This is a genomic window from Geomonas ferrireducens (assembly GCF_004917065.1).
GTDB classification, from domain to species: domain Bacteria; phylum Desulfobacterota; class Desulfuromonadia; order Geobacterales; family Geobacteraceae; genus Geomonas; species Geomonas ferrireducens.
Genome location: NZ_SSYA01000003.1, coordinates 904070 through 1000601 on the forward strand (window position 1 = coordinate 904070; position 96532 = coordinate 1000601).

Consider the following 96532-nt stretch of genomic DNA (forward strand, 5'->3'; position numbering starts at 1 on the left):
TGTCTGGTAGATGGAGTTCACCGGGTCCACAATCAATTTGTCTGCGGCGAAAGGTGCACCAAGCACCGCCGCCCATGCTGGCATTCCCATGTCGGTCCCCTCTTATGCTGCTGGTGTGTTCCCGTTGCCTCGGGGTGGCTTGATTCGTCCCTTCTGCTAGCAAATCAGTTCCTAAGTTACAAAAACCGAACAAAAAGGACTTGTTATCATCTTCTCTGCGGTGTTCACCTGTATTGTGCAGGTGGTAGTCTTCAAGATTCATGCAGCAAGGCATCGGATTTGTCTTATAATGGCAAATCAGCTTTTAGCCCTGCCACCACCATGCTCACACGACAAAACAGGCGGCAAAGTGCCAAATCAGTCTTCGCCCGTTTCATCACGCTTTTGTTTCTGGCCTTCGCTGCCGCCGCCGTCCGAACCCGAACCCATTTCACCGTTGCTAGGGCAGGGGGGCAGGTAACCGCCCTCACATGCTTCCCGCACCAGCCGCGCCATGATCCCGATGTTATCGGTTGATTGGCCGCGAATGAGCCGCGCTTTATCGGTGAAGGTGGCCGCAGAAATTGCCTTCTGCTGTAGGCTCGCTTTGGCTAGATCTTCTTCCGACACCGAATCCAGCACGGCCACGGCCAGTTGCTCAAAACGATTGGCAAGGCGGTCTTCAATCTTTGCCCTGGCATCGAGGACATCAGGCTCTTTCAGCACCCGTGCAATCGTCTTGGGGGCGCGGCCTGTAGCCTTGGCTATGGCCCTCTGGCTTTTCCCTGTGGCTGCAAGGGCTGCAATCTCTTGCTTCTCGATAGTGTCGAGGTGGTCCGATCTGGTTTTCATAATGACCTCATATAAAAAAAGGTAGTTGCCCGGTCGCCTCAGTTGACTACATGAAACGCTCCATCCCGGTAAATCTTGGTTTCATACTCCCTGAGCTTCAGCCTTATTTCCTCATCCGAGACATTAAGCGCTGCCTCTATCTGGTTGCGGATATGAGGAGGTGCGATCCGCATCGCTATCTCAATCAGATATTGGCACTCTTCGCTGCGGAGCCAGCTCATATCCTGCTCGACCTTTTCAGACATCATCTGGATTATCTCTTCATAGGTGATTCCGTTATTTATTTTCATGGCTTGTAGCTCCTTCTTACCATTAGAGGTACAGCGCCACTTCGCGCATTTGCGCGCGCATCTGCACTGCGCATCGTTGTTCTTGCTCTTGCTCTTGTTCTTTAATCCTTCAAAGTGGAAGATCCTCTTTCTAGGAACTGAAGGTACTGTTCCCTCAACTCGGGTTGTAGAAGGTTCAGCCCGTCAGTTGAGACCACCAGCAAGCTCGCCTCCGTCAGGCGGCTTTGTAGAGAGGTCCACGCCTCAAGCGTAAGGCCCATGGCTTTCGCGTTCCCCGGTGGGAAATTATCGACCATGCCCCCACGTCTCCACGCAATCACGCACCAAAGCAAGAACAGGCCTTTATCCTCGGGGGCGAGGGTGCTAAAACGCAGGTCTTTTTCGAGTTGCTCGGGGACAACGCTGAAGTACGGTGCGGTCCTTTCTTCAGGGGGGCGTACCTGTAATTCCTCTTGTGGGATGCTGCGGTATTTTTTGGCGCTCGTTCCGCGTCGATGGCTGTTCTTGATCTCGCCTACCTTGAACATGTCGCCTCCCCCATTCCTGAGAGTTGAAGGCGAACGGCCTCGATCCCTTCCTTCTGTGCAAGATCGTTGAAGTCCGAATCTTTCGGCCCCCTGGCACCAGGGAACAGGGGGAGCGCCAGCATACCGCCTACGATCCTTGCCGCTTCAGTTGCCATTGCAGCGCCGGGGTTGTCTTCGGTAGCGTGATCATCGTCTCCCGCAATGATGATTGGCAAGTCTGGAAACTGCGCCCTAATACCTTGCGCCACGGTAAGCAGGTTCCCTGCATCAAATGCGATGGCTACAGCATTGCCGGTTGCCCGATGAACGGTCGCGCCGGTCGCGTAGCCTTCACAGATAATGACGGGTTCCCTTGAAGCAATTTCCCCAAGCAGAAAAAAGTTCCCCTGTTTCACCGTCCCAGGCGTGAACCGCTTTGCCCCGTCTGGCCAGATTCGTTGCAAACCATGAAGGGAACCACCGATGTCTCTCACCGGAACCAACAGTGCTCCTTTGTGGTAGCGCAACCCCAAAGCAGAAACACCTTTGCGAACGAGGTAGGGATGTTTGTCTTGTGCCGGGGGTGCCGCTGTCCAGATCCGCTCGTGGTCAACCGTCAGTTGTTCAAGGGGATGGACTTGGGGAGAATAGCGAAACTCAGAACCATCAGTCCCGGCCTGCCAACGGTGAATCACCCCCGGTTTTTTGTAGGTGCCGAAAGTAGCGTTCACGGGGTGGTCTGCGTGGAGGCAGTACCAGCCGTTTCGGGAACCGCGCTTATCGCCGTTCACGTAAAACCTGTGTGTCACTCCATCCGGTACAGGGGACGTTCCAGGGTCGAGTCCTGCGGCGCACATGGCTTGCCTGACATCGCTAGCGGCGTTCATAGTTCCCCCTCCGTTTTAACTGGCGGTAGAGGTCACCACGCACACGCAATAGCTTTTTGGCGTTGAGGAACAACTCCCCAGTGTAATAGAGAGCAACTGTGTGAGCGACCTCTGGTAAGTTTGGGAACGAAAAGCAGGTTGTTCCGTCTTGACTGGGGGAGTTCAGATCGGCATTGATCCCGGTTGCTGCGGTGACTGCTGAAGCTAAATCTAAGCACTTGATATCCATCCTATGTGCCTCCTTGCCGCGTCTGCGGCTCTGGCCTCTTGATATAGCCGGTGCTTGTATCCTGCACCTCATCAGAGGCCCTTCTGAAATGGGCTATGCTGCATGTTGGTTGGCATCGGCGTTGGCTTTATCAATCCACTCACGCAGGGTGTCAACAGACCACGCGGCTGTACGTGGGCCAAGCTTAACGGGGGCCGGGAAACGCCCCTCACGGATGGCTTGGTAAATTGCGGATTTTGACCAGGGGATTACTGCCAGGACTTGCGGGAGACGAACAAAGCCGGTGGAAGGAAGGGGCATTACGGGGGAAGTGTTTTTGCTTTTCATTCGGTGAACCTCCTTGTGTTAGTGTCCTACTAGGTCCACACTAAGGCGATAAAGTCAGCTTGTCAATGGTCACCGATTTGGAATTTACTCTATGTAGTGTTGAATATTACATAAATGAAACTTACATTTATAAATAATAACAGTAAGTCTAGGTTGCAATAATGTAATAGAAGCAAACGAACCGTGATATGTTCTTGTCCTATGGTTGCCTGTAACAAAAAAGGGCCTCCGTTTCTGGAAGCCCTTCACATTTCGAGTGCATGCCGATCTATTGTTATTTCATGCCGCCCCAGTCTTGAACGGTAAAACCTTCGCGCCGACCTTCAACCCTTCCAGGTAATCCGCCCACAACTGCATCATCTTTTTGCGCTCCGCAAGGTGGGCCGTCCTGTTGTATGCTCGACCGTTGGGGTCCTTCACTGCGTGGGCAAGCTGGTGTTCAATGAAGTCGGGGCGTACCTGGAGCACTTCATCAAGGATCGTCCGTGCCATTGCTCTGAAACCGTGCCCGGTCATTTCATCTTTGTCAAAGCCCAGCCGTCTCAGGGCCGCATTTACTGCATTGTTGCTCATGGGGCGGTGGAAGGAACGGCCCGACGGGAAAAGGTAACGGCTCCCGCCTGTCAGGGCCTGCAACTCCTTCAGGATCGTGACCGCCTGAGCAGCGAGCGGCACAATGTGCGACTCCTTCATCTTCATACGCTCTGCGGGGATATTCCACTGTTCATTGTCGAAGTCGATCTCTGACCATTCGGCGTTTCGCAATTCACCGGGCCGGACAAAGGCGAGGGGGGCGAGTTGAAGGGCGCACTTTACTGGGAACGTCCCTTGGTAGCCGTCAATTGCCCGTAACAGTTCAGCGACCTGTTTCGGTTCCGTTATGGCGGCGTGGTGTTTTTTGCGACGAGGAGGCAGGGCACCTTTAAGGTCGCCGGTGGGGTCACGCTCTGCCCGTCCTGTTGCTACGGCATAGCGGAAGATTTGCCCACACATGATCTGTATCCGGTGGGCCGTTTCCAAGGCACCGCGCGATTCAACGCGCCTCAGTACCTTGAGAACGTCGGGAGCTTTGATGTCCTCGATAGGGCATGCACCGATGGAAGGGAAGACGTTTTGCACCAGTCGCCGCATGAGCATGTCGGCATAGCCACTGGTCCAGGTGGGGGTGTACTTGGTGTGCCACTCCCGCGCTACCACCTCAAAGCTGTTGGCTGTCTTGTCAGCGAAGGCTGCTTTTTGAGCCTTTTTCACAGCGTTGGGGTCCACCCCGGCTGCGAGTTGCCTTCTTGCTACGTCTTTCCTTGCTCTTGCCTCCGCGAGGGAGACTTCAGGGTAGGTGCCTAGGGCAAGTACCTTTTCCTTCCCTCCATAGCGGTACTTGAGACGCCAGCACTTGCCTCCCGCTGGGGTCACCAGAAGATACATCCCGTCACTGTCAGAAAGCTTTACCTGCTTTTCTCCCGGTTTAACATTCCTTGCCTTTACGTCTGTCAGGGCCACGGCTGCACCTCCAACTGGGGGTATTGTTTCCGGCTTGGGGGGATTTATACCTTAAAACTACCCCCAATACCCCCGGCTGTCAATGCCCTTTGGTGCACGTTTGTGCACAAATGAAAACAAAAAAGCCCCGATTTCTCAGGGCTTCTTGTTCCAATATGGAAGATGCTGCATTTAAAGTTGGTGGGCGAGATGGGATTCGAACCCATGACCCCTGGCTTCGGAGGCCAGTACTCTATCCAACTGAGCTACCCGCCCTGAAAATCTATCAGCTAGACAAAGAAGTCAATTGACGTGACATAACGGTCCATTCACAAGACCAAAGACCTATTCAATACACTATTTCTGGGACCAACTCAAGGTGAAAGTTTAAAATCATTTGGTCATCGTTCCATACACCGGGACGGTGATCTCTTTTTTCTGCGTGCTGTTGGTCACTATGTGCAGGTAGCCGCTCAGCACTTTCGCTTCCGGTTTTGCCTGTGCCGAAACTTCTATCGTCCCGGTCTCTCCAGGATCCAGTTCTCTCTTCCTGATCACCGGCTTTATCTGCAGCGATGACGACGTGACGTTCACGGCGAGAAGCTTTACCGTGCCTGCCCCGTTGTTGGTGACCTTCAGTACGCCTTTGGTGGCGAAGCTGCTGCTCACCGGTCCGAGGCTCAACTGGCGCGGGATCACCTGCAGTTCTTCTGTTACCGTCCCTTCCATGCTGAAGGTGTAGCTCGGACTCTTCCCGGCGTTGCTGGTGAGGGTAACCGTCTTGACCACTTTTCCCGAAAACGAGGTTGAATCGAAGGTTACTTCGATGGTGGCACTCTTGCCGGGGGGGACGACGGTGGTGGACGGCTTCACGGCGGTGCAGCCGCAGGACGCCTCCAGCTTCTTTATCTGCAGCGGTGCATCGCCGCCGTTTCTGACTTTAAAGGTATGCTGTACCTTTCTTCCCTGGGCAACGCTGCCGAAATTGAAGCTGCCTTGGTCGACGATCACTTCCGGTGCAGCCCAGGCCATCGTGACGGTGAGGGAATTAATAAGAAGGGCGTAAAGGATGCGGCGCAATTTCATGTGGTACCTCTTCTTCATATGAGGGATTTAGCACATCGGAGATATATACCACAAAGGCGCTGGAGCGACCAGAATGATTGACACTATAATTTGCTTCTGTTATAGAAAAACGTTGGAAAAATTAATGTGACGCTGTGCTAACAAGTTCGGAGGGTCGATGATACTCCAATGCGACCAATGCAATACAAAGTTCAGGCTGGACGACTCTAAGCTTAAGCCGGGGGGCGTGAAGGTACGTTGTTCCAAGTGCCGTCACGTCTTCGTTGCCGGAGCGGAGCAGAAGCCGGAAGAATCGGACTTCGATGCCCTGCTCTCGGGATTGGGCGCTCCGGCGCCGGCCCAGGCCGAGGCTGAGGTCTCCGCTGCCGCGCCGCAGGCCGAGGCCGAGCCCTCAGCAGAGGCTCCTAAACCCGCCGAAGAGGAAGACGGCCTGGATTTCGGCTCCATAAACATCGAGACCGGGGTTCCTACCGGCAAGGAAGAGCCCGCTGCCGGCGCCGCCGGACCATCCTTTGACGAGTTCGAGTTCAGTGCGGAACCGGTGGCTGCAGCCGCGAAGGCTCCTGCTGCAGCTGATCTGGATTTCGGGGAATTATCCTTCGACGAGACGCCCGCCGCACCGAAAACGGAGCCGGCTCCTGCTGCCGCAGCCGGCGGACTTGACTTCGGGGAGCTCTCTTTCGACGAGACGCCTGCGGCGGTGAAAGAGGAGCCTGTTGCTGAGGCGGCTTCCGCATCGGTCGACTTCGGCGAATTCTCCTTCGAGGAGACGTCCACTGCGGTGAAAGAAGAGGCAGCTCCCGCGGAAACGTCCACGTCGGCCGACTTCGGCGAATTCTCCTTTGACGAGACTCCAGCGGCACCTGTGGAAAAGGCCCCGGAGGCTGCGGGCGAAGGGATCGATTTCGGGGAGTTCTCGTTCGAAGAGACGCCCGCTGCAGCGAAGGAAGAGCCCGCCCCCGCCCCCGCTGCCGCGACTGATGATTTCGATTTCGGCGAGTTCTCTTTCGACGAGCCCCATGCCGCCACCAAGGAGGAAACTCCTGCGGTTGGCGCGGCGTCTGATGCCGGCGAATTTTCCTTCGACGAAGCTCCGGCACCTGCCGCGAGTGCTGCTCCAGCGGGAGAATCGTTCGACTTCGGCGATTTCTCCTTCGAAGAGCAGGCCGCAGCCGAGGCTCAAGAGCCCGCCGGACCTTCGTCCGCAGGCTTTGAGTCTTTCGCGGCTGAAGAAGAGGCTTCCGCGCCGCAGCAGCCTGCGGTCGCCGAGCCGGCACCTCCTACTGCCGCTGCCGGTGAGTTTTCCTTGGGCGGGTTCTCTTTCGGAGCGAAATCCGAAGAGCCTCCTGCCGGAGAGGGGACACCCGCCGAACCCGTGGCGCCTGTAGGTGCCGCGGCGGTCGAAGACGAGGCCGCCAAAACGGCCGCCAAATCCTCGTCTCTTGATTTCAGCTTCGGGGACAAATCGTTTGCCGCTTCGGTTCCCGATGAGGCTTTTGACGACGAGCTTCCGCCTCTCTCCATATCTTCGAGACGCAAGGGGCGCTCGGTGCTCACCATCGCCGTCGTGACCATCTGCATGGTCGTCGTGCTCGCCCTCACCGGCGCCGGGCTTTACGTGCTGCAAAGCGGGCCGGACGCGCTTAAAAAGCTCGACAAGCTCGGCATCGGCTTTGTCGCCAAGTGGTTCGGCATGGAGGTCCCGGAAGAGGGGCGCATCACCATCAAAAACCCTCTTGCCTCCTTCCACCAGAACAAGGAAGCCGGTGAGCTCTTCGTCGTGACCGGCGAGGCGGTGAACTCCTTCCGCAAGGCGCGCGCCTCGATCCAGGTGAAGGTGAGCATCTTCGATAAAGCGGGCAGGGTGCTGCTGCAAAAGACAGCCTACTGCGGCAACCGGCTCTCCGACGAACAGCTGAGTACGCTCCCCGTAGCGAAAATCGACTCGATCATGAACAACCAGTTCGGCGACTCCCTTTCGAACCTGGGCGTCAAACCGGACCAGTCCATCGGCTTCGTCGTCGCCCTCGCCAACGTTCCCAAGGAGGCGGCGGATTTCGGCGTCGAGGTGGTCGGCTCGACGGTGGCTGCCGGACAGTAAAACGGGTAGGGGATGAAAAATGGAAAAGGCCGGCTTAAAAGCCGGCCTTTTTGCGTTTGGAAGGTGTCTTGTCTCTCAGGCGGGTGCCTTGTTCAATGCGGTGATGTACCCCTTGATGCCGGCTAAGATGCCGTCGGCGGTCACCTCCTGGTAGTGCGGGTCCTTGAGCTTCTGTTCGTCCCGCTCGTTGCTCAAAAACGCGGTCTCCACCAGGATGCTCGGCATGGTAGCACCCACGAGTACGTAGAAGGGGCCCTGCTTCACTCCGAGGTTCTTCACCGTCGGGTACGCCGAGAGCGCCTTTTTGTGCAGTGCCTTCTGTACCTCCTCCGCGAGATGCGCGGAGTCGTTCAGCTTGTAGTTCGCCATCAGGTCGAAAAGGACGGCCTGCAGGGTGCTTACCTTCTCAAGGCTTGTGCCGTTTTCCTTGGCGGCCAACTGCGCCACCTTCTCGGTCTTGGCGAGGTTCAGATAGTAGGTCTCGATGCCGTTGGCGCCGTGGTTCAGCGAGGCGTTCGCGTGGATTGAGACGAAAAGATCGGCCCCCACCTTGTTGGCGATCGCGGTTCTCTCCTGCAGCTCGATGAAGACGTCGGTGGAGCGGGTCATCACGACATCGATTCCGAGCTCTTCGCGGATCTTACGGGCCAGGTCCAGGCCGATCTGCAGCACGATGTCCTTCTCCCTCGTGCCAGAGGGGCTGACCGCGCCCGGGTCGTGCCCGCCGTGCCCCGGGTCGACCACGATCCTCCTGATCCTACCCGGCTTGAACCTTTTGGGCTCCTTTGCCTTCTGCGGCTTCTCGGGCGCGGTGAGCTTGTCGGCCTGCTTCGGTTCGGCCGGGGTGCTCTCGATCACCTCCCGGGAGGCCGAGATCTCCTGCCTGCGGTCTCCCTTGATGTCGATGATGATGCGGTAGGGATCCGAGAAGGTGAAGACCTTGTATTCCTTGATGCTGTCCAGATCGAGAACGACCCTGACCGTGGAGGGGGCGAACTGGGCGATGCGGACGCTTTTTAAAAGTCCGTCACCGACGGTCAAGTCTTTCACGCCGGGGTTTAGGTGGGTACCCGGCAGGTCGAGATAAAGGCGGCCGGGAAGCTTGTGATGCTCGAATGCCACCTCCTTGTCAGCGGCTATGGATACGCGGGTGTAGTCCGGGGTGGACCAGTGCCTGAGTTCGGTCACCGGGGTAAGACCGGTAAGCGGCGCGGCGCCCGCCGCCTCGACGAGCCAGGGGGAGAGCAGCATCCCGCCCTGGGCCGCCAGCGTCCGGCAAGCAAGCCACCGGTAGTAAGGGGGGATCAGCCCGAGGTATTTAACGAACTCCCTGCGTTTCATCTCACATCATCCTTTTTAGTTCATCCACGAGGTTGAGCGCCTCGAGCGGCGTTAAGAGCGCCACTTCCACCTCTTTCAGCCTCTCCCTGATGAGATCCTCGCCGGCATCGAATAGCGACAGTTGCGGGGACGGGACGGGGGCCTTCTTGCCGCGCGCCAGGCGCGGAACGCCCCCCTCGCCGTACTCCCCCTTTTCCAGGTTGAGGAGTATCTCCTTGGCCCGGTCGATAACCGCCTGCGGCAGCCCGGCCAGGCGTGCGACCTGGATGCCGTAGGAGTGCGAGGCGCCGCCAGGAACGATCTTTCTCAGGAAGATGATGCGTTCGTTCCACTCGCGGACCGCGATGTTGAAGTTCTTGATGCCTTGGCGCGTGACGGCGAGTTCGGTCAACTCGTGGTAGTGGGTGGCGAAAAGCGTCTTCGCGGCATGCGCCTTGTTGTCGTGCAGGAATTCGGCGACGGCCCACGCGATGGAGACGCCGTCGAAGGTGGAGGTGCCCCGGCCGATCTCGTCCAGGATGACGAGACTCTTCGCCGTGGCTCCCCTTAATATGGCGGCGCTCTCCATCATCTCCACCATGAAGGTCGAGTGCCCGCGGGCCAGGTTGTCCGAGGCGCCGACGCGGGTGAAGATCCTGTCCACGAGCGGGATGCGCGCCCGCTCGGCCGGAACGAAGCTGCCCATCTGCGCCATCAGGGTGATGAGGGCTACCTGGCGCATGAAGGTTGACTTACCCGCCATGTTCGGGCCGGTGATGATGATCAGCTGGTTCTCGCCGTTGTCGAGGAGCGTGTCGTTCGGGACGAAGCGCTCGGCGGCGTAGAGGTCCTCGATGACGGGGTGTCTCCCCTCGGTGATGGAGAGCTCGGTCCCCTCGTGCACCTCCGGACGGCAGTACCCCTTGTCGTGGGCGAGTTCGGCGATCGAGGCTATGACGTCCAGACAGGCGAGGCGGTCCGCGCTTCTGGCGATCCGCTCACCCTGGGCCGCAGCGGCCTCGCGCACCTCCTGGAACAGGGCGAACTCGAGGTCCTTGATCCTGTCCTCGGCGCCCAGCACCTTCTCCTCGTACTCCTTGAGCTCCGGCGTGATGTAGCGCTCGGCGTTGGCGAGGGTCTGTCTCCGGATGTAGTCCTCGGGGATGGACGAGACGTTCGCCTTCGTTACCTCGATGTAGTAGCCGAAGACCTTGTTGTAGCGGATCTTCAGCGAGGTGATCCCGGTGCGCGCCTTCTCCTGTGCCTCAAGGCGGGCGATGAAACCCTTCCCCTCGCGGCTTATGGCGCGCAGCTCGTCGAGCTCGCCGTTATAGCCGTCTGCGATGATGCCCCCATCGCGCAGCACGAAAGGAGGATCCTCGACGATGGCGCGGGTGATCAGGTCGCAGATCTCGGTAAGGGGGTCGATGCCGGCGTCAAGCTCCTTCAGATACGGCGCGCCGCATTCGGCGAGTTTCTCCTTGATGCCGGGAAGCCTCGAGAGCGATGAGTTGAGGGCGGCGAGATCCTTGGCCGAGGCGGAGGCGAGGCTAATGCGTCCGTTCAGCCGCTCGAGGTCGTAGACCCCGGAGAGGAGGTTCTTCAGCTCCGCGCGCACCCCGGGAGCCTCGATCAGTTCCTGCACCGCATCCTGACGCAGGCGGATCTTCGCGAGGTCCATGAGGGGGTAGTTGATCCACTGCTTGAGTTTTCTCCCCCCCATCGCGGTCACGGTCCGGTCCATGAGCCCCAGAAGGGAACCTCTGCGTTTCCCCTCGGAGATGGTGGCGGTCAGCTCCAGGTTGCGCCTCGTGGACTCGTCCAGGAGGAGGTGCTGGCTCTCACTGTAGGGGGTTATCCCGGTCACGTGCGGCGCGTTCCCCTTCTGGGTGTCGACCAGGTAGTGCAGGATCGCTCCGGCGGCGAGCAGAGCGGTGGGGAGCCCCTCGCACCCGAGCGTCTCGGCGGTGGCGCCCTTGAACTGGTTGCCGATCAGACGTTTGCAGTAGTCGGCATCGTAGACCCACTCCTCGAAGAAGGTGAGGCTGCGGTCATTTTTCAGATGCGCCACATCCTTCGCCTTCGGCTCTTCACGGAAGGTGGCGGGGAGGATGATCTCGCGCGGCGCGATGCACGCCACCTCGGCGAGTGCTGCCTGCAGCCCGGCGAGTTCGGTGACCCGGAATTCACCGGTGGAGAGGTCCAGGTAGGAAAGGCCGTAGCACTCGCCGTCGCAGCAAAGGGCTAAGAGGTAGTTGTTTTCCTTCGGGGAGAGCGAGGCGTCCTCGACGACGAGGCCGGGGGTGACCACCCGCACCACCTCGCGCTTGACGATCCCCTTGGCGAGTTTCGGGTCTTCGGCCTGCTCGCAGATGGCCACCTTTTCGCCCGCCTCGACCAGCTTCGCGATGTACGGGGCGCAGGAGTGATAGGGGACGCCGCAAAGCGGGACTTCGGATCCGTCGGCGTTTTTGCCGCGCGAGGTGAGGGTGATACCGAGGATGCGGGAGGCTTTCACCGCATCATCGAGGAACATCTCGTAGAAGTCGCCGCATCTGAAAAAGAGGATCGCGTCGGGATGTTCAGCCTTGATCTCGAGGAACTGCCGCATCATAGGTGTTATTTCAGACATTTGGGAACCTTTTCGGGGAAGAGAAACGCGGGGCATCTTAGCAAAATCGCGGCACCATGTAAAGCTTCGCAGCCTCGCCCTTGACGACGGTGCCGCTTGCGTCCGTTTCGGGGAGATTGGCCTCCATAACGCGGTCGGGATGCCCGACTTCATGGCGGGATATAGGGGGTAAGGCCAATTTTTTTGCCTCCCATCTCTGGAGTTTTGGTTTGTATGGCTTAGAATCGCCTAATGTTTTTACGGCCGACCCGTCCAGGGCGGCTCACACGGCGGGATGAGTGCCGCAGGAACGGCAGTCGCAAAGCCGGCAAACCGGTAGCCGGCAAGGGAGGTGCTGTATGGGACATGGACGCAAGGTTTCGGTGGTGGGGTTGGGCTATGTCGGTCTGCCGGTTGCGTTGGCCTTCGGAAAAGTGCAGCGCACCATCGGCTTTGACATCAACGCGAAAAGGATCGAGGAACTGAGCACCGGGAAAGACCGCACCGGCGAGGTGGCCGTGGCGGATCTCACCGAAACCGACATAGTCTTCACCGACCGGATCGAGGATCTCAAACAGGCGGATTTCCACGTTGTTGCGGTCCCGACCCCGGTAGATCCGGCGAACCAGCCGGATCTCTCGCTTTTGTGCAGCGCCTCGGATACGGTGGGGCGCGCGCTCAAGAAGGGGGACGTGGTCGTCTACGAATCGACGGTATATCCGGGGGTGACCGAGGAGGTCTGTCTGCCGATCCTGGAGCGGGTATCGGGGCTCAAGAGCCCGGAGGATTTCACCGTGGGGTACAGCCCGGAACGGATCAACCCGGGGGACCGCGAGCACACCTTCACCAACATACTGAAAGTCGTCTCCGGGCAGGATGCCGCCACCCTCGACATAGTGGCGCAGGTCTACTCGGAGGTGGTGACGCCGGGGGTGCACCGGGCACCTTCCATCAAGGTGGCCGAGGCGGCGAAGGTGATCGAGAACACGCAGCGCGACCTGAACATCGCCCTCATGAACGAGCTGGCTCTCATCTTCGACCGGATGGGGATCGACACCGGTGAGGTGCTTGCCGCGGCAGGGAGCAAGTGGAACTTCCTGGACTTCCGCCCCGGGCTCGTGGGTGGGCACTGCATCGGGGTTGACCCCTACTACCTGACCCACAAGGCCGAGAAGATCGGCTACATCCCGCAGGTGATCCTGGCCGGACGGCGCATCAACGACGGCATGGGGAAGTTCGTGGCGCAGCGCGCGGTTAAGGAGATCATCCGGGCGGGGCACCACGTGCTCGGCTCCTACGTCACCGTGCTCGGACTCACATTCAAGGAGAACTGCCCTGACCTCAGGAACTCGAAGGTGGTCGACATCCTGGGCGAGCTCTGGGACTACGGACTGAACGTGCAGGTCTGCGACCCGATGGCGGACCCGCAGGAGGCGAAGAGCGCCTACGGCGTCAGCTTGAAAGAGCCGGAAAGGCTGCAACCGGCGGTCGCGGTCATCGTGGCGGTGGCGCATGACGTCTACCGCAACTGGACGCCGGCCAAGTTCGCGAGCCTCATGGTGGAAAACCCGGTGTTGATCGACGTGAAGGGGATCTACGACGGGCGGCAGATGGCATCGGCCGGCATCCGGGTCTGGTGCCTGTAACCGGTCGAGGTGGCGACATGAGACGGACCCAAGCCCACAGCCTGAATGCAGGGCACTGCTACCCGAAAGATCTCGTCGCTTTCGTCTTCGAGAGGTGGCAGGACCGGGCCTTCGTGACCCGGGTCTGCCCCGAGGCGGAACCGGGGGGCTTCACGCTTCCCGAGCGCGGCATTTTCGAACAGGTGATCTCGACCTGTTATCAGGCGAGCCTTTTGCGCGAGGAGGAGCGCCCGGTGATGTTCCGCCTGATCATCCGGGACTCCTACCTCTTCGCAGCCCATGAGGGCCCCCCCACGGGGATGCACCGGCTCATCTTCTCGAGGACCCGTCCCTTCAACGAGTACGAGCTGCATCGCTTGGCCCCCGCCGCGGACTTCTACCGGACCCTCATCGGCATCTGCATCGATGCGGTGCACGGGGCTCAGATCTGGGGGCTGCTGCACTCGGGAACCCGCTGGATGCACGCCGTGTACGGCGGCCGGAAGACCTCTCCCCCCTTGCCGCAGAGCCTCGTGGTCTACGTCACCGGCCCGGGGCAGATCTCGGTGTGCGCCGGTGACGAAATCATCGCATCCTTGAACGGCGGGCAGATCAACTGTCCGACCATCGACGTTTTCAACTCCCGCTGGTTCGGAAAGAGCCTCGCCGCCCTGAACGAGGAGACCTTCGCGCTGCACCGCAGCGCGCGCAGGCGCGCCGAGCGCCCTTGGGCCGAACTCGACCCCGACTTTGGCAGCAACATCGGGCAGCAGGCGCTCAGGCGCATCATCAGCGTGATCAGGAACTCGAACCACGGGGGGCTGCTCGTCTACCTCCCCCCCGAGATGGCCGATGAGATCATGCAGGAGAACCAGTACCTCTCGGTCAAGTACCAGTTCCTGGAGTTCGATTCCAGGCAACGCTTCCTCTCCCTCACCCTGCGCATCATGAACACCCTCGCCGAGAGCTACGGTGACCCGGAACATCCCGAACGGAAGGTGGGGTGGCACGAGTACGTGACGAGCAAGAACGAGGCGATCGCCCTTCTGGACGAGGCGATCTTCGACGTGGCGCATTTCATCGCGGCACTCTCGGCGGTGGATGGGGCGGTCGTCATCACCAAGCGCCAGGAGTTGCTCGGTTTCGGCGGGGTTATCTCGGGGGATCTGGACAGCGTCGGCATGGTGTCGCATGCCCTTGACACGGAGGGGGAACAGTGCGAGCCGGTGCTAAGCGAGGGGGTGGGGACGAGGCACCGGGCCGCCTACAGGATCTGCCAGAAGCTGCACCAGGCGATCGCCGTGGTGATCTCGCAGGACGAGACCGTGCAGATCGTGCGCTGGCATAACGGTTCCGTCACCTACTGGGACCAGGTACCTACCGGGGTGCCTGGGTTCTAGGGGGGGAAGGAGCTAAGGTTGCCGGAGCTTATCGGCACCCATTCCTCTCAATCAGCATCCACGTTGCGCACCCCTTCAGGCTTCCACGCGGGGGAGATCACTTTCGCCCCGCACTCCTTACCTAAAAGGGTCCCGAAGGTGACCGAAAAATCCCCGTACCGGTTGTTGACGCGGTCCATGGCGCTCGCGACGAGCGCCTTTTTGCGCTCGGAATCGAAAAGCGGCAGCTGTTCGGTGTGGTAGGTGAGGTTCGTGATTCTGACGCCCAACAGCCGCACCGGCTGGGTGAGGTCGAGCTGGTCGAGGATCTGCACCGCATCGCGGTAGATTTCGTCGCTGTTGCTGGTAGGCTCGGCGCGGCTTGCCTGTCTGGAAAAGGTGGTGAAGTCCGCGTAGCGCACCGTGAGGGTCACCGTCCTCCCCGCAACCCCGTGCTTTCTGGCCCTTCTCCCCACCATCTCGGAGAGCTGCAACAGGTACAGTAGGATCTCGGAGCGCTCGGTGATGTCGGTGTCGAGGGTCGTACTGTGCCCGACGCTTTTCACCTCGTCGGCATCCTCCTCGGCGACGACCGGAGCGTCGTCGACGCCAAGCCCCATGTAGTGCAGCTTCTCCCCGGTCACCCCGAAAGTTTTCCTGAGCACCCCCAGCGGAAAGCGCCCGAGCTCGCCGCAGGTCTTGATGCCGAACTTGGTGAGCTGCTGGTGCGTCTTCGCCCCAATGCCGCAGAGATCCTTGATCGGGACCCGCTCCATGACACGCGCCACCTCTTGCGGTGCGATGACGGTGAGGCCGTCCGGCTTCTGCATGTCCGAGGCGAGCTTCGCAAGGAGCTTGTTGGGGGCGATGCCGACGGAGCAGGTGAGGCCGAAACGCTCCCGGATGCGCTCCTTGATGAGGCTCGCGATGTTTTCCGGCGAGCCGAAGAGGCTTAGGCATCCCGTCACGTCCAGAAACGCCTCGTCGATCGAGAAAACTTCGACGAGCGGGGTGTACTCGCGCATGATGCCGATGATCTGCTTTGAAGTGTAGGAGTACTTCCGGTTGTTGCCGACCACGAAGATCAGATCCCGGCACTTTTGCCGCGCCTCCCAGGTATTCATCCCGGTCTTCACCCCATAGGCGCGCGCCTCGTAGGAACAGGTGGTGATGATGGTGCGCTTGGCCGCGCCGATCACCGCCACCGGCTTGCCGCGCAGGGCGGGGTTGGACTGCTGCTCCACCGAGGCGAAGAACGCGTTCATGTCGATGTGCAGGATGATCCGGTTTTCTGCCACGTCTTACTGCTCCTCGACCCCCACGAGGGTCCAGTTCTGGTCCGAGGTGTCGTACACGATTTCGTAGAGGTTGCTGTCGTCGCAGACCGCGAAGTGCAGCCTCGTCGCGCCTCCGAGGGTGTCCTTCCAGAAGTAGGGCCAGCGCGTCACCGCGTGCCGATGACGCCGCCACTCGAACCAGACCGGCTTTACCCTGGTCCCCGGCGAGAAGACGGCGGCCACCCTGATGCTCTCACAAAAGCGCTGCATGAAATTACTCCATCTGCCGGTAGATGCCAACCACTTTCCCTACGATCGAGACTTCGCCATCCCCCTCGTGCACGATGATCGGGTCGTAGTTCGGGTTTTCCGGCTGGAGCCTGATCCGGTCCGCCTCCCGGTAAAAGCGCTTCAGGGTGGCTTCTCCGCCCACCATGGCGACCACGATGTCCTTGTTGTGGGCGTCGGGCTGCGGGCGCACCAGCGCCAGGTCCCCCTCCACGATGTGGGCGTGGATCATGGAATCCCCCTTGACACGCAGGAAGAAGGTCCCCCCCTTGTCCATCTGTGAGCGATCGATGGTGAAGTGCCCCTCGATGTCCTCTATCGCGGGGTGCAGGGTGCCCGCCCGGACCTGGCCGACGATGGGGAGGGGGACCCCCTGTCCCTGCTGGCTCAGGGTGATGCCGCGCGTGCTTCCCTCCTGCCGGCGCAGGTATCCCTTGCGCTCCAGGGCGTCCAGGTGCTTCAGAACCCCGAGCGTGCCGCTCACCCCTAGCTTCGCACCGATCTCACGCAGGGTGGGGGGGTAGCCGTACTCCTCTATGTGCCGGGACACGATCTCCAGCACTTCCTTTTGCCGCGCGGTCAGCTCTACCATTTAGCCCACCTCCAACTCTTGGTTATCTGATGAGAACTTTACCGTATGGTAACCATGCCCTGTCAAGCCGGAAAAAAGCTCTTAGGTTGATGGTTAAGGAAATACAATTATAGTGTAGCGGGTGTTCGTGCGGGGGATGTCAACCACCAGGATTAGGAGGCGGCCATGACAAGCGTGGACGGAAGGACTACAGGGACATGGAGACGGGTCGTAAGACGTAGTAGTGGGGGAAAAGGGGGCGAGGAAAGAGTGGCGCGCGGCACGGCGCGCTCGTTACGGTCGGGAAGCCGGATAGGGGCTATGTTTCGCGGCGTGCTCCCTTTTTGCATCCTCTGCGTGCTCGCCTCACCGTGCCGCGCCGATGGGGACGGTGAGTACCACACCCCGCTGGCGGGTGAGCCGGGACGGGTCACCTTCATGGGGCGCGAGGTCGAGATCCCGGCGGTCGATCGCGCCCGGATGAACTCCATCACCCTCGGCGCATCCCTTCTTGAGCCCCCCCAGGGACAGACATCTGCGCTGCCGGTCGCCGCCTTCTTTCACCGGCGCGTCACCGAGCGCTCGCACGCCCGCGCCATGATCGCGCTCTTTGTGAACGAAATCGAGTATGACCGCGACGCAGGCGGCCTGGACGTGGTGGCGCAGTTCGAGAACGAGACCCTCCCAGTGGCGGAGCGTGAGATCAACCACGGCGAAGAGGTGCGGGGGACCTCGCTCTACTTCGGCACCCTCATCGGTGCGGCGGGGATAGGCTACCGAACCCCCGTGTCACCTTTCCAGGTTGACAACGATTTCAGGGTGCAGCTTTTAGCCCGCGCCGGATACTTTTACGCCCACCGGGAAGGGGATACCTCCCCCGGGCTCTGGGTCCCACCGGACACGGCGCTTCTCGGCGCCAGGCTGCGCTGTCGCTTCGATGGCCTGCGCAGAAACCTCCTGGAGCTCCCCCACAAGGGGGTTGCGGCCGGGTTCGACCTGGACTTCACGCACCGGGACCGGTGGCGCGGCGAGGAGGGAGGAAGCGGTAACCGCAACTACGCGCAGTTTCGCGGGCACCTGGTCGGTGCCTACGGCGTGCCGGGGATCTCTTCAGATAGGGACCGGTTCCTTTTCGCCCTGTACGGCGGGATCACCGGTGCAGGGAAGGGAGACAGCTTCAACGCTTTCCGCATCAACGGCACGCCCTTTCCCAGCGAGCAGTACGACCTCGCCTGGCCGCACTACAGCGGTGTCGTCTTCGACCAGGTGCTGGCCCGGGGATACGCGACCGCCACTGCCGGCTACCGCCGTGAGCTCACCTTTTTCCTCTACCTGAGCGCCCTGGGATCGTACATCTGGGCGGACCGCTCCCGTGCCGAGGCGGTGGACCGGGTGACCTTCAGGGACCGCCAGGGTGGCGCGGCAACGGTCGCACTGGACAGCGCGTTTTTGTGGAACTCTTCGCTCTACCTCGCGTGGAGTTACGAATCTGGGGTGATGCGGGAGGGACGCTCCGGCAGCGGCTTCACGCTCATGTGGAACAAGCTTCTGTGATGTGCGCTTGCAATCGGCGGGAAATGGACTTAATGTGGCACGCGTTACAGAGCGGTGAAGCTGACCAGGTAGTCGATCACCTCGGGGGAGGCCTCGCCTCCCTTGAATTCGTTGATCTCCGGCATGATGACGAGGCTCGCAAGGGGTGAGCCGTTGCGGGAAAGCTGTTCCGGGATGGCATTTTTCACGGCGTGCCAGATCCCGGTGAACGCCACTACCTTCGTCTTGGGCGCCTTTTTCAAATAAGCGCGGATGTTGGTCGCCATGCCGCTGTTGCGCAGGGTCTGGGCCTCGCAGAAGTACTCGAAGACGCGCCCGTTGGTGACGTGCTTGAACACCTCGCCGAAAGATTTCTTGAGAAACTCGGTGTGCGGGTTGTTCAGGTCGCACATCGTCCCCTGCGGGAGGCTCTTTTTCTCCTCATCGGTGAGCGCGGCATAGCCGCGGCGCGAAACCTTGACCACCAGCTCCTTCGGGAGGTTGAGCGCTATCATGTGGATCCCGTTTTCCTTCGCGAAGACGAAAATGTCCCGGTAAAGCCCCCAGTCGTAGGACCAGTTTCGGGCAAAGACCTCTTTGAACCGCTCTTCGCTCATCTTCCCGGCGATGAAGGCGTCCAGGTCCCCCTGGCTGTCCGCCTGCATTGCCTCGATGCCGATGGCGATGGGGATACCCTCTTTTTTCATGGCGCGGAGCACCTCGAGCTGCAGGGCGTGGTGCGCCTTGTTGTCGTGCACTTCGCCGACGAGGACCAGATCCGACTTTGCGGCCTGGGCGACGACCTGTCGCATGGCGACCTGTTTTCCGTCGCTTAGGCGCGTGATGTTCTCTCCGGCCGGTGCGGCAACCGGAAGCACCAGGGACACGATGATGAAGAGCAGGCAAGCGGCTAACTTGGACATGATGCGGCTCCCGTGGGGCGTTGCCCCGTAAAATGGCACGCTGCAGGTTACACCAACCCATGCGAGATCACAAACATAATTGCTCCTTCCGCAGCGGAGGAGCCGGCGCCTGGCGCCCGGAGGTGAGCGTGAGGGGAATCGGGTTTATTTCCTTTCTTTTGGTCATGCTGTTCCAGCCGCTCTTCGGCCTTTGTGCAGAAGACGCAGCGCCTAAGGTCGCGAGCCAGGAGATAAGGGTCGTCCTAGACCCGGCAATGCACGAGCTGCGTGGTGTGACCGTGCTCACTCTTGCCGGGGTGGCGAAGCAGGCCAGCCTCGCCCTCGCCCCGGCGGCGCGCATCGAGTCGGTCCGGGACGCCGGGGGGGTGAAGGTCCCCTGGCGCTTCGACTCGGGCTCTCTTACCCTCGATCTTGCCGGCCGTGCGGCAACGGTGACCGTCTCATGGCGGGTGAGCTTCCACGACGAAGTCTCACGCAACCAGGCGGCCGAGGACCCGAGCTACGGGGTGAACGCGTCCATCGGCGAAGAGGGTACCTTCCTCGGGGGGGGCGCACTTTGGTACCCGGTGCCGGAGCAGGTGCCGCAAAGCCGGACGGTGCAGGTCGAGGCCCCCGCCGGAATCGAGGCGGTCACCTTCGGAGCGCGTCTCTCCCGGGAGACCTCAGGCGGGGTGACCCGCTCCGTCTGGCGCGAGGCGCGGCCGGTCGGGATCCTTTCCCTCTGCGCCGGCCCCTACCTCGTCGAGGAAAGGGAGGTCGCAGGGATCAAGCTCTACAGTTATCTCTCGCGCGACAACGCCGCGCTCGCCCCGCGCTATCTGGACGCCGTCGCAAGGTACCTTCCCATGTACCAGGAACTCTTCGGCCCATACCCCTTCGAGAAGTACGCCGTGGTGGAAAACTTCTTCCCGACGGGTTACGGCTTCCCCTCCTTCACGCTCCTTGGGGGCTCCGTGATCAGGCTTCCGTTCATCGTCGACACGAGCCTTCCCCACGAGATCGCCCACAGCTGGTGGGGTAACGGCGTCGACGTCGACGCGTCGGAGGGGAACTGGTGCGAGGGGTTGGTGACTTACCTGGCGGACTACCTGCTCAAGGAGCGCCGCTCGGAGGCGGAGGGGAGCGACTACCGCAGGCAGCTCCTCATCGACTACGCCTCATTGGTCACGCCGCAAAACGACTTCCCGCTCACCTCCTTTGCCAGCCGCAGTGATCCCGCCTCGCGCGCCATCGGTTACGGCAAGGGGGCCATGGTGTTCCACATGACCCGGCGCCATATCGGGGACGAAGCGTTCTTCGCAGGGCTTAGGCAGGTGGCCCGGGAGCGGATGTACCGGGACGCCTCATGGAGCGACCTCTTGCGCGCCTTCTCGGAGCGCTCCGGGGCCGATCTCTCCGGTTTCAGAACCTGGCTCACCCGTCCCGGCGGCCCGCGCCTCGCGCTGGCGGATGTGACGCTGCGCCGCGACGGTAAGGGGTGGCGGGTGAACGGGGTGGTGCGGCAGTCGGCGCCGTTTTTCGCCGTGGAGCTTCCGCTGCGCATTGAGTCGGCAGGGGGGGCGACGACCGAGGTCGTTCGGATCGATGCACGTGAGGAGACCCCTTTCATGCTGACCAGTGCGACCGCTCCGGGGCGCCTGCTTCTCGATCCCGCCGCGGACCTGTTCCGGATCTTAGCCCAAGACGAGATCCCCGCCACGGTGAACAGCGTAAAGGGCTCAACGCGGCTTATGGGGGTGGTCGCGCGCGACTGCCGGGCGCGGCCGGAAACCTTCCGCACCTTCCTGGCCTCCCTTTCCCAGGGGACGGCCCCCATCGTCGGCGAGGACGCACTGAAGCCGACGGAAGCGGCGGGCCGCGACCTCGTCATCTGCGGCGTACCCGCGGATCGCTCGCTGATCCCGGCCGGTGCGGAACTCCCGACCACGACAGGGGAGGGGGAGGGGGCGGCAGACTCCCTGCTCTTCCAGGTGCTGATGCGCGCCGCGCCGGAAAAGGGGGCGGTCGCCCTGTTCCTCCCGGGATCGGAGCGCGCCGCGCTCCAGTACGCGCCGAAGGTAACCCACTACGGGAAGTACGGCTCCCTGTACTTCGCGGGGGGCGTCAACCGCCGCAAGGGGACCACGGCTGCGGCGGGCGGCGGGGCGGTGGTGCGTTTCCAATCCCAAAATAATCCGTAGCTTCACTCTTTATGGCGCCGTCACGTGCGGGCGGCGCCTCGTTTTTGACCTTTTCTTCGCTGTGCCTCGCAAGCCGCCCCCTGCGCACCCGGGCTGCTCCTCGCCACTAACCCACCTGCATTTTTATTTGTGTTCACGAATTAAAAAATATTTAAGTTATAATTCCCCGCGGTCGATAAGGAGAGATGTCGTGCGCGGGAGGGGCACGGAACCGGCCACTCCGCGATACTTCCCGTTGCGACGACCATCGGTTGGAAAACCACCGGCAGAACGCCGGGTCGCCTAGAAAAGGAGCTACGCCATGACAGTGAGTGATATCTCTTTGACCGCCGGCATGAGGACCAACCTTTTGTACCTGCAGAACACGAGCCAGCTGCTGAACCGTACCCAGCAGAGACTCTCCTCGGGGAAAAGGGTGAACAGCGCTCTCGACAACCCGACCAACTACTTCGCAGCCCAGAACGCGAACCAGAGGGCGAGCGACCTCTCCGACCGCAAGGACGGGATGTCTGAAGCGGTGCAGACGGTGAGTGCGACCAACGCCGGCATCACCGCCATCACCGGCCTCATCAACGCCGCCAAGGGTGTCGCCCAGTCCGCCCTCTCCACGAGCGACACGACGGTCCAGGCGAAGCTGGCTGACCAGTACAACACCATCCGCAGCCAGATCGACAACATCTCCTCCGACTCCGGGTATCGTGGGTTGAACCTCCTGAGTTCGATCAACACGCTCACGGTGAACTTCAACGAGGATGCCAGCTCGACCCTCGACGTCGTCGGTTTCCTGGCCAGCTCGGACGGCCTGAGCCTTACCACGGCCAGCGGCAACTGGCAGAGCGTTTCGGACATCACCACTGACACCGCGAAGATGGATACCGCAATTTCCACGCTGAGGGTGAACACCCAGGCCCTCGCCGCGAACCTAAACATCATCACCACCCGCCAGAGCTTCACCGATGAGATGATCAACACGCTGCAGACCGGGGCCGACAACCTCACCCTCGCCGACATGAACGAGGAGGGGGCGAACATGCTGATGCTGCAGACGCGCCAGTCGCTCGGTACCACCTCGCTCAGCCTGTCCTCGCAGGCCGCGCAGTCCATCCTGAGGCTGTTCTAGCCATGAAGGCGGGACGGCGCACGCCGTCCCGCCCATCCCACCCTTCAAGGAGCCGCCATGAAAAATCCGGGCAGACAAACCTGTCGGGAACAGCGCCGATCCAAGCCGTGCAGCGGGGCAGGCTTCTCCTCCGAAACCACATCTTCCGCAGCATGGGATGACGCCGGCCTCTCCGGGGAGCTCAGGGCCGTTTCCGGCGATTTGAGGCAGGAAGGTATCAACATGCTGCGCCTTGCCGAAGCTCACAAACAGGCTCAGAACCTGCTCAGTGCCTCTTCGAGGCAGGCCCGCACGGTGCTGGGACAGTTCTAGCTGCGCTACCAGAAGTACCAGTTGCCGCTTTTAAGTACGTATATGGAGAGGGCCAGATTTGCGACGGCGTGGGAGAGGATGCAAAGGGTGAGGCTTCGGGTTCGGTAAAGGACGACGTTGAAGATGGCGCCTGCCAGCATACCGGCAAGGAAGAAGTGGTGTTCGAGTCCGAAGAGGACCGTGGTGATCAGGAAGGAACCCCAACTGAAGGTCCCGAGGGGAACGGATCGGAAATCGGGACGGATCAGGTAACGGATCAGAAAGGAGCGCCAGAAAAGCTCCTCCATCACAGGGACCACGAGCACGGCCCCGGCAACCCGCATCGCGGTTAAAAGGAGCCGTACCGCCCCTTCGGGAAGAAGCATCGGGTTGAAGCCGGGCGAGGATCCTACCAGTGGCAGGGTAGTCTGAACGTTGATCCAGAGCAGGAAGGTAATTACACCCGCACCTGCGGCCGCCAACGAAGCCGCGGGCTTCAGGAGCTCCCTCCATCGCAGTTCTTCCTCAAATTCAGAGCGCACAACGTAAAGCAGCAGTGCCACACTTATGGTCTTTAGCGGATACAGCAGGTAGAAGGCCTGGTCGGTCAGGGTGACCCACTGCCGCTGTGCGGCCTGGCGCAACCCCTCCTCCAGCGCTATGAAAGCCATAAAAAGGGCGAAGGGAAGTACGCGTGCGATGACGGCACGTTCCACACGCAAGTATTTGGCGGCAAGCTCCATCATATTGGCGGTATTTACCACAGCACCGGTGGCCTGTCCATCGGGCTCCTTCAGTCTTAGCGGGGTCTGAATATTGCAAAGGTATTGACAGAAGTCCTGCATTTAACCTGTAGCTACGGAGAACTGTGGCTCGAGGGGGGCGGTCATGCTGGTTCAGGTGCATTGGACAAACAAAAGGTACGACTACGTGAAGGATTACATGCTCGACAGCCTGATAGAGGCCGGTGTCGTTGCCAGATTTCTTCGTTCTTCCGGCTGGGTGACCATTGGCATTGATCCGATTCGCAGGTCGAAGCATCAAAAGTCTTACGCCGGTCCGGAAAGAAGGCACATAGGAAGCGCTGCCGCATGAAACCCTGTCTACCAGGACGCTTCGACGTGGTACTGTCGGATTCTCTAACAGTCCCTTTGGCAGCGGTATTGTTGCTGCGGTAAAAGACGCCGGCGTCGGCCTACACTTCCCTTTTGCGACACGATCGCCGCGATGTGCGATTCCCACTGCAACACCCATGTTCGGCTTCACTGAAGAACATCTCCAACGTTTCTCCCTCCCGTCTAAAACAATTTCCCGGACGTCCAACTCCTTGTAAAAAAAATCGACAGAATCCCCGCGCAAAGCGCCGATCCGTTTTGAATCGGCACGTTACGGGTCATTACCCTCCCCGTCGAGCGGTCCTCGCCCGGATTTTCCCGTGATTTCAGCTCACTTCGCTCCTGAAAGCCTTTCTGTTTTGTCGAGATACCTTACAGAAGGCTGCATGCCGGTTTGATGGGTCCGGTGTAAAAACGGCTACTTGGAGTGATGGCACGGCTGGTGCAACAGGAAAAGCAACTTAATGCCCTTCAAGGAATATGAGGTTAAAAAAGGAGGTAGGTCATGAGAAAGTTGATCTTAGCAGCCGCTGCCGCGCTGATGTTCTCAACATCAGCCTTTGCTGAGCCGGTTCTTCAACTGTACATCCCTGGTGCTACTTACGATTCAACCGAGACCTGGGTCACAACCAGCAGTTCTTTCACCCTCTGGGTTTTAGGTTGGGGAAACAAAGAGCCTATCACAAACGTCTTCCTGTCCGCCGCGTTCAAGACCGGTGAGACCGGCACCATCACTTTAACCCCGACAACGGCGGCTCCCCCTGTTATCGATCCCTCCACGCCGTCAGCCCCGACTGTTGGCCCGAGCGGTGTCGGTACGCAACCGGTGCTCGGCGATGGCAGCCTGCTTCCTAGCCACGGCATCTATGGTGATGGGACGAGTTGGGTCTCCTTCGGCCTCGGCGATTTCACCCTCACGGATTCTATGATAGGCGACTTCAGCGTCGTCGCACCTGACCTCTCCACGCTCTCCACCCCGGGTCAGATCAACGCCTATACCGTGGATATCACCGGGTACGCCAGCGGCGTCCACTTCGATGCGTACGACCACATCCTCTCCGGGAACCACGTAAGCTACCTTTTCGCTCCCTTCTCACATGATGCAGAAGGTGGCGGCAACCCGCCAGTTCCCGAACCGGGAACCATAGTACTGCTCGGCGCAGGGTTCCTCGGCCTGGCAATTTATGGCAAACGTCGTCAACGCAGCTAGTTGCCGTAGCGCGGAGCAGATGAAGAGAGGGACTCGACAAAGTCATCGATGGTTGACGACCCCTGAATAGGGAAGATGAAAGAACGACCCGCCACCGGTTCCAGTAGGCTTGGAACAGTGGCGGGTTTTTCTGTGGCCGTCTCGCGCGTCATGCCGGTGCATCACCTCTTTGCAGTCATCCCGGCCGCTATCAGCCGGGCCTTCCTCAATGCTGTCGCAGGCTTCACTAAACCCGGACCCTCACCTCCCGGCAACTACCAAAAAGATCCTGTCACTTATTATCTTTTTATAATCTGCCAAGAAATGAGTGTTCCCTGCTTGCGTCACAGCCGGGCTATGTAAGAATATCCGACAGAGGCGTCGTCGTACCTTTGGTGTTACGTAGCAAGCAATGGGAGCGTCCCTTGTCGGAGCAAATTGGAGGAACCCCATGAAATTATTTTTGTTGTTGCTGGCGTTGCTGGTCGTCTTACCCGGATGTGGCAGCAAGACGAAAGAAGACCTCTACAACGAAGGTGTAAAGCAGATGGACGCAGCCAATCCCGCCGGGGCCGTTGTCTACTTCAAAAACGCCCTGGACAAGGACGGCAACTTCCTGGAAGCGAGATATCAGTTGGGCAAGGCTTACGCCGCGCTGGGTAAAAACAGCCAGGCGGAAAAGGAATTTGCCAAGGTCCTCACCCAGAATCCCTCCCGCGATGAGGTGATGCTTGAACTGGCACGGCTTAGCAACGCCATGGGAAAAGGGGACCAGGCCTTTACGATGGGGCAGCAGTACCTTTCCAGGCATCCAGGGGATGCCCAGGGGCTCGAGGTCCTCGGCATTTCATTCGTAGTTCGGGACAGATACCAAGAGGCCCGTGATTACCTGGTACGTGCTCTTCAGGCCGATCAGAAGCGCCCTGAAACCAAGCTGTACCTTGCCGACGTCTACCAGGCTCTGGGGGACGTTCAGCAGGCGAGGGGCATGCTGAACACGCTGCTCCAGATGCAACCGGACAACTTCAAGGCCTTGTTCAAGTTGGCTGCTCTGGAAAAGGTAGCCGGCAACACCGACAAGGCGGTCTCCCTTTACGAAAAGATCCTCAAGCTCGACCCAAACCGCAGTGAGGCCATATACAAGCTCGGGCTGATTCAGGTGGAGAGAAAAGAGCTTGATCAGGCTAACGCCGCAGCGGAGCGGATGATCGACAGGTCGCCGAAAAACGGTGACGGCTATCGTCTGAAGGGAATCGTGGCGTTCTACCGCAAAGACTACGCCGAGGCTATCACGCTGCTGCAGCAATCGGTAAAACTCTCCCCCAACCCCGATGGGTATCACTTCTTGGGGCTTAGCTACTACAGCAAGGGGGAATTCGAGAACGCCCTGAGCCAGTTCCGCTTCATCCTTGACAGGATGCCGTCGGCGCGCCAGGCGCGCCTCGTGATGGCACAGACGCTTTTGGCCCAACAAAGGACTGAGGACGGCATCGCCGAGATCAAAAAGGTCCTTGCCGCCGACGAATCCGATGCCGCAGCCCACGCCATGCTGGGGACCGCGTACATGTCCCAGGGACTTTTCGACCAGGGGGTACGCGAACTCGATCGCGCCACCCGGCTCGATCCGAAGCTTGTGGCGGCGCACCTCAAGAAAGGGGCGTTCTACCTTTCCAAGGGGAAAGGGCGTGAAGGGGAGGTCGAACTCGCCGCAGCGGTTCAGTCCGCGCCGAATGCCACGGGGGGCAGGCTCTTGCTCGCTTCTTACTACAGTCGCGAGAAGAACCCGGCAAAAGCCATTTCGGTTTTGCAGGGGGGGCTTAAAGGTGTGAAGTCGGACGCGGCGCTCTACAACGCCATTGCGGCTGTGCAACTAGGCTCGGGAAACAGGGGGGAGGGGCTTAAGAACCTGGAACAGGCCAAACGAGTGAACCCCGCCTTCACCGCCTCGTACCAGAATCTGGCCAGTTACTACGCTGCCACCGGCGACTACACAAGGGCGATCGGCGAGTTCAATGCGCTGCTTGCCAAGGACCCGAGAAATGTCCGCGCCATGCTCGGGCTTGCCGCACTGAACGATTTGACCGGCAGGGAAGCAGAGGCTCTCTCATTCTACCGGAAGGCGGTTCAAACCAAGGCGCCTGAGGCCTTTTTGGCGCTGGCTGCCTACCACCAGAAGAAACGCGCGGATGGCAAGGCGATCGAGGTGCTCGACGAGGCGATCAAAGTTTCGCCGTCTGCCGTCGCTCCACTCGACTTTAAGGCCCGCATCTACCTGGCACAGAAGGATTATCGCAAGGCGCTCAAGGTGGCCGACGATATGGAACTTTTGAACCAGGAACGCGGACTGAGGCTCAAAATTGCCACCTATGCGGCCATGGGGGACCGCACCAAGGCGATCGAGAACGCCCGCAGGCTGGCAGCCAAGCGTCCCGGCGCGGCAGACGGTCACCTGCTCCTCGCTTCGGTGTACCTGAACCTAGGATCCGTGCCCGAAGCGATAGCCGAGGCGGATCAGGCGGTCCAGGCGGACGGTAAAAGCGCCGACGTGCGCATCACGCAAGGGAACATTTACAAGGCCGCAAAGCAGTACGACAAGGCCCAGGCCGCTTACCTCGCGGCAGCGAAGCTGAGACCGGACTACGCGCCCTCCCACACCGCCCTTGCCGAGATCCTCGACGCGGCCGGGAAAAAGAAAGAGGCTGCCGCCAAATACCGGCTGGCGCTTAAATACGACGCCGCGTACCTGCCGGCCCTTAACAACTTGGCCTACCTTTGCGCCGATGGGTACGGCAGCAAGGAAGAGGCGCTTCGTTATTCATTCGAGGCCTATCGCATCGACCCGGGCAACGCCTTGGTGACGGACACCCTGGGCTACGCCCTTTACCGCAACGGGCGCAACGCGGATGCCGCCAAGGTGCTGGAGCGGGCGGCCGTGCTCGCTCCGGGAAACCCCACGGTGCGCTACCACTTGGCGCTTGTCTATCGTCAGACCGGGGATCTGGCCCGTTCGCAGAAGGCGCTTCAGGAATCCCTTGCCATGGGAGAGTACCCGGACCGTAAGGCGGCTCAGGCGCTTTTAGCACAGTTGAGAAAATAGATGCCCGGCGCGCGAGCCCCGCGGCGGGGAGGAAATCCGAACCTGTATGGACCTGCGTGTAGCTTTTTACATATTTACCGACGCGGTACTCGCCATCGCCGCACTGCTTTTGGCTGCCGGGGTGCGCTTCGGCAGCCCGGTCCTGGCCCAGGAATGGCGCCCGGAACAGGGGGTGATGGGTGGCGTCTTGTTCGTCTCCGTCACCCTCTTTTCCTCTTATCTGATGGAGGTGTACTCGCTCCCCCGCGAGAGCCGCAAGCGCGATATCCTCGCCGCCTGCACCCAGGGGGGATGCGCCGCCTTTTTCTTCCTCTCCGTGGTCTACTACCTTTGGCCGGAGCTGATGCTCGGACGGGGGCTCCTATTTTTCGCGTTGGGTTTTTTCGTGGTGCTGCAGGCCTCCTGGTACGCGCTCACCAACGTAAACTCAAGGAAAGTCCCTTTCGCGCAGCGCGTCCTGATTCTCGGCACCGGCGACCTCGCCTGCCAGCTTGGGGGGCTTCTCACCTCGCAAAGCGGCTCCTTCACCCTGGCCGGGTACCTCGAGTGCGACCCCGGTCATCGACCGGAACAGACGGTGCACGACCCGGAACGGTTCCGGTCGCTGATCATCCCGGCCGAAGACGATCTCTTGCAGATTGCGCGGGAGCAAAAGGCGTCGGTGATCGTAGTGGCGCTCGCCGAGCGGCGCGGCGTGCTTCCTCTGCAGGAGATGATGCGCTGCAAGCTAAACGGCATCGAGATCCTCGACGCGCCTACCTTTTACGAACTGGTGCAGGAAAAGCTTTTGCTGGAGGAGATGACCCCCTCCTGGATCATATTCTCCAGCGGCTTTCGCCGCACCGCCCTCATCAACGTGTACAAGCGCTGCATCGATATCCTCTTGTCGTTGACCGGCCTTGTGCTGAGCGCTCCTTTGTTGCCCTTTATCGTTCTGGCCGTGAAGCTCGACTCCCCCGGTCCGCTCTTTTACAGGCAAAGGCGCGTAGGCCTCGGGGAGAAGACCTTCACCCTCTACAAGTTCCGCTCCATGCGCGAAGATGCGGAGCGTGACGGCGCCGTCTGGGCGCAGAAAAACGACGCGCGCATTACCCGGGTGGGCGCCATCCTGCGCAACTCGCGCATCGACGAGATCCCGCAGCTCATAAACGTGCTGCGGGGCGAGATGAGTTTCATAGGACCTAGGCCTGAGCGCCCCGAGTTCGTGGAGAAGCTCAGGCAGGAGATCTACTACTACTCCAAACGCCACACCATCAAACCCGGTGTGACCGGTTGGGCGCAGGTCCGCTACCCATACGGCTCCACGGCACAGGACGCCATCGAGAAGCTGCGCTACGACCTCTACTACATCAAGAACCTTTCCGTGTTCCTCGACACCCGGATCATCTTCGAGACGGTCAAGGTGGTGCTTTTCGGACGCGGGAGATGAGTCAAAAGGAGGAAACAATGAGACTGAGACTGCTGGTACTGATAACGGTCGCGCTTTTTTCCCTCCCCGCCGCCCTCTTCGGAGGCGACTACCAGATCGGGGAGGGGGATCTCCTCGACATCGCGGTCTGGGGGGTGAAGGACCTGAACTTCCAGGTCCGGGTCCGCCCCGACGGCAAGATCACCGTCCCGGGCCTTGGAGAGGTGACTGCGAGCGGCAGCACCCCGAGCCAGCTTCAGGGGTACCTCGGCGGGCGGCTGAAGGAGCTGGTGAAGAACCCTATCGTCACCGTCACGGTGCGCGAGATCACCAACTCCAAGGTGTACATCTTCGGTTCCGGCGTGAAGGCGGGGGTTTACGACCTCTCGAGGCGCACGACGCTCTTGCAGCTTCTGTGCATGCTGCCGGAGGTGAAGACCGCCGACCTGCGCAACGCCTACCTCTTGCGCGAGGGGCAGAAGATGAAGGTCGATCTGCACCGCCTGTTCATCCAGGGGGACACGAGCCAGGACCTGCAGCTCGAGTCGAACGACTCGTTGTTCGTCCCTCTTCTCACCGACCGCAGCGTCTACGTTCTTGGTGCGGTTAACCTTCCGAAAGCCATCGAGTACCGGGAGGGGATGAAGGTGATGGAGGCGATCCTGGAGGCGGGGGGGTTCACCAAGTTTGCCGACCAAAACGACGTGGTGGTGCGCAGGAAAGAGGGGGACAAGCCCCGTTCCCTGGAGGTCAAGGCGAAGAAGCTGTTCAAGGAGGGGGATCTCTCCCAGAACATCGACCTGAAGGCCGGGGATTACATACTGGTCAAGGAAGCCTTTTTTTAGGCATAGGGGGCAGCCGTGCAGGAATCTGAATACAAGAAATACGTGCAGCTTGTCACGAGGCACAAGGAACGCTTCGTTCTTTGGGCGCTGCTGATCATGACCCTCGTCTTTCTGGTGAGCTACCTTCTGCCGAGAAAGTACGAGTCCTCGAGCACCGTGTTCATCGAAAAAAACGTGATCAGCGAACTGGTGAAGGGGATCACGGTGTCCCCTTCCATGGACGACACCATCAACGTCCTCACCTACGCCATCACCAGCCGGTCGCTTCTGAACAAGGTGATGGAGAGCCTGGATATGAACCTGGGCAAGGAGGGGAACGACGAGCTGATCAGGGATCTGCAGAAGAACATCACGGTGAAGGTCAAGGAGAAGAACAACCTCTTCATCATTTCCTTCTCCCACAGCGATCCGAGGATCTCACGTGACTTCGTGAACACGTTGGTGCGGCTGTACATCGAGCAGAACACCTCGTCAAAGCGGGGCGAATCGTACGACGCAACCAAGTTCCTCGCCGAGCAGATCCAGAACTTCAACACGAAACTGGAGAAGGCCGAGGGGGAGGTGAACGCCTACAAGCGCGAGAAGGGTGGGATCATCTCCATCGACGAGGGGAAACTCTTCGAGGAAATCAATATCGCCCAGCAAAAGCTCTACGACCTGCAGTTAAGAAGGCGCCAGCTCGAGGGGATGCGCCAGGTGACCAGGCGAGCCAACGACCCCCTCCAGGCAAGGCTCGTCGCCCTGCAAAAGCGGCTCGAAGAGTTAAGGGTGCAGTACACGGACAGCTACCCCGAGGTGCTCACCGTGAAGGGGGACATCGAGACGGTTAAGGAGCAGCTTAAAACCCGCAAGGGTGGAGAGCCGCAGCCCCTGGACCCTCAGGAGGTGGCGAAGATCGACGCCGAGGTGTCGGCCCTCAAGGTGGCGGAGGATGGGCTTAGCCGCCACATCCAGCAGAACCGGGAGGTCCTGCAGAGAATTCCGGGGGCGAAGGCGGGGCTTGCGAAGCTCGAGGTGGAACGGGAGAACCAGAAGAAACTCTACGACGAGCTCTATGCGCGGCACGGGCAGTCCGAGGTCTCCAAGCAGATGGAAGTGCAGGACAAGGCCACCACGTTCCGCATCGTGGATCCGGCGGTCCTGCCCGTCAAGCCCTCGAGCCCCAACCGGATCGTGATCATGCTCGCGGGGATACTGGGAGGGCTTATCGGCAGTCTCGGCCTTCTGGTGCTTCGGGACCAGTTCGACGGCTCGGTGAAGGAACTCTCCTTCGTGAAGGCCTTGGGGGTACCGGTCCTCGCCGTCGTCCCGAGGATGGTCGATGCGCAGCAGGCGATAACGCTGCGCAGAAGGACGCACCGCATCTTCGCGGTTGCAGCGGTGTATTTCCTGCTCCTGCTGGTGTTCCCGGTCATGGAGCTTCTGCAACTGCCGTACATGGACAGGCTTTTGGACCACCTGACCCCGATAAGCCAGGGGCTGTGGGGGATGCTGCACTAGCGACAACGAACCGGCCGCGTCCCGACACGGGAGCGGGGAGAGCGGCAGCGAGGATATTATGAGCAGAATTGAGATGGCGATGGAAAAGGCGGCACGGCTCAGAGAGGAAGGGGCTCCCCGCGAGGCGGCAGAGGGGAGCGGCACCACGGAGGTCGCGACGGCGGCGCCGCCGGGGAATGCGACGCGCGTCGCCACGGCGCCGCCGACAGTTCCGCCGGAGCGGGTGCTGATGCCCAGGCACCCCTTCCTGGTCAACCTCCTCGACCCGCACTCACCGGCTGCCGAGGAGTACCGAAAGCTTAAGTCGGTCCTCGTGAAGCTCACCGACGGGGACCGGTTCAAAAACGCGGTCATGGTGACGAGCTCGGTCCCCGGGGAAGGCAAAAGCCTCACGGCTCTCAACCTTGCAGCGAGCCTAGCCCAGGGGCTCGACCACACCGTCCTTCTGGTCGACGCGGACCTGCGCCGCCCGTCCCTGCACAAATACCTGGAGATAGAGCAGGGGCCGGGGCTCGCCGACATCCTCTCGGGTAAGGCCGAGATCCCTGACACCATCGTGCAGACCGGTCTCGGGAAACTCTCGCTGATCCGTTCGGGAAGCCATGTGGAGAACCCGGTGGAGCTTTTCTCCTCACAGAAGATGCGCGCCCTCGTGGACGAGCTGAAAAACCGCTACCCGGATCGCTACATCATCTTCGATACCCCTCCCTTGCTCCCCTTTGCCGAAAGCCGCGCCCTCGCCAATATCGTGGACGGTGTGTTGTTCGTCGTCATGGAGCGTCTCGCCAGCGAGAGCGAGGTGCTGGAGGCTTACGAGTCGGTGAAGGGGCCGGGGCTTTTGGGGGTGGTGTATAACGCGGCGTGCGAGGCCGGACACGACGAGCGCTACGCCTACTACAAGCACTACGAGGGGCAGGGCCAGTAGGTCAGGGAGCGGTTATGTACGAGGAATTCTTCAGTTTCACCAGAAAGCCTTTCGAGCTCGTGCCGGACCCGGACTTCATCTTCCTCTCCCGGTCGCACAAAAAGGCGGTCACCTACCTCGATTACGGCATCAGGGAGCGGGCCGGGTTCCTTCTTCTGACCGGCGACGTGGGAAGCGGCAAGACCACCCTGATCAGGGACCTGATCGGCAAGAAGTACGAGCGGGTGGTGCTTGCCAAGGTGTTCAACACGCGCGTCAGCGTCGAGCAGCTCCTCGCCATGATAAACGACGACTTCGGCCTCGACGTCTCGGGCAAGGACAAGGTGGCCCTGATCCGGGACCTGAACGACTTCCTGCTGGAGCAGTACGCGAAGGGGAACGCGCCGATCCTCGTCATCGACGAGGCGCAGAACCTGGATGCTGAGCTCCTGGAGGAGGTGCGTCTGCTCTCAAACCTCGAGAGCTCGCACAACAAACTTCTGCAAATCGTCCTCGTGGGGCAGCCCGAACTGCGCGACACCATGGCGGGGCCCGAACTCATGCAGCTGCGCCAAAGGATCAGCGTGAGCTGCCACCTGACCGCGCTCTCGCGCGACGAGACCACCGCCTACATCATGCATCGGATGGAGGTCGCGGGGAACCGGGAGGCCGTCGTCTTCACCGAGGAGGCGCTCGACCTGGTCCACGGCTTCAGCCGCGGCATTCCGAGGCTCGTGAACATCATCTGCGACTTCCTGCTGCTTGCGGCCTTCGCCGACGAGGTGCGCACCGTGACCGCCGCGATGACGCACGAGGTGGCCGACGATCTCGATTTCGAGCGCACCTATTGGGGAGTGGGGTTCCCCGCTCCGGTTGGTGCGCCAGACCCCGTGAACGAGGCCGGTGGCGAGACGCTCGCGCGGGTCGAGGGGCGCCTGGAGGTTATCGAGGAGGACCTGGGTGAGCGCCTACCCAGGGCCTTGAAGAGCTTCGAGGAAGCGATGCAGCGGATGCATGGGGAGTTTTCGAGGCGCATCGAGAGTAACGAGAAGAAGGTTACCGGCATCGCGGAGCAGTTGGAGACGGTCTCCTACGCCATCGAGAGCCTGGTCCTCTCCTCCGCGGGGCGTCCAGCCGCCGCGAGCTTCGCGCGCCGACTGATGGACGGAGTCAGCAATATCGGGGTGAAAAAATGACAGGGACCTTTCCGACGCGCCGCACCGCGGCGACCTTTTTCGCCGCATCAGTTCTGGCAGCCTCCCCGGCCCTGGCTGCCGATTTCAAGGTAAACCCATCGCTTTCTCTCAGCGAGGAGTACAACGACAACCTGTTCCAGACCGCCCAACGGGAGAAGACGGATTTCGTGACCCGCGTGCAGCCGACCATCGCGCTCTCGGCCGAGGGGGGGGGCTTCACTACCAGTCTCTCCTACGGCGTCGACTACCGCTATTTCGCGAAGAACAGCCGCAGCTACCAGTTGGATCACCGCGCCGCCATGCTGGGTAACCTCCGCTTCTTCGACGACTTCTTCCACGTGGACCTCTCCGACACCTACAGCCGGGTCTCCTCCGAGTTGGCGCGTGACCTGACCGGCGAAAGCCTTGTCGTCAACCAGACGCTGCAGAACAACGCCATCGTCTCGCCTTTTTTAACCTGGCATCTTTCCGGCAGTTCCACATTGAAAACCGGTTACCGTTACCGCGACACCCGCTACTGGGGAGGCGACGGGGTCGACAAGAGGGAGCACGACGGTTATGCCGAATTGAGCCACGAGATAAGTTCCGGGCTTGTTCTTTCCGCCGGTTACACCTTCGCCCGGATCATCTCCGATGCCGATGGTCTCGACCGTCACGAGGCCTTCGCCGGGCTCAAATACGACTTCGGCACCGGGAATTTCCTGTACGCCAAGGGAGGCTACGACTGGCAGTCCTTCGATAGCGGCCTGAAAACGAGCGACCCCTTCTGGGACCTCGGGGCCAGCCGGGATTTCGGCCTTCTGGTTGCCGCTATCGGGACCAAGGTGCAGTACACCGAGGACCCGCAGACGCTTTCCACCAGAAACATAAACCACTACGCCACCTTAAGCCGCAACTTCCCGCGCGGTTTCGCGAGTTTCACCGCCTCCTGGTCGAAATACGAGAAGGAGCAGCAGGTGCCGCGCGACGTCGAGAGGAAGGTCTTTTTCGGCCTTACCGGACGATACGAGCTCAGTTCCGGCCTGACGGCGAACCTGAACCTCTCCGGGGACCGCCTAGACAGCACGCTTCCCAGGGATTATCCCTACCACCTGACCGCCGGAGCCGGGTTTGATTACGCCATGAGCACCAATGTCGTGCTCGCGGCGAACTACACGCACATAAGCTACCGCGACAACCTTGACAGCGCTGCAGGTTCCGTCGAGGTGAACCGCGCCATAGTAGAGATGAGGATTACTAGGTGACCATGCTGAACGCGCTCACCGTAGACGTCGAGGATTATTTCCAGGTTTCGGCCTTCGAGCGCTACGTGGACCGCGAGAAGTGGGACGAATATCCGTTGCGGGTGGAAGCGAACACGCGTCGGGTGCTGGATCTTTTCGACTCCTTCGGCGTCAAGGGAACCTTCTTCGTCCTCGGCTGGGTGGCAAAGCGCTGCCCCGCCCTGGTGCGCGAGATCGGTGCGCGGGGGCACGAGATCGCCTGCCACGGCTACGGACACCAGTTGGTCTACCGCCTGGGTAAGGAAAAGTTTCGCGAGGACGTGCGCGGCGCCAAGGCGCTTTTGGAAGACGTGACCGGCAACCGGGTGGCTGGTTACCGTGCCCCGAGTTATTCGATCACGAGGCAGTCACTTTGGGCCCTCGACGTCCTCGTCGAGGAGGGGTTCGAGTTCGACTCGAGCATCTTCCCGGTCTACCACGACATCTACGGTCTTCCCGGCGCGCCGCGATTCCCGCACCTGATCCGGCGCGCCGGCGGAGTGATCAGGGAGTTCCCGCTGAGCACCTACCCGTTGCGGGTGGCAGGGCACCAGTACCTCCTTCCGGTTGCGGGGGGAGGGTACCTGAGGCTCTTCCCCGTCTCCTTCCTTCGGCGCTGCATAGAGGCGATCAACGACAGGGAAGGAGAGCCCGCGGTGCTTTACTTTCATCCCTGGGAGACGGACCCGGGGCAGCCGCGTATCCGGGCCGGGCTCAAGTCCCGCTTCAGGCACTACCTGAACCTGGACAAGACCGAAGGGAAGCTGAGGACGCTGCTTTCCGGCGTCCGCTTCGGCACCATGAGTGAGGTCTTCGCGGGAAGGGGGGAGGGGCTTCCCGGCGCCCCCGACGGGGTGTATTCGTGAGCGGGCTATCGGTCGAACTCTACGGGGGGGACGGGACGGAGTGGGACGCCTTCGTCGCCTCACATCCCGCATCGACCAGCTACCATCGTTACCTCTGGAGAAAGGTGGTTGAGGAGAGCTTCGGACACCGTGGGTACTACCTGCTGGCACGTTCCGGCGGCAGGACCGTCGGGGTGCTCCCGATCATCCACATGAAAAGCAGGCTCTTTGGCAATTTTCTGGTCTCCGTTCCCTTTTTCAATTACGGAGGGGTTCTTTGCAGCGACCCCGCCGGGAGATCCGCCCTCCTGAAAGAGGGGGGACGCGTCATGGCGGAGTGTGACGCTTCGTACCTTGAACTGCGCCACCTGGCGGATCCTCTCCCAGGACTTGCCACCCGCAGCCACAAGGTGACCATGGTCCTGGACCTTGCCCCCGACTCCGAGAGCCAGTGGGGGCGATTCAGCCCGAAGCTCAGGAACCAGGTGAGAAAGGCGCAAAAAAGTGGGCTGGAGGTGATGGTAGGGGGCGCTGAGCTTCTCGACGGGTTCTATCGTGTGTTCTGCCGCAACATGCGCGACTTGGGGACCCCGGTGTACGGACGGGAGTTCTTCGAGAACGTCCTGCATGCCCGAGAAGTAGACCCCCGCGTCATCTCCGTCCTGCGCGGCGGCGAAACCATCGCCTCGGGCATCATGACCCGTTTCCGAGACAGGGTCGAGGTCCCCTGGGCCTCCTCCAATCGCGATTTCCGGGAGTGTTGCCCGAACAACATGCTCTACTGGGAGGCGATCAGGCTCGCCATCGGCGAAGGGGCACACAGCTTCGACTTCGGGCGTTCCACCCCGGGCGAAGGGACGTACCTCTTCAAGAAACAGTGGGGTGCCGAGCCTGTGCCCCTTTACTGGCAGTACCTTTTGCGACCAGGAGCGGAGCTTCCTGATCTGAACCCGGCCAACCCGAAGTTCCGCCTCGCGGTGCAAGGGTGGCGGAGGCTCCCCGTGGCGCTCACCCGGCTTTTGGGACCGGCCATCGTCAGGAACATCCCATAGCGGAGGGGCGTGATGCGCGTAGGTAGAACCCTTCCCCCAGCGGCGGTACCGATTTCCTTTAGGGAGATTCTTTCCGGTCTTGCGGGCCTCGCCTCCGGCAGGAAGACCGTTGCGCGGTTCGAGACGGAGTTGCAGGAGTATTACGGGGTTAGCCATGTATCCCTGGTCAATTCGGGAAAGACCGCCTTGACCGTCATCCTGACCGTTCTGAAGGAGTTGCATCCGGGACGGGAAGAGGTCGTCATTCCCGCCTACACCTGCTACTCGGTCCCGGCCGCGGTGACCAGGGCGGGGCTTAAGGTGCTCCCCTGTGACGTGGACCCGGCGACCCTCGATTACGACTGGGAGAAACTCGAGGGGGCGCTCGACAGCGGGCGCGTGCTGTGCGCCGTGTCAGCACATCTTTTCGGGTTTCCCGCCGATGTGGACCGGCTGAAGGAACTCGCTTCTCCTCGCGGCATCTTCGTGGTGGAGGATGCAGCCCAGGCGATGGGAGGGGAGGTCGGCGGGAGAAAAATCGGCACCCTGGGGGATATAGCTCTCTTCAGTCTCGGGCGCGGCAAGGCTTTCTCCACGGTGTCAGGCGGCATCATCCTGACCGGAGACGCAAGACTTGGCGACGCGGTGACGCGGGCGGTCCGGGGGCTGCCGCACGAAGGGGGGGGCGATTTTCTGCTGACGTTCTGCTACGCCCTCGCGCTCTCCCTGCTGGTCCGACCCGGCCTCTTCTGGCTGCCAAAGGCGCTCCCCTTTCTGAGGTTGGGGGAGACCCGATTCGACCCGAGGTTCTCCATGAAGCAGCTGGGGGCGTTCCAGGTGGGGCTTGCCAGGGGGTGGCAGGAGAGACTTGCCAGACTGCGCGAGACGCGCCTGAGGAAAGCGGTATTCCTGGAAAAGGCCGGGGTGAAAGCCACGGCACGGCTCAAGAGGGCGTTTCCGAACCTGATCAGGTTTCCGGTGCTCGTGGACGAGGCCAAGCGGAGACGCTTGATCGAGATGAGTGAGGAAGAGGGGCTGGGGGTGGCGCTGGTCTACCCCGACGCGGTAACCGGGATCGCCGAACTGAGAGGGACGCTCTTGGGCGGTCCGGCTCCGCAGGCCGAGCAGGTGGCTAAGCGCCTTGTTTCGCTCCCCTTGCACCCATATGTGACGGAAAAAGACCTGCGGCGGATAGCGGACCTGATTAACTCCGGTGCAGGCGAGGGCGGGAAGTGAGACGTACCGGGAGATCTGGTGATGGGACTGGCACGAAACGACAAAATAAAATTAACCCTGCTACTTGGTCTTTGGTTCCTGGTCTTTTACCCTGTCGTCCCCGAGATGGTGCGGGACTGGGCCGGCCATTCCGACAACAACCACGGTTTTCTGGTGCCGCTCATAGCGCTCTACCTCATCTGGCAGAAAAAAGATGAACTTCTGAGCGCCGAGATGGACTCCTCGAAGTGGGGGGCAGTGGTTCTCGTTGCCGGTCTCGCCGTTTTCCTGCTCAGTTTCGCGGGGGGGGTCGCCTTTCCGGCGCGGGTCGCCATGGTGCTTTCCCTTTTTGGCCTGTTGTGGTTCTGCACCGGGAGCGCCTGGGGGCGGATTCTGGCCTTTCCCGTCCTGTTCCTGCTCTTCATGGTTCCGGTGCCGGTCTCCGTGATTGGGCTGGTCTCCATGCCGCTGCAGCTCATGGCCACCAAGCTGTCCGCTAAGCTCATCGAGCACTGCTCCATCCCGGTGTACCGGGAAGGGAACATGCTTTTTTTCGTCGGAACCCAGCTCGAGGTGGCCGAGGCGTGCAGCGGGGTCCGCTCCATCATGTCCCTCACCATGCTGGGGACCATCTTTGCTTACATGTCGCAGGCCACGTGGAAGCGGCGCGTCGTCATGGTGCTGGCGGCGGTCCCCATCGCCATGACCGCCAACATCATCAGGATCACCGGCACCGGCATTTTGGCCCACTTCTTCGGTGACAAGGTGGCGCGCGGATTTCTGCACGAGTTCTCCGGGATCATCGTCTTCGTGTTCGGTCTCGCCGTACTCGGGGGGCTGTATAAGCTGTTGAACAGGAAAAAGGTGGCGTGATGAGAAACGCTAGCTTCGTAACGGCATTGATTCTGCTGGTTCTGACCGGAGCCGTTAGCAGCCTTCTGGCCTACCGTCCCGTCCCGGTAGTGGTCGCCACGAACCTGGAGAAGCTCCCGATGGAGATCGATGGTTACCGCGCCGTCGAAGACTACTTTCCTGAGTCGGTCTACAGGGAACTTAACGCGGATAAATATGTCTACCGTCATTATCGTTCTGCCGACGGCAGAGTCATAGACCTCTACATTGGCTATTACGGGACAGCTAAGGGGGGGCGGACTGGACATAACCCATACTCGTGCCTTCCCAGTGCTGGTTCGGCGATAGTCGAAACTGGAACGACCGACTGCACGATGTCTACGGGTAAAACCGCAAGAGTTAACGTTATCGTTGCCCGCAAAGATGAACTCAACACGGTGCTGCTCCATTGGTATCAGACTGGCGGGACTACGGTTGCTTCGAACAGCCTTTATCAGAATCTAGGCCGGTTGGTGAGCAGAGTTATGCATAATAAAGACGATGGTGCTTACATCCAGATTTCTCAAGCGGCCGCTGACGGCAACGTAGCTCAGGCTAAGCAGCATGTCAGACAATTCGCCAGCAAGCTTCTTGACATGCTGCCTGCTGCCTGGCCGGTCGAACAGTAGAGGTATGGTGGGTTCGATGGCGCCGTTACGCATCCTGCACATAACCCACGATCTGGCGATTGGTGGCCTCCAGCAGATGTTGGTAACCCTTTGCCGTACCGCCGATAGGCAGGCTTTCGAGTTTGTAGTTCTCTGCCTCAGGAGCCTCGGTCCTTTGGCTGGTGAACTGGGAACCTTGGGCGTTCCAGTCGTGCTGTTACCACAGCCCGTTTCTCCAGGTACTGATTACCTCTCTTTCCTAAAGGTAGCCAAAATACTAAAGCAATACCCGGTCGATGTCATCCATACTCACAACACCCAGCCTCTCTTAGACGGTACATTGGGGTCTTTACTTAGCCTTGAGAAACATAGAATCATCCACACCGACCATGCTAGAGAGTTTCCTGATAAAGCCCGCTACATGTTTATGGAGTGGTTGATGAGTCACTTTGTGCACAGGGTTGTCGGGGTTTCTACTCATACTACGGCGAACCTGCGTGCATATGAAAAGATCCCAGACTCAAAACTGCTTACTATTGAAAACGGAGTCGATCTAGAGCGCTTCTCATGCGGTGTTGACTGTATTCAGAAAAGAAGTGAATTGGGGATTGCACAGGATACACCGCTCATCGGCGTCATAGCTCGCCTGGAACCGGTGAAGGGTGTTGAGCACCTGCTGCGTGCGATGCCAACGGTGCTAGGAAGGCACCCTAGGCTTACCCTCCTGATAGTGGGAGACGGATCCATAAAAGGTTTTCTGGAGCAGGAGTGCAATCGGCTAGGTATTTCAAAACATGTCGTATTTACAGGGGCACGCGGTGACGTGCCGCAACTGCTCAAGCTGCTTGACGTGTATGTCTTGCCGTCGGAGTCAGAGGGGCTCCCCATCGGTATTCTGGAGGCCATGGCCAGCGGTTGTCCCATCGTTGCCTCGCACGTCGGTGGTGTACCAGATGTTCTGGAGCACATGACCAGTGCTTTGCTGGTACCTCCTGCGGACCCTTTAAGGCTGGCCGAGGCCGTGTCCACCCTCTTGTCCAGCGGCAGTCTGAGGGAAAAGTTCGCTCGTAAAGCAAAATGTGTAGTGATTCAAAAGTTTTCATCTGAGGTTATGACCAATAAATACTGTGAGTTGTACCTAGGGGGACGTTAGTTCGTTCCTCTTCATTTCTTGTGAAAGTAAGTGCACTACTGGTTTTCCCAGCTGTGTCTTCTTCGAATCTACCGTATGATTTACTTCGGTAGAAAGTTAGCAAGGCGGGGCAATGTTTATGAGCGGTATAGGTGGGGCGTTGAAAGCTGATAGCGAGTCTTTGCCGAAAAATGTTTTGATGGTTTGTTACTACTACCCGCCTCTCAAAGACGTGGGGTGCAAGCGCAGTGTCGCGTTATCTGTGTATTGGAAAAAATATGGATGGACCCCCGTGGTCCTCAGTGTCAGAAATCCGGACCGCACCTACTGCTCGATGGGGGGAGGGGATGTCCCTGCCGGTATAGATGTTGTCTATACCTACTCGCTGTTCAACATGTACAAGGTTCTCGGCAAGCTGAACGGTGGCATCTGTAGGCTGCTGAGCCTTACAGGCATCACCCTTAAAAGGAATTATCTATACGACTTTTTTGCCTTTCCTGACATTTTCATAGGCTGGATTCCTCTCGCCATCCTTAGTGGCTGGTTCATAATCCGAAGGAAGAAGGTGGACTTGATCTACGTCTCCTGTTCACCTTTCAGTTCAGGCCTTGTCGGAGTCATCCTCAAAAAACTCACAGGTCTTCCTTTGGTCATAGACTACCGTGACCCCTTTGGTCTGGATATCAGTAGGTACCAGAAAACTGCTTTTGTTACGCCCAACTTTAGAAAGCCCTTTAATAAATGGTATACACAGCAGTTGCTTAAGGCGTGCGACGTCTTTGCCGTGACCACTAAGGAGACGGAACAGCTTTTTGTAGAGCAGTTTCCTGTGGTAAAAGAAAAAATTAAGACGTTCTACAACGGATTTGACGACAATATACTTTCTGAATTGGTAATTGAAGATAAATACAAGAAGTTCACCGTTGTTTACACTGGTAACTTTTATTTTGAGCTCGAATGTGATTTTTTATTTGAAGGATTAAGCATCTTAAAAAAGAATAGCGTTATTTGTTATGACAATTTTGAGATGAGCTTTTACGGCACAGGTAGTGGATTGCAAAAATATATTAAAAAATATGACTTAGAAGATATAGTCATTTTACACGATAGCATTCCGTACGCGGAAGCCTTGCATGTGATAAAACGCTCGCACCTGCAATTGCTAAGGATCGTTCAGCCGATGTTGAGTACCAAGCTTTTTGAAGGCATCGCACTCAATGTCCCGTTCTTAGCCGTCATTCCGCCAGGTGAAGCCGAACGCCTCATTCGGACCTACAACAAAAGCTCCTATTTCGTCACCGACGCTTCGGCCCGGACTGTTGCGGAACGTCTTGAAGCTGCCATGGCAGACGCCAGCCTAGGTGCCACAAAGGGGTATGCAGACCCGGAAACGTTGGCTCTTTTCTCTCGCGAGCGGATTTCTCTGGAATTCAAGACGCTGATCTGCAGAATCCTGCGACAAGGTTATCGAGTATGACGTCTGTCAAGGACAGTCTTTATTGGAACACTATGTTGAGGTTGCCGTTGAAGGTGATCTCTTTCGCCCTGTCGATCGTAGTGGCCAGGCTCTTGAACCCGTCGGATTTCGGCATCATGGCTATCGTGATGATGATTATTGCCTACGCCAACCAGATCACAAACGTTGGCATGAATGAAACCATCGTGCAACAAAACATCACCTGCAGGATGACCATCAATTCCATTTTTACCATGGATCTCGCCGTTTCGGTTATTATGGCCTCGGTTTTCTTTGCATCTGCACGGAAACTTTCCGACTTTTTCAGAGAGCCGCGCTGTGAAATGGCGATCAAGGTGATGTGCGCGTACTTCATTTTGTCGACCTTTTACGGGATTTCCCACGCGATATTGAGGTCCCAGATGAGGTTCAAGGCCCTCGCGACCATAGAATCGCTTCATAACCTCGCGACCGGGGTGCTTTCCCTGGTGCTTGCCTATATGGGGTTCGGGTTCTGGTCGCTAGCTCTTGGCCAGATCGTACCGTTATTTTTATTCACGATCTTACTGTGTGCCGTCTCCAGGTGGCTACCGGTTGTTAGGCTCAGTAATTCACTTCTTAGGCCCATTTGGCGTTTCGGGCTCTGGAACTTTGCCAAAAGTCAGATCAACTTTGCCATCAGGCATATCGATACGCTGGTTATCGGCAGGATGCTCGGCACCTACCCGCTCGGGCTTTACGACAAGGCGCTCAACATCGCAGTAACGCCCTCAGAAAGCATACTCATGAACATAAACTCCGTTATGTTCTCCGCTTTCAGCCGTAGCAGGGCAAACGGTGAGGAACTCAGGCGGCAGTTCGCCAAGGCCTTTTTGCTGACCGCCCTGGTCTCGGGGCCTTTGTACCTCGGCCTGATCGCTGTCTCGGGACACCTCGTTCATATCCTGCTCGGACCACAATGGCAGGAAATGCTTATGCCTTTGCGCATCCTCTGTGCGGCGTTCGTGTTCAAATCCTTCGGAGGGGTTCTCGCCAGCTTTAACATTGGGGTCGGACAATACCGGAGCTATACGCTGCGGCTGCTATTTTCCGGCGTGTCTTTCGCCGGGTTATGTTTTGCGGGGGTGCGATTCGGAATAGAAGGGGTTGCGTGGGCCTACTTTTTCTTCAGCCTGATCGAGTTCCTTCTATCCTTCTCCCTTGCCACCTCATTCCTGAAAGTAAGCATTTATGAAGTCTATTCTTATGTCGAGACGGGGGCGGTTGGTTCATTTATCATGTTTGTGCTGGTACTGCTACTGTCCATGCCCCTCAAAGCAAAAACTGAGCTCAATCTGTTGGTGCTCATCAGTACTGGTTGTGTTGTCTATTGCTCTTACCTTCTCGTTGATAGGAATCCGCAATTCCAGCAGCTACGTTCCGCCCTGTTCTCCGACCTTCGTAAGCTGTTTTCCGCCGTGGCAAGGCCGAAAAAAACATACCTTATTGTTTTGCCATGGGACATTTCGGAAGTGGGTGGAGTGAACGAAGTTGCCTATCAGCTATATCGACAATTGGAAAGGGGGGGGGTGTTCCGGCCGGTAATCTTGATTAATTCATGGTCCTCATTCATCCCTCGTTTTTCCCGCGGGGACGTGCGGACCATTCGGCAACGACTGTACCCGGAAGCTTTCGGAGGCATGAAATTCTCTAGTCGGGTGGCGAAACGCGCAAATGCCGCTATCATCTCCCTGATTTTGCGGCTGTATAATGTCGGCGTAGTCAACGTGCACTTCCCGTGTCTTTCGACGTGCTCTTGCTTCGGTGCTTCCGTTCGCACTCCTCAGGCACCCTTCACCCTGATTATTTCCTTCCATGGCAGAGACATTGACGAGATCGTCAACGCCGGAGAGCCCGAGCGTGCAGCTTGGGAGCGGATTTTGGCTGCCGCTGACGGGGTGACTACCTGTTCGTACTCCTTGAAAGAGAAGGTAATCCAGGGACTGGACCTTCCTTCAGATGCTGTGACTGTCATTCACAATGGCGCCTCTTTGTGCATTGAGGGCTCTATCAGCGAGACTCCCCCCCACTACAGCGACTATATCCTCAGCGTGGGAACTTTCGAGGAAAATAAGGGGCAGGATATTCTGATTTCAGCCTTCGCAAAATCCTTACACCTTACAAAGCACCGTTTGCATTTATTGTTTGTTGGTCGAGACACTCCCTATCTTGAAGTACTCAAACGCCTCGTGCAGAAGGAAGGCCTTACTGAAAAAGTACTTTTTTTTACCAATATCCCCAGAAAGCATATGCCTGGTTTTTACAAGCATGCCCGCTTTTTTATCCTGCCGAGCAGAAAAGAGGCTTTCGGTATCGCCATTTTGGAAGCAGGTTTGTGCGGGCTCCCGGTTATTGCCTCACGGACAGGGGGAGTGCCGGAGATCATAACAGATACAGTGGATGGAAGGCTTTTCTCCGTTGCAGATGAATCCCAGCTCTTGGCTCTTATGCTGCAGTTCATATCAGGAGGTGAGGAGATCGTTATGCTGGGGAGTAACTTAAAGAAAAAGGTGCAGCAAAACTTCACTTGGGAGAGGATGACGGCCGACTTCGTCGCTCTCGCAAAGCCAGCCGTAGGGTGAATGTATGAAAATCCTTTATATCTTCCCTGGCCCAGTATATGGCATGACCTCGGATCACTTCCAACGGAGGTACAGGCTTTTGTCCGAAGTTTTCTCAGGCTACGTCTTGACCGCTTCCAGTTCGCCAGTGGATATTTCCGTCGGCGGTTTTCAGTGCTGCGCCTGTAAGCACATCGATGGTTTCGGAGGACGGCTACGCTTTGTGTTGTTCTGCCTCAGGAAAATCCTGGCCTTGAAAAACATCGATATTGTAGTTGCTTACGACCCTCTTCTCACAGGTGTTATTGGGTACGTGGCTAAGATTATCCTGAATGCTAAGCTTGTTGTCGAACTCAACGGTGTTTATACCTCATCGCATGTTTGGGAAGGAGCTACTAACAAATTGTCTCCTAGGTTTCGCGCCCTTTTATTTCCATTGCTCGCCCAGTTTGTTTTATCACGCGCATGTGGAATAAAACTCACCTATCCTGAACAACTCGAACCTTTTAAAATAAACAGAAAAAATAAAATAATAAGATCTTTTTCCAATTATACTAATACCGAACTGTTTAAAAACATAGAGGAACGAAAAGAAATTCTATTCGTAGGGTTTCCGTTCAAGTTAAAGGGCGTAGATGTACTCATAAAAGCTTTCAAGCGAATATCAGGCCGTCATCCGGATTGGTATTTGAAGATTTTGGGATGGTACCCTGATCCCGTTGAACTTAATGACGAGATTGGCGGACATCCGAGGATAGTTTATCACCCCCCGGTACCTTCGTGCGAGATGCCAGATCATATCGGACGGTGCGGGTTTTTAGTGCTGCCATCACGAACGGAGGCTATGGGGCGGGTTCTGCTGGAGGCGATGTCTGCAGGAAAGGCTCGTATCGGGTCCCGCGTGGATGGTATACCCACTGTTATTGCCGACGGTGTAGATGGAATTTTGGTAGAGCCTTCTGATATAGATGCTCTTGCCGAAAAGATGGAAACCCTGATTGTCTGCCCAGAGGTGAGGTACCAACTCGGTCGTGCCGGGCAGCTTCGTGCAGCAAGAGAATTTTGCTGGGAGGCGTACTTCAAGCATGTCGTCGACTTCTATGACGATGTGAAAAACAACGAGAGGAATTGCATTGAAGGATAACAGCGGTTTCAAAAATAAATGGCTCGTTGCTGTTGCTGTGTATCTGTGCGTTGATCTTGGCAGGCTGCAGGATCTTTTCCCTTTTCTTTCCCATGTCTGGCCCGGTGCACTAATGACGGTGGTCCTGATGGCTTTTCTTGTATCCAGTGGGGATCTGACTGACAGTTTTGTCAAGGGGTTGCCTCAGACTAGAAATATCCTTCTTTTTGTAGTCCTACTATTCTGCTACGTACCTTTCGCTACCGCCCCTCGTGCAGCGTTCAACGCTGCTCTTGGTGTTTCCTTGTTCTTGCCGGTCGTTTTGTCTTGCCTCGTTATCATAGACTCGCGCGAAAAATTCGAAAGTGTATGCAAGTTCTTGTGCCTGCTCTTTCTTTTTATTGGTGTGTTCGCCCTGGCTCATTCAGGTCGTGGTCCAGGCGGTTCGGTGGGTGACGAAAACGACGTTGGGTTGTATCTGGTGAGTTTTCTGCCGTTCACATTTTTCCTGCTCTCACAGGCTACATCCAGAAAAGGGCAGGCCTTGTGGACCCTTTCTGCCATTGTTTCCCTTGCAGCCATTGTTATGACAAAGTCAAGGGGATCACTTGTCGGATTAATCGTCATGGCAGCGGCGTACTGGATTTTTGGGAAACGGAAGCTTTTGCTTATATCCATCACCCTTTTAGTCGCATTGGCCTTCACTTATTTGACTGATGACGACTACAAGGCGAAGATGCTGACGATAACAGCCACCTCGGAGGGGACTGCAAATGAAAGGATCCTTTCTTGGAATGCCGCGTGGAAGATGTTCTTGGACCGACCGTTGGGCGTAGGAGGCAACAATTTCCCTAGGCACTTTTCGGAGTACCAGTCGACCGACCTGCGGCGCGACATGTGGGGAAGGGTTGCCCACTCCCTTTGGTTTACTTTGCTTCCGGAAACTGGAATCATAGGGGCATACCTGTACTTTGCCCTCGTCTATAGGAACTTCAAGGATGTTTTTGCCGTAAAGCGGCGTCATCCTCACGAGGAATTGCAGCAAAGGTTCTATGTGTCCATGTCGAATGCTCTTTTGGCCTCGCTGATAGGATTTTTCGCGGCTGCATCATTTCTTTCTGTTCTTTACTATCCGATTTTCTGGTATCTGACCGCGCTAATTGTGTGTTTGAGAAATATCTCCTTACTGGATGCATCTGTCGCAATTAAAAATTTCACCCCTAATGGCTCACGGAGTGTGGATGGTTTCTAAAGACGCCGACATTGCCGAGACACTGGCCGTCCCCCCCCGCAAGGTCCTTCATCTGCGGAGTTCGGGAGGCGTTTTGGGCGCCGAAAACGTGATCATTGAAGTGGCCAAGCACTCCGATGGATTCGGGTACCACTCGATAGTCGGTACTTTGAACGATGTCAGAGATGCGAAGGCGGAGTTCATGTTGACGGCAAAGGAGCTTGGCCTTTCAACGATCGGTTTCAAATGCAAAGGTAAGTTGGATCTCGCCTGTGCCTTAGGGATCAGGCGGTTTGTCGCCAGCTCTAATATCGATCTCGTCCATTGTCACGGATACAAGGAAGATTTTTACGCTATCCTCAGCAGGATCGATGTCCCTATGATCGCGACGAACCACCTGTGGAAGACCACATCCGTGTCGTTGCGAATTTATAAAGCCCTGGACCTCAGATTGCTGCGTATGTTTGATCTGGTAACAGGTGTTTCTGATGAAATTGTCACCGAGATGAGGGAGGTAGGAATCACGGGTGCAGTGAAGGTCTCTAATGGCGTTGATGTCGCCGCCTTCAATATTGACACAAAGCCAAGTGACTTGGCGAGTGAATTAGGCATTAATTCTGGCTGCACCGTTTTGGGCATGATTTCGAGCCTCACCCCTGAAAAGAACCATGAACTAGCTCTTCAGGCGTTATCAAGAATTGGTAGTGAAGATGTCAAGCTTCTCATAGTCGGCGATGGCCCTCTTGATAGTGTTCTGAAGGCACGTGTTTCACAGGCCGGATTAGGATCAAGAGTGCTTTTCCTCGGAAGGCGCAGTGATGTTCGGAAAATACTTTCCCTGATCGATATATTTCTTCTCCCGTCGTTGCAGGAAGGGTTGCCGATGGCCCTTTTGGAGGCGATGGCTTGTGGGAAGGCTGTCATTGCCTCTAAAGTGGGTGATGCCAAAAAACTTGTCACATCTGGTACCAACGGTTTGCTGGTACACTCCTGTGATACGGACGGGCTTGTTGCAGCAATAGAGACTTTGCTGGCAAATCCATCCATGGTTGCCGCGCTTGGGCGACAGGCAAGGAGAACCGTGGTCGAACAGTTCAGCTCGCGCCGAATGACAGCCCAGTACTGTGAACTCTACGACCGGTTGCTTGGCCCTAAACAGAGGGGTAATCAGTGAGAATTCTTTGGCTTTCACACCTGATCCCTTATCCGCCCAAAGCAGGGGTTCTCTTGCGCAGCTACAATCTGTTGTTGCAGCTAGCAAGAGTCCATGATGTGGATTTGCTATCCTTTGTTCAAATGGGATATCTTGAGACTTTTTATCCCTCCTACGAGTCCGGAATAGCGGACACGCGCCAAGCCCTCTCAGCATTTTGCAAACATGTGGAGTTTATCCCCATCCCGTCGGAGCAGCGTCCACTGGGTAAATATTTCCTTGCCGCAAAAAGCCTTTTTACTAAGAAACCGTATTCCATCAACTGGCTCAGCTCTCCGTTGTACTCAAAGTCCCTCTCACGCCTTGTTGCGGAAAACCGTTATGATATCATACATTTTGATACCATAAGTTTGGCGCCATACCGCTTGTTTTGCCCAAGCGTTAAGACTGTGTTGGATCACCACAATATAGAATCACATATGATGTTAAGAAGGGCGGAGAACGCACATCTGCTGGCACGGCCCTATTACTGGCAGGAGGGGCTTCGCCTTCGATCATACGAAAGAAAAGTTTGTTCCCACTTCGATCTTCATATCACCTGTTCCGAACTTGATGCCCAGAGGCTTCTCAAGGTTGACCCGGGCCTTTCTGTAAAAGTGATGCCAAACGGCGTCGATCCTTTGTACTTTTGTCCAGCAGGGCGCAATACCGCTGACAAGACAGTGATATTCGTGGGGTCTATGAACTGGTACCCGAATGTAGAGGCAATGCGCTATTTCATAAGCGCTGTATGGCCGGCGCTCAAGCGTGAGGTTCCTGATGCCAAGCTTCACGTTGTTGGGGCGCATCCGCCCCGATCGCTATTAGACCTTGCCCAATTAGATCCATCCATCACATTTTTTGGATTTGTGAGTGATGTCCGGCCGTACCTTGAAGAAGCCACCGTCTACGTCTGCCCCATTACTGATGGCGGAGGGACTAAACTGAAGTTGCTTGATGCTTTTGCCATGGGGAAGGCGGTTGTAGCTCACCCCATCGCCTGTGAGGGCATCAATGCCAAACATGGTGAAAGCATCATGTTGGCAACAACTGCTGAGGAGTTCGTTTCGAGAATACGTGAGCTTTTCGCCGATGCGAGTTTGAGAGGTGTTATTGGAGGGAATGCCAGAAAATTGGTGCTTTCCCAATACGCCTATGACTCGATCGGAAGGGATTTGTGCGAGAGCTATGAACGGCTCTGCGGCCTGGGGAGTGAGATTAAGAGATGACGCCTGCGTGAAGATGGCTGGCTTGTTTGCAGGGGAGGGGCGTATGAGCAGGCAAAAGGTGACTGAATTCTTTGACCAAAATGTGGGGGACTATCAGTCCAAGCATTACGGGGAATCCGTAAGAACCTTCATGACAGTGCGGCTGGAAGCTGTGCTTCAGAATGTTGATCGGCTGTCCTTGTCTCGGGGCGCCAAAGTTCTGGACGCAGGTTGCGGCCCTGGAGCGTTGGTGGAAGCCCTGGCACGGCGCGGGCTCGGGGTCTCCGGGCTAGATGTCTCTGAGAATATGCTTGTCCGTACGGCTGAAAGGATGGAGTCCTTAGGAGAAGCCTACTCGGTATCGCTGAAACAAGGAAGCATAGACTCTTTGCCCTACAGCGACGACTCGTTCGACCTTGTCTGCTCAACCGGGGTCATCGAATACCTGGACACCGACCAGTTGGTTTTGCAGGAAATGTACAGAGTCCTGCGTCCGGGCGGGTTCCTTCTGATTTCAGTAACGAATGCATGGTCTCCAGTCAATTCCCTCGACTTCATCGTTGAATTCCTGAAAAGAAGGCATACGTTCTTACGTTGCTTTAACCACATCTGGACTCGGTTGGGAAAAGAACCGGTGCTGCCGAGAAGTTTCAGAGTCCGTCGTCATAGGCCGAGCCGATTCAGAAAAAGTCTGAGGCAGGCGGGCTTCGAAGTTTTGGCGGCGGAGTTTTTCCACTTCATGCCTTGGCCACGGCCTCTGGACAAGTTTTTCCCGAAAGCTACCACGAGGCTCGGGGATAAACTGGAACAACTGTGTAAAACCAATATTGCATTCCTAGGTGAAGGATACCTCGTACTTTGTACCAAACAAAAATCCAAATAAGCTTGCCTCACTTCTCTCGTTGAAGCTTACACACTTGGTTGCCCGTCACTGTACTGTAGTGATTCCAAGGTTTCTGGGAGGAATAACTGAGACTCCAATTACCTCCGTGCCCGTTAGATATGCCCCCATCACGCTGCCGTTGATGCCGTTTGACGGGTATGACTTACGTTTATAGTCGGAAGCTTTGTTTCCTCCTGGGTTTACGAATCCTGGATCTGTAGTGACGCTGTTGAGATCATATTTGCACGTGGTTTGCCAATTGCCCAAAGTTGTTGCCGTACATACTGTGTCATAAACCCTTGCAGAATATTTCCCCGAACTATAATAATTGTTGAAGTCGAGTTGGCCCGGGTTAGCTGCTGAGTATGTCCAAATTACACTCTGCTGCGGACTTCCGGCAACTATGTTGTTATAAAATGACCATGTCGTGGTTAATTTCGTACCGACACCCATGGCTCCGATGGTTTGACCATAAAAAGTATTATTGTAAATCTTGGCACTGTTGCCAGCATTCTGACTGGTGTCGAGAGAAATTCCGTAACCGCCGCCTATTACTATGTTCTGATAAATTGACAGGCTAGTCACAAGACCATTGTAGTTCTGCACATAAAAGTTTGCATTCGTTGAGAGGTTTGCCAGGGGACCGAGAAGGTTGTTGTTGTAAACGTCGCTGTCGCTCTTGTATTTGGAATAAATGTTCTCAGTATTGTTGTAAAAAGTATTATTGAAAAAGTGGTTTCCAACAGAATTGCAAGTCCATATTCCAGCGGTGTTATGGTTGTTGTTTGGATCGATGTAACCGTGTATATAGTTGTTATTGACTGAACAATAACTGCTGTCGAGGACTATTACACCTGCAACGTTATTGCCACTGTTTGAAAAGGTGCCCCCTATTAATTCACAATTTTGTATCGTGATGTAATTGGAATTGTCGATCTGTACTAGTGCAGCAGTACTCGAGTTCTGAGTTGTTACGATAAAACCATCCCATGTTACATACGTCTTGTTGTAAGCACCTATAATGGCTGCCGTTTGCGTTCCGGTATAGGGTGTGCCTTGTAAAATTGCGCCAAAGGGTACCAGGCTCTTGAACACAATGGGAGCACCTGCAGTTCCGGAATTGGATGGGTTCAGTATTGGTATGTGGTAGTTTGAACTCTGCATACCAGTTGCATAGGTTCCTGGGAAGAAGTATACAGTGTCGCCTGCTGCTGCGTTGGCCATCGCGGTTGAAACCGAGCAGGGGGTGGATTGGCTGACGGAGAGAGCCCAGGTCGCTGAGCCTGTCGGTGCAACGTAGTGGTCAGCTGCCGATGCAGAGAGAACCGATGAGAACAGAGTCATATGGGCTATAATTGCAAACGTAATGAATGCCTTACCGTTTATCAAGTTGTGTGTTTTTTCCATCTCAGTTCTCCTTAAAAGTTGAAGGCGCGGCTCAACTCATTCCAGCTTTTTGTGACTGAAAGCCGCGATAATTACGCCTTCTGCACAGCCGCCGCTGGATGTCATTTCTTCCGGTTCTTCACTGTCACATACACGTTGGATGCCTGCTTTTGATTTCCCGCTGCATCGTAGGCTATTGCCGTGACGGCATACACACTGTTGTTTGTCATTTTTGTCGTGTCCCAGGCATAATTGTAAGGGGCAGTGGTTAGACTCGTCATGAGTTGTCCGCCGACATAAATATTGACCTTCGTGACACCGACGTTGTCGCTGGCGCTCGCGCTGATTGCCACTGTCCCGCTCACCGTACTGTTGTTGCTTGGCGATGTTATGGAAACCGTCGGGGCTATGGTGTCTGGGACCGCGTTTGATACGTTGACGGAACTGCTTTGGGATACGGATACGTTGCCCGCTGCATCGTAGGCCTTGGCCGTCAGCGTGTAACTGCCGTTCGTCACCGTCTTAGTATCCCAGTTGTAACTGTAGGGTGCGGTGGCGACGGTGGCTTGCAACACGTTGTTCCTGTAGAACTCCACCTTGCTCACACCCACGTTGTCGCTTGCGTTTGCGGTTACCGCGACGGTGCCGCTCACCGTGGAGCCGGAAAGCGGGGAGGCAAGGCTCACGCTCGGGGCGGTGAGGTCGTTCGATACGTTGATGGTGAGCGCTTGTGACAACCCCAGATTGCCGGCGGCATCGTACGCCTTAGCCGTCAAGGTGTAGACCCCGTTAGCGACATTTTTACTGTTCCAGGCATACGCATAGGGGGACATGTTGGTGGCGGAGAGAAGTACGTTGTTCAAGTAGAACTCCACTCTGCTCACCCCCACGTTGTCGCTTGCGCTGGCGGCGATGTTCACGGAACCGCTCACGGTCATGTTGTTCCCCGGGGAGGTGAGGGAGACGGTGGGCGCGGTAAGGTCGTTCGCCACGTTCACCGTGACACTCTGGGACTGCCCGATGTTTCCCGCTGCGTCGTAGGCCTTGGTCATCAGGGTGTAGCTTCCAGGGGTAAGACCACTGGTATTCCAGGAGTAGACGTAAGGGGTGGAGGGGACGGTCGCCTTTAGCGCACCGTTCACGTAGAATTCCACCTTGGCTACCCCCACGTTGTCGGTGGCATCGGCAGTAACCGATACGGTGCCCGCCACGGTGGTCGAAGCTGAAGGGTAGGTGATGGTGGTCGTCGGCGGCTGCATCTCGGCAACAGTGACCACGTTCGAGTAGGCACTTTCGTCGCCCGCTGAATCGTACGCGGTGACGGCAAAACTGTAGGAGTGAGAAGGGTCGAGGTTTGATATGGTGGCGTTGGTGAGGCTTTGCACGTCGATAGGCGCGGGCCCCTGGAAGGGCTGAGTCGCAGAGTCGGCCTGATAATACAGCTTGTAGCCCACTACGTTGGTGTCCGGTGAGGGGTCCCATTGGAGGGACACGGAGGAGGCGGAGGCGGCACTGCTCATGCCCATGGCCATGATGGCGGCAACGACGGCGTTGACGCACATCTTCTGCAGGCGTACCGCGCGGTTGACCTCGCTCCTGCGCACGTACCCCTCGGCGACCAGGATGTCACCGAGCTTCCTGCCGCTGTCCCCCTGTTTGGCGAGTGCTCGCCCCAACTGTTCGCGGGTGATGTGGCCGGTGGCGACGAGCAATTCACCCAGTCTAAGTGGGGTTTCTGCCGGGGCCTGCTGGTTCTTCTGCCAGTCGAGAAGCCCCTTAAGCTGCAGCTCCGTGAGCATCCCCAGGCGCATGAAAACTTCGCCTAGGCGTTCACCGCTCCTTTTTTGCTCGGAGATCGCTTCATCGAGCTGCTGTTCTGTTATCCTCCCCGACTTTACCAGCAGTGCGCCCAGAAGCTGCCGGTCGCCTGCAGCCAGCTTGACAGCATCCTCGATCTGGTTCAAGTGCTGCTGGATGGAGAGCGGGGCTGCCACGTCTTCAGGCCTTAAGACCCCCATCCTGACCAGTACGCCTCCAAGCAGCTCGTGAGTGGTTTTTTGCTCACGTAGGGCTCTATCCAGGTCCCTTTTGGACACGAACTTGCCGTCAAGCAGTATCTGCCCGAGGGCCCGTCTGGAAATCCTTTGAAACAGGTTAGGGCTCTGCATTATCAACTCCTTTCTGCAGGCAAGCGTACTGTCCCGCTCTGCAGTGCCATTTCGTCAGACTACAGCCTGACAGTGCTGCGATATCGCCATGCTCAGTCAGTGGGATCAGGTGCTTGCTGGGGCTGAAGGAGGAGGCTTGCGTCAAGTTTAAATGCTTTCTGCCCACCTGCAATGGTATTATCTTTTATATTTTGTTTCGATTTGTCAAGGTATTAGCGGTGTGAAGGGTCTAAGCTAAGCACGCTATGACTATCAGGGTGCGCCTGTGCCTTGGCTTGATTCAGATTGCATAATTTCCCCTGTCGATTATATTTCCCGCATGATGAAGGCGTGCCACATAATCCTCGAGGCTTTGGCCTGCGGTGTGCCGGTCGTGGCCCCGGCTGTCGGTGGGATCGGCGAGATACTCGCCGACGGCGTGGAGGGGTACCTGGTCAAGGAAAGAGAGCCCGCCGCCTTCGCCAGACGCTGCATCGAACTAGTTGACGACGTCCGACTGCGGCAAGACATGTCCCGGGCGGCGCACCGGAAGGTCCTGGCGCGGTTTTCTGCGGAAAAGATGGCGCAGGACTACCTTCAGGTCTACCGGGAACTCCTGGCGGGCTGACACCGGAGCACACTATGCCCATTCTTTTGTTTTTATTCATATTTCTCGTCTTTTGGGCCTACTTCGGTTACCCCCTCTCCCTGTATCTCCTCAGCTACCTTCGGTGTCGCAATGTGGCGAAGGTACCCATCACACCGTCGGTGACCTTCATCATTACCGCATTCAACGAGGAAAAGCGTATCCGTGAGAAGCTCGAGAACACGGTGGCGCTAGACTATCCCCCGGAGCTGTTGCAGGTGGTGGTGGCTTCCGACGGCTCTACCGACCGCACCAACGACATAGTCAGGGAGTACCAAGGCCGGGGTGTCGTCCTTTTGGAGGTGAAAGATCGCGGCGGCAAGGAGAATGCCCAGAAGGAGGCGGTAGCCATCGCCCGTGGTGACATCCTGGTCTTTTCCGATACCGCTACCATCATCGAGCCTGAAAGCCTGTACCGTATTACGGCCAATTTCGCCGACCCGTCGATCGGCTGCGTGAGCAGTGTGGACCGGGTCGTGGGGCGGGATGGAAAGCCGTGCGGTGAGGGGGCCTACGTGCGCTACGAGATGTGGCTCCGCGACCTGGAGGGGAGGGTGAATTCCCTTGTTGGCCTGAGCGGCTCTTTCTTCGCAGCAAGAAAGGAGGTATGCCGCGACTTCTCCCCAAACATGCAGAGCGATTTCAGAACCCTTTTGAACAGCATGAGGCTCGGTCTGCGCGGAGTGGGGGACCCCGAGGTGGTCGGACTGTACCAGGACGTGGCGGACAGCAGCCGCGAGTTCGACCGCAAGGTCAGGACGGTCCTTCGGGGAATCACAGTCTTTTTCAAAAATCTGGAATTTCTGAACCCGTTTAGCTATGGCCTCTTCGCTTACCAGTTTTGCTGCCACAAGCTGCTGCGCTGGCTGGTACCCTTTTTCCTGACGGCGGCACTGCTGATCAACGCCTTTCTTGCGCCTTTCTCACCGCTGTATCTTTTCCTATTCCTTCTCCAGTGCAGCTTCTACCTCCTGGCCGTTGCCGGATGGAAAAGGCCCTCCCTAGCCCGGAGTCTTGCCGTAAAACTTCCCCTTTATTTTGCCACTGTGAACGTGGCCATCGCCGTCGCCTGGATGCGCTATCTGCGCGGTAATCGCCTGGTGATGTGGACCCCGTCAGAGAGATGAAGCCGCCACGCCTGAAACTCCTAGCCGCACTTTTCTGCGGATTTCTGATCTTTGTGGTCATCCCCTCGTTTACCGAGGTACGGACTCTTCTCGCCGCACCCCTGTTCATCACCGAAACGGCAGCGTCTGGCGATGCCTGCTATGTGCTTGCCGGCGGGGAGACCATCTGGGAGCGACTGAACGCCGCCGCCGACCTGGTGCACCTGGGGAGGGTGCCGAGCATCTACCTGATGGACAACCCTGCCCGGGACCAGTACAACGTGCGGGAGGGACGCTCATGGAGCAGGGGGCGCTGGTACGTCGATTACCTCGGCTGGCGCGGAGTGCCGGCTGAGCGGATCAGGGTCATCCCGGCTGCTGAAGGCTTCTTCGGCACGCGCACGGAGGCTGCGAACTTAGCCTCACATCTTGATGCCGGAGTCCGCCAGGTGGTGATCGTGAGCTCGGCTCCGCACATGCGGCGGGCGCTTATGGCTTTCCGGAATGCCCTTCCGGCAACGGTAGCTGTTGTTCCATTCGCGGCCACTGAACTGCGCAGCAGTCAGGAACTCTGCCATCCCCTGTGGATCGAATACGTGAAGTTGGCGGTATACAGCGTGATGTCCTGGTGGAGGTAGCGCTGCAAGCACGATCTGTAATAAATGTGATCTGAATCACTGCGTCGGCTGTTAAATTTGTTTAAAGAAGGGAGCACAATTAGGTACACGACAATACTAAACCATCCGCGAGGGTGGGACGGAAAGCCTATAGGGTCTCTCTGAGACAGCCGGGTCGCCGAAATGCCTGCACTACAGGTCGGTGCCCGGTTTTTTTGTGTCTTGAGCACGGGCTCCACCTCTTGTGGAGGTCAGTGTTGAAAACCAAGCGCGTTCTGCAGCTCCTTCTCCCCCTTCTTTTGATTCCTGCCGCAGCTTTTCCCTCAACGGTGAGCCTTCAGTGGGACCCTTCCACCGATCCTGATCTCGCCGGTTACCGTGTTTACTACCAGGCCAACTCCTCGGCATTCCCCTTTGCCGGCAGCGGTGCAGTCGAAGGGGCGGCCCCAGTGAACGTCGCTGACAGCACCACCGCTTCCATCAGCGGCCTCGACCCGGGTATCTCCTACTATTTCGCGGTCACCGCCTACAACTCGAGCGGCGCGGAAAGTGCCTACTCCAATATTGTCCAGGTAAAAGAGATGGTCCCTCCTGTGGTGGATATCGCCGTCTCGTCCGCAACTACCACACTGAGCGGTACGGTTTCCGTAGGTGTCGACGCTCAGGACAACATCGGCGTCACGAAGGTGGAGCTCTACGTGGACAACACGCTGCTGGGAGCGGGGAGCACGGCTCCCTGTACGTTCAACTGGCAGACCGCCTCGATGCCCCCGGGACAGTACACCCTTTCTGCCAAGGCCTACGATGCCGCCGGCAACGTGGGGACCACGGAAAAGGTCGTCTACGTAGCCGGTGACACGTCAGTCCCGACGGTCACCATTTCGGCTCCCGCCAACAACAAGCAAGTGAGCGGCACCGTCACCGTGACGGCCGGCGCCACCGATAACATCGGCGTTACATCTTTCGCCCTTTACGACAACTCAAGCCTCATATACGCAGCGAACCAGGGCGCTATAAGCTATAACTGGAACACGGTAGCCGCCGGTAACGGGAGTCACACCCTGGTTGCCATTGCCTCCGATGCCGCCGGAAATGCAGGTTCCGCCAGCGTGACCGTAAACGTCGCCAACGATGTCGTTGCTCCGACTGTCAACCTGGTCCTGCCTTCCTCTTCTAATCTCAAAAATGCCAACCTGAAGGTGGCGGCGTCGGCCCAGGACAACGTGGCCGTAGTCCGGATGGAGGTCTACCTGGACGGGGTCTTTCTGTTGGGGACCAACTCCGGTGCCATCAGCGCCACGACCAAGGTGGGCGTCGGATCCCATACCGTCACGGTCGCGGCCTATGACGCCGCCGGGAACAAGGGGACCAAGGCGATCAGCGTGTCGCGGTAGTGCCAGCGCGGCTGCGCGGCTAAAGGCGCGGTTTTTAGCCGCTTTCTTCAAAAAAAGTGTTGCTTTCCTCTTATGAATCAAATACTATCCCCTCCCGATGGAAGGGTTTCCCATCCAGCTAAAATGAATACAGGTACACGATAATACTAAACCATCCGCGAGGGTGGGACGGAAAGCCTACAGGGTCTCTCTGAGACAGCCGGGTCGCCGAAATGCCAAGTACTGGTGTCGCGGTCCCGGCTTTTTTCATTTCCACTATCACTCCCTTCCGAAAAAGGCGTACGGCCGAGGCCTGTCATTGGGAGTGAGCATGCTATCAAATGGAAAAGCCAACACCTTTTCCGCCCTTTCCGCCTTGTTGTCTGTTGCAATTCTACTCATCGTCGCCCCCGCCACCTCTCTTGCCACTGATGTCTCGCTAGCCTGGGACCCAAGCCCCGACCCCGACCTCGCGGGTTACCGCATCTATTACCAGGCAAACTCCGTCGCCGTCCCGTTTCAGGGAACCGGCGCCTTCGAGGGTAACGCCCCTGTCGACGGAAGAAACAGCACCACTGCGACGATAAGCGGGCTGGATCCGGCTAACTCCTATTATTTCGCCGTAACCGCCTACAACTCCTCTGGTGCCGAGAGCGTCTACTCCAACATCGTCTCGGTGCCGGAGACGCTTCCCCCGACCGTCAGCATAACCTCGCCGGCCAATAACGATGCGGTCTCCGGGACGGTGTCTGTCACCGCTTCGGCCACCGACAACGCCGGTATCGCAAGGGTGCAGTTCCTGGTAAACGGGGTGCCGGTCTTCGAGACGGCCAAGGCCCCATACAGCTTCGCCTGGAACGTCGCCTCCCTGGCCAAGGGAAGCTACGACCTAGCCGCCAGGGCCGTCGATATCTCAGGCAACGAGGCGGTATCGAAAGCGGTCACCGTTTCGGTGCCGGGGGACGTGATCTCCCCCACGGTATCCCTTGTCACCCCGTCACCGGCCACTGCCGTTGGCGGTACGGTCTCCATCTCCGCCAGCGCAAAGGACGATGTCGGGGTCGCAAGGCTGGAGCTGTACCTCGACGGGACGTCGGTTTACAGCGGAGCCCAAAACTCGGTGAGCTTCGACTTCAACAGCACACTGGCTGCCAACGGCAGCCACATCGTGAGCGCCCGGGCCTACGATGCGGCCGGCAACATCGGCTCCGCTTCGGCCACCTTCTCGGTTTACAACGCCGTCAAGCTCACCGACCCGACCCCGCCGGCAACGGTCTCGGCACCCCTCACCATAGCGGACGCCCAGCTCGCGCTGCAGATCGCCTCGAGCCAGGTCGTCCCGGGGAGCGAGGAGCTTTTGCGCCTGGACCTTGCCCCCTACGTGAACGGCACCTCGCAGCCCAACGGCAGGATCGATACCGGCGATATCGTGGTGATCCTCTCTCTGCTCACGGGGAAGATCTAGATGGGGCACACTGGATTATGGAGGGAAACGATGCGGTTTTTTAAGCGGGCCCTGGTGGCCCTTATGGTGATGACTTTCGCTGCCTGCGGCGGCGGGGGAGGAGGGGGGAGTGAGGTAGGGGGAGCCGATTCCGGCGGTCCGGACCGCACCGCTCCCAGCGTGGCGCTCACCGCCCCGGTGGAGGGGACCGTGGTGCACGGGGTCACCCTCATCAAGGCCGCGGCCTCCGATGACGTGGGGGTTGCGCGGGTAGAGTTCTACCTGAACGGGGTGCTGCAGGGAAGCGCCACCAGCGCCCCATACTCCTTTTCCTGGGATCCGTCAGGAGTCGCTAAGGGTAGCTACAACTGGACTGCAAAGGCCTATGACGGCGCCGGCAACGTGCAGACCTCCACCGAGGTCGCGGTAACCGTGCCGATCTACGCGGCGATGAGCACCGTACTAAGCGGCAGTACGGCGGTAGGGACGGTGTTTCTTGCCGGGCTCCCGGCGGCGGCTCCTTACGGAGTGAACTTAGTGGTGACCATGCCGACGGGTGCGACTCTTGCCGGCGCCGACGCTTCCGGACCCTATGCGGCGAACGGTATTGCCGGCACCTCCGGCAGCAATGCCGTCATACTCGCAAGCAGCTCCCTTGCCTCGGGAGAGATCCTGAAGCTTTCCTTCACCAATGTTCCCGCCGGAGCGGTGGCGGGGGATTTCGCCGTCGCCGTGTCGGCGGTGTTTGACGGCGGGGGCACCCAAATCCAGTAAGGTTCGGGGCGGTTTAAGTGTGGCAGGAGGCGCTAGTGCCTCTTGTGGTTCTGTCTCGTGTCGAAGAAACTCTTGTTGAGCAGGATCGCCTTGCCGTCCAGGATGCTGATCGCCTGAGACTTCTCAAGGCTGCGCAAGACCCGGCTCATGGTCTCGCGGGTCACCGAGGCGTAGCTCGCCATCTGCTGGTGCGTCATCTTCACGTCGATGATCACACCGCGGTCGTCGCGCACGCCGTAAAGCTCCCCCAACCGGTCCAGGAGGGATAGCACCCGGTCTTGGGCGTTCTCGGCGTTGAAGCTCAGGACCTTGATCATCTCCCACGATTCGCGCAGCCGGCTGCACAGAAGCTCGATGATCTTTTTGCGGATCTCCTCGTTGCGCAAAAGGTACTCTTCAAAATCCGTCCTGTGCAAAAGCCCGATCACCGAGTCCTCGTGCGCGATAATGGTCGCCGGCGAGGTCTTGTTGTCCAGAAGCGACATCTCCCCGAAGAAGTCGTTTTTCTTGTGGATGGTGATGATCTGCTCTTTTCCCTCGTCGTTCATCTTCACTACGCGCACCTTCCCGGAATAAATCAGGTACATGTAGTTCGATGTATCCTCCTCGTAGAGCACTATCTGTTCCTTTTCGTAGTTCTTTTTCCTGAACAGTTTTTCGACCTGTTCCACCTGTTCCGGGGTGAGGGAGGAGAAGAATGGGATGTTGCTGATAACGCAGGATTCCTGCTTCTGTCTTTGTGACGCCGGTCCTGTCATTTTTACCGCCTCCTGCTTGCAATTTACCCCAGTCTATCAGTGATTTATCACAAACAATTAGCACTTGTCAATTTGTGCCTGAGGCTGTATAGGTATAGCTGTGTTCAGTGCGGCTCTGTGAGTGCCGCTATTCTTTACCAGGAGGATCTCTTGACGGCAGAACGTATTATTTCGGTGGTGGGGTTGGGCTACGTCGGCCTGCCCGTCGCAGTGGCTTTCGGAAAGTGCCGTACCACCATAGGTTTCGATATAAACCGCAACAGGATCATGGAACTGCGCGAGGGACGCGATCACACCGGCGAGGTGGAGGGCGCGGACCTGGCCGAAGCCGACATACTCTTCACCGACCGCGTCGAAGACCTGAAAAAGGCGGACTTCCACATCGTCGCGGTCCCCACCCCCATCGACCAGGCCAACCAGCCTGACCTCACCCTCATGTATCGCGCCAGTGAAACGGTAGGTAGTGCCCTCAAAAAGGGTGACATCGTGGTCTACGAGTCGACGGTGTACCCCGGCGTAACTGAGGAGGAGTGCCTCCCGATCCTCGAGCGGGTCTCAGGGCTCAGGGGAGGGGTGGACTTCAAGGTCGGCTACAGCCCGGAGCGGATCAACCCGGGGGACCGGGAACACACCTTCACCAAGATCAAGAAGGTTGTCTCCGGGCAGGACGCCGAGACCCTGGAGGTGGTGGCGCAGGTGTACGGCTCCGTGGTGACTGCCGGCGTCTTTCGCGCCTCCTCGATCAAGGTGGCCGAGGCGGCGAAGGTGATCGAGAACACGCAGCGCGACCTGAACATCGCCCTCATGAACGAGCTTGCCCTCATCTTCGACCGGATGGGGATCGACACGGGGGATGTGCTTGCCGCCGCCGGGAGCAAGTGGAACTTCCTGAACTTCCGCCCCGGTCTCGTCGGGGGGCACTGCATCGGGGTGGACCCCTACTACCTGACCCACAAGGCGGAGAAGAACGGCTACATCCCGCAGGTCATCCTCGCCGGGCGGCGCATCAACGACGGCATGGGGAAATTCGTGGCGCAGCGCGCGGTGAAGGAAATCATCAGGGCGGGGCACCAAGTGCTGGGCTCCTGCGTCACCGTGCTCGGCCTCACCTTCAAGGAGAACTGCCCGGATCTCAGGAACTCCAAGGTTATCGATATCGTGAAGGAGTTTGAAGACTACGGCGTAGAGGTCCAGGTGTGCGACCCGATGGCGGACCCCGAAGAGGCGCATCACGAATACGGCGTCAGGATCATGCCGATGTCGAAGCTAAAGCCTGCGGTAGCTGTGGTGGTCGCTGTGGCCCACCGCGAGTACCAGGAAATGGGCCCCGCCGATTTCGCGCGGCTCATGGGGAGAAACCCGGTGCTCATCGACGTGAAGGGGCTCTTCGACAGGGGGCTTATGAACGGGGCCGGGATACGGGTCTGGAAGCTGTAACAGAGGTCGGCCGGCCGAGGGGATGCCATGGCGCTTTCGCTGATCGCGGTTTTGTTGCTGCTTGTTACCGTACTGCGCATCGTGCAGTTGGAGAAGCGAAGCGCCGTCCGCAGTTTCCTGGCTTTACCCGTCCTCGCCCTGGCGGTCCTTGAGCTTACCGACCTGCTTGCCCTCGAATCGTTTTGGCCCGCGAGGGACTGGAAAAGGACGGGGCTATTCGTGGAGGCGCTCCTGCCTCCCTTGTGGCTCCTTCTGAGTCTAACTTATGCGCGCGAGCTCCCGGAGCGGGGGCTCGCCGTCCGGACGCGGGTCCTCCTCGCCTGTGGCTGTCTGCTTCTGTTGGTGCCCGCTTTTCTCCCCGTCGCCTCCTTTTACTACGCCCCTGATTTCCCGGTGGAGCCGCTGCTTTTTCTGGCCGACGCGGGTTTCTACTTCTACATCGCCATCCTTGCGCTGCTCGTGATGGCGCTCATCAACTTCGAGTCCACCCTGGCGCACGCCTCGTCCGAGGCCCTGTGGCGCGTGAAGCTCGACATCGTTGCGCTCTTCGCGATGCTGTCCGTGCTCGTGTTCTACTACTCGAACGCGCTCTTGTACCGCTCCATCAACATGGAGCTCGTCCCGCTGCGCTCTTTTGTTTTTATCGTCGCCTCCATCATGATGCTCTACGCCCGTACCCACTGGCGCGGCAGCGCCCGGGTGAAGGTTTCCCAGGCGGTATTGCTGAAATCGGTCGTCATCTCGGTGATCGCGGTCTATCTCATCCTGCTGGGGCTTCTGGGGGAGGGAATGAGGTACTTCGGGCCGCTGTTCCCCCGGGTGCTCACCCTGGCCCTTTGCTTTGCAGGCGGCATCCTTTTGCTGCTGCTCCTTCTCTCCGAGCGCGCCAACCGCGAGTTCAAGGTCTTCCTGCACAAACATTTCTACCAGAGCAAGTACGACTACCGCTCGCAGTGGCTGGGGCTTACCCAGAGGCTCGCCACCTTCGACAGCGCCGACGAGCTGGTGCATCGGGTGCTCCAGGCCTACTGCGAGATCTTCGGCGTGCGCGGCGCGGCCCTGTACCAGCACCAGAAGGGGGTCGGGTGGTACTGTGTCGGCGGCCTTCTTGAGTTGGAGCCGATGACCGAGACCATCGAGGACGACAGCCCCATCCTCGCCTCGCTGCGCGAGAAACAGTGGGTTTTCAGCTCCTCCGATGCGAACCCCGAACTGACGGAGGCCGACCGCGCCATGCTTGCTCGCTACGGCATCTCCTTCGTGATCCCCCTTTCAGAAGGGGAGGCCCTTTCAGGCTTCATCGTGCTGGGTGCGCAGGTCGTCCCGGACGAGCAGTACCGCTACGAGGATTTCGACCTGATGAAGACCATCGCGCGTCAGGTCTCGGTCGCCATGCAGCACCAGCGTCTTTCCGAGCAGCTAACCCAGGCGAAGGCGATGGAGGCGGTCGGAAGCCTCGCAACCTTCGTGGCGCACGACCTTAAAAACCTCGCGGCCACCATTTCGCTAGTCCTGCAGAACGCGGGGGAGCACATAGACAACCCCGAATTCCAGAAGGACATGCTGAACAGCCTCGGCAACACCACCAGGAAAATGCAGGGCCTCATCGGCCGTCTGCGGAACCTCGGGGAAAGCGAGCTTTTGCAGAGGCGTCCCGTCGAGATCCTGTCCCTTGCCAGACGCTGCGCCGAGATGGTGCAGGGAAGGACGATAGATGTCACCGGGAGCTGCCAGATGGTCCTTGGCGATGCGGAGGAGTTGCAGAAGGTGCTTTTGAACCTCTTTTTGAACGCGGTGGAGGCCTCCGCGCCGGAGACCCCCATAACCGCCGAGGTAGGATGCAACGCCTCCCCCTTCATCAGGGTGACCGACCGCGGCTGCGGCATGTCGCCGCGCTTCATCAGAAATGATTTGTTCGTCCCATTCCGCACCTCGAAAAGGACCGGTTTGGGGATCGGGCTTTACCAGTCGCGGCAGATAGTCGCGGCGCACGGCGGCAGGATCGAGGTCGCAAGCGTCGAGGGGGAAGGGACGGTGTTCACCGTTCACCTCCCTGTCGCGCAGGCCGAACCGGCAAGAGGGTGCAGCGCCGCCGCATAGAGGAGGAGTAGTGAAAAAGCTTCTTATTGTCGACGACAACGAGGATATCAGGCAGCAGCTCAAGTGGGGGCTGAACCAGGAGTACCAGGTGCTGCTCGCCGGAGATGCGCACGAGGCGCTCTCCCTTTTCCGGAACGAACACCCGGCTGTCGTGATCCTCGACCTCGGGCTGCCGCCGTACCCGGACAGCTCGGTGGAGGGGTTTCGCTGCCTGGACGAGATGCTTGGGCTGAACCCGGTGACCAAGGTGATCATGCTCACGGGAAACAACGAGCGTGAGAACGCGCTGAAGGCGATGCGCATGGGGGCCTTCGACTTCTACGCGAAGCCCCCAGTGCTCACCGAACTCAAGGTGATGATCGGACGCGCCTTCCATATCGCCACCCTGGAGGAACAAAACAGCTCCATCACATCCAACGCCGAGCCGGAGGACCAGTGGGGGATGGTCGGGCGATGCGCCGAGATGCAGGCGGTCTACACCACCATCAGGAAGGTTGCCCCCTCAAACGCACCGATCCTCATCACCGGCGAGAGCGGCACCGGCAAGGAGCTGGTCGCCGCGGCCATCCACGAGGCGAGCCAGCGCCGCAAGGGGCCGCTCGTGGCGATCAACTGCGGCGCCATTCCCGAAAACCTCCTCGAGAGTGAGCTCTTCGGGCATGAGAAGGGGGCCTTCACCGGTGCCCACACCGCGGTGCGCGGTAAGCTGCAGTTCGCGCACAAGGGAACCCTGTTCCTCGACGAGATCGGAGAATTGCCGGTGAACCTGCAGGTGAAGCTACTGCGCTTTCTTCAGGAGGGGTTGATCCAGCGTGTCGGGGGGAGGGAGGAGATCCCGGTCGACGCCCGCACCACCTGCGCGACCAACATCGACATCCAGAAGGCGATCGAGGAGGGGCGCTTCCGCGAGGACCTCTACTACCGGATCGGGGTGGTCACCATCAAGCTTCCCCCCTTGAGGGAGCGCGGTGACGACGTGCTGCTGCTTGCCGACAACTTCCTGCGTCTTTACTGCAAGGAGAACAAGAAGAAGGTGCGCCTCTCTCCGGCCGCGATAGCCTTTTTGAAGCGGCACGATTGGCCGGGCAACGTGCGCGAGCTGAAGAACCGGATCCAGCGTGCCGTCATCATGTGTGACGGTTCCAGCATCGGCCCTCTCGATCTTGGCTGCGACTTCGAGCCGCCCCCGGTGCCGGTTCCCGCGAACGACGGGCTTTCGCTTCGCGAGGCGCGCGAGAGGATGGAGCGCGAGATGATCCTGAACGCCATCGAGCGCCAGTCCGGGAACATCCTGAAGGCTGCCGAAGAGCTGGGCGTTAGCCGCCCGACCCTCTACGACCTGATGAAGAAACTCTCCATCCATCAATGAAAATTTAAGCGCTCTACGTGAGGGCATGAGGTAGGGTGGCAGGCGGTAAAGGCTGCGTGAGCAAGAGAAAAGGCCGCCTCACCTTTGAAAGGGGAGGCGGCCTTCCTTTTTCTGCGTCTTAGAAGCGCTCGAAGTCGCCGTGGTCGAGGTTGATGGCTACCCCTTTGTCGACCGCGGCCTGTCTGGCGCGCGCCCTGGTGTCTTTCTTGGCGCTCGTCCCGGAGTATGTGAGGGAGGCGGCTTCGCGCGCCCTCGTCCCCACCTCCCTCCGGCCGGCCGGGGCCTCGGCGCTGTCCACGTGGAAGAAGGAGATGGTTTCCTGCAGCTGGGCCGCCTGAGAGGAGAGCTCTTCGGCGGTGGATGACATCTCTTCCGCCACCGTGGCATTCTTCTGGATCACCTGGTCCAGCACCTGAATCGCCTGGTTGATCTGCTGTGCACCGCCGTCCTGCTCCTTGCTTGCCGCGCTGATCTCCTGGACCAGCTCCGCGGTCCTCTGGATGTTGGGCAGTATTTCCCCCAGAAGGGCCTCCGCCTTCTCCGCGATCTCCACGCTCGAGGTGGAGAGTGTCGATATCTCGCCGGCAGCCTTCTGGCTGCGCTCGGCGAGCTTTCTCACCTCGGCCGCCACCACCGCGAACCCCTTGCCGTGCTCACCTGCACGCGCCGCCTCGATGGCCGCGTTCAGCGCGAGCATGTTGGTCTGGCGTGCGATCTCCTCGACGATGGAGATCTTCCCGGCGATCTCCTTCATGGCGGCTAAGGTCTCTGCGACGGCCTTCCCTCCCTCCTGCGCGTCAGCGGCCGATTTCACCGCGATTCTCTCGGTTTGCATCGCGTTGTCGGCGGTCTGCCTGATGTTGGCGCTCATTTCTTCCATGGAGCTCGATGCCTGCTCGGCCGAGGCCGCCTGCTCCGTTGCCCCCTGCGAGGTGTTCTCCGCGTTTTCGGCGAGTTCCTTGCTCCCGAGACTCACATTGTCCGCCGCCTGTTTCACGTCCAGTACCACGTCGGAGAGCTTGCGCACCATCGCCGCTAGGTCCTTGAGCAACTCATCCTTCTCCGAGCGCGGCGTCACTTCCACGGTCAGGTTCCCGTCGGCGATCTCCTTGGTGATGCCGATGACGCCGTCCATGGCCTGTTTAACGCTTTTTAGGCTGTCGTTGATCCTGGCGAAATCGGAGTGCGTCTCCTTCGTGTGCTGGTCCGGCTGCACGATGGCGAAATCGAGGTCAAGGTCCCCCTCCGAGAGGAGCCTGAGGTTGGAGGCCATCCGTTCGATCTCTACCTTGGTGTAGTCGCGGTTCCTTATGATCGCCGTCAGGTCCTGGACCACCTCGACGTAACCGATCTTCTCCCCCTTGCGGTTCAGCAGGTACGAGGTGTCCTGTTTGCAACCCGAGCCGCACCAGTCGAAGTAGCTCTCGCCTACTCCCCTTTGCAGCTGCTTGATGCCGCACCCCTCTGTGCTGCAGATGTTGGCCGCGGCGTTGCTGCAGGCTAGCCCGAGCGCGGTGACCCGGTCTCTGATGCGCCCCTCCTTGACCAGGAGCGCCTCGAAGGGTTTGTTCAGGAAGGTCCAGTTCATGTCGTTGTCGGTGACGTGGATGGGGAAGGGGACCGCATCGATGATCGCCTCGTACCAATCGTTCTTATCGACCACCACGTCGAGCGTCCGGTTCACCCCGTCCACGATGGCGCGAAACTCACCCTGGTGCCTGGAAGCGTCGGAGCGGGTCTGGAACTCACCGGCCAGCGCCGCGTTGACCAGCTTTTCCGTGTCCTCGATCATGGCGCCGACGGCGTCCTTCACCCTGGAGAGGCTCGCGTTGATCTTGACGAAGTTCTCGCGGGTTACGCCGGTATGCTGGTCCGCATCCGCCACCTGCAGGTCGAGGTCGAGATTCCCCAGCGCCAGCCTGGTCAGGTTCTCAGCCATGCGCTCCACCTCCGCATGGGTATAGTCGCGGTTTCTGATCATGGCGGTGAGGTCGGTCACCGTCTCTACGTATCCGATTCGCTCCCCCTTGCGGTTTATCACGTAGGCAGTGTCCTGCTTGCATTCCAACCCGCACCAGTCGAAGAAGCTCTCGTTCACCCCTTTGTGCAGTTGCTTTATGCCGCATCCCTCGTTGTTGCAGATGTTGGCCGCGGCGTTGCTACAGGCAAGTCCCACGGCGGTGTCACGGTCCTTGATGCGCCCCTCGCGGACCAGGAGCGTCTCGAACGGCTTGTTCATGAAGGTCCATTTCATGTCGTTATCGGTTACGTGCACCGGAAACGGCACCGCGTCGATGATGGCGCGGAACCAGTCGTTTTTCTCAACGAGCCGTTCGCGTTCCTCTTCCAACGCCTGCGTCCTCGCGCCGACGGCACGGGAGAGCCAGATGCCTAGCGCGAGGGTGGCTATAAAGGCCGCCACTGAGACACCCACTCCGATCCCTGTCGAGCCCCGCATCGCGACGAGACAACCAGCCATGCCGAGCAAAGCTGCGACGGCGAATCCGACCAATACCTTTGCCTTCAGTTTCAGTTCACCCATTTTTCTTCCTGTCCTCTTTTCGGGTTGTAGTGACGGCGCCAGAACCGGCGCCTGGATAATTCAGCAGTCAGGCACGACAGGCATGCGGCATCTAGGGAGCAGAAAAGGTAATTTCTGTGCTTTCACCGGACGCGATTCTTTACAGAATTGGTTGCTTCTTCGGAGGGGGGGCAATTTAATGTAGGAGAAAATGGTTGGTCATATCTAACGTGAGAAGGGGGGATACCGGGGTAGCTTACGATTTCCGTATAACAGGCTGATAGTGCGGATAAAAAAAGTATACAGAACGGTAAATGTATTGCATTTTTTTTGACTAATCCTGTGCCGACCGCATTCATCATCTCACCGGCCAATGGCCGGTCCAGTTTTCCCGTGTTTTATCTGGTGGGGGCGCGCTGCCGGTCGCGAGGTGGGGTGGCGGGCTTTCAGCGTGCCGTCGCAGAGGAAGAAAAAAAGGGCCGGCATCTTCTGCCGGCCCTTTTCGCGTTGAGACGTCTTTCACAGTCCCGGTGGGGCAGGGGGCGGGGTCCAAGCTGCCGGTGGTCTCGGTACTCCGGAGCCGAGCGGTCTGCTCTCACAAGCAGGACAGCTGACGGTACCGCTTCCGAAACAGGCGCTGCAGTCGGACTCCCAGATATCTAGCACCGCCACATAATACCTGTTCCCGGTGCCACCGCACTCGGGGCAGGTGACGGTCCTTTTGCCTTTGCAGTCGATACAGATTCCCATTATCTAACTCCTTCCGTGCCGTGGCACGTGTGACTCGTTGCGCAGGAGTAGTGCAGTATAAAGTATGAATGTGAGCTGTCAATTAAAATTAACAAATTTTTAATTTCATTTGAGTCGCCGCTCCAGCAAGGCGAAAGGTAGTGGCACATCGCACGATAGGTAGTGGCACATCGCACGATAGGTAGTGGCACATCGCACGATAGGTAGTGGCACATCGCACGATAGGTAGCGGCACATCGCGCGATAGGTAGTGGCACATCGCACGATAGGTAGCGGCACATCGCACGATAGGTAGTGGCACATCGCACGATAGGTGGTGGCACATCGCACGATAGGTAGCGGCACATCGCGCGATAGGTAGTGGCACATCGCACGATAGGTAGTGGCACATCGCACGATAAGTAGTGGCACATCGCACGATAGGTAGCGGCATATCGCACGATAGGTAGTGGCACATCGCACGATAGGTTGTGGCACATCGCACGATAGGTAGCGGCACATCGCGCGATAGGTAGTGGCACATCGCACGATAGGTAGTGGCACATCGCACGATAAGTAGTGGCACATCGCACGATAGGTAGCGGCATATCGCACGATAGGTAGCGGCACATCGCGCGATAGGTAGTGGCACATCGCACGATAGGTAGTGGCACATCGCACGATAGGTAGCGGCACATCGCACGATAGGTAGTGGCACATCGCACGATAGGTAGCGGCACATCGCGCGATAGGTAGTGGCACATCGCACGATAGGTAGTGGCACATCGCACGATAGGTAGTGGCACATCGCACGATAGGTAGCGGCACATCGCACGATAGGTAGTGGCACATCGCGCAATAGGTAGTGGCACATCGCGCAATAGGTCATGGCGCATCGCGCGATAGGTCATGGCACATCGCGCGATAGGTCATGGCACATCGTGCAATAGGTCATGGCACATCGCGCAATAGGTCGCGGCACCTCGCACGCTGTGGAGCTGCATTGAAGCTGAACGGCATGCTGCATCGCCCATAGGGGACCTCGGCTCGGGGCAGCGGTGATCTGCTTTGGGGAGAGTGGAGGTTACAAATTGCGCGAGCAGTGCGGCGGTGTGGCGTGTGATCTCCCCGCGGAGACTCTCCCTCTGCGCCTTGATGTGTACGACGCCGCGCAGGGGAACTGCGTGCAGGGCGCCGTTGTCCCACGTACCCTCAATGCGGGGGCTGTGCTTGGACCTTTCAGTAAAGGGAAGATCACTTGTATCTGGGAAGCAGGGGCCGGAGAACGTGGGGGGACATCGGTAAAAAGAAAGACCCCCCTGGGAGGTAGTTCAGGGGGGTCAGGTGAAGCAACAACGAGGTGATATTGTGAATACCACAGAGGATTTGGTTTGTAAAGATAGAATAATTAGTTTTTGTGAATTTTGAATAATACCAAAGGTGAGGCAGCTCGAATCGGACCATGGGACTGCTGACATACGCCATAATTTCTGCACCTTCGCAATACTTTCCGCTGTCTTATTTTTATAGAATTACATTGATTTAGGTTAATCGGGATGGTAGTCTGCCGGTCCAGTCAGGTCAAGGCGCCGGGAACGGTGCCTCTTAAAACGTTGGGCAGGGGGCATCATGACGGCTAAATCTTTTCGGCTCGCGGTTGCGGCGATTGTTGTCTTCTCACTTCTTGCATCTTCAGCCTTGGCTGGCGAGCAACAGGCAGCGGTCAGGCAACTTGCTAAGAACAACAATCTCTTCGCGCTTGACCTCTATGCAAAGCTCAAGAAGCAGCAAGGGAACCTGTTTTTTTCTCCCTACAGTGTCTCCAATGTCTTGGCCATGACGTATAGCGGAGCCAGAGGCGGTACTGCTGAAGAAATGGCCAGAACACTTCATTTCACTTCCGGCGCGGAGAAAACCGGTTCGGCCTTCTCGGGGCTGAACGCAAAACTGAACAAAATCCATGAGAAGGGAGACATCAAACTAATTGTTGCCAACTCCCTATGGCCTCAGAAGGACCATCGTTTTCTCCCGGAGTATCTGTCGGCGGTGAACAAAAACTACCATTCGGCCGTCGTTCCGGTGGACTACAGAAAGGCCTCCGAGAACGCGCACGGTCGCATCAACGCATGGGTTCAGGATAAGACCCAGGGAAAGATCCGGGACCTCATACCCAATCCGCTGCCACGAGATACTAATCTGGTCTTGGTCAACGCAGTTTACTTCAAAGGGAACTGGGCCAAGCCGTTTGAGAAGATGCGTACCTTGAAGGGGAACTTTACCCGACAGGATGGCTCGAAAAGTCATGCATCCATGATGCACCGAAGCGGGAATTTTGGTTATCACGAAACCAAGGACGTCAAGATCCTGGAGTTGCCTTATGTGGGCGACCAGTTGTCCATGGTGCTTATGCTGCCCAACGATGCCGCCGGATTCTCCCGCCTTGAAAGCAAGCTGACGGCCTCGAATCTTGAGTCCTGGATTTCCGGCATAGGGAATCGTTTCGTCGATGTCGAGCTGCCGAAATTCAAATTTTACTGGGGTACCCACGACCTTACAGAGCCGCTGCAATTCTTGGGGATGCGGAAACCTTTCGAGGGGCAAGCCGATTTTTCAGGGATGGATGGGAAGGGACCGTTCAAAATTGGAAATCTCCTGCACAAGGCATTCGTGGAGGTCAACGAGGAAGGCACCGAAGCGGCGGCGGCTACAGCCGCAGTTACAGTCTATGGGGCGCGCCCGAGGATCATGACGTTCAAAGCGGACCGCCCCTTTCTTTTTCTCATCCGGGAGAACTCAACCGGAAGCATCCTGTTCTTGGGAAGGGTGCTCGATCCGAGTTCTAGTCAAACCTGAAGCGTTCTACGCAGCAGCTCAAAGATTGCTTTCAAAAACTCGCTCCTTTGCGACCTGGTAACGAAGCTCAACCATTCCGGTACCCATCTGCTGAACTGACGTTAGGCTTAGCACCGGGCTCAGGATGCGCCGCGGAAGTAGCGGCTTCCCCTTGCCCAAGGTCACCGAGCCGACCTGAACGATGAGTTCATCAAGCAGTCCGGCGTCGTAGAACTGTCCAGCCAGGTCGCCGCCGCCAACGACCCAAACATTCTTCTCTTTCGCGGCTGCGCGTATCTCGCCGAACACATCTGCTACGTTCCCTCTGAAGAACCTGATGTCGGCTCCCTGGACCACGGGAAGGTTACGGCTGGTAAATATCCACGTTGGTTGCGTATATGGCCATGGGGAACCGGTCTCCGCAGCGACAGAGTCCGCATTTCGGAGGATCCACTCATAAGTGGAAGACCCCATGGCCAATGCGCCGACATCAGTGATGAACGTCGGGTAGCTGGACGCTTCCAGGCTTCCAAGCGGAAAGAGCCAGTCCAACGAATCCGTCTCAGTCGCAATGAAGCCATCAAGCGTTGATGCGACATAGTACTGCGTTTTCACGAATACAAATCTCCTATGCTATTTGCGTCTGCCAAGGGATCACTGAGGGGCAAATGATCTCTCTCAGGGGTTTTCCTCCGGATGGAAAACTAGCTACTACCTTGAGATCGCCCCCCGTCGCCTCGATCTAGTTTCGCACTTCCTCTTCCACTTTTTCCAGATGCTTGTCGTAGAGCCGGTAAACTCGATATCCCATGTCGTTTGGGGATATACCTTATAAGACATATATGAGCAATGTTTTTACTATCTAGTCACTGGGGCAGCGATGGCGGGGTAGGATGGGAAAAAAAGCCCCCGGAGGAGCTCCGGAGGCTGGTTACTGGCACCCATCAACGTGGGGTTATGGTGCCGAAGAGTCCGTCGCTTTCGTCGTTGAGTCCTGCGGCGAAAAACAGGGTAGTTGTCGGGCCGGCATTGCCGCCGTTGCCGAAACCGATACCCCAAAGCCCGTCAATGACGATCGGTACGTTGTCTGCGTCGCGCATCACTCCCATGAAAGCTCCTGTCGCGGGGTCGAAGGCGGTGATCTGGCCGCTGCCGAAATTCCCGACGAGGACCATGTTGCTGAACTTGCCGAAATTTGCCGGCGCCAGTGCCATACCCCAAGGGGAGTTGAACCAAGTTCCGCTTTGCAGACTCATTACGTAGCTCCCGTCCGGATTGAAAACCTCCACGAAACCGTGCCCTTGTCCGGGGACGTCATCCAGTAGCGTGTCCGAGTTCAAAAGCGCATAGCTTACGTAGAGTTTGCCTCCGATGGTGGCGACGTTGAAGGGGGAGTACCCTTCCGGAGGGGCGACGTGCGGCGCAGGTACTGTGAACGGCGTCCCCGGCAGGGTGACCGGAGTGAAGGTGGAGTCAAAGACGTCGATGGTCCCTGCACGGAAGTTGGCGGCGTAAAGGTAGTTGGCGGTGCCGGTGGTTGCTAGGGCCGCTCCCTTGTAGACCGCCCCCGTTCCCGTCGCAAAGGTCGGGTTGTCGACCTTCAGTGTCGCCGTAGTTCCTGTGTTCCAGGCCGAGATGGTACCGTCCTCGGTGACGAAGATGAACCGTGCCGCCGTCGCGTTCACTCCGGGTGTCACGTCAAAGCCGGAGTAGTTGTTGAAGACAACGCCGGTCGGAGTCGCGGTGGTGGCTGTGCCGGGAGCTGACGGCAGCGGAATGGTTACCGTGAGCGGCGTAGCGATCGGGAAAGGCTGACCCGACCCGTTGTAGACCGTTGAAAATCCCGTTCCGTTGTCGCTCACCCACCAACCGCTGGTGGACGAACGGACGATCCCCCAGGAGTTCACCAGGTTGGCGTCTGTGGTGGACGCAAGCCCTGGTATGTTGGACACGAGGTTGGTCTGGCGGTACGTTGTCGATGCATGCTTGTCATCGTCGCCGCAACCGGCCAGCGACATGGACATCAGCAAAGCCGCAACTGCAAATGGGAACGTTCTGCGCATGTGACGCCTCCTTTTCTCGTTGGTTAACTTCGCTTTTTTCTCTGCGCCCCGCCAGGTTCACCCCCTTACCGTACCAGCCTTGTTGGACATCTTTGTCGGAAGACAGGCAAATATATCAAAGATAAATTCAATAGCATTAATATCTGATGCGTCGTGGAAGGACAGATGGAACCTAGGAGCGGACAGCGTTGAGCCCGACAGGGCCAAACGGTGGCCTGATGTGGCGGAAAGGCGGGGAAGCGTTCCTGTTGCGGTGCTTTTGACCCAGATCCAGCTGTCTGAACTTTCAGGGATACTGCAACGGCATCTCTCGGAGATGGAACAGGAGGGGGATTTATTACGGCACGGACTACGGCATAAAGAAAAAGGGCCTACAGTGTGATCACTGTAGGCCCTTTCTATTTGGAGGCGGCAATCGGATTTGAACCGATGAATGAAGGATTTGCAGTCCTTTGCCTTACCACTTGGCCATGCCGCCTTGTGCATCGAAGGAACCCGTATATAACCCGATTCCCTTCCCTGTGTCAACGGGAAATTTTTATTTCACGATGACCCGAACGAATTTGTACAGGTAATCCACGCCGCTCCAGATGGTTATCACGGTCGCGATCCAGAGATAGAACATGCCGACGTTGTGCATGTTCACAACTAGCAGCGGATGATCGATACCGAAGAACCAGTGGTAGTCGTAGTGCAGCAAGAGACCGATGATGGCAACCAGTTGAAAGATGGTCTTGAACTTTCCGAGGTTGCTCGCGGCGATCACGATTCCCTCGGTGGATGCGATGCCGCGAAGCCCCGTGATAATCATCTCGCGCCCGAGGATCACGAGCACCATCCACGCGGGAACCCGGTCAAAGGGAAGGATCATGATGAGCGCGGCCATGACGATCAGCTTGTCGGCGATCGGGTCGAGGAACTTGCCGAACACGGTGACGATCTGCATCTTCCTGGCGAGGTAGCCGTCCAGCCAGTCGGTCACCGAGGCGGCGGCAAACAGGGCGGCGGCCCAGAAGCCGGTCTCCCGCTCGGGCGAAAGCAGCAGGACGCACAGAAGCGGAATGGCAGCGATGCGCACCATGGTGAGGATGTTCGGGAGGTTCATGATCTGTGCTGGGGTAGAGGGCATGCTGTGTCTGCCTTTGCGCTATCGGTAGCTGTTGCGGTAACTGAGTACCTTGGCCACGTAGGTCTGGGTCTCGGGATAGGGGGGGATGCCGCCGTATTTCGCCACGTTGTTGAGGCCGCAGTTGTAGGCGGCAACGGCCAGCGATTCGTTCCCCTTGAAGGTGTCCAGAAGGAACCTGAGATAGCGCACCCCACCGCGGATGTTGTCCTGGGGGTTGAAGGAGTCGGCCACCTTGAGCCCCTGGGCGGTCTTCGGCATGAGCTGCATCAGCCCCTGGGCTCCCTTGGAGGAGACCGCGGTCGGGTTGTAGCCGCTCTCGGCGTGGATTACCGCCTTGATGAGCGAGCTGTCTACGCCGTACTCGCGCGAGCAGGAGTTGATGATCGGCTCGAACTCGGCCGGGTTCCTTGCATAACCGGGGAGCTTGAACGCGGTCCGCAGCTTCTTGTCCTTCTTGATGTCCCGCATGAAGATCTTGAAGCGCTTGTCGGTCGGGGCGTCGGTAAAGTGGACGGTGCCGTCGGGAGCCTCGTACTTGTATATGTCGGCGCGGACCGGCGCCGAGAGGGTTAGCGACAGGGCTGCCGTCATCATGGCGGCTGTCACCGCGATTCGGTGTGACAAATGGAGCATGTGCTTCCTTTTTAATGGGAAAGAAAATTATGCCACCGAAATATATAGACTAATAAGCATGATAATTCAAGGTCTAATCCATCCTTAGAGACGCATAACCTGTCAAAAGTCTTGACAAAAATCTTGGGGGGATCAATAATTTGCGGGTTTTCCAGTACCGGTTCATGCGAAGGACGCAAGGTATCCGCGACGCACCCGAAGCGATCTCCTTTGAGGGCACAGGCCCAACGTTGCCGCCCAGCCCCCCTAAAGCTTTTCCTTTACGTACTCGCGACTGCTGCACGGCTTCGTTTCATACTTCGGGCCCGACGTGGGCCCAATCCAGCTTATGGGGGGGAGTAATGAAAGAGAAAACTGATTTTCTGGTGATCGGCAGTGGCATCGCGGGGCTTTCCTTTGCGCTGCAGGCAGCCGCTCACGGCAAGGTCGCCCTGGTCACGAAGAAGGACATTTCCGAATCCGCCACCAACTATGCCCAGGGGGGCATCGCCACCGTATCCTCGGAGGAGGACACCTTCGACGCGCACGTGCAGGACACGCTGGTCGCCGGCGCGGGCGTCTGTCACGAGGACGTGGTGCGCATGGTGGTCGAGGAAGGGCCGCAGGTGATCCGCAACCTGATCGAGTGGGGTGTCCAGTTCACCAAGAGCGGCGACGCCTACGACCTGACCCGCGAGGGCGGCCACAGCGCGCGGCGCATCCTGCACGCCGAGGACATCACCGGCCGCGAGATCGAGCGCGCCCTGGTGCAGGCGGTTTTGAAGCACGACAACATCACCATCTACGAGGACCACATCGCCATCGACCTTGTCACCGAGGCGAAGGTGCTTAAGAAGAACCTCGAGGAAAATCGCTGCCTGGGCGCCCACGTGCTGGACAGAAAGAGCGGTGAAGTCCGCACCTTCACGGCGCGCATCACGCTTCTTGCCTCCGGCGGCGCGGGCAAGGTCTACCTCTACACCTGCAACCCCGACGTCGCCACCGGCGACGGCGTCGCCATGGCCTACCGCGCCGGGGCGACCATCGCCAACATGGAATTCATGCAGTTCCATCCGACCACGCTCTACCACCCGAACGCCCGTTCCTTCCTCATCTCCGAGGCGGTGCGCGGCGAGGGTGCGATCCTCAAGCGTCGTGACGGCACCGCCTTCATGGAGAAGTACCACCACCTCAAAGATCTCGCTCCGCGTGACATCGTGGCCCGCGCCATCGACAACGAGATGAAGACCTACGGCGACGACTGCGTCTACCTCGACATCACGCACCGCGGCGCCGAGTACATCACCTCCCGTTTCCCGAACATCTACCAGACCTGCCTCGAGTACGGCATCGACATGACCAAGGAGATGATCCCGGTCGTCCCCGCGGCCCATTACCTCTGCGGCGGCGTAGCGGTTGACAAGAACGCAGAGACCGACATAAAGCACCTCTACGCCATCGGCGAAGTCGCCTTCACCGGTCTGCACGGCGGCAACCGTCTGGCGAGCAACTCGCTTCTCGAGGCGGCGGTCTACGCGGGGCGCGCCTACAAGCACGCGGTGCAGGTCTTGAAAGACGGCGAGTTCAGCTTCCCCCAGATCCCCGAGTGGGATGCCGGTACCGCGACCAACTCCGACGAGATGGTTGTGGTCTCCCAGAACTGGGACGAGATCCGCCGCTTCATGTGGAACTACGTCGGCATCGTGCGCAGCGACAAGCGTCTCGCACGCGCCATGCGCCGCATCGAGCTCATCCAGGACGAGATCGAGGAGTACTACTGGAACTTCATCGTCACCTCCGATCTCATCGAGCTTAGGAACATCGCCACCGTCGCCCAGTTGATCGTCGCCTGCGCGCAGATGAGGAAAGAGTCGCGCGGCCTGAATTACAACATCGACTATCCGGGCGTAGACGACGCAAACTGGAAACGCGACACCCACATCAAAAAGCAGTTCTGAGGCCGCCATGACCATAGACGACATCAGGGACCGTATCGACCGGCTGGACAGCGAACTTTTGCGCATCTTCAACGAGCGCGCCTCACTTGCCCTGCAGATAGGGGAGATCAAGAAGGGGCTCGATCTGCCGGTCTACGACCCCTCCAGGGAGAAGCGGATCTTCGCCCGCATGACGGCGGAGAACGACGGCCCCCTGGACGACCAGGCCATCGTGCGCCTCTTCGAGAGGGTGATCGACGAATCGCGGCGCCTGGAAAGGATCATGACCCGGGGCGACCACTAAAGGAGGTTTGCAGGTGCTGATCGTAATGCGCAAGACGGCCGACGAAAAGGCCCAGGAAGAGATCAAGTCGTACCTCATCGAACGCGGTTTCGACATCCACCAGTCCACCGGAGCAAACCGGGTCATCATAGGCGTCATCGGCGACACCGAGAATATCCCCGAGGCGGATATCAAGGCGTTTCCCGGCGTCCTGCAAGTGGTCCGCATCGCCAAGGAAGAGTGATGCGCCTCAACATAAACGCATACCTCTCGGAGTCGATGAAGGGAGACGGCAAGAGCTTCGAGGAGAAGCGCGGCGCCTACCTTGCGGCGGCGCGCGAATTTTTGGAGCATTTCCGGGAGGAGTCCAAGCGTTCGCACCGGGAGGGTGAGGACGGCATCTCCGTGGTGCAGTCGATAACGGCGATGACCGACGCCCTGGTGACGAGGCTTTTCATCGCGCTCTCGGACGACCTGCAGATGCATAAAAGCGGGCAGTTGGCGCTCGTTGCGGTCGGGGGGTACGGCCGGCGCGAACTGAACCCGTACTCCGATCTCGACCTTCTCTTTCTCTACAGCGGGAAGGAGTCCAAGGTGGTCGAGGAGGCGGCGAACCGCCTGCTTTACTTCCTGTGGGACCTGCGCCTGGACGTCGGTTACTCCGTGCGCACCATAACCGACTGCGTGGAGATGGCGAATAACGACGTCACGGTGAAGACGGCGCTTCTCGACGCACGCCTTCTCACCGGCAGCGAGCACCTCTTCGGCGAGCTGAAGAAGATGATGGTGACCCAGGTGCTCGCCAAAAGAAGCGACGCCTTCATCGGCGAGAAGCTGGAGGAACTAAGGAAGCGGCGCGAGAAGTACGGCTCCAGCGTCTACATCCTGGAACCCAACATCAAGGAGGGTGAGGGGTGCCTGCGGGACCTGCACACCGCGATGTGGGTCGCCAAGATCAAGTACAAGGTGGATGAGCCGCGCGAGCTGGTGATGAAGGGTGTCGTCTCCGAGGAGGAGATCGGCATGTACTACAGCTCGCTTTCCTACCTCTGGCGCATCAGAAACGAGCTCCACTACCTCGCCGGTCGCAAGAACGACCAGTTGACCTTCGAGGCGCAGATCTCCATCGCCCGCTTTTTCGGTTACGAGGACAGGGGCAAGACCCTCGCCGTCGAACAGTTCATGCAGGACTTCTACCTCCACGCAAACCGCGTCGAGCACTTCAGCTCGCTTCTCATCACCAAGTGCAGCCAGCGCGACGACTCCACCCGCAAGATCTTAGGCTACTTCACGCGCCGGCCGGTCGGGGACGGGTTCTACGTCGTTAAAGGGGAGCTGGTGGTCCCGGACGAGAGCGTGATCGCGAAGGACCCGGTCCGTCTCATCAAGATCTTCGAGCACGCCCAGAAGCAGGGGGTGGCCCTTGGCCTTGCCACGAAAACCCTGATCAGGAACAACCTGGACCTCGTAAACGACAAGTTCCGCCGCTCCAAAGAGGCGAACGCCTCCTTCATCAACATCCTGCAGTCCGAGAAGAAGGTCTACGACACCCTGCAGCAGATGCACCACCTGGGCTTTCTGAACCGCTTCATCCCGGAGTTCGAGCGCATCTACTGCAAGGTGCAGCACGACGTCTACCACATCTATACGGTCGATACCCACACCCTCTTCGCCGTCGAGGAGATCGCGAAGCTGTGGCGCGGCGAGCACAAGGAGACCCTGCCGCTTCTGACCCAGCTCGCCATGGAGATCGACAAGCGCTGGCTTTTGCTCCTCGCCGTCTTGTTCCACGACATAGGGAAAGGGGGAGGGGGCGGACACGCGGAGATCGGTGCCGAACTCACGAAGACCATCGCCCGGCGCATGGGGCTCATCAAGGAAGATTCGGAAAGGCTGCAGTTCCTGGTGCGCCAGCATCTCCTTTTGGCCCACATCGCCCAACGCCGCGACCTGCACGACGAGCGCATGATCATCCAGTTCGCGCGCCAGATGGAAAAGAGCGAGAACCTGAAGATGCTCTACCTCCTCACCTACGCCGACATAAAGGCCGTGGGGCCGGAGGTGTGGACCGAGTGGAAGGCGCTTTTGCTGCAGGAACTCTACGAGAAGGCGTTCACGGTCCTGGAGCGCGGGGACTTCAAGTTGGAGGCGTCCGGCGAACGCGTGCGCCGCGTCAAGCGGACCATCTTCGATCTTCTTGCCGACGACTATCCGGGACAGCTCATAAAGGACGAGCTGCAGGCGCTCTCCACGAGGCACCTTCTCTCCTACGCCCCCGAAGTCATCGCGGGGCACGTGCGCACCCTGCTCGAGATGCCGAAGACGCTTCTGGTGCTGCAGCTGTCGCACGAGGTGGAGAAGGGATTCACCAACTGCACGATCTGCACCTACGACGTTCCCGGTCTTTTCTCGATGATCACCGGGGTGATGGCCGCCAACGGCATGAACATCCTTGGCGCGCAGATCCACACCAACACGAACGAGAAGGCACTGGACATCCTGCAGGTCAACTCGCCGCAGGGGTTCGTGATCACGGAGGAAAACCGGTGGGCGCGCTTCGAGTCCGATCTGAGGACGGTTCTCGAAGGCAAGGTCCGGGTAGGACAACTGGTGGCGAAACGGCACCGCCCGAGCATCCTCACCGAGAAGGCGAAGCCGACCGTGCCGGCGCGCGTGGAGATCGACAACGAGGTCTCCTCCGATTACACCGTCATCGACATCTACGCCCACGACAAAGTGGGGCTTTTGTACAGCATCACCAGTACGCTGACGAGGCTCGGCCTTTACATCGGCGTCTCCAAGATCTCCACCAAGGTGGACCAGGTCGCCGACGTCTTCTACGTGAAGGACATCTTCGGCCACAAAATCTCGGACCCGGCCAAGCTCGAGGAGATCCGCAAGGAGCTCCTGGAGGCGGTTGACGGCTAGTGGACCGCTACCTCGACCTCTTCCTGCACTACCTCCTGGTGGAGAAGGGGGCGGCGGCTAACACGGTGGCGGCGTACAGCCGCGACCTCACACGGTACCTCTCCCACCTGGGCAACCGGGAACCCGGAGACATCCGCCCAAGCGACGTAACCGGGTACCTCACGAGGCTCAAAGGGGAGGGGATCGCACCTAGAAGTCGGGCGAGGGCGCTTTCGGCGCTCAGGATGCTGCACCGCTTCCTGGTCCGCGAAGGTTACTGCGAGACCAACCCGACCGCCATCATCGAGGCTCCCAAGGGGGTGAAGAAGCTCCCGGCGGTTCTGAGCCCACGCGAGGTCGAGGCTCTTCTCGCCGCGCCCCTCGATACCGGCGCCATAGAACTGCGCGACAAGGCGATGCTGGAGCTTCTTTACGCGACCGGTCTCAGGGTTTCCGAGCTGGTGGGGCTTAAGGCGAGCGACGTCAACATCTCCGCCGGGTACCTGATGACGGTGGGGAAGGGTGACAAGGAGCGTCTGGTGCCGATGGGGGAGAGCGCGTGCCGGCATGTGCGCGAGTACCTCGGCCAGGCGCGCCAGGAGCTTTTAAAGGAGAAGAGCTCGCCGCTTCTTTTCATAAGCCGTCTGGGCGAGGGGATGACCCGGCAGGCTTTCTGGAACATCATCAAGAAGAGGGCGCTGCAGGCGGGGGTGAGAAGCGGGATCTCGCCGCACACCCTGCGCCACTCCTTCGCGACGCATCTTTTGGAGAACGGTGCCGATCTGAGGAGCGTTCAGATCATGCTCGGCCACGCCGACCTCTCGAGCACCCAGATCTACACCCACGTCACCCGGGAAAGGCTCAAGAGGCTGCACGAAAAGGTACACCCCAGAGGATAAACAAAAGACTCAACGCAAAGGCGCAAAGGCGCGGAGACGCAAAGAGGCCTCTGGTATTACGCCTTTTCCCGTTTCATCCTTTGCGGCTTGGCGTCTTTGCGTTAAAGAAGTGTTTCAGTTAACACCAATCACTTATAAGGATGGATGCTATGAAGTACGTGGTTTTGCTTGGCGACGGGATGTCGGATCACCCGGTCGGTGCACTGAATGGAAAAACGCCGCTGCAGGCGGCAAAGACCCCCAACATGGATTTCATGGCCAAGAGGGGAACACTCGGGCTCGCGCAGACCGTGCCTGAAGGTTACCCCCCCGGCTCCGACGTCGCGAACCTCGCCATGTTCGGCTACAACCCGGTTGACTGCTACACTGGCCGCTCCCCCCTCGAGGCGGCGAGCATGGGGGTATCTCTCGGGCCGGACGACGTCGCTTTCCGCCTGAACCTCGTGCACCTCGAGCCGCGCGGCGGCAAGCTGATCATGGAAGATTACTCGGCCGGGCACATCTCCACCGCTGACGGCCGCGAACTGGTGGAGGAGTTGCAGCGTCAGTTGGGCAGCGAGGAATTCTCCTTCCACGCCGGCGTAAGCTACCGCCACCTCATGGTATGGCACGGCGGCAAGACCCAGATCAAGATGACCCCGCCGCACGACATCTCGGGCCAGGACATCACAGGCTACATGCCTGCGGGAGAGGGGAGCGACCGCCTCATCTACCTGATGAACGCCGCGCAGATGGTCTTTCACAACCACCCGCAGTACAAGCGTCGCGCCGAGAAGGGTGAGACTCCGGCCAACTCGATCTGGCTCTGGGGACACGGCAAGGCGCCCGCCATGGACAAGTTCACCACCCGCTTCGGCCTTTCAGGCGCAGTGATCTCGGCGGTCGATCTCATAAAAGGGATCGGCGTCTACGCCGGCCTCGACATCATCAACGTCCCCGGCGCGACCGGCTACCTGGACACCAACTTCGACGGCAAGGCCCAGGCCGCGGTCGAGGCGCTCAAAGAGCGCGATTTCGTGTTCGTGCATGTCGAGGCGCCCGACGAGGCGTCGCACTCCGGCAAGCTCGAGGACAAGATCAAGGCGATCGAACTCTTCGACGAGAAGATCGTCGGCCCGGTCCTCGAAGGGGTGAAGCAGTACGGCGCGTACCGCATCCTCTGCGCCCCCGACCATCCCACGCCGGTTGCCCTCATGACCCACACCGGTGAGGCGGTTCCCTTCGTGATCTATGCCGGTGAGGAACAGGAAAAGGGGGACGTTGCCGGGTACGACGAGGTATCCGCCTCGGCTACCGGCATCAAGGTCGACCCCGGCTACAAACTGATGGAGATGCTGCTCGGCAAATGATTGTTTAATCCCTGCAATGAAACGCGCGGTCCCTGTGGGGGCGAATAACCATTCGCCCCTTACTCGCCGCGCTGCTCCGTTTGACAAAGATAAGTACATCTCCCTGCACCTTCACATTAAGCGTTGACAACCGCTTGACGTCGGGTTTTAATGGCGAGTCTATGACCGCCCCGACCTGCGGTCATGCCCCCGGGCGATATCACACTAAGCTTCAGGAGGAATTTGATGAATCCATTAGCCGCGGAGTTAAACGAGTCTCTGGCCCAGCACAGCCCCCACGTACTGGAAATGCTGTCCGATCTCGGCAAGAACCTCTTCTTCCCCAAGGGAATCCTTACCCAGTCGGCTGAAGCCAAGGATAAAGCCCACAAGTTCAACGCCACCATCGGCATCGCCACCGAGAACGGCGGCCCGATGTACCTTTCCTGCATCCAGGACAAGCTGACCTCCTTCGATCCGAAGGACATCTTCCCGTACGCTCCGCCGGCAGGCAAACCTGAGCTGCGTTCCCTCTGGCGCGAGAAGATGCTGCGCGAGAACCCGAGCCAGGTCGGCAAGCACTTCAGCAACCCGATCGTCACCAACGCGCTCACCCACGGCCTCTCCATCGTCGCCGACATGTTCGTCGACAAGGGTGACCACCTGATCCTTCCGGACATGCTCTGGGGCAACTACAACCTGACCTTTGGCACCTGCTCCGGCGCAATCGTCAAGAAGTACCCGACCTTCACCGCGGCGGGCGGCTACGACGTCGATGCCTTCAAGGCCGTCCTGAAGAACTCCGCCGAGGAGAAGGGGAAGGTGATCGTGCTCCTTAACTTCCCGAACAACCCGAGCGGTTACACCCCGACCGTCGCCGAAGGTGACGCCCTGGTCGCCGCCATCAAGGAAGTCGCCGAGGCCGGCTGCAACGTGGTCGCCATCACCGACGACGCCTACTTCGGTCTCTTCTACGAGGACAGCCTGAAGGAGTCGCTCTTCGGCAAGCTGGCCAACATCCACCCGCGCATCCTTGCCATTAAGCTTGACGGCGCCACCAAGGAAGAGTTCGTCTGGGGCTTCCGCACCGGTTTCGTCACCTTCGCCGACGGCAACGACTACGAGAACGCACCGGTCATGAACGCCCTCGAGAAGAAGGCGATGGGCATCATCCGTGCCCGCATCTCCAACTGTCCGCATCCGTCCCAGACCTTCGTCATCGAGGCGCTGCGTTCCCCGGACTTCCTCAAGCAGAAAGAGGAGAAGTTCGAGATCATGAAGGGGCGTGCGCTCAAAACCAAGGAAGTCCTCAACAGCGGCAAGTACGACAGCGCCTGGGATTACTACCCGTTCAACTCCGGCTACTTCATGTGTCTGAAGCTTAAGAACGTGGATTCCGAGAAGCTGCGCGTGCACCTCCTCGAGAAATACGGCGTCGGCGCCATCTCCACCACCAAGACCGACCTCCGTATCGCCTTCTCCTGCATCGCCGAGGAGGACATCCCGGAACTGTTCGACATCATCTACAAGGGTGCACAGGACCTGGCTTAAAACCTAACGGACGTTCAACGTTCGACGTTCGACGTTAACAACTCAAAAGCCCCTGACGCTAGCGCGCAGGGGCTTTTTTGTTGCTTCGAAGCAGGGATGATATGTCGTGACGTCAACATTCTCTCTACCCGGTGTTCCGGCATCTAATTCCCGAAGAACAATAAAGGGCCCCCCGAAATGCAGAGGGCCCTTTTTGAGTTGAGGCTGCGAACGTTGAACGCTGAACGCTGAACGTGTTTTAGTTTATGAGTTTGCCGATCGCCCCCAGGCGCGGGCGCATCTTCTCGCTGTCCCAGGACCAGTACTTGATGAAGGCGAGCCCCTTGATCTTGTCCCTGGTTACGAAGCCCCAGAAACGGCTGTCGTAGGAACGGTCGCGGTTGTCGCCCATGACGAAGTAGGAGTTGGGGGGGACGGTGACCGGGTCCTTGAAGTCCCTCGGGTTCATCTCCTTCGGGATCAGGTCCGCTTCCTTGTGCACCTCGTGCGGGTTGGCGTAAAGCTTCCCGTTCACGTAGACCCGCTTGTTCTTCACCTCGACCACGTCGCCCGGAACGCCGATGACGCGCTTGATGAAGTCCTTGGACGGGTCCTCGGGGTACTGGAACACGATGACGTCGCCCTGCTTCGGATCGCGCAGCTTGAGGATCTCCGTGTCGGTGAAGGGGATCTTGGTGCCGTAGATGAACTTGTTGACCAGCAGGTGGTCGCCGATGGCGAGGGTGTCCTCCATGGAACCGGAGGGGATCTTAAACGCCTGCACGATGAAGGTACGGATCACCAGGGCGAGAAGGACCGCGATGATGATGGATTCCGCATATTCGCGGACGACGTGCTTCGCCTTGACCGGTTTGGCCGGTTTAGCTGCAGGTTCGGAGGGCTTTTCTTCGCAGACGTTCTTGTAATCTTCCATGTGCTGTCGCTTCCTTTTTGGATGATGGGAGGGCGTGAAAGCGTCCTCTTCGTGACTACCCTTCGACTTTCAGGATGGCGAGGAACGCCTCTTGCTGCAGTTCCACGTTCCCAACGTTCTTCATGCGCTTCTTGCCTTCCTTCTGCTTCTCCAAAAGCTTCCGCTTCCTCGTGATGTCGCCGCCGTAGCACTTGGCGAGAACGTCCTTTCTCATCGCCTTGACCGTCTCGCGGGCGATGACCTTGGTCCCGACCGCAGCCTGGATGGCGATCTCGAACATCTGGCGCGGGATCAGTTCCTTCATCTTGGAGACGAGCTCCTTGCCGCGGTAGTAGGCCTTGTCCTTGTGGATGATGAGCGAGAGCGCGTCCACCACCTCGCCGTTGATCATGATGTTCAGGCGCTGCAGTTCGCTCTGGCGGTAGTTGAGTAGCTCGTAGTCGAGCGACGCGTACCCCTTGGTGATCGATTTCAGGCGGTCGTAGAAGTCGAGCACCACCTCGTTCAGCGGCAGCTCGTACACGACCATGACGCGGGTGGGCGTCAGGTACTTGATCTCGCGCTGTACGCCGCGCTTCTCCTCACAAAGGGCGAGTATCCCCCCCACGAATTCGTTCGGAACGTGGATCGAGGCGAGGATGAAGGGCTCCTCGACGTAGGCTATCTCCTGGGTCGGCGGGAGCTGGTTCGCGCTCTGGATGCTGATCATGTTCCCGTCGGTCAGGTGTACGCGGTACACGACGGTAGGTGCCGTGGTGATGAGCTCTAGGTTGAACTCGCGCTCCAGGCGTTCCTGGATGATCTCCATGTGCAAGAGACCGAGGAAGCCGCAGCGGAAGCCGAAGCCGAGCGCCAGCGAGGTCTCCGGATCGTAGGAGAAGGAGGAGTCGTTCAGCTTGAGCTTGGCGAGCGCGTCGCGCAGGTTCTCGTACTGGGCGGTGTCGATGGGGTAGAGCCCCGAGAACACCATCGGCTTCACTTCCTTGTAGCCGGGGAGCGCTGCGTCACAGGGGTTGTGCAAAAGGGTGACCGTGTCGCCTACCTTGGCGTCGGCGACCTCGCGGATACCCGCGATGATGAAGCCTACCTCGCCTGCGGTGAGCGCAGGGGTCTCGCGCATGTCCGGGGCGAAGACGCCGGCTTTCAGCACCTCGTAGGACTTGCGATTCGACATGAGCTGGATCTTGTCACCCTTCTTCAGAGTGCCGTCCACGATGCGCACCAGGATGATGACACCCTGGTACTGGTCGTACCAAGAGTCGAAGAGGAGCGCCTTCAGTGGCTTGCCCGGGTCACCCTGCGGCGGCGGGATCTTCTTGACGATCTCCTCGAGGATATCCTTGGTGCCGATCCCTTCCTTGGCGCTCGCGAGCACGGCGTCGTGGGTGTCGAGGCCGATGATCTCCTCGATCTCCGCTTTCACCCGCTCCGGTTCGGCGGCGGGGAGGTCGATCTTGTTCAGGACGACGAACACCTCGAGGTTGGCGTCGAGCGCCAGGTAGACGTTGGCTAAGGTCTGCGCCTCCACCCCTTGCGACGCGTCCACGACGAGTAGTCCCCCTTCGCAGGCGGTGAGGGAACGGGAGACCTCGTAGGTGAAGTCAACGTGGCCCGGGGTGTCGATCAGGTTGAGGATGTAATCCTTTCCGTCATCGGCGCGGTAGTTGAGCCGTACGGTCTGGGCCTTGATGGTGATGCCGCGTTCGCGTTCCAGGTCCATCTTGTCCAGGAACTGGTCCTGCTTTTCACGGGAGGATACGGTGCCGGTGAATTCGAGGAGGCGGTCGGCGATGGTCGACTTGCCATGGTCGATGTGGGCGATGATGGAAAAGTTGCGGATGTGCTCGATTACCATATTGTCCTTTATCACGCGGAGATTAACTCATGAATGATATAGAAGCGACCTATAATTGTAAAGGGATTTCTGGCTCGTTAACCTTTGTCGTGTGGCGGTATTTCCACGCTCTCCGTGTGGAAATGTTTTGCTTTTGCACCGCCGCTGAAGGTATAAAAGTGCCGTCACGAAAACGAAGTTGCCATGCCGTTCGGCGCAGGCGTTGCGACCATGAAACGAACCGTGGGAGGGGATATGGGGATGTACCGTGAGGTGATCAAGCACGAGGTTTTTCCGGCGCTTGGGTGTACCGAGCCGATCGCCGTGGCATACGCCGCGAGCCTTGCCGCCGCACAACTGGAGGGAGAACTGGAACGGGTCGCGGTGCTCGCCGACCCCGGCGTCTTCAAAAACGGCTTCGCCGTCACCGTGCCTGAAACCGGCGGACTCAAGGGGAACGTCATCGCTGCGGCACTGGGCGCTCTCGTCGCCCGACCGGAACTCAAGATGGAGATCCTCTCCGGCGCCACCGAGGAACTGCTGCGACAGGCGAAGCTCCTCGTGGAGCGTGGTGAGGTTTCCGTGTCGCTCGCCGGAAAGGAGGCGGGGCTGCACATCGACGTCACCGTCCACCGGGGGGGAGGCGTCGCTCGCGCCGTGCTCTCCGGCGGCCACACGAACCTTGTCCGGCTGGAGCGAAACGGGGAGGTGCTGGTGCAGGTCGAGCGCGACTCGGCAGGGGAGGAGAACCATCGCTACCGCGCCGAGCTGAAGGAGATGACCCTCTCCGGCCTCGTATCCCTGCTCGACGAGGTGGATGACGACGACCTCGTCTATCTGAAGCGCGGCGTGGAGATGAACCTGCGCGTAGCGGAGGCGGGGAAGGCGCTCACCAAGGTGGGGTATTACGTCGAGGACCTGGTGCGCAAGGGTTTTCTCCTCTCCGACGTTGTCTCCTCGAGCAAGATCCTCACCGCTTCCGCGTCGGACGCCCGCATGGCCGGGCTTTCCTTCCCGGTAATGTCCAGCGGCGGTAGCGGCAACCAGGGTATCGTGGCGATCCTCGTCCCTTACAACGTGGGGCTCTTCTTCCGGATCCCTGAAGAAACCATCTTGAAGAGCATCGCCCTGTCGCACCTGGTAAACGCCTACATCAAGTGCCATACCGGGGACCTGGCGCCCATCTGCGGCTGCGCCATCGCTGCGGGCGTCGGCGCGGCCGTCGCCATCGTCTACCAGCAGGCCGGTGCGGACATAGAGAAGATGAACCTCGCGGTGAACACCATCATAAGCGACATCGGCGGGATGCTGTGCGACGGTGCTAAGGGGGGATGTGCCCTAAAGGTGGTAAGCTCGACCGACGCCTCGATCCGTGCCGCCTACATGGCCCTGTCCGGGCACGGCATCACCGAGGAGGAGGGTTTCGTGGGCGCGAGCGCCGAGGAGACCATCCGCAACTTAAGCCGGATCACCGACGACGGCATGTCCCTGGCCGACGACACCATGTTGAGCATCATGCTGGAGAAGAGGCACGGCGTCCCTAGAGGGTAAAGAAAAAGCGGCCCGCGCTTTCGCGCCGGCCGCCTTCGTTTTCGTCGTCCTCCGCCTGGGCGGAGGTTTCCCTTCATAACCCGATCAGACGAGCCTGAACTGACCCACCAGGCGCTGCAGGTCCTGCGAGAGTCCGGCCAGGTGGCTCGCCGCGGTGGCGCAGGTCTGGGCGCCCCTCGAGGTGTCCTGCACCACCTCGGTTATCTGCAGGATGTTGTTGGTGATCTCGCCGGTGGTTGCGGTTTGCTCCTCGGCGGCGGTGGCGATCTGGTTCACCTGCTCGGTCACCTCGCTGATCTGCCGCAGGATCTCCTCAAGCGACTGCCCCGATTTCGCAGCCTCGCGGGTCCCGCTTTCCACTTCGCGTACCCCTTCCTCCATGGCTGAAACCGCCGCCTTGGTTTCTGACTGTATCGACTTGATCATCTCGCCGATTTCGCGGGTGGCGCGGGTGGTGCGCTCGGCCAGGGCCCTCACCTCGTCCGCCACGACGGCGAAGCCGCGTCCCTGTTCGCCGGCGCGCGCCGCCTCGATGGCGGCGTTGAGTGCCAGGAGGTTCGTCTGGTCGGCGATGTCCTCGATGGTGCCGATGATGGCGCCGATCTGGTCGCTGCGCTCGCCGAGCCCTTCGACGGTGGAGGCGGAGGCCTTGACCTGGGTGGCGATCCGGTTCATGACCTGCACGGTCTGCTCAACGACCATCCTGCCGTCCCGCGCGCGGCCGGTCGCTTCCGCACCTCCCGTTGCGGCCATGTGGCAGCTCTGGGCGATCTCGGAGGAGGTGGCCGCCATCTCTTCGCTTGCGGTCGCCACCGTGCCGGTCTGTGCCGCTACCTCTTCCGCACCGGTTGCTATCTGCTCCGAGGTGGAGTGGAGCTGGTTTGCGGCCGCGGCGACCTCGTGGGAGTTCTCGACGACCTTGCTAAGCGTGTCGTTAAGCTTACCGGCCATCTCGTTCACTTCCGCCGCCAGCATCCCCATCTCGTCCCGGGTATTGATGTCGGAGCGGGCGGTCAGGTCGCCCGCTGCCACCTGGGCCAGGGTGTCGAAGACCTTTTTGAGCGGCACGCTGATCGAGTTCGCGATCAGGTACCCCACCAGTGCCATGAACAGGGCCGCCGCGAGGGTCAGCACCACGAGGAAGACCTGTGAGGCGTGGTACCCGGCGAGGTCCTTATTGTAGGTGTCCACCGCCTCCTTGGAGTTGAAGGCGACGAGGTCGGAGATGGCGGTTGCCGGGCTCTTGTAGAGCGGCGCTACCGACTCAGTGGCGAACTTGACCGTTGCCCTGCGCCCCTCGACGTTACCCAGGGAATCCTGGCTCATCTGCTGCAGCTTGCTCCCCTGGGCGAGGTACTGCTCGTACCCCTGTTTGAAGAGCTGGATCAGCTCTTTCTCCTTGGGCTCCAGGTTGAACTTCAGGAACTTGGCCTGTCCCTCCTCGATGTTCTTTTTACGCTGTGCAAGGTCGTCCGCCTTCTCCTTTAAGAGGGCCGGGTCTTCCAGCAGCATCATGTAAACCAGGTCCAGCCTGATGGCGAGGAAGTCGTTTTTAAGGTTGTTGATGATCTCAACCTGGGCCACTGAATCACTCATGTCGTGTTCGTTGCCTGCCATCACCTTCATCTTGTGCAGGCCGGCGCCGACGATGGCTATCAATGTGGCGACCGCGATGGTTACCAGTACGAGGCACTTGGTTTTCACTTTAAGGTCCATCCAGAATTTCATGCTTGGCTCCTTCATGCTGCCAGATTTATGTTCTGTTGCGGCAGCACATCCACACACTGGACTAATCGGCGCATCGTCTGAATACTTGAATGAATTGACTGTTAACATTGTCTAACGGCTGTGACGCGGTCGACAGCCGTTGTAACTGCGGGAGGGCATGCTACAGTTTCCCCTGGCAGCGTCCTGCCTAAATGAGAGTGAAGGAGCGTGCATATGTCAGACAGAAGTGGCGTTATCCCTTCCTACACCCCGCCGGATTTCCGTCGTCCGAAGCTCGCTGCGGCACCTGCAGCGAAGGTGGTCCCCGCACCTGCGGACGGCGTCTTGCCGGAGAATTTCCACGCCACCTCGAACCACCCGGAATACGTGCATCTGGGGGGAGGGGAATGGCTTCTTGCCCCGGAAAGCCGCATGGACTGCGTCATCGTCCTCTCCGGAAGACGTCTCGAAGTGGTCGAGCCGCGTCTGGTCAAAAAGGGAGACCAGGTGCTGGTGGGGCGGACCGAGAACGGCGAGGAGGGGATCTATCTGCACATCGGTGGATTTCTGAACCTATCAGAGCCTTTCGCCGACAAGTTCTCCTTCAGAAGCCGGGGGACCCGTGAGACCCCGTTCTCACGCTCTTACGACGAGCTGTACCAGGTGCTGCGTCACGACCGGGATCACGGTTACATCGTCTGGGTGCTGGGACCGGCGGTCGCCTTCGACATGGATTCGCGCAACGCCATGCAGGGGCTCTTCGAGGCGGGATACTGCCACGCCCTTCTTGCCGGCAACGCTCTCGCAACCCATGACCTCGAGGCGGCCCACTTCCGCACCGGTCTCGGGCAGAACATATATACCCAGGCCATCATGCCGATGGGGCACTACAACCACCTCGACATCATCAACCAGGCGCGCATGGCCGGAGGTATCCCGCAGTTGATCGACAAGCTTAGGCTTGACGACGGGGTCATGTGCGCCTGCGCGCGGAAGGGGATACCCTACGTCCTCGCCGGCTCGATACGCGACGACGGCCCTCTTCCCGGGGTGATCCAGGACGCGTACCAGGCCCAGGATGCCATGCGGGTGCATGCCCGCAAGGCGACCACCGTGCTCGCCATCGCGACGCAGCTCCACTCCATCGCCTTCGGCAACATGGTGCCGAGCTACCGCGTCGAGGCGGACGGATCGGTGCGCCCGGTCTACTTCTACGTGGTGGACATGACCGAGTTTTCCGTGGACAAGCTGGCGAACCGTGGCTCGGCGCAGGCGGTCGGGCTTTTGACCAACGCGCAGGACTTCGTAGTGAACCTCTGGAACCACCTTAAAAATGAGGGATAGCCTTTAAAGGAAAGACGATGGAGAACAGCATCAGGATGATAGGGGTCCCGGTTGACCTGGGACAGGAACAGCGCGGCGTGGACCTGGGGCCCGGTGCGCTTCGCTATGCGGGACTCGCGGCGCGCCTTACGGGGCTTGGGTATCTGGTGGAGGACATGGGGAACCTTCCGGTTCCGGTCAGGGACGTCCTCGGCGCGGAGCGGGACCAGCGTTACCTCCCCTCGATCACGGCGGTGTGCGAGACCGTCTACCGGGCGGGGGCGAGCGCCGTGGCGCAGGGGTATCTTCCCATCTTCATGGGAGGCGACCATTCCATGTCGGTCGGGTCCATAGGCGGTGTCACCGACGAGCATCCCGCCGCGGTGATCTGGGTGGATGCTCACGCCGATTTCAACACGCCGCAAAGTACCATAACCGGCAACATCCACGGCATGGCGCTCGCCGCACTTTTGGGTGAGGGGTTCCCCGAGCTGGTCGACGTGGGACGCCCCGGCCCCAAGCTGCACGCCTCCGACATCGTCATCATAGGGCTTCGGGAGCTCGATCCGCAGGAAAGGGTGCGCCTGCGCGAAAGCGGCATCATGGCCTACACCATGCGCGACATCGATGAACGCGGCATGGCGGCAGTGGCGCGCGAGGCGCTGGGAAGGCTCGCCCACAGGACGCGGCTGCACGTGAGCCTCGACCTGGACGGCCTCGATCCCCTCGAGGTGCCCGGGGTGGGGACCACGGCACCCGGCGGCATCACCTATCGGGAGGCGCAGCTGTTGATGGAGATCATCGCCGACTCCGGCCTTTTGAGCTCGATGGATATCGTCGAGATCAACCCGATCCTTGACAACAGTAACCGCACCGCGAAAATCGCCGTCGAGCTTGCCGCCTCGGCCTTCGGCGCGGCCATCCTGTAAAGCGCCGCTCTTTTACTTTGCGCCAAAAAAGAAAAGCCTGTCCGCAGCGGACAGGCTTTTTTTCGTTCAATCGCTGGGCGGCTTGCCCGGGGTGAATCAGCTCTTAGGTGGAGCCTGTTGCGGTGCGATATCGTGGTGTTTCACGACCTTCAGCTTTCTCGCCACGAAGACGTAGCCTGCCGGGAGTTTCTGGAACTTGCCGCTCGCCTTTATTTCATCGCCGATCACCGGCTGCTCCCCGCCGGGGCACTTCACCGGGATGTAGAGTTTCTCGCAGCCGGTTTTGCACTCCGCCTCCTTGGTATCCATGATGCCGATCACGGACTTGTCGTACTGGGAGGAGCCGGCCATAACGCCGGTGATGGTGATGGTGCCGGTGTGCGTTTTCGGGCTACCCACTTCGTTTACCCCGATCGTCTTTCCCTCGAATACCTTTACCATCATGAAGATCAAGGCCGCTCCGAGGAGGACCGATATTGCGGTGATTGCTACCTTTTGCATGCTTTTCTCCTGAGTAAATTGGTTGCGTGCGCGCCGAAGCGATGCTCCGTAAATTTCAGGCCGCCTCGGGTGGGTAGTCTATGCTGCGCACAAAGGAGCTCAGGGGATGCCGCTTCGGCGGGAGCAGGGGGAGGGGAGCCGCGTCAACGGTAACGCGGGCGACGGAGATGGAAGTCTGCAGGATCATGGTGATGCAGGCGAAACAGTGACAGTCGGGCGAGGCGCCGTGCCCTGCACCTGGGACGGGGTGGTCGTCGCAGCCGCTGTCGAGGCAGGAGATGCCAGGAGCCTGTTGCGCCATGGCGGCCGCGGTGGCCGTCAAGCCGCTCAGGGTCAAAACAGAGACCATCAGTATTAAGATGGCAGCTATGCGGAGTGTTCCTCGTTTCACGCAGAACACTTTATGAAGTTTTATCTTATTTTGCAAGCTCAAAACTGGCGCGTTCAGTCGTGAAAACCGCGCCTTTCCGGCTCTTTGAGTATGCACGCCTGGGTGGGTGCCGACAAAAAGAAAAGACCCGCATCCCTCAGAGAGAGTGCGGGCCTTTTGAGTCGGTCACCGTCGTCAGGCTCAGTAACCGGAGACGATGACTTCCAGGTGCCCGTCGTTCGGGCAGAAGATAAGGCCGTGCACCGGCACGTCCTTCGGGATGAGGGGGCTTTTGCGGATGATCGAGGTGACCCGCTCCACGTTTTCTTCCGGGCAGCTGAAGGCGCCCACCCACTGGCCGAGATCGGGGTCGAGATCTTCTATGGCGGCGGGATCGACGCCGCGCTCCACCATCTTCCGCTTGAGCATTTCCACATCAACCGATGCCATGCCGCAATCCTTGTGGCCGATCACGAAGATCTCCTCGACGCCCAAGAGAAAAACGGCCGCCACGAGGCTGCGGATCACGCCGCCGTTGGGGTCGACCAGGGTGTTGCCGGCGTTCTTGATCACCTTGGCATCGCCGCGCTTGATCCCCATGGCGGGCTCGAGGAAATCGACGAGCCGCGTGTCCATGCAGGTGAAGATGGCCAGCTGCTTCTTGGGATCTTTCGGAAGGGGAGGGAAGGCGCCCGGCCTCACGAACTTCTTATTGTGGTCGAGAACTTTTTGGAGAAGAGACATTGGTTTCGTTCCTTGGTTGTCGTTTGTGCAAAACACTTTTCTAAGCCCAAAGCCCCTGCAAGTCAAGGAAAAGAGCCCCCCGCCCGGTATACGGGCGGGGGCGTGCGTGTCTAGACGTTCTGCACATCAACCACGGCGATGGCGGCCATGTTGACGACGTCGTTCACGTCGTCGCCGCGCTGCAGCACGTGCACCGGCTTGTTCATCCCCATGAGGATGGGGCCGATCGCCTCGGCGCCTCCCAGGCGGCGCAAAAGCTTGTAGCAGATGTTGCCGGAGTTGAGGTCCGGGAAGATGAGCACGTTCGCCGGTGTTTTCAATTTCGAGAAGGTGAACCCTTCAAGCAGCTCGGGGACCACCGCGGTGTCCGCCTGCATCTCCCCCTCGACGATCAGGCTGGGGGCGCGCTCCTTGACGAGTTCGACGGCACGCTTCACCTTTCTCGTCTGCGGGTGGTCCACCGAGCCGAAGTTCGAGAAGGAAAGCATGGCGATTCTCGGCTCGATGCCGAGCATGGCGACCTTCTCGGCGGCGAGGATGGCGGTTTCGGCGAGTTCCTCCGCGGTCGGGTCGATGGTCACCGTGGTGTCGGCCAGGAAGTAGACCTCCTTCTTGAACACCATCATGTAGAGGCCGTGCACGCTGGAGAGACCGGCCTGTTTGCCGAGCACCTGCAGCGCCGGACGGATCGTCTCCGGGTAGTGGGTGTCGATGCCACCCAAAAGGGTGTCGGCGTGCCCCTGCGCCACCATCATGGTCGCGAACTGGACGCGGGATTTTCTGCGCATGATGCGCTGGCATTCGGTGAGGGTTAGCCCCTTTCTCTGGCGCCGGCGGTAGAGCTCCTGTGCGTATTCCTCGGTGTGTTCCGACTCGGTCGGGTCGACGATCGGGACGTCGAGGTCGAGGTTCAGCTCGTCCATCTTCTGCTGGATCTTCTTTTTGTCCCCCACGAGGATCGGCTGCGCGATCCCCTCCTCGACGAGGGTCTGGGCCGCGCGCAGGATCTTCTCGTTGTCACCTTCGGGGAAGACGACCTTTTTCGGGTCGCTCTTCGCCTTGTTGATGATCATGCGCATGACTTCTTTGGATTTGCCCTGCGAGCACTCGAGCTGCTCGATGTATTTCGCCATGTCCTCAATCGGCTGGCGTGCGACGCCGGTCTCCATGGCAGCCTGGGCGATCGCCGGCGCCACGTGCAAAAGTACGCGCGGATCGAAGGGCTTCGGAATGATGTAGTTGACCCCGAAGGAGAACTTCTCGTTGCCGTAGGCCTTGGACACCGAGTCGGGCACCTCCTCGCGGGCGAGATTTGCGAGCGCATGCACCGCGGCCAGCTTCATCTCCTCGTTGATCGCGGTGGCACGCACGTCGAGCGCACCGCGGAAGATGAACGGGAAGCCGAGCACGTTGTTCACCTGGTTCGGGTAATCGCTTCTGCCGGTCGCCATGATGACGTCGCCGCGCACCGCGTGCGCCTCCTCAGGGGTGATCTCCGGATCCGGGTTCGCCAGGGCGAAGATGATCGGGTTCGGTGCCATGCTCCGGATCATCTCCGGTGTGAAGGCGCCTTTCGCGGAGAGCCCGAAAAGGACGTCGGCCCCGGCCGCGGCCTCTTCGAGGGTGCGGAAAGGCGTGTCGGCCGCGAAGAGCTCCTTGTAGGGGTTCATCCCCTCGACCCGCCCCTTGTAGATGACCCCTTTGGTGTCGCACATGATCATGTTGTTGGGCTTCACGCCGAGCGCCATGGCGAGCTTCGCGCAGGAGTTCGCCGAGGCGCCCGCGCCGTTCACCACGATCCTGATCTCCTCGATCTTCTTGCCGGTCAACTGCAGCGCGTTCAGAAGGGCCGCCGAGGAGATGATGGCGGTGCCGTGCTGGTCGTCGTGGAAGACCGGGATGTTCATGGTCTTTTTGAGCGTCTCCT

General features: G+C 58.9%; 80 protein-coding genes, 2 tRNA genes and 2 riboswitches (1 of these 84 only partly in view). Of the genes, 49 read left to right on the forward strand and 33 right to left on the reverse strand.

Annotated elements, in window-relative coordinates:
- The 10 genes from E8L22_RS19815 to E8L22_RS19860 all read right to left on the reverse strand — a co-directional run.
- Positions 1–90, reverse strand: partial view of a hypothetical protein gene (locus E8L22_RS19815; RefSeq protein WP_136526823.1) — the 5' portion only. Its footprint begins 1206 nt before the window's first position; the window shows 90 of its 1296 coding nt (coding positions 1–90); it begins with the start codon at positions 88–90; its stop codon lies beyond the left edge, outside the window.
- A gap of 267 nt (positions 91–357) precedes the next feature.
- Positions 358–831 carry a helix-turn-helix domain-containing protein gene (locus tag E8L22_RS19820; protein ID WP_136526824.1) on the reverse strand — a complete coding sequence of 158 codons (474 nt, stop codon included), beginning with the start codon at positions 829–831 and terminating at the stop codon, positions 358–360.
- 38 nt (positions 832–869) lie between these two features.
- Positions 870–1121: a hypothetical protein gene (locus E8L22_RS19825; RefSeq protein ID WP_136526825.1), complete on the reverse strand. Its 252-nt coding sequence runs from the start codon at positions 1119–1121 to the stop codon at positions 870–872.
- Positions 1122–1222: 101 nt separating this feature from the next.
- A complete protein-coding gene (locus tag E8L22_RS19830) occupies positions 1223–1648 on the reverse strand; it encodes a hypothetical protein (RefSeq protein ID WP_136526826.1) in 426 nt (141 codons plus the stop codon).
- Positions 1636–2358: a toprim domain-containing protein gene (locus E8L22_RS19835; protein WP_162604880.1), complete on the reverse strand. Its 723-nt coding sequence runs from the start codon at positions 2356–2358 to the stop codon at positions 1636–1638. The genes E8L22_RS19830 and E8L22_RS19835 overlap by 13 nt, the downstream gene beginning before the upstream one ends.
- Before the next feature lie 142 nt (positions 2359–2500).
- Positions 2501–2743, reverse strand: a complete 243-nt coding sequence (locus E8L22_RS19840; RefSeq protein WP_136526828.1) for a hypothetical protein — start codon at positions 2741–2743, stop codon at positions 2501–2503.
- Between the two features lie 93 nt (positions 2744–2836).
- A complete protein-coding gene (locus E8L22_RS19845) occupies positions 2837–3070 on the reverse strand; it encodes a helix-turn-helix transcriptional regulator (RefSeq protein WP_136526829.1) in 234 nt (77 codons plus the stop codon).
- 279 nt (positions 3071–3349) lie between these two features.
- Positions 3350–4570, reverse strand: coding sequence for a tyrosine-type recombinase/integrase (locus tag E8L22_RS19850; RefSeq protein WP_136526830.1), 1221 nt, complete (start codon positions 4568–4570; stop codon positions 3350–3352).
- Positions 4571–4748: 178 nt separating this feature from the next.
- Positions 4749–4825 (reverse strand) — tRNA-Arg (locus E8L22_RS19855).
- Between the two features lie 117 nt (positions 4826–4942).
- Positions 4943–5635, reverse strand: a complete 693-nt coding sequence (locus E8L22_RS19860; RefSeq protein ID WP_136514406.1) for a DUF1573 domain-containing protein — start codon at positions 5633–5635, stop codon at positions 4943–4945.
- A gap of 157 nt (positions 5636–5792) precedes the next feature.
- Between E8L22_RS19860 and E8L22_RS19865 the strand changes: the two genes are divergently transcribed.
- Positions 5793–7736: a DUF3426 domain-containing protein gene (locus tag E8L22_RS19865; protein ID WP_136526831.1), complete on the forward strand. Its 1944-nt coding sequence runs from the start codon at positions 5793–5795 to the stop codon at positions 7734–7736.
- 75 nt (positions 7737–7811) lie between these two features.
- Here E8L22_RS19865 and E8L22_RS19870 read toward each other — a convergent pair whose 3' ends face one another.
- Both E8L22_RS19870 and mutS read right to left on the reverse strand, forming a co-directional pair.
- Complete coding sequence (locus tag E8L22_RS19870; RefSeq protein WP_136514408.1) at positions 7812–9077, reverse strand: N-acetylmuramoyl-L-alanine amidase; 1266 nt, start codon at positions 9075–9077, stop codon at positions 7812–7814.
- Position 9078: 1 nt separating this feature from the next.
- On the reverse strand, positions 9079–11688 hold the full coding sequence (mutS, locus tag E8L22_RS19875) for a DNA mismatch repair protein MutS (RefSeq protein ID WP_136526832.1): 2610 nt from the start codon (positions 11686–11688) through the stop codon (positions 9079–9081).
- Between the two features lie 338 nt (positions 11689–12026).
- Between mutS and E8L22_RS19880 the strand changes: the two genes are divergently transcribed.
- A complete protein-coding gene (locus tag E8L22_RS19880) occupies positions 12027–13313 on the forward strand; it encodes a nucleotide sugar dehydrogenase (protein ID WP_136526833.1) in 1287 nt (428 codons plus the stop codon).
- Between the two features lie 17 nt (positions 13314–13330).
- Entirely contained in the window at positions 13331–14692 is a 1362-nt protein-coding gene (locus tag E8L22_RS19885; RefSeq protein WP_136526834.1) for a putative sensor domain DACNV-containing protein, read from the forward strand.
- Positions 14693–14739: 47 nt separating this feature from the next.
- Here the strand turns inward: E8L22_RS19885 and dinB are convergent, their stop codons facing one another.
- From dinB to lexA, 3 genes are read right to left on the reverse strand one after another with little or no spacing between them, the layout of a single operon-like run.
- On the reverse strand, positions 14740–15969 hold the full coding sequence (dinB, locus tag E8L22_RS19890; protein WP_136526835.1) for a DNA polymerase IV: 1230 nt from the start codon (positions 15967–15969) through the stop codon (positions 14740–14742).
- A gap of 3 nt (positions 15970–15972) precedes the next feature.
- Positions 15973–16218: a hypothetical protein gene (locus E8L22_RS19895; RefSeq protein WP_136526836.1), complete on the reverse strand. Its 246-nt coding sequence runs from the start codon at positions 16216–16218 to the stop codon at positions 15973–15975.
- A 4-nt stretch (positions 16219–16222) separates the two neighbouring features.
- The gene (gene lexA, locus E8L22_RS19900) at positions 16223–16828 is read right to left on the reverse strand and encodes a transcriptional repressor LexA (protein ID WP_136526837.1); all 606 of its coding nucleotides are present in this window, start codon (positions 16826–16828) and stop codon (positions 16223–16225) included.
- 300 nt (positions 16829–17128) lie between these two features.
- Here lexA and E8L22_RS19905 point away from each other — a divergent pair, with 300 nt between their 5' ends.
- On the forward strand, positions 17129–18361 hold the full coding sequence (locus E8L22_RS19905; RefSeq protein WP_198420196.1) for a porin: 1233 nt from the start codon (positions 17129–17131) through the stop codon (positions 18359–18361).
- A 44-nt stretch (positions 18362–18405) separates the two neighbouring features.
- On the opposite strand, the gene E8L22_RS19910 is transcribed toward E8L22_RS19905, so the two are convergent.
- The gene (locus tag E8L22_RS19910; protein ID WP_136526838.1) at positions 18406–19263 is read right to left on the reverse strand and encodes a ChaN family lipoprotein; all 858 of its coding nucleotides are present in this window, start codon (positions 19261–19263) and stop codon (positions 18406–18408) included.
- Positions 19264–19391: 128 nt separating this feature from the next.
- Between E8L22_RS19910 and E8L22_RS19915 the strand changes: the two genes are divergently transcribed.
- The 3 genes from E8L22_RS19915 to E8L22_RS19925 all read left to right on the forward strand — a co-directional run bounded on the left by E8L22_RS19915 (position 19392) and on the right by E8L22_RS19925 (position 22875).
- Positions 19392–21443 carry a M1 family metallopeptidase gene (locus tag E8L22_RS19915; RefSeq protein WP_136526839.1) on the forward strand — a complete coding sequence of 684 codons (2052 nt, stop codon included), beginning with the start codon at positions 19392–19394 and terminating at the stop codon, positions 21441–21443.
- Between the two features lie 301 nt (positions 21444–21744).
- The gene (locus E8L22_RS19920) at positions 21745–22563 is read left to right on the forward strand and encodes a flagellin N-terminal helical domain-containing protein (protein WP_136526840.1); all 819 of its coding nucleotides are present in this window, start codon (positions 21745–21747) and stop codon (positions 22561–22563) included.
- A 57-nt stretch (positions 22564–22620) separates the two neighbouring features.
- Positions 22621–22875: a hypothetical protein gene (locus E8L22_RS19925; protein WP_136526841.1), complete on the forward strand. Its 255-nt coding sequence runs from the start codon at positions 22621–22623 to the stop codon at positions 22873–22875.
- A 5-nt stretch (positions 22876–22880) separates the two neighbouring features.
- Here the strand turns inward: E8L22_RS19925 and E8L22_RS19930 are convergent, their stop codons facing one another.
- Positions 22881–23699, reverse strand: a complete 819-nt coding sequence (locus tag E8L22_RS19930) for a CAAX prenyl protease-related protein (protein WP_246044810.1) — start codon at positions 23697–23699, stop codon at positions 22881–22883.
- A gap of 43 nt (positions 23700–23742) precedes the next feature.
- Between E8L22_RS19930 and E8L22_RS19935 the strand changes: the two genes are divergently transcribed.
- The 22 genes from E8L22_RS19935 (at position 23743) to E8L22_RS20040 (ending at position 50785) form a co-directional block, all read left to right on the forward strand.
- Positions 23743–23949, forward strand: a complete 207-nt coding sequence (locus E8L22_RS19935) for a GSU3473 family protein (RefSeq protein WP_136526842.1) — start codon at positions 23743–23745, stop codon at positions 23947–23949.
- Between the two features lie 525 nt (positions 23950–24474).
- The gene (locus tag E8L22_RS19940; RefSeq protein WP_136526843.1) at positions 24475–25179 is read left to right on the forward strand and encodes a choice-of-anchor N protein; all 705 of its coding nucleotides are present in this window, start codon (positions 24475–24477) and stop codon (positions 25177–25179) included.
- Between the two features lie 430 nt (positions 25180–25609).
- The gene (prsT, locus tag E8L22_RS19945; RefSeq protein WP_136526844.1) at positions 25610–28255 is read left to right on the forward strand and encodes an XrtA/PEP-CTERM system TPR-repeat protein PrsT; all 2646 of its coding nucleotides are present in this window, start codon (positions 25610–25612) and stop codon (positions 28253–28255) included.
- Positions 28256–28301: 46 nt separating this feature from the next.
- Positions 28302–29684, forward strand: coding sequence for a TIGR03013 family XrtA/PEP-CTERM system glycosyltransferase (locus E8L22_RS19950; protein WP_136526845.1), 1383 nt, complete (start codon positions 28302–28304; stop codon positions 29682–29684).
- A 17-nt stretch (positions 29685–29701) separates the two neighbouring features.
- Positions 29702–30508, forward strand: coding sequence for a polysaccharide biosynthesis/export family protein (locus E8L22_RS19955; protein WP_136526846.1), 807 nt, complete (start codon positions 29702–29704; stop codon positions 30506–30508).
- A gap of 15 nt (positions 30509–30523) precedes the next feature.
- On the forward strand, positions 30524–32008 hold the full coding sequence (locus E8L22_RS19960) for an XrtA system polysaccharide chain length determinant (protein ID WP_136526847.1): 1485 nt from the start codon (positions 30524–30526) through the stop codon (positions 32006–32008).
- 58 nt (positions 32009–32066) lie between these two features.
- Complete coding sequence (locus E8L22_RS19965; protein WP_136526848.1) at positions 32067–32933, forward strand: XrtA-associated tyrosine autokinase; 867 nt, start codon at positions 32067–32069, stop codon at positions 32931–32933.
- A 14-nt stretch (positions 32934–32947) separates the two neighbouring features.
- Positions 32948–34108 (forward strand): XrtA/PEP-CTERM system-associated ATPase, encoded by a 1161-nt coding sequence (locus tag E8L22_RS19970; protein ID WP_136526849.1) that lies wholly within the window; start codon positions 32948–32950, stop codon positions 34106–34108.
- Positions 34105–35352 carry a TIGR03016 family PEP-CTERM system-associated outer membrane protein gene (locus E8L22_RS19975; protein WP_136526850.1) on the forward strand — a complete coding sequence of 416 codons (1248 nt, stop codon included), beginning with the start codon at positions 34105–34107 and terminating at the stop codon, positions 35350–35352. The genes E8L22_RS19970 and E8L22_RS19975 overlap by 4 nt, the downstream gene beginning before the upstream one ends.
- A 2-nt stretch (positions 35353–35354) precedes the next feature.
- On the forward strand, positions 35355–36236 hold the full coding sequence (locus tag E8L22_RS19980; RefSeq protein ID WP_136526924.1) for an XrtA system polysaccharide deacetylase: 882 nt from the start codon (positions 35355–35357) through the stop codon (positions 36234–36236).
- Positions 36233–37267 carry a FemAB family XrtA/PEP-CTERM system-associated protein gene (locus E8L22_RS19985; RefSeq protein WP_136526851.1) on the forward strand — a complete coding sequence of 345 codons (1035 nt, stop codon included), beginning with the start codon at positions 36233–36235 and terminating at the stop codon, positions 37265–37267. The genes E8L22_RS19980 and E8L22_RS19985 overlap by 4 nt, the downstream gene beginning before the upstream one ends.
- A gap of 12 nt (positions 37268–37279) precedes the next feature.
- Positions 37280–38482 (forward strand): DegT/DnrJ/EryC1/StrS family aminotransferase, encoded by a 1203-nt coding sequence (locus E8L22_RS19990; protein WP_136526852.1) that lies wholly within the window; start codon positions 37280–37282, stop codon positions 38480–38482.
- Positions 38483–38503: 21 nt separating this feature from the next.
- Positions 38504–39334 carry an exosortase A gene (gene xrtA, locus E8L22_RS19995; protein ID WP_136526853.1) on the forward strand — a complete coding sequence of 277 codons (831 nt, stop codon included), beginning with the start codon at positions 38504–38506 and terminating at the stop codon, positions 39332–39334.
- The gene (locus E8L22_RS20000) at positions 39334–39981 is read left to right on the forward strand and encodes an exosortase C-terminal domain/associated protein EpsI (protein ID WP_136526854.1); all 648 of its coding nucleotides are present in this window, start codon (positions 39334–39336) and stop codon (positions 39979–39981) included. The genes xrtA and E8L22_RS20000 overlap by 1 nt, the downstream gene beginning before the upstream one ends.
- 16 nt (positions 39982–39997) lie before the next feature.
- Positions 39998–41113 carry a glycosyltransferase gene (locus tag E8L22_RS20005; protein ID WP_162604881.1) on the forward strand — a complete coding sequence of 372 codons (1116 nt, stop codon included), beginning with the start codon at positions 39998–40000 and terminating at the stop codon, positions 41111–41113.
- 118 nt (positions 41114–41231) lie between these two features.
- The gene (locus tag E8L22_RS20010; RefSeq protein WP_162604882.1) at positions 41232–42569 is read left to right on the forward strand and encodes a glycosyltransferase; all 1338 of its coding nucleotides are present in this window, start codon (positions 41232–41234) and stop codon (positions 42567–42569) included.
- Positions 42570–42601: 32 nt separating this feature from the next.
- Entirely contained in the window at positions 42602–45169 is a 2568-nt protein-coding gene (locus E8L22_RS20015; protein ID WP_281283007.1) for an oligosaccharide flippase family protein, read from the forward strand.
- A gap of 232 nt (positions 45170–45401) precedes the next feature.
- A complete protein-coding gene (locus tag E8L22_RS20020; protein WP_162604884.1) occupies positions 45402–46292 on the forward strand; it encodes a glycosyltransferase family 4 protein in 891 nt (296 codons plus the stop codon).
- Positions 46282–47523, forward strand: a complete 1242-nt coding sequence (locus E8L22_RS20025) for an O-antigen ligase family protein (RefSeq protein ID WP_136526859.1) — start codon at positions 46282–46284, stop codon at positions 47521–47523. Before E8L22_RS20020 ends, E8L22_RS20025 begins: the two co-directional genes overlap by 11 nt.
- Positions 47513–48676: a glycosyltransferase family 4 protein gene (locus tag E8L22_RS20030; RefSeq protein ID WP_162604885.1), complete on the forward strand. Its 1164-nt coding sequence runs from the start codon at positions 47513–47515 to the stop codon at positions 48674–48676. The genes E8L22_RS20025 and E8L22_RS20030 overlap by 11 nt, the downstream gene beginning before the upstream one ends.
- Positions 48673–49923, forward strand: a complete 1251-nt coding sequence (locus E8L22_RS20035; protein WP_136526861.1) for a glycosyltransferase family 4 protein — start codon at positions 48673–48675, stop codon at positions 49921–49923. Before E8L22_RS20030 ends, E8L22_RS20035 begins: the two co-directional genes overlap by 4 nt.
- A 43-nt stretch (positions 49924–49966) precedes the next feature.
- The gene (locus tag E8L22_RS20040) at positions 49967–50785 is read left to right on the forward strand and encodes a class I SAM-dependent methyltransferase (RefSeq protein WP_162604886.1); all 819 of its coding nucleotides are present in this window, start codon (positions 49967–49969) and stop codon (positions 50783–50785) included.
- A gap of 45 nt (positions 50786–50830) precedes the next feature.
- On the opposite strand, the gene E8L22_RS20045 is transcribed toward E8L22_RS20040, so the two are convergent.
- Positions 50831–52192, reverse strand: a complete 1362-nt coding sequence (locus tag E8L22_RS20045) for a right-handed parallel beta-helix repeat-containing protein (RefSeq protein WP_136526863.1) — start codon at positions 52190–52192, stop codon at positions 50831–50833.
- Between the two features lie 101 nt (positions 52193–52293).
- On the reverse strand, positions 52294–54339 hold the full coding sequence (locus E8L22_RS20050) for an Ig-like domain-containing protein (RefSeq protein ID WP_136526864.1): 2046 nt from the start codon (positions 54337–54339) through the stop codon (positions 52294–52296).
- Positions 54340–54658: 319 nt separating this feature from the next.
- Between E8L22_RS20050 and E8L22_RS20055 the strand changes: the two genes are divergently transcribed.
- The 6 genes from E8L22_RS20055 (at position 54659) to E8L22_RS20080 (ending at position 60278) form a co-directional block, all read left to right on the forward strand.
- Complete coding sequence (locus E8L22_RS20055) at positions 54659–54946, forward strand: glycosyltransferase (RefSeq protein WP_136526865.1); 288 nt, start codon at positions 54659–54661, stop codon at positions 54944–54946.
- A 14-nt stretch (positions 54947–54960) separates the two neighbouring features.
- Complete coding sequence (locus tag E8L22_RS20060) at positions 54961–56091, forward strand: glycosyltransferase family 2 protein (protein WP_136526866.1); 1131 nt, start codon at positions 54961–54963, stop codon at positions 56089–56091.
- Entirely contained in the window at positions 56088–56708 is a 621-nt protein-coding gene (locus E8L22_RS20065) for a YdcF family protein (protein ID WP_136526867.1), read from the forward strand. The genes E8L22_RS20060 and E8L22_RS20065 overlap by 4 nt, the downstream gene beginning before the upstream one ends.
- A gap of 85 nt (positions 56709–56793) precedes the next feature.
- A riboswitch (cyclic di-GMP riboswitch) is annotated at positions 56794–56870 on the forward strand.
- 71 nt (positions 56871–56941) lie between these two features.
- Positions 56942–58081, forward strand: coding sequence for an Ig-like domain-containing protein (locus tag E8L22_RS20070; protein ID WP_246044819.1), 1140 nt, complete (start codon positions 56942–56944; stop codon positions 58079–58081).
- 135 nt (positions 58082–58216) lie between these two features.
- Positions 58217–58293, forward strand: a riboswitch (cyclic di-GMP riboswitch).
- A 98-nt stretch (positions 58294–58391) separates the two neighbouring features.
- Entirely contained in the window at positions 58392–59525 is a 1134-nt protein-coding gene (locus tag E8L22_RS20075) for an Ig-like domain-containing protein (protein WP_136526869.1), read from the forward strand.
- A gap of 30 nt (positions 59526–59555) precedes the next feature.
- The gene (locus E8L22_RS20080) at positions 59556–60278 is read left to right on the forward strand and encodes an Ig-like domain-containing protein (RefSeq protein WP_136526870.1); all 723 of its coding nucleotides are present in this window, start codon (positions 59556–59558) and stop codon (positions 60276–60278) included.
- Positions 60279–60310: 32 nt separating this feature from the next.
- On the opposite strand, the gene E8L22_RS20085 is transcribed toward E8L22_RS20080, so the two are convergent.
- A complete protein-coding gene (locus E8L22_RS20085; protein WP_136526871.1) occupies positions 60311–61036 on the reverse strand; it encodes a Crp/Fnr family transcriptional regulator in 726 nt (241 codons plus the stop codon).
- Between the two features lie 150 nt (positions 61037–61186).
- On the opposite strand from E8L22_RS20085, the gene E8L22_RS20090 reads away from it, so the two are divergent.
- The 3 genes from E8L22_RS20090 to prsR are packed head-to-tail and all read left to right on the forward strand — an operon-like array spanning position 61187 to position 65942.
- Positions 61187–62473, forward strand: coding sequence for a nucleotide sugar dehydrogenase (locus tag E8L22_RS20090; protein WP_136526872.1), 1287 nt, complete (start codon positions 61187–61189; stop codon positions 62471–62473).
- 27 nt (positions 62474–62500) lie between these two features.
- Positions 62501–64573 (forward strand): XrtA/PEP-CTERM system histidine kinase PrsK, encoded by a 2073-nt coding sequence (gene prsK, locus E8L22_RS20095; protein WP_136526873.1) that lies wholly within the window; start codon positions 62501–62503, stop codon positions 64571–64573.
- Between the two features lie 10 nt (positions 64574–64583).
- On the forward strand, positions 64584–65942 hold the full coding sequence (prsR, locus tag E8L22_RS20100; protein WP_136526874.1) for a PEP-CTERM-box response regulator transcription factor: 1359 nt from the start codon (positions 64584–64586) through the stop codon (positions 65940–65942).
- A gap of 118 nt (positions 65943–66060) precedes the next feature.
- On the opposite strand, the gene E8L22_RS20105 is transcribed toward prsR, so the two are convergent.
- Positions 66061–68484, reverse strand: coding sequence for a methyl-accepting chemotaxis protein (locus tag E8L22_RS20105; protein ID WP_136526875.1), 2424 nt, complete (start codon positions 68482–68484; stop codon positions 66061–66063).
- A 2337-nt stretch (positions 68485–70821) separates the two neighbouring features.
- Here E8L22_RS20105 and E8L22_RS20110 point away from each other — a divergent pair.
- Positions 70822–72045: a serpin family protein gene (locus tag E8L22_RS20110; protein ID WP_136526876.1), complete on the forward strand. Its 1224-nt coding sequence runs from the start codon at positions 70822–70824 to the stop codon at positions 72043–72045.
- An 18-nt stretch (positions 72046–72063) separates the two neighbouring features.
- Here the strand turns inward: E8L22_RS20110 and E8L22_RS20115 are convergent, their stop codons facing one another.
- The 5 genes from E8L22_RS20115 to E8L22_RS20135 all read right to left on the reverse strand — a co-directional run bounded on the left by E8L22_RS20115 (position 72064) and on the right by E8L22_RS20135 (position 75810).
- Complete coding sequence (locus tag E8L22_RS20115; RefSeq protein ID WP_136526877.1) at positions 72064–72639, reverse strand: dihydrofolate reductase family protein; 576 nt, start codon at positions 72637–72639, stop codon at positions 72064–72066.
- A 329-nt stretch (positions 72640–72968) separates the two neighbouring features.
- A complete protein-coding gene (locus E8L22_RS20120) occupies positions 72969–74087 on the reverse strand; it encodes a TIGR03118 family protein (protein ID WP_136526878.1) in 1119 nt (372 codons plus the stop codon).
- Positions 74088–74490: 403 nt separating this feature from the next.
- Positions 74491–74565: transfer RNA gene (locus tag E8L22_RS20125), tRNA-Cys, on the reverse strand.
- Between the two features lie 60 nt (positions 74566–74625).
- Positions 74626–75216: a CDP-diacylglycerol--glycerol-3-phosphate 3-phosphatidyltransferase gene (gene pgsA, locus E8L22_RS20130; protein ID WP_136526879.1), complete on the reverse strand. Its 591-nt coding sequence runs from the start codon at positions 75214–75216 to the stop codon at positions 74626–74628.
- A gap of 18 nt (positions 75217–75234) precedes the next feature.
- Positions 75235–75810 carry a transglycosylase SLT domain-containing protein gene (locus E8L22_RS20135; protein ID WP_246044854.1) on the reverse strand — a complete coding sequence of 192 codons (576 nt, stop codon included), beginning with the start codon at positions 75808–75810 and terminating at the stop codon, positions 75235–75237.
- Positions 75811–76190: 380 nt separating this feature from the next.
- On the opposite strand from E8L22_RS20135, the gene nadB reads away from it, so the two are divergent.
- From nadB to E8L22_RS20170, 7 genes are all read left to right on the forward strand, one after another.
- Positions 76191–77786, forward strand: coding sequence for an L-aspartate oxidase (gene nadB, locus E8L22_RS20140; protein WP_136526881.1), 1596 nt, complete (start codon positions 76191–76193; stop codon positions 77784–77786).
- A 7-nt stretch (positions 77787–77793) separates the two neighbouring features.
- Positions 77794–78069 (forward strand): chorismate mutase, encoded by a 276-nt coding sequence (locus E8L22_RS20145; RefSeq protein WP_136526882.1) that lies wholly within the window; start codon positions 77794–77796, stop codon positions 78067–78069.
- Between the two features lie 13 nt (positions 78070–78082).
- On the forward strand, positions 78083–78292 hold the full coding sequence (locus tag E8L22_RS20150; protein ID WP_136526883.1) for a hypothetical protein: 210 nt from the start codon (positions 78083–78085) through the stop codon (positions 78290–78292).
- Positions 78292–80976, forward strand: a complete 2685-nt coding sequence (gene glnD / locus E8L22_RS20155; RefSeq protein ID WP_136526884.1) for a [protein-PII] uridylyltransferase — start codon at positions 78292–78294, stop codon at positions 80974–80976. Before E8L22_RS20150 ends, glnD begins: the two co-directional genes overlap by 1 nt.
- Positions 80976–81854 (forward strand): site-specific tyrosine recombinase XerD, encoded by an 879-nt coding sequence (xerD, locus tag E8L22_RS20160; protein WP_136526885.1) that lies wholly within the window; start codon positions 80976–80978, stop codon positions 81852–81854. The genes glnD and xerD overlap by 1 nt, the downstream gene beginning before the upstream one ends.
- A gap of 149 nt (positions 81855–82003) precedes the next feature.
- Positions 82004–83203, forward strand: coding sequence for a cofactor-independent phosphoglycerate mutase (locus tag E8L22_RS20165; RefSeq protein ID WP_136526886.1), 1200 nt, complete (start codon positions 82004–82006; stop codon positions 83201–83203).
- A gap of 225 nt (positions 83204–83428) precedes the next feature.
- The gene (locus tag E8L22_RS20170) at positions 83429–84733 is read left to right on the forward strand and encodes an aminotransferase class I/II-fold pyridoxal phosphate-dependent enzyme (RefSeq protein ID WP_136526887.1); all 1305 of its coding nucleotides are present in this window, start codon (positions 83429–83431) and stop codon (positions 84731–84733) included.
- 238 nt (positions 84734–84971) lie between these two features.
- Here E8L22_RS20170 and lepB read toward each other — a convergent pair whose 3' ends face one another.
- Both lepB and lepA read right to left on the reverse strand, forming a co-directional pair.
- Positions 84972–85646, reverse strand: coding sequence for a signal peptidase I (lepB, locus tag E8L22_RS20175; RefSeq protein ID WP_136526888.1), 675 nt, complete (start codon positions 85644–85646; stop codon positions 84972–84974).
- Between the two features lie 55 nt (positions 85647–85701).
- Positions 85702–87501 (reverse strand): translation elongation factor 4, encoded by a 1800-nt coding sequence (gene lepA, locus E8L22_RS20180; protein WP_136526925.1) that lies wholly within the window; start codon positions 87499–87501, stop codon positions 85702–85704.
- Between the two features lie 234 nt (positions 87502–87735).
- Here lepA and E8L22_RS20185 point away from each other — a divergent pair, with 234 nt between their 5' ends.
- Positions 87736–89031, forward strand: coding sequence for an L-cysteine desulfidase family protein (locus E8L22_RS20185; RefSeq protein WP_136526926.1), 1296 nt, complete (start codon positions 87736–87738; stop codon positions 89029–89031).
- Positions 89032–89115: 84 nt separating this feature from the next.
- Here E8L22_RS20185 and E8L22_RS20190 read toward each other — a convergent pair whose 3' ends face one another.
- Positions 89116–90759 carry a methyl-accepting chemotaxis protein gene (locus tag E8L22_RS20190; RefSeq protein ID WP_136526889.1) on the reverse strand — a complete coding sequence of 548 codons (1644 nt, stop codon included), beginning with the start codon at positions 90757–90759 and terminating at the stop codon, positions 89116–89118.
- 213 nt (positions 90760–90972) lie between these two features.
- Between E8L22_RS20190 and E8L22_RS20195 the strand changes: the two genes are divergently transcribed.
- On the forward strand, positions 90973–92082 hold the full coding sequence (locus E8L22_RS20195) for a putative NPN-dependent ornithine cyclodeaminase (RefSeq protein ID WP_136526890.1): 1110 nt from the start codon (positions 90973–90975) through the stop codon (positions 92080–92082).
- A 17-nt stretch (positions 92083–92099) separates the two neighbouring features.
- Positions 92100–92990 (forward strand): arginase, encoded by an 891-nt coding sequence (gene rocF / locus E8L22_RS20200; RefSeq protein ID WP_136526891.1) that lies wholly within the window; start codon positions 92100–92102, stop codon positions 92988–92990.
- A 96-nt stretch (positions 92991–93086) separates the two neighbouring features.
- Here rocF and E8L22_RS20205 read toward each other — a convergent pair whose 3' ends face one another.
- The 4 genes from E8L22_RS20205 to E8L22_RS20220 form a co-directional block, all read right to left on the reverse strand.
- On the reverse strand, positions 93087–93491 hold the full coding sequence (locus E8L22_RS20205; RefSeq protein ID WP_135870303.1) for a hypothetical protein: 405 nt from the start codon (positions 93489–93491) through the stop codon (positions 93087–93089).
- A 55-nt stretch (positions 93492–93546) separates the two neighbouring features.
- Positions 93547–93882, reverse strand: a complete 336-nt coding sequence (locus E8L22_RS20210; RefSeq protein WP_136526892.1) for a hypothetical protein — start codon at positions 93880–93882, stop codon at positions 93547–93549.
- 180 nt (positions 93883–94062) lie between these two features.
- Positions 94063–94605 (reverse strand): beta-class carbonic anhydrase, encoded by a 543-nt coding sequence (locus E8L22_RS20215; protein WP_136526893.1) that lies wholly within the window; start codon positions 94603–94605, stop codon positions 94063–94065.
- Between the two features lie 110 nt (positions 94606–94715).
- Positions 94716–96532 (reverse strand): NADP-dependent malic enzyme (locus E8L22_RS20220; protein ID WP_136526894.1); only part of this gene is annotated, 1817 nt, incomplete at its 5' end.

Excerpts from the sequence above, each read along its gene's own strand:
- E8L22_RS19820 (WP_136526824.1), bottom strand. The coding sequence starts at position 831 with ATGAAAACCAGATCGGACCACCTCGACACTATCGAGAAGCAAGAGATT.
- E8L22_RS19825 (WP_136526825.1), bottom strand. The coding sequence starts at position 1,121 with ATGAAAATAAATAACGGAATCACCTATGAAGAGATAATCCAGATGATG.
- E8L22_RS19830 (WP_136526826.1), bottom strand. The coding sequence starts at position 1,648 with ATGTTCAAGGTAGGCGAGATCAAGAACAGCCATCGACGCGGAACGAGC.
- E8L22_RS19840 (WP_136526828.1), bottom strand. The coding sequence starts at position 2,743 with ATGGATATCAAGTGCTTAGATTTAGCTTCAGCAGTCACCGCAGCAACC.
- E8L22_RS19845 (WP_136526829.1), bottom strand. The coding sequence starts at position 3,070 with ATGAAAAGCAAAAACACTTCCCCCGTAATGCCCCTTCCTTCCACCGGC.
- E8L22_RS19860 (WP_136514406.1), bottom strand. The coding sequence starts at position 5,635 with ATGAAATTGCGCCGCATCCTTTACGCCCTTCTTATTAATTCCCTCACC.
- E8L22_RS19865 (WP_136526831.1), top strand. The coding sequence starts at position 5,793 with ATGATACTCCAATGCGACCAATGCAATACAAAGTTCAGGCTGGACGAC.
- E8L22_RS19870 (WP_136514408.1), bottom strand. The coding sequence starts at position 9,077 with ATGAAACGCAGGGAGTTCGTTAAATACCTCGGGCTGATCCCCCCTTAC.
- mutS (WP_136526832.1), bottom strand. The coding sequence starts at position 11,688 with ATGTCTGAAATAACACCTATGATGCGGCAGTTCCTCGAGATCAAGGCT.
- E8L22_RS19880 (WP_136526833.1), top strand. The coding sequence starts at position 12,027 with ATGGGACATGGACGCAAGGTTTCGGTGGTGGGGTTGGGCTATGTCGGT.
- E8L22_RS19885 (WP_136526834.1), top strand. The coding sequence starts at position 13,331 with ATGAGACGGACCCAAGCCCACAGCCTGAATGCAGGGCACTGCTACCCG.
- E8L22_RS19895 (WP_136526836.1), bottom strand. The coding sequence starts at position 16,218 with ATGCAGCGCTTTTGTGAGAGCATCAGGGTGGCCGCCGTCTTCTCGCCG.
- lexA (WP_136526837.1), bottom strand. The coding sequence starts at position 16,828 with ATGGTAGAGCTGACCGCGCGGCAAAAGGAAGTGCTGGAGATCGTGTCC.
- E8L22_RS19905 (WP_198420196.1), top strand. The coding sequence starts at position 17,129 with ATGTTTCGCGGCGTGCTCCCTTTTTGCATCCTCTGCGTGCTCGCCTCA.
- E8L22_RS19910 (WP_136526838.1), bottom strand. The coding sequence starts at position 19,263 with ATGTCCAAGTTAGCCGCTTGCCTGCTCTTCATCATCGTGTCCCTGGTG.
- E8L22_RS19920 (WP_136526840.1), top strand. The coding sequence starts at position 21,745 with ATGACAGTGAGTGATATCTCTTTGACCGCCGGCATGAGGACCAACCTT.
- E8L22_RS19925 (WP_136526841.1), top strand. The coding sequence starts at position 22,621 with ATGAAAAATCCGGGCAGACAAACCTGTCGGGAACAGCGCCGATCCAAG.
- E8L22_RS19930 (WP_246044810.1), bottom strand. The coding sequence starts at position 23,699 with ATGCAGGACTTCTGTCAATACCTTTGCAATATTCAGACCCCGCTAAGA.
- E8L22_RS19935 (WP_136526842.1), top strand. The coding sequence starts at position 23,743 with ATGCTGGTTCAGGTGCATTGGACAAACAAAAGGTACGACTACGTGAAG.
- E8L22_RS19940 (WP_136526843.1), top strand. The coding sequence starts at position 24,475 with ATGAGAAAGTTGATCTTAGCAGCCGCTGCCGCGCTGATGTTCTCAACA.
- prsT (WP_136526844.1), top strand. The coding sequence starts at position 25,610 with ATGAAATTATTTTTGTTGTTGCTGGCGTTGCTGGTCGTCTTACCCGGA.
- E8L22_RS19950 (WP_136526845.1), top strand. The coding sequence starts at position 28,302 with ATGGACCTGCGTGTAGCTTTTTACATATTTACCGACGCGGTACTCGCC.
- E8L22_RS19955 (WP_136526846.1), top strand. The coding sequence starts at position 29,702 with ATGAGACTGAGACTGCTGGTACTGATAACGGTCGCGCTTTTTTCCCTC.
- E8L22_RS19965 (WP_136526848.1), top strand. The coding sequence starts at position 32,067 with ATGAGCAGAATTGAGATGGCGATGGAAAAGGCGGCACGGCTCAGAGAG.
- E8L22_RS19970 (WP_136526849.1), top strand. The coding sequence starts at position 32,948 with ATGTACGAGGAATTCTTCAGTTTCACCAGAAAGCCTTTCGAGCTCGTG.
- E8L22_RS19975 (WP_136526850.1), top strand. The coding sequence starts at position 34,105 with ATGACAGGGACCTTTCCGACGCGCCGCACCGCGGCGACCTTTTTCGCC.
- E8L22_RS19980 (WP_136526924.1), top strand. The coding sequence starts at position 35,355 with ATGCTGAACGCGCTCACCGTAGACGTCGAGGATTATTTCCAGGTTTCG.
- E8L22_RS19990 (WP_136526852.1), top strand. The coding sequence starts at position 37,280 with ATGCGCGTAGGTAGAACCCTTCCCCCAGCGGCGGTACCGATTTCCTTT.
- xrtA (WP_136526853.1), top strand. The coding sequence starts at position 38,504 with ATGGGACTGGCACGAAACGACAAAATAAAATTAACCCTGCTACTTGGT.
- E8L22_RS20000 (WP_136526854.1), top strand. The coding sequence starts at position 39,334 with ATGAGAAACGCTAGCTTCGTAACGGCATTGATTCTGCTGGTTCTGACC.
- E8L22_RS20005 (WP_162604881.1), top strand. The coding sequence starts at position 39,998 with ATGGCGCCGTTACGCATCCTGCACATAACCCACGATCTGGCGATTGGT.
- E8L22_RS20010 (WP_162604882.1), top strand. The coding sequence starts at position 41,232 with ATGAGCGGTATAGGTGGGGCGTTGAAAGCTGATAGCGAGTCTTTGCCG.
- E8L22_RS20015 (WP_281283007.1), top strand. The coding sequence starts at position 42,602 with ATGTTGAGGTTGCCGTTGAAGGTGATCTCTTTCGCCCTGTCGATCGTA.
- E8L22_RS20030 (WP_162604885.1), top strand. The coding sequence starts at position 47,513 with ATGGTTTCTAAAGACGCCGACATTGCCGAGACACTGGCCGTCCCCCCC.
- E8L22_RS20040 (WP_162604886.1), top strand. The coding sequence starts at position 49,967 with ATGAGCAGGCAAAAGGTGACTGAATTCTTTGACCAAAATGTGGGGGAC.
- E8L22_RS20045 (WP_136526863.1), bottom strand. The coding sequence starts at position 52,192 with ATGGAAAAAACACACAACTTGATAAACGGTAAGGCATTCATTACGTTT.
- E8L22_RS20050 (WP_136526864.1), bottom strand. The coding sequence starts at position 54,339 with ATGCAGAGCCCTAACCTGTTTCAAAGGATTTCCAGACGGGCCCTCGGG.
- E8L22_RS20055 (WP_136526865.1), top strand. The coding sequence starts at position 54,659 with ATGATGAAGGCGTGCCACATAATCCTCGAGGCTTTGGCCTGCGGTGTG.
- E8L22_RS20060 (WP_136526866.1), top strand. The coding sequence starts at position 54,961 with ATGCCCATTCTTTTGTTTTTATTCATATTTCTCGTCTTTTGGGCCTAC.
- E8L22_RS20065 (WP_136526867.1), top strand. The coding sequence starts at position 56,088 with ATGAAGCCGCCACGCCTGAAACTCCTAGCCGCACTTTTCTGCGGATTT.
- E8L22_RS20075 (WP_136526869.1), top strand. The coding sequence starts at position 58,392 with ATGCTATCAAATGGAAAAGCCAACACCTTTTCCGCCCTTTCCGCCTTG.
- E8L22_RS20080 (WP_136526870.1), top strand. The coding sequence starts at position 59,556 with ATGCGGTTTTTTAAGCGGGCCCTGGTGGCCCTTATGGTGATGACTTTC.
- E8L22_RS20085 (WP_136526871.1), bottom strand. The coding sequence starts at position 61,036 with ATGACAGGACCGGCGTCACAAAGACAGAAGCAGGAATCCTGCGTTATC.
- prsK (WP_136526873.1), top strand. The coding sequence starts at position 62,501 with ATGGCGCTTTCGCTGATCGCGGTTTTGTTGCTGCTTGTTACCGTACTG.
- E8L22_RS20105 (WP_136526875.1), bottom strand. The coding sequence starts at position 68,484 with ATGGGTGAACTGAAACTGAAGGCAAAGGTATTGGTCGGATTCGCCGTC.
- E8L22_RS20110 (WP_136526876.1), top strand. The coding sequence starts at position 70,822 with ATGACGGCTAAATCTTTTCGGCTCGCGGTTGCGGCGATTGTTGTCTTC.
- E8L22_RS20120 (WP_136526878.1), bottom strand. The coding sequence starts at position 74,087 with ATGCGCAGAACGTTCCCATTTGCAGTTGCGGCTTTGCTGATGTCCATG.
- pgsA (WP_136526879.1), bottom strand. The coding sequence starts at position 75,216 with ATGCCCTCTACCCCAGCACAGATCATGAACCTCCCGAACATCCTCACC.
- E8L22_RS20135 (WP_246044854.1), bottom strand. The coding sequence starts at position 75,810 with ATGATGACGGCAGCCCTGTCGCTAACCCTCTCGGCGCCGGTCCGCGCC.
- nadB (WP_136526881.1), top strand. The coding sequence starts at position 76,191 with ATGAAAGAGAAAACTGATTTTCTGGTGATCGGCAGTGGCATCGCGGGG.
- E8L22_RS20145 (WP_136526882.1), top strand. The coding sequence starts at position 77,794 with ATGACCATAGACGACATCAGGGACCGTATCGACCGGCTGGACAGCGAA.
- glnD (WP_136526884.1), top strand. The coding sequence starts at position 78,292 with ATGCGCCTCAACATAAACGCATACCTCTCGGAGTCGATGAAGGGAGAC.
- E8L22_RS20165 (WP_136526886.1), top strand. The coding sequence starts at position 82,004 with ATGAAGTACGTGGTTTTGCTTGGCGACGGGATGTCGGATCACCCGGTC.
- E8L22_RS20170 (WP_136526887.1), top strand. The coding sequence starts at position 83,429 with ATGAATCCATTAGCCGCGGAGTTAAACGAGTCTCTGGCCCAGCACAGC.
- lepB (WP_136526888.1), bottom strand. The coding sequence starts at position 85,646 with ATGGAAGATTACAAGAACGTCTGCGAAGAAAAGCCCTCCGAACCTGCA.
- lepA (WP_136526925.1), bottom strand. The coding sequence starts at position 87,501 with ATGGTAATCGAGCACATCCGCAACTTTTCCATCATCGCCCACATCGAC.
- E8L22_RS20185 (WP_136526926.1), top strand. The coding sequence starts at position 87,736 with ATGGGGATGTACCGTGAGGTGATCAAGCACGAGGTTTTTCCGGCGCTT.
- E8L22_RS20190 (WP_136526889.1), bottom strand. The coding sequence starts at position 90,759 with ATGAAATTCTGGATGGACCTTAAAGTGAAAACCAAGTGCCTCGTACTG.
- E8L22_RS20195 (WP_136526890.1), top strand. The coding sequence starts at position 90,973 with ATGTCAGACAGAAGTGGCGTTATCCCTTCCTACACCCCGCCGGATTTC.
- rocF (WP_136526891.1), top strand. The coding sequence starts at position 92,100 with ATGGAGAACAGCATCAGGATGATAGGGGTCCCGGTTGACCTGGGACAG.
- E8L22_RS20205 (WP_135870303.1), bottom strand. The coding sequence starts at position 93,491 with ATGCAAAAGGTAGCAATCACCGCAATATCGGTCCTCCTCGGAGCGGCC.
- E8L22_RS20215 (WP_136526893.1), bottom strand. The coding sequence starts at position 94,605 with ATGTCTCTTCTCCAAAAAGTTCTCGACCACAATAAGAAGTTCGTGAGG.